Source organism: Lacticaseibacillus salsurivasis (assembly GCF_036246225.1).
Taxonomy (GTDB): domain Bacteria; phylum Bacillota; class Bacilli; order Lactobacillales; family Lactobacillaceae; genus Lacticaseibacillus; species Lacticaseibacillus salsurivasis.
This window is the reverse complement of sequence record NZ_BTTP01000001.1, coordinates 169,481-279,890: the sequence shown is the minus strand read 5'-3', so window position 1 is coordinate 279,890 and position 110,410 is coordinate 169,481. Positions and strand designations below refer to the sequence as shown.

Here is a 110,410-nt window from a genome sequence, read left to right as displayed (position 1 = left end):
GTGACTACGAAGAAAGTGGCATCAACGAAAAGAACGTGGCCATGTCCGCCACCGAAAGTACCTACGGCAACGAACGCACCCTGGCCTTCGATCCGTTGGTCAAAGACGGCTTGGATGAAGACTTAATTGTCAACATGACCCTGCCCTTTGTTGAAAGTGCCCGCCACGCGGTGGAGTACCTGGGGCAGTTGATCAAACAATACGGCTCACCTGCCGGCAACTCGGTGTTGTTCTCGGATAAAGACAATGTTTGGTACATGGAAATCGTTACCGGCCATCACTGGGTCGCCCAACGTATCCCTGATGATGCCTACGCGGTCGCGGCCAACCAGGTCTCCATTCAGCAAGTTGACTTCGACGATGCAGACAATTTCATCTGGAGTGAAGGCATCCGTGAATTCGTCGCCGACCATCATTTGAACCCCGACCAAAGTGGCTGGAACTTCCGCCACATTTTCGGGACGATGAATGAAAAAGACCGCCACTACAACACGCCGCGGGTCTGGTATGCCCATCACATCTTGAATCCAGAAACGCCAGAGACGCCAGAATCAGCCGAAATGCCATTCATTATGCGCACCGATCACAAGATCACGCGCGAAGACATCGCCCAAATCCTGGGCTCGCATTATAATGAAACGCGCTTTGATCCCTTCGCCAAGGACAGCACCGATGCTGACCGCCTGCGCTATCGGCCAATTGGCTTGAACCGGACTCAGAACTCGCATATTTTGCAGCTGCGCAATGACATTGATGAAGGCCACGCTGCCATCATGTGGCTGAACATCGGCATTCCGGAATACAGTCCCTACGTGCCGTTCTACTGCAACGCCGACGACACCGATCCTTCCTACTCGCAGACGCCGCTGGAATTGGATCTTGATCAAGACTCGGCCTACTGGCTGCACCGCAGTTTAGGCATGCTGGTGGAAAGCCACTACAGCAAGTTCATCCAGCAAAACCGCGACTATTTGACCGAACAATATCGTTTGTATCGAATTCACATCGCCGCCACGGATGAAGCGACCAAGGACCTCACTGGCCAGGACCTGACCGACGCTTTGACCCAAGCCAACTACAAGCTAGTGGCAGCGGTAAAAGCTGAAGCCAAGCGCCAAATTGCCAGCATGCTGATGCAAGGGTTGGAATTATCCAAACTGACCTTCAACATGGACAAGAACCTGTAAACTAGGGTGATCGACACCTGCCAAGTATGGCAGGTGTTTTTTGTTGCCATTTATTGCATAATAAAGGCCAATCGGAAGTGATAGCATGACAACTTTGATTCTCCTGCGCGGCAATTCTGGCTGCGGCAAAACTACCTTAGCCAATCAACTCGCTGCTCGGCTGCCAGTCAAGGCCACCTTGGTGCTGCATCAGGATATGCTGCGCCGCGAGCTGCTACATGCCAGCGACCACGCTGGTACTCCTGCCGTGGCTTTAATCGCCACGTTGGCTACCTTTGGCCAGCGGCATTATCGCTACGTCATTATTGAAGGCATTTTACGCCGGGATGTTTATGGCGCCATGTTGACGACGCTGTATGCACAATTCCGGCCCGCAGCCTTTGCTTATTATCTCAACATGAGCTTCGCTGACACGCTCAAGCGCGATGCTCTCAAGCCAACGCCTTTTGGGGCAACCAAATTGCGGCGCTGGTGGCGCGAAAACGACCAACTGCCTTTTGAGCAGGTTCTAGCCGCTGACGAAACGGCTCGTTTGACGAAGCAAATTTATCTGGAGGTGGCGCACCATGAGCAAATCGCGGATTAATGCTTTGAGTGATGGCGTCTTTGCCATCCTCCTGACGATTTTAATCTTGGAATTTCAACCTGAAACAGTGAAACCCGGCACCTTGCACACCGTGGTGTTCCACCAGGCGCCGCTGTTTTTGATGTACTTGCTGTCGTATTTTTACGTCGGCACCAACTGGCTCTTTCACCATGACTATTTTCAGTATGTGAAGCGCACCAACCGCACCCTGAACGTCATCAATCTCGGGGTGCTGTTCACCAGCACGTTAATCAACTATGCAATGGTCCTGTTGATTGAGGCGCTGTCCAATGGCAATAACGCCGACATTCAGCTGGCTTTCATTGTTTATGACGCCGTGGCGCTGCTCATTTCGTTTTCTTTTCTGGTGCTGTATCGCTACCTCGAACGCCACCCCGAACTGCAAACGTTAGCCCGCAGCGGCATCGCGACCCACTATGACCGCATTCGGCTGGATCCGGCGCGCAGCGTCATTATTTATCTCGCCTCAATGGTGGCCACCAGTTTTTCCAATTTGATTGCTGGCCTCCTGCTGGTTGCCGGAGTAGGTTTTCACTTCATCGCCTACCTGCGCTTCAGCCGCGTCGTTCATTTGGCCATTAAGAAAGAGGAATGACCGCCCCCTTCAAGCCCAATTACCGGTATAATGGAGGCTAAAAGGAGTGATCACATGCGCCAAGCAAGACGTCGCCAAACCAAAAAGAAAAAATGGCCCAAGGTTCTCGGTATTATCGCCGGCCTGTTGGTCCTGTTAGTGGTCCTAGGAATCGTTTTCTTCACGCCCCTCAACAACACCTACCGCAGCGTCACCGGCAATGACACCCCCGCCGATAGCGCCGTGAAAAATGAGCTCGTGAAACGCATCGAAGCGCAGAAAACCGGCAACACCGCCACGGATAACCTGCTCGACCGCGCGGCTAATACCGTCAATTCCACCAAAATGAGTACCATTATCGCCGCCGCCAATGATGAGCAAAAAATGGCTACCTTGCTCCAAGACACCACTGGCGTCTCCAGTGCCACTGCGGAAGTCGCGGCCCGCACCTTATTCAATACGGATAGTCTCACGCCGCTACGTGAAGCCGTCGCCCAAGGCAATTACGTCAAAGCGTACCAGGCTTATGAGGATTTGGACACCAGTACTCTGACGCAGCTCAAAGCCACCCTTGCCCAATAGGAAAGAAGATGATGGTGTGGTGCGCTATCACAGTCAAGATGGCCGGTTGTTTCGCAATGAGCAGCTCAATGACCTGATGCGCCAAACTGGCGGCACGCCGCAAATCGTCCGCAAGCAAGGCCGCTATCTCTATCTGTTGATTGCTGCGGTGATTGCCTTAATTGCGGTCCATCTGACAATCAAAACGTTGGATGTCGTGCCGCTGATGTTTGTCTTCATTTTTGGCGGCTTGTATCTGCTGCGCGATGAATACATCATCCAACCCAGCGGCCAGGTGCTTGAGCTCAGCTATCATGACGTGGCGATTATCATGGGGAAGCAAAACCAACCACCCATCGTCTTCATTCCTGATGACGACTAACTGTACGCTGGTCATTTGACTGGCACTTTGTTTTAAATTCACTTTGGAGGTAAGTTCGTGTCTCATCAAAGATCAAATAACGCTGGGTGCTGGACGGTCGGCATCATTATCGTTGGCCTCGCCCTCCTGATCACCTACTGGTATCTCTTTTTGGCCGCGGCGGTTTTAGGTGGTGCGGTTTGGTACTACCTGCACCAAAAGCACGCCAAGGAAGCCGCCGCAGCGGCCGTGCAAGCCAAGCAAGCGGAAGCCGCCGCCCAGAAAAAGGCCATCGAAGGCTCTAAAGTCGACCGCATTCGGCAGTTCAAACAGTTGCTGGATGAAGGCGCGATTACCGCGGATGAGTTTGCCGCACAGAAAGCGAAGATCTTGGCGGAAGATGAAGACGAGGATGAGCTGAAGTTCTAAACCAGCCCGCTTGCCTCGCCCAGAAGGCAAACAAAAAGCTCCGAAATGCCTTTTAGATAAGGCATTTCGGAGCTTTTGTTTTGGCCTATGATCACCCGTATGGGAATCGAACCCATGATTCCGCGCTGAGAACGCGGCGTCTTAACCTCTTGACCAACGGGCAATAAACTGCTCGCACTCGCTCGAGCACATATAATAGTTTACAGGAATTCAGGCGGTTGTCAACAAGAAACCAGCCAAAATCCACCTGCCGGGCCGCTATCGCAACATGCTATACTAACACCGAGGTGATAAAGATGGATGTGATTTTCCACATTGACGAAAGCAGCAAATGGCCGGTAGTATTTGGCAACATCAAGAACTACCTGAAAACCGCGCAGGATCAAAATGTTTCAGGCCAAGTTGAGCTTCTGATCAACGGTGAGCCGATTGTCCAAGCCAAAGCGGACAGTGACATTGCACTCAGCGAACTGACCGCGTTAGGCGTTGAAGTCGCGGTGTGCAACAACGCCATGCGCAGTCACGCCATCACGGCCGCAGACCTACAGCCAGGCTTGACGGTCGTGCCGGCTGGGGTCTTCGAATTGGCCAAACGTCAGCACGAAGGCTTTGCCTATATCAAACCGTAAGCCGTCTGCTAAAAAAGGCCTCGCTGCAGCATTTGCAGCGAGGCCTCTTTATCAAGGTTGCGACAGGATTACTTCTTAACCACCATCGTCGGGTTGAATGTTTGATGCTGACAAGTCTGGCCGGCACGATCAAACATGGCGTAAACCCAAAGCCCGTTGATTGCTAGTGCGGCAGCACCGATTAATAAAATGACCATCTGCGTCATCCTCCTTTTTGCTAAAAATTCGGACTCCCCGCGGGTCGATTGAACATCGCCGTCTGGATAGACGCTCCGTGAAGATTCTTAATTCTTTCCTGAACATGTACTCTATTATACACAAACTTTACAAAAGGTCAAACCGTGTTTACAAACTTTTTTATTTTATCCATATAAAAAGTGGCGTCAGCTCACATCTGACGCCACTTTTATCGCTACATTGATTCGACTTCATCCGTTATCAGTGTCTTATTTCGTTGCTTTTGCCGATACATTACGTTTACGAAGCACCCACAGCATCGCCAGGACAAGCAGCCCGAGCAAAGCCGCAGCCGCGGCATTGCCGGCAAGCCAGCCAGTTGGCGTGCCATGCGTCAACACCCCACTGATGGACAGCAGAATGCCGGTCAACCCGATGATTGAGCCGCCAGCAATCAAACCGGAAGCCATACTGATACCATTTTGCACCCGGCCGGCGTTCTTTTCTTTGTTGCGACCTTCCACAATCAAGCGGACAATCGCGCCCACCAGGATAATCGCCGTTGTGGCCATCGGCAGGTAGAACCCAATCGCTACTGTCATGATTGGCAGTTTCAACAGGTGGAGCACAATTCCCATGGCAATGCCGATGAAAATAATGGTGAATGGCAACTTACCGGTGATGATCCCGGAGGTCAAAGCGGCAATCAGGTTTGCCTGCGGGAGCGCGAAGCTGGCATTTTCACTGGTATCCGCCAACTGACCCGCTAGCATCACAATCACCCCGACTACCGTAATGGTCCCCAACACCGCTGCAATCAGGAACCGGCGCTGCATTTGCGGTCGGTCAGCATGGACCAGCTCGGTGGCCTTTTGCGTTTGCGAGTAACCGCCGCCGATACTGATGGCGGTCACGACAAAGGTTGCTAGGAGCAAAAGCGATCGCAGATCAAATTCTGAGGTCCAGCCCATCACCACAAACAGCACCGTCAGTAATACTAACGAAGCAATAGTCATCCCTGACACCGGTAAGTTAGAGGTCCCCAAAGTGCCCGTCAAGTTCGCGGCCACCACCACGAAGACGAAGGCCAACACCATGGCCAAAGCGCCGCCGAGCAGGCCAATCATCAAGTTGCCAGAGAACAGCGAGCTGAGAATGAACACCGCCACAATGGAGAAGCCAAGCAGGAAGATGCCAAATTTCGACTTCTTTTCATTCCCTCCTAATGTAGCTTTCAACGAGCGGCCAATCACCGGAATCAGCTTGATGGCGCCGATTAGTCCGCCGGCTAGCATCATGCCGGCGCCTAGGTAGCGGTTATATGCACCGGCAATCCCATCAAAACCTAACGAGTTGACTGTTACCCCGGCGGCATTCCACACTTCATTGGAGCCATGCGCCATGTCGGTGAAGTACCCAATCAACGGCGCAATGGCGAAGTTAGCCAAAATTGAGCCGGCGAACATTTGAATGGCCACCTGCATCCCCACAATAAAGCCGATGCCGGCCAGCAGCGGGTTGACTTCCAGTTCAAACTTCCATTTGAATTCGCGCGCCCCATAAAGGACGAAATGATTATTGATCAGCCCAAACATTGAACCGGTCAGCATCGTCAGCAAGCCGCCGATGCCAAAACCCGCGCCCATCATTTTCAGGCCGGCTCCACCTTCCGCGCTAGCGCGAATGGTTTCGCTAATGGCCATGGCTTCTGGATAAAGCAAAGTATCTTTGCTGGCGACGATCAAGTGGTTTTCCACAATCGCCGCCGTACCAATCCCAAACAACACGCCCATGGTGCCGACTAGCACCGCTTCAAAAAAATTGATTTGCGCGCCGATCAACAGCACCGCCGGTAAAACAAAAATCATGCCACTGGCGATGGTTTCCCCACCGCTGGCCATGCCTTGCATTTCGTTGGTCCCGGCATAACCACGCCGCTTGGCGAAGGCGCGCACCACCGCCGAGCCGATGATGGCGCCAGGAATGCCGGCGGCCACGGTCAGACCAGCTTTCATGCCAGAATAGGCAGTAGAAGCGGCGAATAAAATGGCCAGCAGAATGCCGACACTTAAGGTAATAATGGTCCCTGTCCGGCCTGCTGCTTTGGCCGGGGCTTTCACCTTGGGGACGCTAGCTGGCTTCTCCATATTGGTTCCCCCTTATCTAAACCATAACTGTTTACCAGGTTTAACTTTAGCTTAGCATGTTCAGTTTTCTACATGCACTGATAACGGTCGTCATTTAACCAACTTTCTGCACAGCAAAAAAGTCGGCCGGTGGCTACCGGTCGACTCATCAAACCATCATCATTTTGTAGGATTGCCGAAATGTTGCTGGCTTTCCCCTTGTGAGCGCGTACACTAGAGGTAAGCAAGGGAAAGGAGGCAACCATCTTGGCCAACAAACCCGCCCTACCATTGGGCATCTTAACCACTGTGGCCGGCGGCATCACCCTCGTTGGCGGTGCCATCGCCTTAGCCAGCGGCATTCTGGCGATTCACAGCGCCATTCGCCGCTAGGCTTGCAGCTGATCGGCCATTTCCGCCAGCACCCGGTGTGTGAGCCGGCTTGATTCCGGTGCAATCGGGTTATCGGTTTGTTCCGCGACCGCCTTCACAAAGGCCTTGACCAACGGCGCAAAGCCGCGCGTCGTGAGCGTCGGTTCCCAGTCTGGGGCCTTGGTGCTAGTCTGGCCAGCTTTGGTGTAAGCCGTTAGCTGCGCGAGGTCTCGAACCCGGTAGACCCCAGCCGTCGAACTGACCGTCGCTTCTTCCAGGTTCGCACCGGCAACCAGGTTAATGCCGGCTTCTACCCGCATGCCATTGACGCCAAAGCTGATGGTGGCTTGTTGCAGATTGCCGTCTTGATCGGCGTGCATGCTGTAGCGCGGTTTGATGTCAGTTGGGAACCCAGCCAGCATCAAGGCGGTATCCAGCGGATGAATCAGCAAGTCAAAAATGGCTTCGGCCGGGGCTTGGCGATCAGCCACCCGGTTTTTCACCACTTCAATCACGTTCTTGTTTGGCACCGCCTGTAATTGTTGCATCAATGGCGCAAAGCGGCGATTGAAGCCTACTGTCAGTAGCCTCCGGTGCTGCGCCGCCAGCAGGTAGAGTTCAGTGACCTGCGCGGTGGTGGTGGCCAGCGGCTTGTCGATGAAGACATTCACATCTCGGGTCAGGAAATGCTTGGCCAGTTCAAAATGCGCCGGGGTCGCCGCATGAATCATCACCGCATCCAGTTTCAAGCCGTCCAAATCTTTGACATCCGTCCCCGCCATCGGCAGATGGTATTGGTTGGTCAGCCGGGTGAGCTTGGCCAAATCACGGGTGTCCAAATACCACTGCACCTGATCCTGCATCTCTGCATACACGGGCAAATATGCTTTTTGGGCAATATTACCAAGCCCGATAACCCCAATACTTAACATCTAATCACCTTTTCGTTTTTGATATCTTCACGCTAGCACAGCCCCTGCACCGGGTCAAAGGCGCCGGGTGAATTTAAGCGAAAAGTTAGGCGTCACGGAGGAGAAATAATGAAAAAATTGATGTTCCACCACTGGCACGGCAGCCGACCACTGAAGCTCATTTTGACCCTCATGTTGGGGGTGAGCCTGGCCGGCGCCACCCTCAGCGGCTGCAGCGACACTGACAGCAGTCCCAAAACCACGACCCATCACGTCAAAAAAGCGGCCAAGGCCTCCAGTAGCGAAGCCGAAGCCAGCTCCAGCGAATCCAGTGCCAGCGCGGCCAGCAGCTCGGCGCCGGCCCCAGCCACCACGACCAACCCCGAATTGGCCAACTTGGCTTACAACGGCACGCAAACCATCGACGTGAACGGCGGCAAGCCCACCTTTGACGCTGCGACTTTGAGCACCAGCCATGGCACTTGGCAAACCTACGCCGACCTCGATGGCCTGAACCGAGCAGTGGACGCTGAAGCGTTGATGAATAAAGCCATGATGCCGACCGCCGAGCGGGAACCCTTAACCTGGGATCCTACTGGTTGGCACAACAAGCGCATCGCAAGCGGCTACTTATACAATCGCAGCCATTTGATTGGCTATCAGCTCACCGGTCAGAACAACAACCCCAAGAATTTGATCACCGGTACCCGGTCGCTGAATAGTCCTGAAATGCTGCGCTACGAAGATGATATTGCCTACTTCATGAAAACTAACCCGCAGGCATATGTGCGCTATTCCGTGGTGCCAGTGTTCAAAGGCGATAACTTGCTGGCCTCAGGCGTGCACATGATGGCGCAAAGTGTCGGCGCCAGCGGTATCAGCTTCAACGTTTACATCTTCAACATTGAGGAAGGCGTCACCTTGAATTACGCCGATGGCACCAGCGTTGTCAACAGCACCCAAGCCAGCACGCAAAGCGCCGCCCCGGCGCCGGCCGCGAAAGCTAGCACCCCGGCTGCCACCACGACTCAGCGCGGTGACATGAATACCAATGATAGCGGCAAAATCATTGGGAACCGCAATTCACATATTTATCACGTTCCCGGTCAAGCCGGCTATCGCATGAACTCCAGCAACGCTGTCTACTTCCAAACCGAACAACAAGCCCAAGCCGCAGGCTATCGCAAAGCCAAACGCTAGGATTCAAAAAACGCCATGCCTTCAGCATGACGTTTTTGTTTCGCGAGATCCTTTCCAAGCCGCCGAAAATCACTCAGCCGCTAAAAGTTTCATCGCTTTATTAACTTGTTTATCCCGCATTAAGTTGGTAACTGCCTGAACGGTCTGAAGCCTTTTCTCATCGGCGGAGTTGTGCTTGACCTGATCGAGCGAGAACGTCTTGATTTTGTTCAACGCCGCTTGATTCCATTCCACCTCAATATCCTGTGACATGTTAAGCACCTCCCTTTTACTGTGCCAGTATTATAAGTGACATTAGTCAAAATTGTCAATTTTCATGTTAATTTCAAAGCTTGATTCAATGGTCTCAGCCTCAGCCTGGGAAGGATACAGTTTGGCCATTAGATTACGCCGAATAAATTGAGCCACTGCCGGCTGATTCATCTGCTTATTGGCAATTTTTAAGCTAATTGCATAAAGCTCATCGCCATCAACATTTTCCAACTCAAACCCATTCATTGAGAGCACGAACAAGGCAGTCAACAACGCCGTCCGTTTATTCCCATTGTGGAAGCATTGCGCGTCAGCGATTTTGAACCAAAAGGCAGCCGCCTTTTCAACGATACCTGGATATTGAACATGGCCAAAGAATTCTCCCATACAAGCATTAATGATGGCATCCAGTTTTTGAGGATCCTTCAACCCGTATCTCGATTCTTCGCGGAACAGTTTTTCAGCCATTTCATTGATGACTTCAAACATCGACAAGTCCGGGATCATAACCTCGGGACTAGCAACCAGCCCGACCGTTTCGACCGCTTTGTCTTCCAAAGATAGCTGCAGATAGCCCAAACCGCTTTCGACAATCAGTTGAGCTTCCACCTTGGTCCCCTTTGGCACGCGAAGCCCGGCTCGTGACGCATAACTATGCATCACCGCGATACTTAGGTCCTGAAATTGCTCTCTTTGCTCCATGTCGAAAAATTTTACATAGGGATGAACTGCGCCATTAATTGAACTCGCCTCTTTTTTCATGAACTGATTATAGCATGGCTTTGGTTCCAGCAATCCAAATAACCCTCAATGATGAATGACGCCATCCTTCTCAATTCACTTTTTGCCGATGGACTATGGGGCCATTACCACCGGAAACAAAAAAGAACCCGCAATGGGGTTCCAAAAATTCGATGACGGTAACCAATATAGTAACCAGCCACCATTTGCGCTCATTTATGGGCGCTGTTTTTTTGCCTTCGTTTCAGGTTCAAAATCGCTGTACCCCGCGCCACTACAGGCGAGCGTTCAGTTCCTTGGTCATATCTTCAAACCCAGGCCGGCCAAGTAGGGCAAACATGTTGCGCTTGTATGCTTCAACCCCTGGCTGGTTGAATGGGTTGATCCCGTTCAGGTAGCCAGAAATGGCAACGGCGGCTTCGAAGAAGTAGATCATGTAGCCCAAGGTGTAAGCATCTTGCTGTGGGATGTTGACGGTCATCACTGGCACGCCACCATCGGTATGAGCAAGCACAACGCCTTCGTAAGCTTTGCGGTTAACTTCGGACATCTTGCGGCCTTCGAGGTAAGTCAAGCCATCCAAAGAGCCTGGTTCTGCTGGGATTTCAATGTCGTGGTTTGGCTTTTCAACCCAAACGACAGTTTCCATCAGATTGCGGCGACCTTCTTGGATGTATTGGCCCAAGGAGTGCAAGTCAGTGGTGAAGTTAGCACTTGATGGGTAAATCCCCTTTTGGTCCTTGCCTTCGGATTCGCCCATGAGCTGCTTCCACCATTCGCTGAAGTATTGCAGCGTTGGTTCGTAGTTTTCCAGCAGTTCAGTCGTGTAACCCTTCCGGTACAAGATGTTGCGCAAAGCAGCGTACTGGTAGGCTTCGTTCTTGGTCAAATCAGCATCGCTGTATTCAGTGCGCGCGTCAGCGGCACCTTTCATCAACTGATCGATGTCGCCACCAGCGACAGCGATTGGCAGCAGACCAACAGCGGAAAGAACGGAGTAACGGCCACCCAAGTCATCAGGCACAACGAATTCTTCGTAGCCTTCAGCATCGGATTCGCTCTTCAAAGCGCCCTTAGCGCGGTCGGTAGTAGCATAGATACGGGACTTGGCGCCATCTTTACCATACTTTTCAATCAACTTGGCCTTCAGCACGCGGAAAGCGATGGAAGGTTCGGTGGTGGTACCAGACTTGGAAATGACGTTCAAGGAGAAGCTCCGATCGCCAATCATGTCGACCAAGTCTGCAAGGTAAGAACCAGAAATGGAGTTGCCGGCGAAGTAAACTTCTGGCAGCTTGCGGCCTGGTTCGTAGTTACGGAAGGTGTGGGATAAGAAATCAACAGCCATCCGCGCCCCTAAGTAAGAGCCACCAATCCCAATGGCCACAAAGACCTCGGAATCGTCTTGGATCTTCTTAGCTGCTGCTTTGATGCGGGCGAATTCGTCCTTATCGTAGTCAACGGGCAGGTCAAGGAAGCCGCGGAAGTCGTTGCCAGCACCGGTACCTTCGCGCAATTCCTTGTCGGCGGCGGTGACCATTGCTTGCATCTCGCCGAGTTCGTTGTCATGAACGAACTTGGTGAGCTTAGATGAATCAAATGAAATATGAGCCATGTGAATTCTTTCCTCCTATTGATTGCATTTCAACAAACTCAACTTTAATGGTCTAGGTTGCAAAATGCAAGGTAGGCCCTTTGAAAAAAACAAGTCTTAAGCAAGTAACGGCGCTACTTCATCAAGCCCAGCACGACGCCGCCAGCGATGATCAAAACCGAGCCGCAGGTGATCCAAACCATTTCCTTCTGGGTCTTGCGTTCGCCCAACAGGAAGATGGAGCCAAAGGTGGAAATCACAATGCCCATTTGGGACAGCGAGTAAGAAATCGCCAGCCCCACCTGCGCCATCGACACCAGCATAAAGACATTCCCTAGACCCCAGACCAAACCGGTAATGACATTCTTGCCGGTGGCCTTAGCGAAGGCTTGATGACCGATGGAAAACAGCAGGGCGCCAATCACCATGCCCACCGCTTGCGGTAGCACCACGGCAGACGCGCCAAGCGCCCCGGCTTTAACGATAATGGTATAGCCGGCATAACCCACGGTCGAGATGACCAAAGCGCGCAGGCCACCGCCAAAATTGACAATCCCTGGTTCGCCAGTTTTCTCCTTGCGCGAGGTCAAAATCGCCCCAGCAATCAGAAAGACCAAGGCTAGCAGACCCAAAATGACCATCTTGCCCGTTTTCCATTCGGCAAACAGCAGCGCGCCAGCCAAGGTATTCGCCACCAGCTGCATCCCAGTGGACATCGGGACGGTCAGGGAGACGCCGATGTATTTCATCGCTTGGAACTGCTGCGACTGACCGACACTCCAGAACAGGCCAGACAAAATGCCCAGCACCCAAACCTTCGTATCCAGCACGGGCTGCGTAAACAGATACGTGCCGATTCCGAAAATCAAGGCGCCAAAGGTCATGCCCAAAGTTTGCTGATAAGCGTTACCGCCTAATTTACCGCTGATCAGCCCGATTGACCCCCACGCCAGCGCGGGAATCAACGCAATGATAATTGCCATGTGTATTTTCCTCTTTTCATTCCATTGAATTTTGCACAAGGCAAAATGTTAACAATATATTCTAGCGTGATTTCGTTTTCAAAACAAGCCTAGCGCTCATGGCTCAAGCCTATGGAACCGTTTACCCATCGCAGTATTGGACCGGACCAATTCCCCGAAAAAGCCAACCACAGCCGCGTTATTTTACCCATACCACCAGCAATGAAAAAATAGTTTATTTTTCAAATATTTTACATTAGTGTAGACAATTTGCATTGGTGCTTTCAAATATCGAGCCGATTGGTTGCAGCTTTCAGAAAGCTGGTGCTGCGTGGTCCCATTAAAAAAGCCTGATTTAGCCAAGCTAAATCAGGTCAACGCTTGCGGCTCCGCGGTGACAGCAGGCGCCACAAGCCAAAGCCGAGGATGGTACCAATCGTATTAAAAATGACATCATCGATGTCTGCCACACCAGAAGCGAGGACGAACTGCAGCGATTCAATGGCAAGAGACAACAACAAGCCCCAGCCAATCACGCGCCAAGCGGCAATTTTGGTCCGCCGCAGCGAAGGCAAGCCGAAGCCAAAGGGAATGAACCATAGCACATTGCCAAATGATTGATACCACAGATCGATCTGGCTACCGAGCCGCAACTTAAAGGTGTTCACCAGCGGCGTCCAGTTAATCGCGCTCAAGGGTCGGTTCCAGTAGAAGTGAAGTTGCCAAGGATAGTACCACTGCCGGAACACCGTCAGCATCAGCAGTAAGATCACATAAGCACTGAACAAGATGACTTTCACTTCATGCCAAGCGTCAAACCGCCTGTGAAAAAGGAGCTTGAGGCCTAGGCGCAACAGCAAAAATAAACCTAAGTAAAGGAGGGTTTTATCCAGACTGTACATGATCAGGCGCACCAGCGGCCAATGATTGATGCGGCCTTCCAGTTGTGCTTGCACATAGCGATACACCGGACCCAGAAATAACATCCCCACCCCTCCTTTGCAAAGTCATTCACGTTGATTGTATCAATTGCGAGGCGGCGCTTTCAGCGGCCGATTATGGTTTAAATCATTCTTACGAAACCGATAGATGCCGGGTTTTGGTTTGCCCGGCGCTGCTCAGACAGGTACAATGATTGCGACTATCATTTCGAGGAGGATCGCCGTGAAACATTTCATCGAACGTTGCCGGACCACGCGGCTGGGCTTTTTGGCCATCCTACTCGGCCTGCTATGGGTGAAGACCCTTTTTGCTTACTATGTGGACTTTTCCCTCGGTGCGACCGGCTTTCTCCAACAATTACTGCTGATCATCAATCCGCTTGGGGTTGGCGCAGCGGCGCTTTCAATCGCGTTGTATGTGCGCAAACCGCGGCGCGCCTATGCCGTCGGGGTAATCATTTACTTACTATTAAATCTGCTGCTATTTGCCAATGTTTTATACTACCGCGAGTTCAGCGACTTTTTGACCATCAACACCATGCTGTCGGTGTCCAAGGTGTCGCAAGGCCTCGGGGCCAGCTCGCTGAATATGATGATTGGCCGCGATGTTCTTTACGGCCTCGATCTGATTTTGGCGGTTTTGGCTTATCTGGGTTACGGCATTCGCAATCTGTGGGCGTTTATTAACCATCAAGCGCTGCGCTGGCCGCATTTTGGCCTGAAACTCGATCACCAGCAGCCCGCCTATCACCTCCCGCAAGCTGTCAGCCTCGTGGCGGTGGCCTTTTTCGGCGTCACCATGGCGACCAGTGAGCTCAACCGGCCGAAGCTGCTGTCTTTAACCTTCGACCATAATTACGTGGTCAAATACCTCGGCCTCGCCCCGTTCACGGTATATGATGGCCTGCAAACGGCGCGGAATAATCAAGTCCGGGCCAATGCCGACAGTGCCGATATGGACACGGTGCTTAACTACACCAAGAGTCACTACGCCGCCCCCAACCAAGCCTATTTTGGTACGGCCAAAGGCAAAAACATCATCATTATCCATCTGGAAAGTTTCCAGCAATTCTTGATTGGCCAAAAAGTGAACGGCCAAGAAGTGACCCCGTTTTTAAACAGCCTGATCAAGGAAAAGGATACCCTGTCCTTCGACAATTTCTTCCACCAAGTCGGCAGCGGCAAAACCTCGGACGCTGAAAACATGCTGGAAACAAGTACGTTTGGACTTTCTTCTGGTTCCCTGTTCACGGCACTTGGCACCGATAACACCTTCCAAGGCGCACCTTCGCTGCTTCAGCAGTATGCTGGTTATACGAGTGCTGTGTTCCATGGCGGTTCCGGAAATTTCTGGAATCGCAATAATGTCTATAAGAGTCTGGGGTACAACTACTTCTTCGATGGTAATTTTTACAACCATCAAAATGGCGCAGCCACAGCCTATGGCATCAAGGACAAGTTGATGTTCGGTGAAACCATCAAATATATGGAACATCTCCAGCAGCCGTTCTATAGCAAAATCATCACGACTTCCAATCACTTCCCGTTCTTTATCACCGATCAGGACACAGACTTTCCTGATGCTGGCACCGATGATACCTACGTTAATGGCTATTTCCAAACGGCCCATTATCTGGACTCGGCTCTGGAAGAGTTCTTCGCCTATCTAAAATCGTCAGGCCTTGAACAAAATTCGCTTGTCATGCTGTATGGTGATCACTACGGTATGTCCGATGATCGCAACCAGACGTTGGCCAGTTTACTCAACGAAACTGACAATCCAACGGTGGCAAAACTTACCCAAAACGCCACCGCGGCAAACTGGGATAGTTTTGATAATACGCAGTTACAGCGAGTCCCACTGATTTTTCATATGCCTGGGCTTAAAGGTGGCATCAACCACACATACGGCGGCGAAATCGACGTCCTGCCCACCTTACTTCATCTCGTGGGGGTCGATACGCAAAACTTTGTGCAGTTCGGGACAGACCTGCTGTCGCCCAATCACGACACCACTGTGGCCTTTCGCAATCACGACTTCGTGACGCCAAAGTATAGTCTCGTAAACGGCAAGGTCTATGACAATGCCACTGGTGAGGTTGTGCAACCCGATGAGAAATTGCAAACCAAGCTTACCACCCTGCAAAAAGGCGTCGATCATGCCCTGGACCTTTCGGATGAATTAGCCTACAAGAACTTACTCCGGTTCTACGTGCCCAAGGGCTACACCCCATTCGACCCCGATCAGACGAATTTTTCACAAAGTTTGGCACAAATGATAGCGGTGGAGAAACAGGCCGGCGCTAAGTCGACCTCGCTCTTTTCCCAACACAATGACGCTTCTACAGTGAGCGATTTCACCACCGATGCCGAAGAAGTCAAAACCGACCCTGGTGTGCTCAGTGACTATCCCAAAAAAGTCGCCGCTCAGGTCAACGGCGAGGTGCAAACCGACACCAAAAAGAAGTAATAGAAGTAAGGCTGCGGGCAATGACCGCAGCCTCTTTTAATGCAGTGGTTTTTCTCGCCGTATTCACACTTTGTTCAAACCTCGCCACTATACTACTAGCATAAGGTAGGTGAACAACATGCGGTTCTTGGAACGAACGCTCAGCGCGATCGGGTATCATCGGCGCGCTTACGTGGGGGAATTCATTGGGGCCATGCTTTTTTGCATCGTCAGCATCATCCTGCTCACGAGCCAGTCCATCAGCCACATGTTGCGGCAGGAATTTCTTAATCGCCTCAGCCAGCTCGCGGGCCAAAGCAACAGTGCTTCAACTACGGTATTGACGGCGGTCAAAAATGGTTATCTGACCCTCAACCAGCAGTATCAGTTGGCTTGGTGGGGCTTAATCGGCACGACCGTGCTACTGGCTTTCGGTTTTGCCTTATGGTTCAGCCGCCGCCGCGCCCAAGAAACTGAAGCTTACTTACTCCTCGGTAAAAGCACCTGGGCGATTGGCGGGCAGTACCTGCTAGAAAGCCTGCTCATCTTTGTGCTCGCGTTTATGGCCACCAGCGTTTTAGGCCTTTTGGTCGGCAGTTTGGTCGGCGCGCACCTACTCGATCCCATCCGCACGGCATTAGGTCGCGCCATTAGCAGCAAAGTCACGGCCGGTAATTTGAAGCAGGCGGTGACCCATCTGTTTCAACACCAACTGACTGGCTTCAGTGGTGACGGTCTGTTTGTTCCTGGTCCGCCGCCTGGTGGCCTCAACCAAGGCACCCAGTTGGCCGGCGGCTTCACGACTTTGCTAGCTGGCGGCTTAGCGCTGGCTGGCGGTCAGGCCCTGGCACTCTGGGGTCAGCTTTGGCATCAGAAACGCCAGTTGGTTCACCATCAATAATCGTATCGGAGGCCTGTCTATGACGCTATTTCATCCGCAAGCAGCGGCTTTTCGCACCCAAGTTGAACAACTGTTTCACCCCGGCGTCATCAGCTTCATTTACACGCCCACCGAACAGCTCAAACCCCTTTCTTTAAGCTATACTCAGGCCTTTTTGGCGGCCGGCTGCGCCAAAGCGTTCGCCTTGATTGACCAGGAAGAAACTGGCATTGTGCCTTACCTCAGCGTGGAGGCTAATTTACTGATTAATGGCAAGGCCGCTTCGCTTAACCGCCTCGCCCCGGCCTTGCGCAACGATGCCGCGTTTCTGGCGCAATCGGCAACGCAACTCAACCCGGCGCAAAGTCTTTATGTCCAGTTCTTCCGCGGTCTACTCGGCGACCGGCAAGTGATTTTAATGAATGACTTTCCCGCCAGCATGGACATTCAAGAAATTCGGTTGTTTCTCAATACTGCCACAGCAGCGCTACATCAAAGCGCATCGCGGCTGGTGATTTTAACGGCCGACGAAAATTTGATCACCGCGCATCCGGACACCAGCTGGTCTGAGGCGCCGAGCCTTACCCCAACAACGGCCAAACGTGGCCAAGACATCATTCACCGCTGAAAGGCAAAGTCCCTTTTTGCCACCTGCTATTGACGGTCACCCACCAATAAGACTAAAAAACACGCCTGAGCGTTGGCTGCTCAGGCGTGTTTGCGTATCGAGTGTGGGTTTAATAGCGATTGTCGTCTTCCCCTGGCGCGGTATCCTTCAGCTGATCCAGCAGCGCCATGTCGGCGGCGCTGATTTCAAAATCAAGCTGGGTATTTTCAGCGATATGCGCCGGGCTGGTAGCTTTGGGTAGCGGCAGTAGCCCTTTTTGTAGCACATAGCGAATGGCGACCTGCGCCACGGTGGCCTGGTAGTGATCAGCCACGGCTTGCACGGCCTCGTTGTTCAGCAAAAAGCCGGTGGCCAGCGGTGAAAAGGCCTCAACTAACAGGCCGTGCTGCTGAGCGCACGCGACATTATCATCCTCGGTAAAGCCAATGTAGTACTGCAGCTGCAGCGCCATCGGCTTGATGGTGCAGTGCGCATACAAATCCTCCTGGTCGCGGACGTTGAAGTTAGAAATCCCAATCGCCCGCACCTTCTTGGCTTGGTAGAAGGATTCCATCGCCCGCCACACGTCACGGTTTTGCTTGCGATAGTCTTCGCCAAAATGATCCCATGGCCACGGCGCATGAATCAAAAACAAGTCGATATAATCCAAATCCAGGCGCGCCATGGATTCATCGAACGCCTTCAGCGCGTCATCATAGCTTTTGGCATGCGCCGGCAGCTTCGAGGTGACAAAAATCTGATTCCGAGGAATGCCAGAGTCGCGAATGGCTTGGCCCACACTGGCTTCGTTGCCATATTGCCAGGCAGTGTCGATATGCCGATAGCCTTGGCGCAAGGCCTCAGCCACAGCCTGATAGGCGGTGTCGCCATTGGGAATCTGCCAGGTGCCAAAGCCCACTTGGGGAATGGCCACCCCATTAGGCAGGGTGTAAGTATCAGTTAAAACGGACATAAGCTCACCTCAATTAAAATATTTATCATCAAGTAGTATAGCACGTTCCTGCCAAGGCTTTGTCCCCGGTCTTGCTCCATTAATTAGACTTGGTACTTGCCAAAAGCAAACGTATGTTCGTATAATGAACCACGAGGTGAGCCGCATGTATGAATCAGAACCCAAACGCGTGATTTTTTTGATTGATAATAAGTCCTTTTACGCTTCGGTCGAAGCCGTTGCCCGCGGCTACAATCCCCTGAAGACGATTCTGGTGGTGATGTCTGAGCAAGCCAACACCAATGGCGGCCTTATTTTGGCCACTTCCCCATTAGCCAAAAAGTTGTACGGCTTGCAGGCAAATGTCAGCCGCCAGCGCGATTTGCCTGATGAAAAGCATCTCTTAGTGGTGCCGCCGCGCATGAACTTGTATATCAAACGGAATTTGCAGATCAATGATATTTTTCGCCGCTTTGTCGCTGATGAGGACCTCTGGCCTTACTCCATTGATGAGTCGATTTTGGATCTGACCCATAGCTGGCGCTTATTTGGCGACTCGCCGCTAGCCGTAGCCAAGCTCATTCAGCGCACGGTGCGCAAAGAATTGGGTCTGTATACCACCATTGGCATCGGCGAAAATCCGGTGCAGGCCAAGATTGCCTTGGATGTGTATGCCAAGAAAAGCCCAGATCTGATTGGCACCATCAGTTACCAAACGGTGCCCGATAAAATCTGGACCATCACCAACCTGACGTCGGTTTGGAGCATTGCTGATCGCACCGCGGCCCATCTGAACCGCTTGGGCATCCATACCATATACGAGCTTGCCCACGCTAATCCTTACCTGCTCAAAGCGGAAATGGGCGTCATCGGCACGCAGCTCTTCGCCTTGGCCTGGGGCATCGATCGCACCAAGCTGGCCAAACGCGTCAAGGTCCGCAGCTCCAGCATCGGCAACTCCCAAGTGTTGCCCCGCGACTACGCCATTCAAAGTGAAATCGAGTTGGTGATCAAAGAAATCGGGGAACAAGTCGCCGCCCGGCTGCGCCATCACCACAAACAAACCAGTTGCATCAGCTTAGGCATTGGCTTTTCCTATGCCGCCAGTGAAGAAGCCGGTCGCGGCGGCTTTAGCCACAGCTTGCGGATTGAAGCGACCAACCGCAACGATGAGCTGATTGCCGCCCTGCTCCTGCTGTTCCGTCGCTATTGGCAAGGTGAAGTCATTCGCAACGTGGCCGTTTACACCAGCCGTCTTAGCGCCGATGCCGGCGAACAGCTAACGCTTCTGACCCCGATTACTGAGCAGGTCCACAAAAGCGACCTGGCGCGCACGGTGGATGCCTTGCGCAATAAATTCGGCTTCACCACCGTCGTCTATGCCAAAAGCAAGCTCCGCGGCGGCACCGCCATTCAGCGGGCCAGTTTAGTCGGTGGCCATAACGGAGGGAATAGTTATGAATAAAAATCGCGATTTAAAGCTGATTGTCGAACGCCTGCAGCCCCATTTTCACCGTCGCAGTCAGGTGCGCTACGCCATTTTAATTACCAATGATCCCTATGATCACACGTATAATTTTTTCTTTAACGAATACCCGACGGCCCACCGCCAGCGCTCCATCCCTTTGCACAGCGTGACTGGCTCACTGACAGAGCTGGAAGCCTTAATTCAGGCCCTGCGTCACAGCGTCAACTTCAGCCTGGAATTCACCGGTTTTGCCGGGCTGCGGTGGCCGAGTTCAGACCGGCTAATCGAACCGAAGCGCGAACGGGCGGAATGAAGGCGTGAGGCTGAGACAAAATGCGGTTTTAGCCCAGAGGATAAGCCAAACGGCCTGTAAAACCCGAACTTAGGTTTTGCAGGCCGTTTGGCTTATCCGGCTAGGGCGTCGCATTTTGGCTCGTACTGTACTGGAATAGTCGTGATGCGGTTGTGACGCTAAATTATGTCACAGCCCCCTAGCCTTATAACGAAAAATGAAAGGCTTGATCATCGGCCAGCGTCATCGCCGCGGCTACATCCACGCCATACTGCTCACCAACTTGGTGCAAGATATAGTCGCGCACCTCGTCATGCAGCAGATCATCCAGCGCCAGTTCAAAGGCATTCATCCAGCTGCCGCCGCGTTGATGCCGAATTTTTGTCGCGGTTAACAACTGACGATACAGCTGACGCCCGGTAAGATTGATAGCCACCGTAAGGCAACATTTTTGGCCGTGATCCAGGTAATGCAGGGTTGCCCGCCGCAAATGAATGAACCACCCGCTCACCAAGAGTCCTACCCCCAGCAGCGCACCAATCAGTAGCAACGCCACCAGAAAACTTAAGCTACGACTCAGACTCATGGCCGCGGCGCCGCCGGCTAATAATAGCGACAGCCACACAATCAAAACTACCAACAGCAAAGCAGGAATCATCACCATTAAAGCCACTAAACTCCCAAATAGTACCTTGATCAGCCGACTCATCGGCAACGCCCCCCAACGCTTGTCGAACGTAAAAACCCACGCCGCAACGTGGGTTTTGCTTAAAAATTAGAATAATACTCATTGTTATCACTTGCAAGCTTAATTTTTACTCAACAGAAATTAATGAAACGTCGGTCACGCCCCGTGACTTTTTCAAACTGGTCAGCAGGCTATCCACCGTGCCAGTCAGATTACTGATATCAAAGGAAATGACGACACTCGCCCAGTCGTGAATCGGGATATTCTGGTTGATGGTAATGATGCTGGCATTGGCGCCAGACAGCGTGGTGAGCACTTCTGATAAGATGCCGCGGTCATGATGGAGCATTAAGGAAATCACGGCTTTGCGCTGCGTCAACCCAGTATCCGGCAAGAACACGTAGTCCTTATACTTGTAGTAGGTCCCGCGGCTAATGCCGACTTCCTTGACCGCCTCTGACACTTGCCGCACCTGGCCATTTTCAATCAGAGTCCGCGCCTTGATCACCTTTTCCACCACATCCGGCAAAATGGTGCTGTCCACGATATAATACTTGTCCACGCCGTTCCCCTCGTTCCCCGTCAATTGATAGCCTCATTGTACCATGATACGTGAACAAGTGGCCGAGAATTATGACGCAAAAAAAGTGCCGGTTTCCCGACACTTACGCTACATCTGATGAATGGCGGTGCAGAAACCGGCGCACCACCCGGATGAGGTGGAAAAAGAAAACGCCAACCAGCACCAGGCCCCACAGGCGCCAAAGCAGGCGGTGCGACCCGGGCTGAAGGCCCAACCAAAGTAGCAAGCCGCCAATCACCAGACCCACACCAGCAACAACCAGCGCTGCTACCAGTCTTAACCAAGGATGCTTCGTGAACTCAAAGCTCGGCGTCAGTAGCCACGTCCCAACGAGTTCCAGCAAGAAGTTCATCGTGACCTCCTTCTGCTGTCCACTGACAGCTGGGGGTTAGTTCGTGTGCGTAATCGGTGCCTGCTGTGGCGCGGTTTCCTCATCTGGGAAGGTTAAGGTGAAGGTCGTCCCTTCATCTTTTTGCGATTGCACGTCGATGGTGCCGCCGTGCAAGGTCACCAGCTGATGAACAATCGCCAGGCCCAGACCGGACTCACCGTACTTGGTGTTTTTCCGCGAAGGATCGGCCTTGTAGTACCGCTCCCAGATATTCTTCACCTGGTCTTCGGTCATGCCAATCCCGGTGTCGCTAACCGCTAGCTCGGTTTGATGGTAGCCGGGCTTGGCGGAAATAGTGATGGTGCCGCCTTTGGTGAACTGAATCGCGTTTTGGGCGATATTAAACAGAATTTGCACGAAGCGGTCGCGGTCGGCATAAACCGGCACGTTCGCCGCGGCGTCCAGCACTAGGGTATCATCGGCGTCGGCGGCCTTTTGCTTGAGCTGCACCATGATATCATTCAGCGCTTCAGTGGCGTTAAAGGTTTGCTTCTTGAGTAGAATTTGGTTGGTGCGAATCTTCTCGTAGTCGAGGTTTTCGTTCACCAAACGAATCAGGCGCTTGGTCTCATTGCGCATCAGCTCAATCGACTGGCCCTTGCTTTCTTCTGGAATGGCATCATAGGCCAGCCCTTCCAAAAGACCGTTGATGGTGGTCAGCGGCGTGCGCATTTCGTGGGCCGCATCGGCCATGAACTGCCGCCGCCGTTCTTCCTGGCGGTGGATCTCGGCTTGACTATCACGCAAGGAACCCAGCATATCCTGGAAATCGTCGGCCAAGCCGGCAATTTCATCGTGACTGCGGGACTTGATCTCAACATCCACGTCATAGTTACCTTCTGCCACTTGGTGCGTGACTTGCCGCAACCGGTTGATCCGCCCGACCTGGTAGCGCGCCAGCAAGTAGCTCAGGACAATCGCCACCAGCATCGATAGCAAAAAGGCGATGAACAAGTTGTATTCGGTTTTCTTGATGGAAGTTTGAATGTTGTCCACTGGCGCAAAAGCCGCAATCACGAACAACAACTTACCAGACAAGAACACTGGCTTGTAGTAGATGGTCATGCTTTGCTGCTTGCCGTTGCGCGGATTAGTGGTTAGCTCTGGCAGCGCCACCGATTCGCCTTTTTTTAGCTGCTTCCAGTACTTGCTAGCGATGGCCGCACTGCGCGGCGTGCCAGCAAACTGCGGATAACGGGCCGTGTTGTCCGCATCGTAAATCATGAAGTGGACATTTTGCTTTTTGAGAATGTCTTCTGAATGCTGAATGAATTGCGTATCGATCAAGTAAGTACTGCGATCCACCGCGCGGTCAGTGAGCACATCAGTGTATTGTTCCAGCTGATCAAAACTGTTCTGCCAGACGTTATTCGAAGTGGAGCGAATGAACATGACCGAAATAATGGCCATGGCCACCAGCAGGACCCCGAAAAACGCGAGCATTTGTTGATAGAGTAATTTCACTGATCAAGCCCGGTGTCGTCAAACTTATACCCGACGCCCCAGACCGTCTGGATGATTTGCGGTCCGACCTTTTCGATTTTCTGCCGCAGTTTTTTGATGTGGGCATCCACAGTCCGTTCGTCGCCATAGTATTCATAGTCCCACACCAGCTGCAGGAGCTGCTCCCGCGAGAAGACTTGCTTAGGGTTTTGCGCCAGCGTGTGCAACAGGTCGAATTCCTTCGGGGTCAAATCTGGAATCTGCTCACCATTCAAATACGCCTCACGGGTTTTGGTGCTGAGTTTGAAGTGGTCCGTCACGACGTCAAAGGCCTCACTGGCCTCAGGGGCATCAGTGGTGGCATCGCTGGTTTCCGCACGGCGGTGTAAAGCCTTAATCCGCGCCACCAGGGTGATCGGGGAAAACGGTTTGGTAACGTAATCGTCAGCCCCTAGCTCAAGCCCCAGCACCTGATCGCTTTCGGAGTCGCGCGCTGTCAGCATAATCAGCGGCACCGTGGTGGAAACTTTACGAATCTCCTGGGCCACCTGCATCCCATCCATTTTCGGCAGGTTCAGATCCAAAGTGATGATGTCAAAGCTGTTAGGCGCCGCGTTGAACATGGCCAGCCCTTCCTCGCCATCATAAGCATTTTGAACTTCCCACTGCTCCTTTTTGAAAAACATATCCATCATTTGGGCAACGCTTTCGTTGTCTTCAATCATCAAAATTTTCATTATCTATCCTCACAGTCTCAAATGGTGAAGTGCCGTTAGTGCTTCAGATTAAGCCTAGCACGAGGCCCTCGCTTTGACAAAGGTTTTCGCCCCGTGGTATGCTGGTGTGTACCAGATTTATGGGGACGTAATGGTCTCGACATTGGTCGTTTCGCCAGTGGTGCACTCCGGAGGCTCGGCTCCGTCATCAACGGAACACAGTTTATTAACTGCAAACAATAACGAAACATCTTACGCTCTGGCTGCCTAAGCAACCTTAGCGTGATCCTCCCGTTATCGCTCAAGTAGCGGACCTGGGTCTCAAATCATTGAGCTACGGCTAGTTTCTCCCACCTGAAGGGCTAGCAAGAGACCATCAGGTTAGCTCCAGGCGGTTAGCCCTGCGCGTCGGCGCGCGCCTGAAGTGAACTTCTAAGTAGGCGCACTATGAGTGTAGAGCTGCTGGTAGAAAGGCTGATGGACACGGGTTCGATTCCCGTCGTCTCCATTTTTAGCACTTTGTTGCTTTTCGTTGAACGCTGGAATGCCGTTAAATAGGCATTTTGGCGTTTTTGTTTTTTGTTGTTTTGCGTTGTTTTTTAACCATTTTGGACAAAAATGGGACAAGACCATGATGCTATAAACCCTTGAAGAAACTGTGATTTAGGCGTGATAAAACAAAAGCAGGCCCGATTACTCAGTCCCGCTTTTTGTATCCCGGCCACCACCTCGTCCGCACGCTTTCTTAATCGCTATAACCTCGCGTAAAGATCTGTTAAGAACCTCGAGTTCATGAACATTGGATACTGCTTGAGATCGGGCGTCTTTTCGTAATCAATACCGTGTAGAGCACGAAAGCCAACCTTTTGATAAAACGGCACCGCTTCATTCAATGCAAATAGCACGACTCCCGAAAAGCCAATCCCGTGGTCAATATATGCCTCAGCCACATTTTTCAAAAAATTAGTCATCATTAGAGTGCCAAAGCCTTGTCGCTGATAATGCCAATCAATAGCGAAATAGCTCAAATCAACGGCCGGAAGGTCAATTACATCGCCCTGTGTCATAGAATCAAGCTCTGCGTCGGTCAAAATTCGTTCTGCTTTCAACGGCGCGAAATCAGGGGCTTCCAGACGAAAAGTGCGGACAGAAGAAGTATAGAACCCAACAAGGTTGCTACCATTAACCATCAAGGATGTCTGGGACCGTAGTTCATCATCAGCAAGTGTTGCATTATTCAATAAAAAATCATCAACCACCGGAACCTGGCTACTAAAGCCAGCCAAGTCGAAGATTGATGACAGTAAAGGGTAAATATCAAGTTGGTAGTTACGGGAATTCAATTACCTATCTCCAAATCGATGACTTGTGATGTTAGCCTTCGGTGCCGACCTTAGGAACTTCGCAACTGTCTGAACTGACGCTTCATACTTAGCGTCTCTTGCAGGGCGGATAATTCTCAACGCCCGTTTTAGAGAGTCTTGATCCTTAAAGCGCAATACACTGTTTATGTCCATTTCAGCCATAGGTAATCCACCCCTTTCTTAGATTATTGTATCACGCGTAGTGTCAAGCCTGTGGATAAGTGACTCGAAAAAGCTTCCGTTACGTTGACACGTAGGCCTTTTTCAGTATTTCGTGATAGCCGCCATTTCTAGCAAAAGCCTGATATATCGCGTTTCTTCGCTTTTCAAATTATTTCCAGTTATCCACAAGAAAAAAGCCCCATCCGCCGAAGCGAGTGAGGCTAATTTGCCAAAAACGGCGATTTTGCAAAATAGGTTTGGCGTTTCGGCGACTTATTTTTCCATATTTTAAAGGGGTCGAAATCGACCCCTTTAAATATCAGAAAGGAAGTGTGCCTGCATTGAGTCGCTCCTGCAAGACAATTACCATGCGGGAACGATTGCTAATCACGCCGTCATGCTTAGTGCCGAGAGCCCGTTGCATGGCCTTGATGGTTTGCGGGCCAAGGTATCCGTCTACACGAACTCCCAAGTTCTGCTGCATCGCGGCAATGACACGAGAACCACCACGGCCAATCTGCACGCCACGCACGTTGTTGGTGCGGATCTGTCCGCTGATGATGCCATCAACGGTCGTGCCTTCGTGGCGCTGCAATGCGGCCGTCACTTCACGGCCCCAGTATCCGTCTACCGTCAGCACAGAACGTGCCTGACTGGCGGTTTGAAGGATTTCAACATCTGACCGGTTGACCCAGCTCATGATTGAGCCCAGCAGCACTTTATTGCCGCTAGTTTGAATGACCTTGTAAGTTCTGCCTTTCACCCAATTAGGAATGGCTGTGCCGTTTGCATAGCGCTTGGCACTTAAGTTTACCTTTACCGCATATCCTGCGGAGATGCTAGACTTGTGAGTATTGTTAGCACTCTGACCGGCATTAGTAGCTGGTGTCTTCGTATCAGGCTTAACAATCACTTTACCAGTATCAGTAGTAGTTGAACGTCCATAACCATTGTCTGTAATACCAGTCAAATCAACACTGGCATCCAAGCCAGGGGTGCTATAAGCATCTGTGAACTGCCACATATTGATGCCGTCCATTGACGGGAAGTAGTTAAAGTTCGGAGCTGTGACTGTCCTTGTCGTTGGGTAGGAAGCAATCCATAGGCTAGTTGGAAAGGCCTTATTAATCTGTGAGTAGTAGGTATGGTCGTTCAAGTAATACTTACCTGAATACAGAACTGGCGTGTACCCAGCGGCTTTAACTCTCTGCAAGCCATAGATAATTGTATTAGTGTTAGCCTGCTTGTTGCCAGATGCACCGGCTTCATAGTCCAGGGCCACAATAGAACCCTTTGGTGTTTGTACCATCGGCAAAAACTTGTCCATCGCCGCTTTAGCAACAGGGATACTACCACCAACTTGATACCAGATATAGGTATGGGCGTGCTTGCCGGCCGCAATAGCCGAGCTTACCTGAGTGCGATAAGTGCTCTGTACGACATATAGGCCGTTATAGGTGCCCCCTACCTGAGCAATGACTGCCTTACTTGGAGCGTTGCCATACTTACCATAATTGCCTTGATAAACCGACCAATCAAGGACAATGTCTCCCTTTGCTGAACGAACCTGCGTTGGCAAGGCAAAAGAAATAGCCGCCAAGATGGCGACTAGCAAGGCGGTGAATTTATTTTTTAGCTTCATGATGCCCTCCTTATGTTAATGAAAAAACTACAAGCACTGGAGCTAGCTTAGCCTCAGTAACTAAATACGTAGCTTTTTCAATTGCTTTGTCATTGTTTCTTTTTTCTGTGCAATCTTTACTCGGCCTTATACAGACACGCCCATAGAGAAATAATCGTGAAAACTAAACAGCATGTCAAAAGTCCTCGTATAATCATTACTAAAACATTTTGCATTCCCGTAGAAACTTCCGCCATTCCAATCGTGGCATAAAGTGCAAAACCAATAAGCGCAAAAACTGGCAAAATGAATACAAGCAAAATGATGTCTAACTTTAAATTACACATTCTATTTACCCCTTATTGCTGTGAAGCAACAGATGCGGGGGCCAATTGAGCTTTAACTGCATCCGCAGCGGCTTGAGCGGCGGCAGCCACTTTTTCTTGATTAGATGTATCCTGATCTACTGTCTTTTGCGGGTAGGTTTCAGCTAGACTATCTTTCAAGTCTGCGTATGCCTTTTCAACCGCGTTGGCAATCGTCTGTTCGTCTGTGCTGGTGAAGCCAAGCGATTTTAACCCATCTTTCACAGCCTGAACAGCAGTCGATTTCTTGACGGCGCCGTCAATAGTTCGTGTCACACCGAGCTGTTCTGCCGCTGTAACCGCAGCATTTGCCAACGGGCCTAATACCTTTACCAAAGTTAATGCCTGTTTGTTAGCCAGCAACTGTTTTGAAATCCAAGCCCCAATGATTGGGACTGCTGCTACTGCAAGTGATACTAATAGTTCTGTCCAATTATTCATCCTCATTATCTCCTTTAATGCCTACGTGATCTTCCAAACGGGTAAGCCTGGTTGAATGACTCCCCAGTTCCTGACTGTGAACCCTTTGTGTATCCAGAATGTCATTAATTACTTTCTCCTCATTCTGGAACCTTTGGTCAAACTTAAATCCCAAATCTTTAATATCTTCTCGTAGCGGATCGAGTGCAATCTTTTTAAATAGCCAACTACACAGGCTAACTAGTGTAGCGGTCAAAGTTGCAAGCCCTACCCAATCGCCAATTCCATAACCTAAAAAATTCACATTGTTTCACTTCCTTCCACAAAAATACCGCTAGGCGTTTGCCCCAGCGGCGTAGTCATTACCGGTAATCCATTTGTACTCATCCGGTGTTATCGTCAGTCCAACGTATGGCGCGATGTCGATGCCCCAGCTGTTCAGTAGCACGCATTGGTTATATTCACTCATGCACTCGCCTCCAGTTTTGCCACCTTGAGCATCAGAGCGGCAATCAACTGCTGCTCGGCCGTGGGAATCACCTTATTGGCTTCTGCTTCAAGCTCTGCCCGCTTGTCCTCATCGGTGGTTATAATGCCATCTGCTGATACCTTTGAGGCTCCCAAACAGATGCCAGCCAAGTCTGCCGGGGCTACCTCAACTGCCTTGCTAGTGTCAAACGGAGCTACCCATTCTTTTCCGTCATAGAACTCCTGCTGATAGCCTATGATGTAGCCATCGGAGTCCAGTGTAAAAAGAACTCTGATTTTTTCTTTGGTTTCCATGTTAAGCCCCCTAGAATGCATATACTCTTGTAGCAACATACCGGTTATTATTCCCCGTTTTAGAAATGTCATTTCCGGCAATTCTGGCGTTATTTATATATACATATTTTTCTACCTGAACCAGATTAGATGTATACATGACAAAAGTCATAGCGCCATTGTTATTGTTGGCTACCTCATCTTTCCAAATTGGGGTAACCCAGTAGCCACCAGTCTTGTCGACCGGTCCACTCCCGTTCCCATATCTATTCCAGACTATTTTCCAGCCATTAAGACAATCCGATATTGGTATACTCGGCGTTATAGAATCGACATCTGACATATAAAGAACGCCGCTCCACAAAAGAGTCTCGACGTTGTCTATCTGTGACGCAATCTGACCATCTATGACACCTGTATAGGTGGCACTGCCGTCATGATAGTATAAATCTAGCTCACCCTTTGATAGTGAAGCCATGTTAGTGGCAGACCCGTTATTTGAAAGGCTAGTGAAAATTCCGGAAGGACCCAAATAATTTTGAAATGTCTGACTCGTGCTTTGGTCAATAGTGCCATCAACTGAATAGGTGCCGTCCTTTATATCGACATTGCCACTACCAGTCAAATTGTCCTCATTAGCAACTAAGTCAAGGGGAGACTTAGAAAACGTAGACTTAATCTCAGAACCGGATATTGATGCCCCTGTGATGTTCCCGCCTTCATCAATGCTAAAGGTCCCAGAGGTGTTGCCAAAAGTGGAGCCAGTAATGTTTTTGCCAACAATGTTCTGCGCGATTAGACTTGACTCGATTGGCGTATCATTCCATTGCTGTCCGCTCCAAGTTTTTGCAGATGCAGCTACCGTGTTGCCGTCACCATCCGTCGTTGCTGGCGTAATCCATACGGCGTTAACTGGCAAATTAGTTGTATCAGGCGCAGTAGCTGACTTGAGGAAGGTTCGTGCAGTGTTAGCCGTTGATTGTGCTTTTTCGGCAACTTGAGCAGCGTTGGTGGCAGTTGTCTGAGCAGCAGCCGCATTAGTCTGAGCGGTGCTGGCTGTTGCTTGTGCTAGTTTTGCCGCCGTCTTGAGGGCCGCTGAAACCTTATCTGCTTCTATTTTGTAATCGCCTAGTGTAGCGGTGCTTGAACTTGGCAAGGAATAGCAGCGAGAAAGCTCAAGCACTCGTGCTGAAACATACAGATTTCGCTTTTCATCTGCCACATGAATCGTATCGCCAATGCTGATGTTGTCCGGAATGAATGCGAAGTCTACTGTATAGTTGGTAACTGGTGCTGCATACTGCTTTAAGTCGCCCAGCGCCGACTGTAATAGGTCTGCTTGCGTAGTAGCTTCATAATCCCGCCACTGGTTCAAGTATGACCCATGAGGGTCTGGTGTTGACTTCTTACGCAACCGTGAATACGAACGGTTGGCAACAGTATCGAGAAGTGTCCCATCGCTGTACAGGACATAGCGGCCATCTGGGTCAGTCCACTTGTAACCTTTTAGCGTGATTGGTGAGTTAGCTCCATCCGGGGTAGCACCACGCGCATAAATAGAAGTCAACAGGCCAGTTGAATCGCTGGTTGTTTCAATCTTATTTAATTCGCTACCAACCCGAAGTGTCACACCGTTATCGGCGCCTCGCTGGTGAACAACGTTCAGATAAAGGTGCTTAGGTGTTGTCCCCTCAATTTGGAATGAGTAGTATATTTCTACGCCAAATTCTGTGGCTACAGAATTCATGCGGTCATATGAAGACTGCTCGCTAGAGAATGTAAGAGTGCGAACATTAGCCGGAATCTCGTTGACGCCGATTTCCCAGCCGCTGTCTGCACAAAATTGATTGAAGTATTGTTCAAAGGTCATGGCTTTAGCAGCAGTATATTCTGGCACCACTTCGTCTGTCAGGTCATTACCGGCGTCCATTCCAGAGAATGATATGCTATTTTGACCATCATCTGTTATCCCAGAAATAGTGATGAAGTGACCCCTACTGCTCTCATCTTCATACAAGATAAAATTAGTGTCAGCACACATCGCTACAGCCTGCTCGGCATATCCGTTTTCATAGTACAAAGTCCCTGTTAACAGGGTCGTGGCAACTGTGGTCGACTGCGTTTCTAATTCGCCAGCTATCCTAAAGTGACCGTGGTTAATTCCAGCCACGCCAAGTACGTTATAGTCGCGGTCCGTAAAATAAAAATCCATTTAGACAAACGCCTCCTCCCAATTTATTTCCACTTTCGGTAATGTTGCCCAGTTGCTAGCGCTAACCTCAATTGTGTTTTCTCCAGGATCAATACAAAATTCATCCCAATGATTTCCAATTGTCTGTAAGGTCGGGTCTTCAACACCATTAACCAACACACGCTTGTTTATGCAGTCAACCATTACCACATCGCCCGAGGTCCAACGATTTGGCAAGTCTTTCCAGTAGTCAACGTTAACCCATTGAAAGAGGCTGTCAGACCAATTAGCAGTCCAACCTGTCCAGTTGCTAAACCCTGCCATCCATCCTGTGATTGAGTCAATCGGTGTATTTGCCAGCCCCTCAATGGTAAATGGAAATAAAAGTTGTGCTGAGTTCTTAATTCCCGCGTTTGACATACTAGCAATCTTGCTGATGATGAAGGTCAGCTTATCACCCGCTTTTTTTATTTCAAAGTTGTATGCGCCATTAGTAAACTTACGCCTATCTAAGTTTTGAGAAAACATGATTGCGCCATTGGCCCACCCCTCAACTACCAGCGTGTCGGTTGTGTTTGAACTGTCGCGAATCACAAAGCTGACAACTATGTCATCGCCAGACTGTAAGTTGATTTCCGCCCGGCCTGCTGCCGTTCTATTCGTGCTAATATTCATTCGGTTCGCACAATAAAAGTTGCCCGTGTTAACCCCTGCCGCATTGGCAGGAATAGAGCCATGTATGGTTGGTCCCGCCCAGTGCATGGATGAAGTGCGATTCAAGACCGGCGTTGCCGCATCTGGGGCCTTCGCATAGTCCCAACTACCAGCAATAGTGTTAGGCCCAGGATTAGAGCCGTAGGGGTAAGTTACATAATTAATTTTGCCACTGTTGACTGTTGTTTGACTTGGTGCTGAGAGCATATCCCAGTGAAACGCGGTTTCTGTCGATGCAGCCTGAACACCATCAATTTCATTAGAATTGCCGAACTCCAAGTAGCCTCCGCTTGAGCTAGCCAGGCCAATATAACCATTATCACCGCCCATAGTGACTTCAACTAGAGGGTATGATTTATAGCTCCCATTGTTGGTAAAGCTGACAGTATCCGTTCCATCGGTATTAGTGACCGTTTCAGTGGCTAATGAATGTGCCACACCGTCGGGGACAATGAATGTAAGGCTAATGGTGCCTGACCGCCAGTCCTCAGCAATAGTTGGCTGGCCATCATAAATGGCAAGATAGTACACACCAGTGTCATCACCGATAATTAATTGCTCCGGTTCGTCAACATCAAGTGCAGCCCCAAGGTCACGCCTCAAGTTAGCCAAGTTGGCATTTGTAACGATGCCATTAATAGTGATTGTCTTCGTATCACGACTCATGTATTGCCAGAGCTGACCATCTGTTCGTCCTACTTTGGTCATCGAATTGACATGGCTAGTGCCAATGTTTCTCTGGACGTCGGTCACGTCAAACCATTGGCTCAACTCAACGCCGTTGTAATTAAGGCTTATTCCGGCCATTTAAACTCCTCCCTATAAATTCTCCCAAACTGTGCGAATGCCATTCTGACGCTTGTTATAGCTATCAATTTTGGGTGCAACAGTCGGGTAGAACTGGTCATCGCCGATTTGCACGTTGAAGCTGAGCTTGGTCAGTAGCACTCCAAGCGCATTAATGGCAGCGATAATGTCTGAGTTGTCAGCACTAGGCTGTAACTGCACCGGACTGGATTGGTTTTTGTTGATTGCTTGTACCGCCTGACCTAATAGTTGCCAAGCTCGACTAGCCTTTGATGCTGACAAAGGCACAACCATTTCAGGGCCTGCTTCGCCACCGACAGTCAGTCGGTTACCATTCATGCCTAAAAGGGTTGGGTAATTGATCAATCCACCATTGGCTTTCCAATCAATACCAAGAGAAGGTATTTTGCCTTTCACTAGATCACCTATACTCCAGCCTTTTGGCTTGATATAAAAGTGTGGTAGTGAAATATGCGGTAGTGAAATATGGAAATGGAATAGCCCTTTAATGGCACTCACAAGTCCACCAAGCAGAGACTTCGCAGTCTGTATTGGGTGCAGAATAGCATTCTTAATGCCATTGAAGACGCCACTCACAATCCCGCTTAGACCGCGCCAACCGCCCTTAATGTGACTGGATACCCAGTCAACGGCACCACCAACGGTCGATTTTATGCCGGACCATGTGCTACTGGTTTTGGACTTAACGGCTGTCCACGCGTCAGAAATATGTGACTTAACACTGCTCATGCCACTCTTTGACTTAGACTGGATACTGCTTAAGCCATCACTGACGTGCTTCTTAACGTCTGCCCATGTGCTGCTAGTCTTGTCGCCAACGTTGCCCCAAAATGTATCCCATGACTTTTTAAACTTCTTGTTGGCTGCGGCTTGTTGCTTTTCCATTTGAGCATTCGACCTGTCATTTTGTGTTTGAATGCCTTTCCACCACTTGGCAATGCCTGTGGCACCTTTTTTGGCATCAAAGCCAAGCTTACCAAGCCAATCCTTCGGCTTAGCTTTTGCATTCCAGCCATCGGTGAACTTCTTGGTTGCCGTTCCTGCCCAGCCACCGACCACTTTACCGATTGAGGCACCAACAGCCGCTCCCAACGGTCCGCCGAAGAAGAAGCCAATGCCACCACCTATTGCAGTGCCTGCGGTTTCACCCACAGCTTTGAACTTCTGACCGACTGTGCCAGTCTTGCCGAATGCCTTAGTCAAATCCTTGATATCACTGATTGCATCATATGCGATTGTGACTACCGCCGTGGCCGTGCCCAACTTTGACCCTGATAACTTCTTTAGGTTCTCTGCAATGGACTGGCCAAGCCTTGACTCGCCAAGTGACTTTAGCCCGCTATAAACATGGCCAACTGCACCGGCAAATTCAAACACCTTTTTTGTCGCCCAGAGCCCAGCCAGAACTTTGACCGTGGTCTGAATGCCGCTCTTATTCTTAACAATTTTGTCGAGAATGTCGTGAACAGTACCAAGCGGGTCTTTCATCGATTTGGCATTCTTGCCGCCGACACCTAGCCAGCCAGCAATGTCTTTGATGATGCCTTTGGCCGAATCCCAAACATAGCTACCGGCGATTTTGACAATGCCGCCTAAATCAGTGGCAATACCTGTCACATCGGACTTGTGGGCAGAAACATATGCAAGCATGTCCTTAGCTTTTTCACCAACGTAAGCAAGGCCTTTACCCAATGATGTTGCAGCGTTTTGTACAACGGGAGAACTCATCAAACTGGCCAGTTCTGACATACCCGTATTTTTCACTTCAAGAAGTGGTGTTGCCATCTTCTTCTTTAGTTGGTCCCATGATGCAGCCGCTTGTGCTTTTGCCCCTTCTGCGGTCTTGCCAAACTCTTTATATACATCTCCGGAGTTCTTACCCGCTTTAGAAACCAGATTAAGAAAATCAGTACTTTAAACTTTACCGCTAGCAACCATTTTTGCAAAAGCATCTTGTGATACGCCGGCTGCCTTAGCAAGTTGTGCACCAAGTGCGGGCGCTTGTTTTTCCATTCGTGCCAAAGCAGTAGAAGTTAACGAACCACTAGCGACCACTCTAGTCATTGACTTTGAGAGAGCTGATATTTGGTCACCAGACATTCGAGATGCAGTGCCAATCGCTGTAACTCCGGCAGTGATATTCTCCGTCATCTGAGTATTGCCATGGGTCATCGTATCAATTGTCTTTTGCATGCCACCAATAGTGGCGATGGTTAAACCAGACTTAGTATTAAGGTCACTAACCTGACTGCCTAATGACTTAACGTCACTAGCAGACTTGCCCATTGCTGACCATGCAGCAGCGGACTTTTCGCCCGCTTCGGCGAGGTCTAACCCGCTGGAAATAGTTGTCTTCATCGCTGATGTAAGAGAACTGAAGCCATTGCTAATTGCATTGGTGACCAGACCACCAGCCACAATCTTCTTAAACAGGCTTGGTGTCTTCTCCGCCTGTTTGTTAGTGCCCTCGATTGCAGACTTAATCCTGCTGAATACAGACGGGTTAGCCTTCTTCATCTCGCCGTCAAGTTCTGACATTGATGTTTTAGTCTTGGCCAAGGCAGTAGCCGTCTCGTTGACTCGCGTTACCTGAGTTTTGTATGCACTACTGTCCTTACCACTGGCAGTTGCGACACGCTCCAATTCTTTTTCTTGTGCTACCAACTGCTTGTTCAGGTTACTGATGCTGTCCTTGTAACCCGTCATCTGTGCTTTGTTGGCTTCTTGCTGCTTGCCTTCTGCCTTCAGCCGCTCAACATAGCTGCTAGAAACCGTGGTGATTTGCTTGTATTCAGTCTGTAAGCTAGCCAGTCCTGACTTCTGATATTCAAGACTAGTTTTTGCCCGCGTCTGCTGTGCCTCCATCGATTTAAGCTGTGTGGTGGCACTGTCAATATCCTTCTGATACTTGAGATAGCTATTAGCACCATCTTTAGTTGTAACGTCTAGGCCTTTTTGCTTCTCACGCAGGCTCTCAATTTTGGCCTCTTGTGCCTTAATGCTGTCGCCTAGGCCCTTATACCGGACTTCGGCCGCCTTGAGATATTCACCAGTTGACTTGAGGGCCACCTCTTGAGATTTCCAAGCGTTCTTAGTGCTACTAATAACCGCGTTTAAACTTTTGAGCGATTGACTAGCCTTGAGTGTATTAAGTGCGACATCTGTAGACATCTCTGCTTTAATTTGCTGTGCCATTTTTTCACTTCCTATTAAAAAGGGATAGGAGGCTGGTGTGCCAACTATCCCTTATCTCAGCCCCAAACTTTTCAACATCTGCATCGGGTCCTGTTCACGGTCCTTTGGCTTCTTGGCTGTTTGAAGCTCCAGCAGGTCGTAAAAGTCTGCATCAAGCCACATATCGGGCGTCCAATGCAAGTAAACCAGCTTGTCTTGACCTGACAGCTTTAAGTCCTCCAGCTTGTTCTTCAGCTCAAATACGACCTCACGCTTATTCAGCTTCGGCTTCGCTTTTGTCGTCCGCCTGCTCGGCCTCAGCCTTCTTAATATCTTCTTCGGATAGACCTTGGACCCGCAGAATGATGTGGTTGGCAATATCAACCGATTCAGAAAACTCAAGGTCATCCAGCTTATCCTTTTCCTTCTGGTTAAGCTTGAGTGTGTTTGTGATGTAGTCAAGTACCTTATTTACCAACTGTTGCTGATTGCGCAGAAATTCAATTGGCTTTACGTCTTCTTCTTCATCGGCATCACTCTCAGCCATGGTGAGTTGTAACTCAAGCGTGGCCTTCATGACGCGGTTGGTCACCTTAACAATGTGTTCGCGGCTTGAAATTTTGTTCTCTTTAATCTTCATGTCTATTCTCCTTATTTAGCTTTAACGCCGACAGCACGGCTTGCACGTGCTTGCCGCTAGTGCCGGCTCACGCGTCCTCAGTTACACGAAGACGTATGATTATCTATCTTTGTGTTCTAACTTGCGTCAGAATCGCGTCTACGACACGCTTATTAGCCTTGACTACCAGTAGTAGTACCAGTTGTGGCTACATAACCACCCATGACATCCTTCAGCATTGCCGCTTCATCAAATTCAGCATCTTGGCTGTAGTAAATCTTGAAAGGCTTGTGGTTAAAAGCAATCGTGTCGAGCGCGCTGATGGTCAGTGCATCATCAACAATTTGCTTGTTGTCGTCATTAGTTTGAATGTTTGCTTCGCTTTCAACCGCAGTGCAGTTACCAAAGCCGAAATAAACAGAACCGCCCGACAGGCTACCCGATTCAATCAGAACGGCAATGTGCGCGGGCTCATCAGCTGGAGTCCAACCGCCCTTACCGTCATTCACAAACCCCTTAATCTTTTGTTTAATGTCAAAGTCGAGGTTGAGCCCGTCCCAAGCAACCTGCGGAGCCGCTGCCCCATAGGTCACCTGTTGGGCTACGTTGTTCCCGTATCTTTTAGCGCTAGAGCCAACCAGACCAGTGATGTTGGCGGTCTTGGACCCCATATCCTTTGTGTCAACTTGATAAAGCCCGTCTGCGCTTAGACCTGCATCACCCTTCAAAATCTGCTGGGTGGTTGGGTCAACGAGTGCAAAGGACACCATGTTCAATCCTACTAATGCCATTTAATTACCTCCAATATTCTTCGTTCTACTAAAATAAAATGTGTTCATCAGCTGCTGGGTGGTTGGGTCTAATGTGCGCTGTCTAACCGTAGCCACCTGCCAATCGCTGTGTACAAACAGCTTCATCAGCGATACTTCTAGTGTTTCTGGGTCGTTGGCAAACTCTTGTGAGTACCAGATTTGTACTTCAATCTCTTGAGCTAATCGCCAGAAGTCGTTGTTGCCATATCCAGAAGGATTATTGGCAGCATCAGTTACCAACACCACTGTCTTGTCCAGACTATCCACAGCCTCTTGTGGCAAGTTGTTGCCATAAACTTCATCTATGCCAACTAAAGAAGCGGCGCTAATCAAAGCAACCGCATCATCTACTGCCGCCATCAGTCACCGCCTCCATTCAGCTTGCTGATTATCTTTTTATACTCTGCCGCCTCAGCTTCAAACACTGCGTCTTTAGCATCATCGCGGGCGTTATCAACAAAGTGGTCACCGCGAATATATTTAGTGCCATCGTTCAAAAATCTGGCTACAAACTCCTTTTTGGTGAACCCTACAACCGACTTGCCATCATGTCTACCATCAACATCACCAGTGGCAGAGCTAATGTCCTCGCTCAAATGACCGTACTCGCCGCCAGACCCTTTTGTGTTAGGATGCTTTGCCTTGGTGGCCTCTGTCAGCTTCTCAGCCAGCACATCTGCACCAGCTTTGGTTATCTTTTCTTGTTGCTTGGCTGTTAGCTTAACGGCTTTCTCTGCCTGTTTCTGCCATTGGTCCAGCGCTTCGTCTAAGTCCATTGGCTATGCCCCCTTGGTTACTTTGGTAAGAGTCAGGTAGTCATAGCGAATAGCATCGTTACTGTCGTCCGGGCTAATGTCTGAAATGTCATACACAACACCATCAAGGCGTGCCTGTTTCTGACTAGCATTTCTAGTGTCGTGACGGACTATGATGGTGATTGAATTATCCAAGCGCGTTCCCACAAGCGTGTACTGCTGTGTGAGCGTCCGCTTCTGTTGCTTGAAATGCAGGCTATAAGCCGGCACGAAGTTAGTGACGTTAACACCAGCACCAGTCTTATGCGACTGTGGGGAACCAAGCTCAACTGTTCGGCTGAAATCGGCTGCCTTAAATTTTGCCATCAGTATCACCAGCCTTTGCCGCTTGGTCACGCTGGATTTTCCAGCGAATGCTGTTGATCATGTAAGCATAGCTGGGCGGGTAGGCTTTGTTTTGATCGGATAGGTCACCTCGTGAGTAATACATGAAGTCAACAAGTACCCGAACCGCTTGATTAAACAACGGATATGCCCTATAAACATCAATCCCAATCGTGTCGTCAATGGCCCCAGTAACTGCATCCTCTGCGGTACTGATCATATCGGCAAGAATTGAAGCAGCGCCATCGGTGTCAAGGTTAAGATATTTTTGCATGTCTTCCGGGGTAACCCCTTGACCATCTGCCATATTCAGCCCTCCCTTAATAGCCGCCCGTCATATCGACGAATTGTTTATTTCTTAGGCGACTAACGATCGTATTACTCACCAGTACCAGAACCAGATGCAGAATCGGTGTTGGTTACAAAGTAACCGGCACTGGCATCGGCTTTTTGTACGCCGAAGCGGAATGCAGCACCGAGATAACGCCCATAAATCTTGCTTTCTTCCCATGCCAGAGTGACCTGCTGACGATCTGCAAACAGGACACCGCGCTTTAAGTCACCGACAAATGCCTTCTGATCCCCTGCGGCCGAGCCAAGTAGCGTGTCGCCAACAACATATACTGGGACGCCCAAGACAGAGCCCTTTGCGGTGCCGTCGGTGATAGAGTCAGACGCATTATGAAGCAAGTAACGCCCGTTCTTGTCCTTTAAAGTATCCAGCGTATTGAACAGGGATTGAGTAACAACCAGTGCACGACTGTATGCCGGGTCCAAGTCAACGTTCAGAATATGCTTAAGATCGTCTACCAAAGTGTCTGTAGTGGTAGCCTTGGCCGTGAACGACTGCAATACAGGCGCAATCATCGCGTTGCAAGTATTGACAGACTTCTCGTTAATGGACTGGCCGACAAGTGCGGTAAGATCAACTTTAGAATCAGCAATAGCTTCTTCAGACAGAGGAATTGCGCCACGGTACGTGCCAACAGACCAGTCCACCTGTTCAAATTCAGGCTCAGCAAGTGTGGGATTTTCGGCCAATTCTGCCACGCTAGAAAAGCGATCGGTTGCCCGTTTCAAAATCGGGTATGTGCCCTTAGGAGTAGTAACCGGCGTCTTGGTAACCAAGGTGGACAAATCCACAACTGAATTTACTTCTGCGGTAGGGTCATAGATGATTTCTTCCGGAATCAGCACGCCTGCTTCTGTCGAAGTGACGTGACCGGCTGCAGCATCAACCACCTTGCCATGACTATGAATGAAGTCGTTGATAGCCTTCTTCTTCGCATCGATTGGCTTCTTTGACAGGTCGGCCCCCTCCTGTTGTGCATTATCCACTGGCTTGTCAGGATCAGAATTGGCCTTATTTTCAGCTTCAAGTGCTTTAATCTGGTCGTTGATAGCGTCCCGCCGTGCCTTTGCAGCGGTAAGGTCGTCCTTGATCTTTTGAAAATCATCGACGGAGGCATTCTCATCTTGCAGTTTTACGTTCAATTGAGCGTTCAAATCAGCGCACTTGGCACTGACATCGTTAAAAAGTGTTTGTAACTTGTCCATTATTGGACCTCCTTTTTGTCATAAAAAATAGCCAGCTTCTTGTTTAGCAGATCGTTCTGCTTAGGAAGTTGACTACGTAACTTGTCGTTTTCATCTTTCAGATTCTTAATTCGTTGAACTGCTTGATGTGGAATAATCGGACCCACCGCATTTACAATTGGCGTATCGAAGTCTAGCTTTTCATCTGCCAATCCCAATTCGACAGCTTGATCAGCGTCCAGCCATGTTTCTTTATCCATCAACGCTAAAAAGTCGTCGGCAGGTTTCCCGGTTTTTGCAGAGTACAGGCTTGCGATTGCACTGTCTGTAGTTTGCAGCATGCCAGATGCCTTGTTCATGTCGTTGACATTTCCGCTAGCATCACTTGATGCTCGGTGAATCATCATTTTGGCACCGGGAGCCATCTGCACTTTGTTAGCACCCATGGAAACGATTGTTGCAGCAGAATAAGCATTTGACATCACCTTTGCCGTCACATTGCCCTGATAGCTGCGCAAAGCATTGCAAATTTCTGTTGCTGGATCGACCTCACCACCATCGGAGGCAATCTCAAGTGTGACATCAGAACCATCGTCAGGCAGTACATCAGTAACATCTGACGGTGATACTACCGTCATGCCGAACCAATCACGATAGATCGGTGCGAAGTCGTCGCTTGTAATGTAGCCCTTAACAGGAATAATCACTTATCATCACCTCCCTTCGTTGGGCTGGTAAGCGGTTCAAAATCCGGTAAGTTATCTGGCAAAAATCCAGATCGTGTGAGCATGAATTGCGCTTGTTCTGCGCCTAACACACCAGCCTTAGCAAGATTTGATACCTGATTGATAAGCGTCGAGTCGTCAACGTCTAGCATGTCTTTGATATCCAATTCAAGGTCAGGTGCATTCATCTTCAAACGCAGCTCATCCACGATTGGATTTACATACGAGTTTAAGTTCGCCAGATATGTTGCCTTGATTTGGTCAATGTTTGAATGCTGGCTTTCAGTTGAGGTGCCACCGCCCAAAATATCGCTAGGCACACCAAAGGCCTTTGAGATTTGATCAGCAGAGTATGCTGAATTGTCAGCCAAGGCCTTAAATACATCAGTCTTCATTTCAAGCTGGGTGTAATCGAACCCATCGGGTAAAACCATCAGGCGACCAGAGTTATCACCAGTATTGGCTTTCTCAAACTCTTCACGGGCGGCTTCTAGGTCTTTACCATCGCTTAAATAGTTACTGATATTGAGCTTTCCAGCAGGATTAATCTGATTTTCCATAGCGCTCATGTTGCTTTTTGAGGCTTTATCGTCCAAATTAAGGGCGTTTTGCAGGCTTTCTAAAGGCGAGCGGCCAATCAAGTACCGATATTGTGGGTCTGGCATTAGCCTAAAATGAAGCATTTGGTCCTGTCTAAGCACCATTTGAGAACGATCATTGCTCTCTAAAACCGTATATACGATGCCGGTATTGCCTGGCAAGTAGTTAATCTGGACGTCAGAGTTGGGAATATGCTCTAGATTTTGGCCAACTAATGGAATGTAGTCATTGCCTGACAAACACAGCTGCATCAACGCACCTTGCCAAAAAGAAAACCGGCCTATCAAGCCGCTAGGGCTCTCAAGTCGGTTCAGTGTTGCAGTATTTTCGGTCTTGAAGTGCGCCGAGGCAACGTCACTAGCAATACGGTTGATCACACTATAAACATTAGTGTTCTGCAAAGCAGACAGCGCCGAAACATAAGAAAGCTGCATGCCGCCAACCGTGGTCGTGAAAAACGCAGGATTACTTGGATAAACCATGTTTTTGGCCTTGCGTTTGTTGAAATTTCTAGGGGTTAGAAGTCCCATTTAACTTCACCCCCTTTCTTTATCTAGAATGTAAGCAACTAAACACAGCTCAAAGCCTGCGACTAGATAACCAATAACAACGTTAAAGGTGAATGCTGCTACTGCAATCAGTGCCAAGCCGGTGATGAAGAGCATCACCGTGCCCCAACTGCTGAACAAATTGCTAATAATCTTTGCCATTATTTACCACCTCCAAACATTGCCTTGAAGAAGGCACGTTTTCCTTGTGCGTCTAGGTCATTCAGCGGGTTATATCCCTCATCGTGGTAGTTTTCAAAATAGAACTTTGCTTGCGCGTGGGCATTAATAAGCGCATCAGTCGTATCGATGTGATCGTTGGTGCGGTTTTGACGGTCAATCTTAACTGAACCGCCGCGGTCTTCTACCAGTACAGCATTGTTTAGCCCATCAATCAGCAGCGGATCGTTCAGCATCGAAATGTTGCCGTTAATAAACAAATTCTGAAAGTCCTTAGTAGGTTCATTCAGCTTGAACGAGGTAGGAGGCAAAGGAAACCATTGCCACTGCGGTTGATAATTCTCCAGTTTCTTTTCGAGCCATTCACCGTGGTTTGGATCTGCAATGATGAATTTAACCTTAAGCCGATGCTGATTAACATAATCAACCAACCACTGATAAACCTGATTGGTGTTGATTACACCTGATGCAAGATTGGTAATATCCACAAAACCTTCTTTTTGAAGCTTCAAATAGTCCAATCCGTCTTGCTTCGACTTGGCTTCAATGGTTTTTGCCTGTGCGAATGGAATGAAGCTGTGTTGCTGAACATGAAACATGTGTTTGTCATGATCAGTGTACGGATAAATGAAACCAAAAGACGTATTGTCATTGGTCTGCGATCCGTCAAAACCGATAAAAACATCACGTCCATTCACATCGAAATGGTCGATAATGCTGCTCTGAATGTTATCTAGAGACAGATAGCTGTTCTGGAAGCGACGGCTCCACAGGTTTAATGACTTATTAACAAATGTTTCCAACGTTCCCTCGCGCTCATTGTCATTGCGATCCTGATTAAGAGCTTCTTGTAGGTTGTCTCGCTTGTCCTTTGGTAGCTCAAGCAGATTGGGATTAGATTTAGCCCATGTTTCCGGCGCAAATACCTCGTCCTCCGTATCCTGGGCATAAATCACTTGAAACACGTTGTCAGCGTCTCTAACAGCGTCATGTTCAATGGCAGACCGGGTAACATCTTCGTCGTTCTTAAACTTAACCTTGATATCTGGATAAGCCGTTGAAATTTTGACAAACATTCTGTTCTTAATACCGTTTTGGCCGGATGTAATCTGTTTTAAGGTCTCATTCAGTGCCGGTCTCAAGTTACCAATTTCATCATAAACAGCGATTGCATTGTGGAAACTATCAAAGCCACCGCCTTGTGAGGTACCCTTACGAATCGTATTCTTAGTGTTCTTTGCGATAACCTGCGTGGTTTGAGCTTCCACGCCTCGTTCTCTAGCATCATCTGCAAAGTCCGGCAGAGATAAAATTGTCTTCGCCTGCAAAGATACGTCATTGAACAGCTTGGTTGCATGTTCACTATCGTAACTGGCCACTAGCAAGTCCTGCGATGTCGCATTCCAGCAGACTACAAAGTAATAAAAGTTGATTAGGATTGATGCTAGCCATGTTTTACCTTGCTGCCGAGCAATAGAAATATTGGAGGTTGTGAATCGAGTGCCATTGTCAATAGTTCGCCATCCAATCAAGCTATCAAGAATAAACGATTGCCATCTGAATGGCTGAATTGTTTTTGACGTGTCGTCTGGATTGGGCAGCAGTCGTGAGAAGTATTCAATTGCATTCACCATGTCTGGACTGTATTGATAGAGAAAATCATGATCACCAATCCGCAATAAATCATTCAAGTGTCGAATACATGCCAGCTGAACATCTCTGCCAGTCATGTATTTATTGCTGAACATAACGTCATAAGCGTATCTTGTTCCTGGATCGTGATAGTTATCCAGCAGCCCTTGGTAGTCAGATTGGTGCGGCTTTACGTATCCGCGAATATCAGTTACACCAGTAAAATCAAACGTCTGCACCAAAACCAACCTCCTTCAATGGGCTGTCTTTCTTAGGCTTTTCCGGTTCTTCGACAGTTATCTGACGTAATCCAGAGTCAAACGTAAGTCCTAAATCATGCCCTAACGACTTCATATTCTTCACACAAGAGTCCATTTGAACCGCGCCGGGGGAACGCTTTACTGCAACGTTATCGTTGTCATAAATCCACAGCCCCTGTTGTTCAATCAACTGCTCAGACTTAATATAAAGTGAGTAATAACGGCAATATAGTTCAAGGCTTGGCTGGTCAATCTTTTTCAGATAACCAAGTTTCTTGACTTCGGGAATAAGTGACTTCCATAATCGGCTTGCTTCGTCGTCAAGGTGAACAGGAGGCGTGTTCTGGATGTCCTTCATATCGTCGCCACTGTTGGACTGATCATCAGAGGAACCGGCATGTAAAATTGTTAAATTTGGATGATTTTCTGGCAAAAAACGCGCCTCCTTTCTGTGCTGAAATGCCATCGTTTAGGGATTTAAGTCTCAAAAGTCGAAATTTTCAAAAAATGGCCTCGTGCTCTCTGGATACTGGTGTGTGAGGTTCCCCTTGAACAACATAGGGCCCCCCTATTTTTTGTGAGCGAGTACCCATTCAGAGATTTCGCTGCGTGTCCATTTGGTTGAAACGTCAAGATTTTCAATTCTGGACTGTGACGTGTATATCTTTTCCTCAAGCTGTGTCTTCCAATAGTGGCATCCCTTGCACAACACCCACAGGTTGTCATGGTCTAAGCATTTGCTTCTGTCGATTCTCAAAGGCACGATGTGATCGGTGACCAGATAGCCAGGCTTGTCATATGTCTTGCCACAACATGAACAAGTGAAGTAGGCGTGAGCTTTAGCATCACGTGCAGTGTGTTCCCATATCTTGGACTTGTAGAATGCAGCAGACTCTTTGTCACGCTTGTATCTGTCGTAGTATGATGTGTCACGTTTAACGTGCTTTGCAGCATCAGCATAGCTAGGTTTATACAAGCTTGTATGTTCAGAACAATATGGGTTTGCTTGAGCATAAGGGATTACATTATTGCATCCAGGCTTGCGGCATACCTTTACACGCATGGCCTAGTCCTCATGTAATACCAGGATGATTGCCAGCCCAGTCCAGAATACTAGCCAGATTAACAAAGCAAGCAGCGGCATGAATACTAGCAACCAACTCCATGCAATCAACCCGAATAGCTTGGCCAGCACGAATATTAGCGTGAGCAGTAATAATAAGTTATACATGATACTAGTTAGCCTCCGTGTATTGTTTGATCTTCTCAACTTGTAAGTCGCACCATTCGTCCTGTGTGCCGTCTGCTTTGTAGATGGTGACTACTGGCATTGATCGATAGCCTAGCATACGGAACCGCTCGTAGTCGTCTGCGTCTGCTGTGATGGTTTGCACTGGCATGACGCTTGACAGTTTGATTACTGTTTGCCGGCACTTTTGGCAGTGCGGCTTCGTGTAGATAATTGCTTGCATTAGCTGTTTGCCTCCAACCACTTACTCAAATCAAGGTGCTGGGCAAATGGTTTATTTGGGGTTTCCTTAGTAGATTGCTTCTTGTCTGCACGATCAATAGCGGTAATCATGTCATATTCAAGCTTCGTCATACTACCAGCATCTGTATTTTTGATTTGAGCTGATGCTCGTCTCATAGTCCTCACTCCTTTAGAACGCAAAAATAGGGGAACACGGTTAGACGATTTGTCCTTCCGCGTTCCCCTAGTTCATTAGGTGGATCACTTTTTAATTTGGTTACTTACTGTGGTGGAGTAGAATACCGGTTTTCCTTCTTGGAACCGCACGATTGCTTCTCCATATGGCGGTGCACTCACCGCTTTAATTAGCTGGCCGTCTTTTACAATGTAAAGGCCATTTTTAATTGAGTTCATATGTGCATCTCAACCTTTCATCGTCATAGACGAACGCATACAGCAAATGCTTGCCCGTGGTGAAGCCATTCTTGATCTCATAGGGATCATTCGGCTTTGCTGTCCCAAGCTGACGCCACATAATGCCACGATCATCTTTAAACCGCTCGCTATGATAGTGGCCTGAGTGAAGCTCGTATGTTTCTGCCATATTGAATATCCTTTTGTACTCAAACGGAAAAAGCCCTGTCAGCTTGTCCTTGGCCACATCTCCGTGTGCGAGCATAATGCCAACATGCCCTAGCAAGTATGCACAGCGCCAGTCAGTTGCCGGATTACTGTCATTGAGATCAACGTGTACTTGTGGATAGCGATCTATCAGCGCATAAAGAAAAGCGTATTCGAGATCACCTGAATGGTTACCGAACACGCTCTTGATTGAGACGCGATTGCTATATTCAATTGCCAGCGGGACAATCTGATCAAACAGCTTCACTGCATCATGGAATGCTTGGCGCATGTTTGCATGATCTAATTGTGTTCCTATAACTGTTTGTGTTGCATGAATCTGATCGCTATGGAATAGGTCTCCCAATTGCTCAATCACAATCTCGTTATAGCCATCCATGATGATCTCTCTGAGTTGACTCACCATGTCTTTTAGATCGGTGAATGTTGTCCATCCAAAGTGCAGGTCAGGCAATGGGATGACTAAGTTACGATCGCCCGATTTCTTCATGCCGTAATTTACCGGAATTATTTTGGCGTTGAACGCTTCAGCCATTTCACTTATCGATAAGCCTTGTTTCGGCTTTACGCGAATATGAATGCTGTACTGCGGAACTGTGCCGTCTTCGGTACTATGCTGCTCATACACTTTGTAGTCGCCTAAGACCATCTCGAACTTATCAGGATCGTATCCACACAGCTCCATCAAAGTTCGCGGGTCTTTGTTTGGCTCATGCTTAAGCCTCATTAAGGCCGTAACTGTTTGGCTGCCATCAGCATTAAGAGCGACTTTTCTGTTAGCGGATGTAGCCTTTGTATTTGTACCGTCTGAGTCATATTCATTAGGCATGGGTGATTGAAACTCAATTCCAAGCCGCCTCGATTTCTTCTGGACTGCATCGTAGCTAATTCCTAGCTTGTCTGCTGTCTCGCGTCTGGTAAAGCCTTCGGAAGCGAGCTTGCGCATCGTTCCAATTTGTTTATCTGTCCATTGCATTTACTCGCCTCCAAATATAAGTTGCTTGCAATATAATTTCAAATATAGGACAATGATGGTACACCAAAAGGAGGTAATATCTATGAGCTTAGATGGTAAAGTTGATAGCACTAAGGACAAAATCTCCGGTAAAGCCAAAGAAGTTGAAGGTAAAGTTACTGGTGATAAGGCCCGTGAAGCACAAGGTAAGGCTGAAGGCGTACTTGGCAAAGTAAAAGAAAAATTAGACGATGCCAAAGATGCCGTTAAAGATACCGTTGATGATGTAAAAGAAAAGTTCAATAAAGATTAATCTCTTGGCCGGCATTTGCCGGCTATTTGTTTGCACAAAAATAGCACCTCACCGTTTGGCGGAGTGCTCGGGTAAACAAAAAGACGCCGAAGCGTCCTTGAGCAATAAAACTTATTGGTTATTTTGAACGGCCTGATCAGCTTTAGCGTGTGCCGCCTGAACATCACTCAATGCTTGGTTCATATCAGCACTGTTTTTGCTTTGCGCATCGGAAAGCTTTTGCTGTGCGTCTGCTAGCTGTTGTTGAAGATCGGAGACTTTCTTGTTGGCTGCATCAACCTCAGCTTGCTTAGCAGCAACTTTCTGGTTGCCTTCATCAATTTTCTGATTGATTTCGTTAATTTTTTCTTGAATCTCAGTCTGCTTGTCGGCATTAACCTGAGTGAGTTGGTCCTGTAGGGCCTTAATCTGATCTTGGTAACCACTAACGGAAGACTTGGCATTACCAAGGTCAGACGTCAACTGTGTAATCTGACTGTTCTTACTTTGGACACGACCGGCCAGTGTGTCAATGTCGGTGTTAATAGCTTCAACATCTACGTGTCCTGCCCAATAATCATCCGCAAAAGTTTTTACGCCAAATCCAGTTCCCAGTAGCGCAATCGCAACGGCGGAAATTACTAAGCTCTTTTTTAAATTCATGACGGTAGTTCCTCCTATGATTTGATTAGTAAACAGCAACGTGCAAAATATTAACACGCATGACTAGGTTATGCAATGCTTTTCAGTATGTGATTGAATTATGTAAACGGCATCAGACAGGCGAGTCTCCTCTGGGTACACATCCAGTTAGACGTCAGGACGCTGCCCCGATATGCCATGCGCATGAATGCGATCGTCACCCACGCGTCTAACGGTTCTTCTAGCACAGATAAAGACCGCATCGCATTGTACGAGCGCCCGCCAAGAGTTGGTCATCTCAAACTTTACCAGATGAACATAGGTTTTTACTGACTGCGTGAGCCAGCGCAGTGATGCAATCGGCTGGATTTGAACCAGCGACATACGTCGTTTAGGCGATGGCTCTACCATACTGAGCTACGATTGCTATACTGTCCGTCATCACGTCCTCAACGGTATGAGTGGCACGAAGGCCATATGCGTGATGCAGTATTTTTGAGTCGCTCGCTCGCCCAGTTTAGTATGGGGTCATCGCAAGCTCTTCCCCGTGCCGGAATCGGACCGGCAGCCGTGCGTGGCTTCCATATCGGGGTTACCTGTCCATGGCTTTATCATCACCACAGACCGCGTTGTTGCAGCAAAGAACATGAAGTTAGGGAGTGATGCCATGAATGCAGTTCATAAGGCAACACTCTCTGCTCCAAAGATCAATCCAAAAGAAGGAGTGCCTTAGGTTCTTACCTTTGGCACAATACAATAATAACATGCAATTTCAGGGTAGATGTCCAGTCTTTGTCTACTCTTTGTTTACCTTTTGTCCACTGTTTGTCTACTTTTATTAACCAGCAATCCATGACTACCGACAGGCCATATACTGGCAAAAGCGTACAAGGCTTCTTTGAGCGCGATATAGTATCCGGCTTTACTATATCCAGAATCCGCAATCAACAGTTCTACGGCAATGGGGCGCTTAATGTAATAGTCTCTCAGTATGTTTCGCCGAGCATCATCTTCGATGCACTCGATTGTCTTTTCGCAGACTTCTACGTACGTTTCATCATCCAAATGGTTGGTAATCTTTATCTCCATAACGTTGCCGATTGATGATGATCTTGGCATACCGTCAAGTGATGGCGACTGGATAGAAGCCTTAACCCGTGACCTTTGCTTTCGTCTACGATAGTCTTCTAGCACATTGTCAGCTTCAGCCACAGACGCTTCATAGTCCCATGGGCTCACAGCACTAGCTGTTGTCTTTCTCACTTGCGCACCACTCCTTTCCCAATTAGCCCGGAACCACACGCCCACCCAGGCTGTGAACAGCATGACGGCAATCAACGATCATGCCACCAGTTGTAAATTAACCAGATAGCAAACGCGGTGAGGCCGATAATTGTCGTGATGGCCTCCCACCAGAACTTGATCCCCATATAATCATGCAGACTCATGGATTGCCTCCAATCTCCGACCGCACCACTGGCAGCAAGTAATGCCAATGAGCATGCCAATATCTAATGTGTCAATAGGAGCGCCAGTGGCTTCATCGGTCATATAGTCATTTATATATTCTTGCTTCGTAACTTCTCTGCCCGATGGAGTGTGGCAGTACTGGCATCCCATGTCTCCGTCACTGGCCGCGGCGTAACGTTTCTGCATATCCTCGCGGTACTTGTATCCATAGGAGGCATATCCGGCCACCAGCGCCATACCCACGGCCTTCTCGACAGCCGTGTTGAAGACCTGTTGTTTTGTTTCAGTCAAAATAGTGTCATCTCCATTCTCATGTCTTGGCCCAGATGATGTTCCGCGTACTGCACCGTATCTGACCAGTAGTCCGGGCAAAGGCATGACAGCTCGTGGTTGTGCTCCTGTAGCCAGGCATCAGCCTGTGCAATGCTTTTGAACTCTTTGACGAAATACAACTGCTTGCGCTTTATTTTCGGATAGCACCAAAGCGAAAATGTTTTATCCATTTTCTACCTCCCACTCGCCGAGCAGCCAAGCTAGGGCGAAGGTGTCGGGGTGGTCGAATGCCCATAGCATTTCGTCTGTGTACCGCCACATCTTCCAGCCGTTGTTTCTATTCCGGCTTAGCTCTGCTCCATCGTGATAGATAGCAGCTAGGCTTGTCCCATTTTTATGCTCATATTTGATGAACTCACCTACCGCCTGCGGAATGACCGGAAGCAGCGAATAGGTCTTCTTGAATATGCCATCCGCAATCGGCCAGTGCTCACCGTTAACGCCGGTGGCAATCCACATGCCGCTGCTAATCAGCAACTCGCCCTCCAAGGTCACAAGCACGTAACCATCACCGTCTGGCTCGCCTTCGACTGCGTCATAGCCATAACCTGACTCAGAGTACAATTCCGCACCATACTTCTTTGCCATATCTTCGGACCCGTCAAACTGCTCTGCGGTCACAAGGCCGCGCTTGTAGTATTTGTGTGCTGTCATACTTCCTCCCACTCGCCGCTCAGCGCGCCAGCATTTCCATCCAGGTAGGCTTTGTACTGCACATCTGGAATTATTTCTGAGATGTCGGGGTATGAATCTCCGATGGGCTCATCTTGCATCGCATCGTCAGCCAACGCGGCAATAAACTCGCGGCCGGTCATGAGCTGGTAGCGGTCACCATCTATGTCGGTGTGAATGTCGTAGTCTTCCTCCACGTGGCAGTACGCCTGCTGCAACCTGCGCTCCCACGCCAGCAGATTTGTCCCGACAATGCGGTCAACATTCCGATTGATGTTGCCTGTCAGCCGCAGTCCCTCTGCCTCCATGTCGCTTAGAACCGTGCTCACGGTTTCAGTCTTCGTCATGCTCGGCCACCTCCGCATCTGCCGCTAAAGCTTGCGCCACCTGTGTCAGGCTATACTTGAAGTGCTCTAGCCTTGCAGGGTCAAAGCCTTGCATCGCATACCAGAAGCGCCAGCTAACTTTAGCCGCGTGCCAGTATTCCGGCGCAGTCGTTTTCTTGACGTACCGCATCCGCGCCCGGAATGCGGCTCTGTGTCTATCGTTCATGCTCGGCCACCTCCAGTAGCTTCTTGAACTCGTTGAACATTTCACGTCCATAATCGTTGTCGTAGTGCTCTCCGCACAACTTTCTGGCCTCTTTAAGCGTTCCGGCAACTCCAATAATCCAGTCACTGTCAAAACAGGTTTCGCAAATTTCTTCTATTTCACCTTCTTGGTTGGGGTTAGTTTCATCAACCAGCACCCAATAGTCCCCGTTAAGGTGTCCTTCCACCAGGTACCACCGCTTACTCATGCTTTCCCTCCAATAGCTGTTTGTCTTCAAAGATATTGCCGATGACCTCGCGACTTGTAATCTCGCTGAAAAGATCAATTGCTTCCTGCTTCTCCTCATTTTCAATTAGCCATGATCCGTCTTGCATAATTACTTTCCCAATCATCGGTGCAGGATCGCCAACATTATCGTCACCGGTGCGCACGATGTCGCCTTCGTAGATTCCTCGCCCGTTCTTGTCGTACAGGCCGGTAAATTGCATGAGTTCAAAATTGTGGTAAACATTGCCATAACCATCGGCTGTGTCGAAATGTCCGCTGTCGTCAACTTCAAGACGAACAACATTGTCCATCAACTTACTATCCTTATCCCACGCTCGAAACTTAATCTGTCTCATCTCGCACCTCCCCGATTTGTGGCTCATCCCACTTGCTGTACAGCTGTACACGCGGTTTAATAGCCTCCACCGCTTCGGCTTTTCGACCGTCCAGCCGTTGACGTAGGCGCGCATGAGGCGGTCTTGAATGTGGGTGCGGTTTAAGTCCCCGTAGTCGTCCCAATGCTCATCCACATAGTCAGAGATGAAACCGGCACCGAAGTTGTCGTCTTTCACAGCCTCTTTTAGCATCTCTGCTTCCTCTGCGCTCACCACGACCTTCGCCGGGGCCTCGATTAGCTCGACCACGTGGCCGCCATGTTCTTTTACAGCACTATCAGCTCTTTCTTGGTATGCGGTAACAGCGCATACGCAATCACCGACATTCCAAAAATCATCATCATCTTCGAAGTCCCACAAATTTCCCTTATCGTTCTTCACTGCATATAGACTCATTTCCGCGCCTCCAATTTCTTGGCTCGATATGCCTTTAACCGAGCAGCCGCTTTTGCTCTCGTTTCCTCTGACATAACTGTGTGTTTTCGAATTGAAATGTTACCGTTGATAGTTCCTTCAAGAACTTCAATCACTCCGTTTTTCTCAACAAATTGTGTACGGTTATGGACTAAATCTGCCCACTTGTGATTGTGCTTCGGAACATCGCTGTAATAATGCCATTCCTCAAGCTCGCGATCATAGGTTATGATTGTTTCTTGCTCGCTTCTTGGCGTTGCCTGTGTTTTATCTGTCATACTTGTTTCCTCCCAATTGCCCATGCTGCCCATCCGATGATGTAAATGGCAGCTACCGTGGCAATGTCCCAATATTTCCACACCGTGGCAACCAAACTCACAAACTCGCTCATGCTTGCACCTCACAGTCCTCTGGTCCAAATTTGCTGATGAGCTTGGCATATGTGATGCCCATAACTTCTGCACATTTTCTCAATGCCGGATCGCCAAGCGCATGAGGTTTCTCACTCAGGAACTTCGATAAGTTGTTTTTGCTACGCCCGATGGCGAATGCGAAGCGTTCCTGGTCAAGTTCCGGACGATCATCAATATAATTTCTAATGCGCTCCCTGGCGCAATCCACCTGATATTTTGTACTCATGCTCGTACCACCATCATCGGCTCTGACAAGCTCACATACACCTTTCCTTGATTACAACTGGCCATTCCATAAGTGACCTTGCGATTAAGCCATTGGTAACATAGTTCCTTATAGGCCCCGGAAAAATATGTTTTCCCCGTTTTAAATCCAATAACTGAATACTTCATAGTTCCTCTACCTCAATTTCTACCCGCGGTGTGTCGCTGTACCACTTGCTAACATGCATCTCAACGATTTGGTTGTCGTCTACCCACACAATCCCGGTCAGCGCATCAGACACCGCTTTGTAATAGTTGTCTGTATCCGGTTTAACAGTTGGCCTAATGATGCCGTCCTGTTTTTGCCGCTTAGTAAGCTTGCTACCAGCTTTTTGAATGCCCCTGTATACTTTCACGTTTATCATGATAGAACCCTTCATAGGTTCAATATGGAGCTCCTGACGTGCAATCTGCTTAATGTATTCTTTGTAGCCACGTGACTTGGGCGGATCATACGTACTTACATACTTTCCTCGCCGAGAAAACCTAGGCCGTCCTTGAGCAACCGGTTCACCGGGAATAGTTAATTTAACTGCTGGTTGCATTTCTACTCCTAAGCTGCTCTAATTCCTTGAGTTGCTCCGCCAGCTCCGCTTTAGCGTCTGCGCTGACCTCTTGCTTCGGCGTCTGGTAGCCTTCTTGCATCCATTCTGGCGTTGCCTCCTGCCTTTGTGGCCTGCCATAGCCCTTTGACTTTCCGGCAAACACTCGTGGCACAGCATTGACATATCCTTCGAACTTGCTGGCTCTAAATATCGTGCTTGGCTGGATGTAGCGTTCCATTTCAGTTCCCTTCCACCCTGCCACTACGTGATCAATGGCCGTTTTAATGTCGTCCTTGCTAAAGCCTTCGTTCAATCTTGATCGGATCAGTTTGCGGTTCGTTTCTGTATCCTTGAAATGCTTACCGCTTTTCTTGTTCAAGTAAGCGATGACGTTTGCATAATTGACAACCGGTTCGGCATCTGCCGGACGATGAAGAGTACTTTTCTTAGCATTCTTAGCATTCTTAGCATTCTTGATTGTTGTCACTGGGTTGTCAGTGGGTTGTCGTTGGATTGTCACTGGGTTGTCATTGCTCTGATACTGAGGGTAGTTAACTACAGTAATGACGCTGTATTTGTTGTTTGACTTGATTGTCAACATGCCTTCATTTTCAAATCGTTTTACCCAGCGCCAGACCTTTCGACATGCCACTTGATTGTCACGAGGTACTCCGTCGTTGAACTCAAACGCTAATGCGTGGGCTCCCGTGACCAGTTGTCCGCTTGACACGTCCACCTGCTGACCATTGAATAGGAAGCGATTGCCTTCATGCGATGCTTTCATCAAAATTAGCAGCCAAAGCTTTAACTGATTTGCGTCGGTCCATACGAAGGACTGGCGTATTTTTCGATAGACTTTGATCCAGCCTCCGTCGGTCATGCAATCACCTCAATCTAGAAGGGAAGGCCATCATCCGGCTGGTTTCCTGCTGGCTTACGCTTCGGCTCTAGCAATGAAAAGTTGCTAACGACAACTTCAGTTACAAATACTTTCTGTCCCTGGTTATTGTCGTACGTACGCGTTTGAATATTGCCCTCAATACCAATCAGGGAACCCTTGTGTGTGAAATTCGATAGGCTTTCCGCACTCTTGCGCCAAATCACACAGTTGATAAAGTCGGCCTCTTGCTCTCCTGATGCGTTCTTAAACCTGCGGTCCACAGCCAAGGTGAATTGTGCTACTGCGGTGCCGTTTTGCGTGTATTTAAGGTCTATATCTCGCGTCAGCCGACCGGTTAACGAAACGTTATTAATCATCATTTGTTCCTCCCGTCAAATTCTTCGAACTGTCTCTTCGTATTAAGCCGGAGACTGATAAGGGTTTCTTCGTCTAGCTTCACCGGCTTTATTTTGTAAAAATCCATAAACCAATTGATGCCTTTTTGGTGCCGAATTGTGTGATGTACTCGACAAAGCGGCATAAACTTGTATAGTCGGTTGTCAACGTCATTGCGGTTGCGTCCTGCTCCAAGTGGTGGCTCGTGATCAATATCCGCATGCTTACCACAGATCACACATAGACGATGCTTCAGACACTGCATCATTAGCGGATAATCATCTGGTATAGAGTCCATGTGCTTAGTACTCCACGGCAGCCCATTGTCAAATCCGAATGTGATAACATAGCTCAGATAGGCACTAGCCTCACTCATAGAGCAATTAGACATTGAGAAATATTCAGAGCCGGTCTCGGCCATGTAAAACGCTTTGGTCCACGCCTCCATCTCAAGTGGTGAATATCCAGTGTATAACGCATAATCATTGATCAGTGCCCATATCTTCTTACGCTGGTCAGGGCTGATACTCCGGCCGTCTTCAACCTCAACGGCCACGCTTGGTTTCTTGCCATTCGCAAGTTGATGTAACCTCAGTGTGTCAGGCATTTTATTTAGCCTGACAGTAAGCTCATCACCGCTCAGCTTTTCAATGCTCCCGTTGAGTAGCAAACAATCACCCCGTAATCTTGCTGAGTGCAATCTTTAACTTCCCGAGTTCAGCCTCAGATAACTCGTTGAACTTTGTTGTGACACCCGCAGAACTGGCGATACTCTTATAGATATCGTTTGGCTGGGAACCGTCTTTCGCCGCGAAGTCAGCCAGCAATTGCTTGAACGTGGCCATCTCTTGCGCAGACGCAACGGGAGCATTTTTCTTGTCTGTTGAACTTGGACTTTCGTCAGCATCTCCATCTGTTTCTTGATCGCTAATGTTAAATAACTGCTTATAGAAGTTCTTCTGCGCAGCCGTGGCTGCCTTCATCATCGCTTTCTCAGCGGTATCTTGGCCGCTGCCAAGCATTGATCCGTGCAGCGTTTCGTGACCGTCTGTGATGTCATAACGGCCAAGTACGTCAACATAATGGTTGCTTCCTTTACGCCCCTGCCGATCTTCCTGATTGAGCATTTCGTATGAAGGAATGATCATTAACCCGGTTGCTTCTAGCGCCGGCTTTACCGCGGCCTTAATGGCGGCTTCAGACTGAAAACGGTAGTTATTGAATGAATTCTCGCCATCTTTGGCCACAGGTTTAATCATCTTGCTTGCCATCACAAGCTTCTGGACAATATTTAGTCCCTTCTGCTCAGACATTTCTTGAGTGGCTTCCTGCTTATCTTCTGCCATCTACCGCACCCCCAGTGACACGTTTTCGACCAGCCGTGCGTTCGGTACGTCACGGCCAGATTGCAATGCTTTCTTTAAGTCGGCTTTGTTGACCGCCAACGTGGTCTTAATGAACTCCCGAGGCAGTTGGTTCGGGTCTTCTGGTGTTTGCACGCTGACTGTCCGACGTGTGTAGATGGTGAACAGGGGCGTCTTGATGTGTTCGTGCCCGGTTTCAACCATTGCCTGCACTAGCCGTTGCTTAATCGTAGTAGCGTTTTTCTTGAAGCTAGATCTGCGTTCTTGCAGACGGTTGATTTCGGCGTCAATCTCTTTGACGTCCGCGTCAATGGATTTGTAAACTTTGACGCAGCCGACAGCCTTGTCTTCAAAGTCGCCTTCAATGCTGTCCATCGTGTCAGCGATTAAAGCTGGATCAACGGTGCCGTCTTCTGCCAGTCGTTGTAGGCTGGTAAATTTATCTGTCAGGTCGTATAATGTGCTCATACCCCTTGGTTTCCTTCCTAGTCGCCGGCCTGCATGCCAGCGGCTTTTTTGTCTTCTAATGCTTCGATAAATTCAACCATGTGACTGAACGCGTCGTACTCATTGGCGGCGCGTTGCATGTCATCAAGAGCCTCGCCGTCACCAATCAATGCGGCCATGCGGTCAGCAGCATCATTCTTCTGCTTAATCGCTTCGGCGTAAATATCATTGGCAGATGCCATGTAAATGTGTTCCTTCATTTCGTTTCACCTTCCTTCATGGTTTCCTGCATCTTCATCCACGCTAGCTTCTCTAGCCATTCCCAGCCGTTGCCGCGAATGATTGCCAGGTTCCGGATGCGGCGCAGTCGTTCGTATGTGCTAAGGCTCAAAGTCAATCGCCCCCAGTTCATCGCGTACATAGTCTTCCAGTTCGTCTAGCAGAACCAGTTCGCCGTGGAAGTCATGATAGTCGCGGCTTTCATCGACCGGGTTGCCCTTCCAGTCTTCAAACTGTTGCGGCTCTCCTTCGGCTTCGTGCTGGCGTGATAGTTCAGCCTCGCGGAATTGATCGCGCATCATTCGAAGTACCCCCTTGGATCACGCATGAAGTACCCGATCATGAGCGCCATGATAACCACCGGAATGGCCCGCGGGTGTGATAATACAAACTCGATTAGTTGTTGCATCATGACTTAGCCTCCTTCGCAATGTTGCGGAACTCTTTCCGCATGAACTCGCTGAACGCCAGCGGCTCGAACCGCCAGCCCATCTGGCCATGGTAGTTGAATGCGAACCCGTCAAGCTGTCGTTGGAACCGCGGCTGGTTGAGGATGTGCTCGCTCAGCCAGGTTGGCGTGACGCCATAGCGTTCTTGGACTTCCTTCGCTGACCACCAGCGGCGGTAGTCAGGATCGTGCTTGAGCTGGCCTGCAACGGCTCGATCCACGGCTGTTTTGATTGCCTCCTGAATTAATGGCATCAGATCTAATGTGGGTGGCATATCCGATGCCTCCTTTTTGTGAGATAATTCACCTCGGAAGGAGATGAATTTCATGACCGATAAAGAAGAGCGTGCTCACGACTTTGCCATTGCTGTTGTTTCGGCAGCTCTTAGACACATGACCGAAGAACGTCTTGAGGAAGAGCTTGTTGAACTAACTGATCCTGAAGAATATGCAGAACCGAACACACTTCATGTTTATAAATCTGTTTATGAAAATGCACTACGTAATCTTTAGACCCACTAATCCGAATTAACTACTCTTATCCCAGTAGGTTCTTGAAGAATCTTTGCCTTTCATCCTTTGTCATGCTGTCAAAGGGATTTTTGTCAGAAACAATCAGCTCAGCTTGGCGAGCCAGTGAATATGCCTCTGCCAACTTCTGAATAAGTTCTGAGTACTGACTGATGTTTGCCAAATCGTTCTGCTTAGCCATGACATCCTGTGCTTCGCGCATCGCTTTGAGAATAAATCCGGAGATTTGCTTGTCGTTCATTTGGATACTTCCTTACTGTGGCGAGGTCATTACTCTCGACCAGTCTTCGGACACGCTTCCACCATGTCCTTCGTGCAACGGTACTAATTGGGTAAAGATTTAATCAGTAATGATGTGGCTTAGGCCACCTTTTTGTGTCTAATAAACATGCATTTGCCTAAGATCATGATCCAACGGCATGTAAAATTGCCTTCAGCATTGGAATAGCTAGTCTTGAAAATTCCTGTTTTCATTACATTTCCTCCTTTTATAGAAATCTGTTGATAAAATACTGCTGACCTTTGCCAGTTACCTTTGGGGTCTTCTGAACTGTGACATGGCCGTCCGAGTGACTGATCGCCGTCTCTTTGACCTCGAACAGGCCTAGCTCCATCGCTCGTTGTGTCGGTGAGTTATAGTCAGCACCAATCCGTTTGATCAGATAGCCTTTCTCACGTAACCAGGCGAACAACCGCTTGGCACCAATGTCAACGCCGTTCTGCTTGAGAACCTTGGTCAGGTCACCGACCAAGATAGTTGTGTGACTGGTGGCTACCGCGTCTGCAAACAACGCTTTGGGTTTCATCGCCTCGTTGTCGGCTGCGAGAGCCGCTGTCTTGGCTTGCTCGTCCTTGAGCTGAGTTGCCAAGCCGATGATGAAGTCAGGATTGAGGATTGCTTTCTCAATCGTCTCAGGCGTCATGTATGCGCCGTGCTTGCGGATTGTTGGGAGAACTTCAGATGTGACCCAGTGCTTGAACTCTTTTGCGTTTGGCATCTTGCTGGATAGAACTAAGCTGTACAGGCCGGACTCGTTGATGACGGTCATCATTCGGTCCTGACCTGAGGTACTGATTTGGTACTTCAGCCTGTCTTCAGCGTCAACATGTGCATTGATGTCCCGGCTACCGTTTTGATAGCCAAGCACCTCTGCGACATCTTTGCCGACAAACATCGGTTGATTGTCGACCAACACGGTGCGAACCTGTTGCCCGTGAAAATCAAACAGTTGTGGTTCATTCAATTTGTTTCCTTCTTTCTTTTCCCCTTCCTCCGGCGGATAATGAATCCGGAAAGGAGGCGATAAATATGAATAATGGTTTTGATGACCTTTCAGACTTCTTTGACCATGCGGCCAAAGAAGCTGAGGCGATGAATGGCGAGCACGAATATACCTTTGACGAATTGTTCCCACCGTCATTTATGATGAAGTACACTCATTCAGCATCAATTGATGTCTTTCTGAGCGATCTCGGTGTCACTGATGCCGATTCTTTCGAAGCTTTGCCACAAGAAAGCTTAGAAGCGAAAGTCCAGGCCGACACACAGTTCTCTTCTTGGAAAGAGATGAACCAACAAGCAGCGAACGACCTGTTCCTGCGACGGACTGGTCTCGGACAATAGTGTCAATTTCGCCTAGGGTCTTATGAAGTTGTTCCGTCTGGGTTACGACCAGTTGGAGCAGCTTTTTTAGTTCGTCAATGTTCAGGCTGACGGATGTTTTATAGTCACCGATTGGTTTACTCATTTCTCCTCCTTGCTAGCCCAGCTTTAGAAAGTTCGACTGATACTGAATAAGGTTGTAAGCGTATTGAAGGCTTGCGTATGCTTGGTCATGCGTCAGGTCTTCTTTTTTCATGAGGTGAACAATTTGCTGACCAATTTTCTCAGCTTCATCACCAAAGTATTCACTTGGCATGTTGTTACGCTTAAACTTGGTCAAGTAATGCTCACGTGCAGTCTCACCGCTTTCGTTCATTTGGATACCTCCTTGATTACTTGTCTGACTAGTCTTCTCGACAAACTGCTTGATAATGTCAATCTCAGCTTCTTTAAAACCCAAGCGGTTGAGTCGTGCGATTGTGGTTTGCTGAAATAACCATGGTACGGGGTTCACTTTTGTGGATCCCGTATTTTTCTCTTTTTCGTTCACACCTATGCCTCCTTTGATTTGACGTACTCGATAGCCTTCGCCCAACGATACTTGTCTCGCGGCGATGCAATTAATCCTTTGCCGTCTGTCATCACCTTCAACAACTTCGTCATCACCTGTTCGCTGATACCCAAGGCTGCGGCAACATCTTTCTGTTGAATTCCTAACTGATCAAGCTGATAAGCCCAATCACGCCGAACACGTGTCCAGTCAAATTGCACATTTGGCATTTCTTCACCTCCTTCGCATAAAAGCTTTAATTAATTCATCAAGTAGTTGCATTGAATTAGCACAGGTGCTAAACTCAGTGCATAGCAAATAACCTAACTGCCACGCTCCCATCGGTTCTTTCTCGCCAAAGTCCGCACCGATAAGAGCTTGTTAAGTTGCTGCTTAATTACTTGATGAACTTATTATTACGCATATAGGCCAAGTTTGCAACTACCAATTTTGCCTTTGTGCTAATATTATTCGTCATGACAAGGAGAAACGCCGCCATGACAACGTTTGAGCGGATAAAAAAGTTAGCACGTAAGCAAGGAATGACTCTAGCTCAGCTTAACGAGGCGGCAGGATTGGGCAAGAATTCGATTTACCATTGGTCTACAAAAACGCCTTCAACCGACAACCTCAAAAAGGTGGCAGATCAGTTGCACGTCAGTGTTGACTACTTGCTTGGTAATACAGATAACCCTTTACAGGCCAGTTCTAGGCCTTCGGATCCGGTTGACCTAGCAGGCACCAATATCTTCACCTACCAGGGAAAACCAATTCGCAAAGACGATTGGGAAATCATCCAGGCTATTCTTGCACGCCATGACCGTGAAACAAAGAAGAAGGGCAACAACGTAGATGATTGATGACTTGTTAGACACGATTCGTAATATTGCCTGGGATCTGGGTATCGGGTGGGAGGTCGCCCAACTTCACCCAGAACAATCACCTCTCGTCGACACCGGCCGCAGACTAATTATTCTTAACTCCAACTGGCCAAATAAGCGCGAGATGCCTTTCCAAGCCGCCCACGAGCTTGCCCATGTGATTAATGGCGACGTTGGCACTTATTACTACACGCGAGAACGCACCGACAGCCGAATTGAGGGCAGTGCTAACCGCCAGGCTCTGAAAATACTTGTACCCTTGTATTTTCAGAGCATTGATCGTGAGAACGCAAATGTACAGCAATTTATGGTCGATCTATCTATCCCCTCTTGGTTAGAGCCCAAGGCTGAGGAAACTATTGGAGCATTTTACTGTCGACTTTGCAAAACTTCAGGGGGTGATGTCGACGACTAAAGACAGCGTCACATCTTCTCGCTTATTGCGGTACTATAATGTGATTATGGTCGTACTGGCCTTACTGTCGGTGGCAATGGTAATTTCTGACTACTCAGGACTGCTTTCGCTTGACCAAGCGCCATATCTTTATATCGACTGGGCTATCCTAATAATTTTTGCTGCTGACTATTTCACACGGCTGTTCAAGTCAAAGAACAAGTGGCGGTTTTTCACTCACAACTTCTTCGACTTGCTGGCGATTATCCCCTTTAATGCTTTCTTCTCGTTTTTTCGAATTGGCCGAGCCTTTCGATTGTTGAGGTTTGCAAGGGCATTACGCTTCACTAGACTTGCAGGCTTCCTCGGAATCATACAGAAACGGGCCAGTGAGTTTCTTCACAGGACTGGACTCATCTACTACCTTTGGCTTTCAGTGGCACTGATCATTATTATGGCAGCAATCTACTCCATAACGGAGTCAACGAGTTATTCTAATTCGCTCTGGTGGGCTGTCGTCACTGCAACCACTGTCGGATATGGGGATATCTCACCGCACACTACGTTAGGCAGGGTTGCCGCGGTGATTCTGATGTTCAATGGAATTGGGCTCATTGGCACGCTTACCAGCTCTATCACGGCATATCTCTCTGAGGACAAGCCGCAGGACAAGCCGTTTAGCGTTGCTGATGAAATCGAGAAATTGGGCAAGCTTAAAGATGATGGCAGAATAACCGAGCAAGAGTTTGATTCGCAGAAGTCTAAGCTTTTGCGCAAATAGAAATCGTTTTGCCGTTGTCCGTGTGGCCGACGAAGGCGTCACATTCAAGCAGGTATCCCGCGATTATCAACAAAATAAAATTGTTCTACACTCACTGAATGATGCGTACCCTGACCGATACTTTGATCCAGAAGATATCATCATCATAGGCGTTGTGCTGAACTAACCCACCAAGCAGCAGGCACGGGCAGGACGTGCCGTGGGCGTACGTCCAAATAGTCAAGACGTTAAAAGCTACCCATGTGAGTTGTAGACAGATTTATTCCAAGGAGATCGACACTTGATGGACAACAAAAAGTTGAGAATATTAGACATATGGTTAGTCTCATTTACGCTTTTGCTTCTCTTACTGGCAGGAGTGGCAGCTTTGTTACACTATCAGAGCTCAAAAATGATGGTCGTCGTGGTTACGCTTTTTGGCCTGATTATTATTGCCTTGTCCACTTATAGATATTGGGTTGCTTATCCTGAGTTTAAAGGTCTCAGAGCGCCAATACTTGTGCCAAAAGCGGTTGGCCTTGGTTGGTCAATAAATCCAAGAAATCCAATTGGAATGGTACTGATCATCGCCCTTGTAGTCTTGCTGTTAGGTGCTATGATATCCGCATTAATTAGCTAACTTATCTATATTAAGAAAGAACTTGGCTGCGCAACAAAACCCGTCTAGCGGCATGGTCGTGCGAGCCGACCAACGGGCGTTGAACCACTTATCCAATCAATGCCTAAAACGATTTATTGGAGGAACGCTTATGGAAAACTCTGTAATAGTTAGCATTTATAAGTTTGAGGATAAGAAGTGGACTAATTTCGAAGCCGTGCCAGTAAAAAAGTACGAGTGTTCCGTCTTGCTCGATATTTCAAATTCACAAATATTTACTGCTAAAGAAAAGGTTGAGCTTAACAATTGTATTGTTGTATCAATAAAGAAAATCAAGAATAAAAGTAAGCTTTCTGAAACACCACAATTCATTAAGCCTGTGTATGGTCCAAAATCAAACCAATAATTTGCCATAAAGGAGGCCCATATTATGAAACTCATAAAAGCTAGTATTACATCATATCAAGAACTATCTAGAATGATGCCAAGAATCACTAGCTATTTAGGGAACAAACCAGTTGTTCACTTTAGTGTATATACTTTGGGCGCGTTAGATGTATTCTACATCGAGCAAATCGATGACGTAGACATTATCATACGTTCAAGAGGAAAACGAATAAGCAAACAAGCCATTAATTTTGTCATATCTAAGCTAATGCCAGAAGATAGCCTATCTGACTTAGAGATTGACGCGCAATTCATCAACAAGCTTCCTGACAGACCCGGGGAAAAATATAAGCAAATTGTACTGATTAGACGAAAAAATGAAACGGCATAAATACCATGCCAATGAAATAGTTGTTCCAATTTCCAATATAGTATAGAAAAAGCGTCTACCCCTCACCATGGCCGGTCGGGTAGACGCTAGGGCAAACAGCACCACGAGTGTGCTCTTTGCGTACCCCAGTATAGCACACGGAGGTGAAATCATGGCATCATTTCGGAAACGTAGCAGCAAGTGGGAATACCGAGTTTCTTACCTAGACAAAGATGGTGAGCAAAAAATCGTGTCACACGGTGGCTTCCGCACCAAGCAGCTAGCTTCCGCAGCGGCCGAAGAAGTAGAGAAAGCCAAGCGTAATGGCGGCGACCTCTCTAATCGTGACGTTACCCTAGCTGACTACTGGGATGCTTGGGTTGCCCGCTACAAGACTGGCAAGCACACTATGATAACAGAGAAGCGTTATCCCATTATTGGAAAAGAGTTGCGTGCCGGGTTCGGCAACCGGCTTCTGCGGGAAGTGAGACCTTCCGAATGGCAGGACTTCATGAACCAATTCGGTGAAACCCGCAGCCGGTCTACCGCTCAGCGGTTAAATGGCTATGTCCGATCAATGGTCAAGAACGCCATCAACGATCAACTGATTTCTGTTGACTTCACCCTAAATGTTGAGCTGTCTGGTAGTCGTGGTAAAAGTGAGGCAGATAAGTTTCTGCAAGCTGATGAACTGCAAGCTATCATGACCGATGCACTCAGCCACGCCAGCTACAATAACATCTCTAACTGCTTAATTTATCTTGGCGCGGTTAGTGGTGCCCGGTACAGCGAGCTGGTCGGTCTGACATGGGGTGATGTTGATTGGGGCACCTCCTCAATCAACATCAACAAAACGTGGGACTATCACTTTGGCCAAGGGTTCCAGCCCACCAAGACACCTTCTAGCGTGAGAACGGTCAGCCTAACGCCAGAGGCTATGGCACTACTGCACAGGCTCAAGTCAGAGCAGACCGCGTACTATATCCGCACAGGGAGGCGTGATGATCTACAAATGGTGTTTCGTAATAAGCAGAACACTGTGCCGACAAATGCTGCTGCCAATAAAGCGCTCAGGGCCATTGAAGATCGGGTGGAGAAAAAAATGGACCGACCACTGTCTGCCCAAATTACCTTTCACGGACTGCGCCATTCCCATGTGTCATTTTTGCTCAGCAGGAACGTCGATATCTACTACATCTCAAAACGGCTTGGGCATTCTGACATTACCATCACTTTGCGCGTGTATTCACACATGCTTGATGATAGTCGGGAAAAAGAGAACAATCTTGCCCTGGAGGCCTTGGAAAGTCTGGAAAACTGATTGGACGTCAGTTGGACAAAACGTGTTCTGATGCTTGCTATAACGCGGTTCTTCCATGGACGTCGTCTCCATCGTAAGGTCCGGGTTGGTTGAGGTTTCAACTGACGCGGACTTTTTTCTTTACCAGCTGATAAGAAAATTCTGCCTGACAAGTATGACTTTTCTATGCCGAATACCTAAATATTTGTTGCGACTCACCAAGCTGACGCGAATTGGATTGACAATCCAGCTGATTCTTCGCATGATGGCGATAGCGAAGCCTACTAGGAGAAAAAACGTGAAAAAAACGATTCTGATGTTGCTGACAGTCGCCGCAGCTGGCCTGCTTGCCGCCTGTCAAAAGGCGCCGTCCACCTCAGCTGTTTACCAGCATACCACGGCAGTGCTGGCCCAAAGCGACCAGGTTTGGCGCGAGGTGCAAGCCGCCACGGCCACGCAAACCGCAAGCGCTGGTCTTGGCAGTGAAACTGCCCAGGCCGCCAGTCAGCTCAGCCCTTGGGTCACCGACGCCGGCAAATTTTATCATGGCGCTGCCCAAAGTCAAACCACCTATCAGGCGGTGAAGGCAGGCGTGTCGAAGGTCACAAATCCCAACCCCAAAATCAAAACGAAATGGGCCACGGTGAAGCAAATCAACCGCACCCTCAAGACCTTGGGCGCCACGAAGCAAATCACCAGTCGCAACGACCTGGTTTACATTAAAGAAGCGGATGGGAGCATTGCTCAAAGTCCAGTGGGCTATTTGATTCAAGGTGATGCCCTGTACGCCGTGCAAATGGCCTACACCACCGGCGAAACCGGTGACGTCATCAACCGTGGCAACAAGTTCACACGTAAAATGGCTTACGCCAGCGATCAAGTAGTGAAACTCGCCGCCATTACTGGCACCTGGCAAACCAAGGCTGGCCAAACCGCCGTCGTCAAAAACAGCCAGCTCTTCGCCGCTCAAAATGGGGCCTACACCCGCGGCCAGATTGAAAATCTCGGCCAATACAGCACCAAAACGCTTTACACCAAAATTGCCTATCAGCTGCGGCAGACTCAGCTCAGCAAGGCGCAAGTCAAGCTGAGCCACCAAAGCCTGGCCAGCGGCGATGTCTACAATAACCTATACGTCTTTTTGACCCCTACCAAAATGGTCGCGGTCAATGCAGCGGGTCAAGCAGTGCTTTACACCAAGCAAAAAACCAATCAAGCCAGTCTACCCAGTGACATCTTCACCATTTTCAGCCAGCTTGATAAGCGCTCCTCCAGCACCCTCGCTGGCTCGCTGCGGCCCCAAGGCAAGCAACAATATCTGGTCGGGCTAACGGTGAACCTGCATTTCATCACGCAAAACTACGCTGGCGGCGTGAACGGCACCGATCCGGTCACCATTAGTAAAGGCAAGATCAGCGTCAACTAACTACCAATACACTAAAAAATCGCATTACCGGCCAGGGTCGGTAATGCGATTTTCACGTTATGGGGTACAACACTCAGGCCTGCAGAAAATCCTCTCGAATCGGCGTGAATGAATCAAGTAGCTGACTATCATCTTCCAAGGGTATGCAGCCGTGGAACAACCGCGCGGGAAAATAGATGCCATCCCCGGCTTTAACCACTTGAATGTCATCATGATCGGGATATTTGATGATGAACTTAAAGGAACCTTTCAAGACATAAGTGGTTTGGACATGGGGGTGATTATGCACTGGAATGGCCGTCTCCGGATCCAACCCCTTCTTGAAGAAAATACGGGCATTCATGAGCTGGTCACCATAGGCCAGCACCTCCCGGGAAGAATTGTCGTCTAGTTGATCGATGTGTAAATCTTCTTGCTTAAAAAACACTGCGCATCACCTTCCACCCTAACCTTTCACAATGAACGGTTAGGTTACTCATTTAAGCGTCCGTTTGACCATGACGCCTTATACTGTAACAATCATCGTCAATGCCGCACTCGGGCCATTGAAGCGGGCAAGCACGGTAAAGCGATTGTCTGTATTGGGATTGCCCACGGTTTCTAGGAGATAAAAAGCCGCCGGCAAGGCACTGGCAAAGCTGATCGTGGCCCCGCTTCGAGGATCATGCAGGGTCAAGTGCTGCCAATCGTTGACCTGATAGGCTTCATGCACTACCGCCGGATCCAGCTGCTGCTGGTAGAATGGCACTTCGCGTAGTGGCGTGAGCGTGGCCGCCCCAGCCGTCACCATGATTGGCACATCAAAATGCTGCACAACATCGATGGTATGGCGAACGCTGGCCTCGGCGCTACTCGTGATTTGAACCGTTTGCGCGGTTAGTTTCACTGCTTTGGAAATGGTAACGCCAGGATACTGGTCGGTGGAAATCAAGCGATAAGCATCTGAACCCATGCTTTTGATTTGGCTATGATACATGATTTCATTATTCGCTTCATCGATAATCACGGCGTTATGCCCCAGTGGGGTGTTATACCACCTGCGTACGAGTTCACTACCGTACCCGACATTCGACAAATCCTTGGCCAAGCACTGACCATTTACGGTTAGTTCGGTGTTAAACGGGTCATAATGGGCATGCGAGCGAGAATAAACCCCATATTTCAGGAAAACATTAAAGGTGGCATTCTTAAGCATCAACAGATGTGCGTCTGGATAATTAGCACTTTGAACCGGACGCAACTGCGGCTTAGCAACTGGAACCTGGCCAAGCAATAATCCGGTTGCAGAAGTATCGCCCCAGAAGCGTTCATCTTCAATCGGCAAGGCCACTCGCGCCGCCTGCTGCGACAGCACCGCAGCATAAGCTTGCTGGATTGCAGCATTGTCAGGGTAACTAACCGCCAGTAGCTCAAAAACATTGAGATAGGTTTTGAGATTGACATTTGGCCACCCGTCATTGGGATTGGGAAAAGTTCCGTTATCAAACGCGATTTTGACACTGAATTGAGCCATTTCAGCACAGGCGGTCTCGAGTTGCTGGTCACTTTGACCATACCGGTGCAGGAAAAAGCCGAGGTAACCTAAGGCCTCAAGCACGTAATGATGGTAATGAATCGAGCCCTCGTACCAGAAACCACTAGGCAGTAAACCATGCGTCAAATGCTCATGAATCCCCAAAGGACGGTCTAGGTCTTGCGGCGCATAGGTGCCCGTCATCAGTTTAAGAATCTGAATGCAGACCTCCCGCCACAGGGTAATATTATGTTCGATAAACTGCTGCTTTTCCAAAAATTGACAAGCTGGCCCGAACAGCTCGTGTTTGATGCGGGCCTGCTCCTCATCGCTAAACAGCGGCAAAGACATTTGGTAACAAAGGCTGATTCTGATTAAGGCAATGGCTTCGGATAGCCCCTGCGCCATGATTTTACCAGGGCCTTGAAAATTGATGGCGTAATCGCCAAAGGTCCAGTCCGTGGTATGCGGATCGAACGCCACCTTATGAGCGGCCAAATCGGCTTGCACCCGATCATAATCATGCATATCTGGCAACCGCTTGGCCTTAATGTGAATGGGAAACTCCCGGTAATGATCGGCATAAAAGAGAATGACCTGCCGAATAAAGCGTGCGTACCGAGCATCAGCTCGCTGACGATTCATAATCACCGCCAGTTTCAGCATTTGCAGGGTTTTGTTGCGCATGATCGTGACCCAAGCGAAGTTCTTTTTGTCATCCGTGTAAACCCGGCCACATTCTGGGCAGGTATGCGCATGTGGCTGCGTCGGGTCGTAAATCAGGTAACTACCATCGTCATCGCAAAAGTAATGATGCCGCCAGCCAGACATCCAGCTGGCATCATCATGCCAATCGGCAATGAAGGCATCGAGTTCCTGCCGCACGGCTTGGCTATCAATCATTGTTCGTGCATTGTTCATTAATTATCATCCTTTAGGCAACAGTTTGATCAGCACTGGCTTCCGCTTGTTTTTGGGTCACCCGGTCACTAATCTTCAAGAACGGCAAGTACATGGCGGTGGCCAAGGCGATAAAGACGATTTGAATCACGACTGCCCGCCAATCACCACCTGTAGCCAGATAGCCACTAATCAACGGTGGGGTCATCCAAGGAATGAAGACCACGGTCCGTGAGACCCAGCCCATGGCAGTTAAGGCATAGCCCAAAATCGACAGCACAAACGGCACGCCGACAAACGGAATCATCATTGGCAGATTGAAGACAATGGGGAACCCATAAATTAATGGCTCATTGATATTAAAGATCCCTGGCGCGAAGGACAGGGCCCCAATCCGCCGACTTGGCGTGTAACGCGAGAAAATCAAAATGGCCAGCAATAAAGCAATGGTACACCCACTACCACCCATCTGGGCAAATACCGTGACGAATGGCTTGGTCAAGATGTTCGGTGGGAGCACACCTTTGGCAAAGGCCGCGGCGTTTTCGTTAATATTAACAATCAGCAGGGGTTCAAGCACCGTGCCGAAAATGACGGCCTGGTGAATCCCGAAAGTAAACAGCAAATTGCCTAGTGAGAAAATCAGTAAGTAACCTGGCAAACTGGTATTGATGCGGCGTAGCGGTTCCTGAATGAAGGTGGCAATCAAGGTAATGAGATCCTTATTCAAGAACACTAGCATCAACGCGGACAACAATGCGCAGATGCTGATGGTCAAAATCGTTGGAATCATACCGGCAAAGGATTTGCCCACCTGCGGCGGCACGTTTTCGCCAAGGTTGATTTGCAGGTGTTTATTGTTGGCCAAAGTCATAAAGAGTTCCGTGACCAGCAGACCAACAATCACCCCAGCAAACATGCTTTGCGTGCCGAGGTCTGTGTACATCACCGCCCCAGCGATGCTGACGGGCTTGGTGGCCCCGGTCGGAATGATTTGGTTGGTCAGCGGCATAAAGGTGATTAAGGCGCCAATCGCCACCGCGGCGGCCCCAATCGGATTAGAGAAACCTTTATGCTGGGCCAAGGTGTACGCACAAATCGGTGCCACCAACAGGCCGCAGATATTAAGAGTGGCGTTATTAATCAAACCACCCCAGGTTTGAATTTGAACCAAGGTGTCGCCTTTAAAAATCACCGGGAACAGCACGCTGTTCAGCAGCGTGCCTAACCCTGCAAGAACAAAAAATGGCATCAAAATTGAAAAGGTATCGCGCAATGACTGCAAGTGAACTTCGGCGCCAATGCGACCAGCGACACTAACAAAACGGTCACTGAATTTGGGCTTGGGTGAAGTTTCCATTTGAATATCCCTCCTATAAAACGCTATATTGCCAATAAGTAAACCGGTTTAGTTAATCTGCAGAAGATAAACCGGTTTGAATTAACTAAACCGGTTTATCTACTTTGAATAATAAAACCTGAATTCACTTTTTACAAGCGAATTCAGGAATTTTTTGGGTCCATTTTTTAAGTGATGGCATTTAAGTCGCGAACGGACTCTCGCACATGCAATTGCGGTTGTTTGCGAATGATTGCCGGTGCCGCTGACGCTGGTGCTTGGATTTTAGCCAGCAGCAAAGTCGCGGCCGTAAGCCCAATTTCGGTGACCGGCTGCGCCACCGTCGTGATTGGCGGTTCGTAAAACCGGGCAAAGGACACATCATCTAAGCATACCAGTGACAACTCCTGGCCAACATGCAGGCTCGTCGTCCGAACCCAATTCAACGTATCCTCAAGCAGCATGTCGTTCGTTAAAAACAAGGCAGTTGGTGGCTTTTTGACCGCGAAGAGCCTGGTCAGGCGCGCCGCCACCTCGCTGCGTTCACAACTGATGATGTCAGCTTTGACCACGGGCAGATGATGGGCCGCCAAGGTGTCGAGATACCCCTGCAAGCGCTCCTGCCGGGTAGTGATTTGATCGCCAAGCGGCAAGGTCACAATGCCAATGCGTTGATGGCCACGGCTAATCAATTCCTCAACGGCCAGCTGGGCCGCCAGTGGATTGTCCAGCAAGACGCTATCGATTGGCACATCAGGCAGATAGCGATCAACGAACACAATCGGAAAATCGCGCTGGGCGAGTTCTTGATAATAAGCGGTGTTTTGTTTGGTTGGGAACACGATAATGCCATCTATCTGACGATTGATGAACGACGTGATCAGCTGCTTTTCGGTGGCTGGGTCGTCATGGGTCCGCGCAATCACGACGGTGTAGCCCTGTTTTTGACAGTACCCTTCCACCGCCGAAATGAGTTGAATTGAAAATCGCGATGACAGCGAAGCACAGACAATGGCGATGATTTTGGTGCGCTTTTGTTTCAGACTCTTCGCCACTTGATTCGGCTGATAATCGAGCGTCTTAATGGCCGCGGCAATCTTTTTGCGGGTAGCCGGGCTCATAAAGTTATAGTGATGATTTAAGTATTGGGAGACTGTGCTTTTTGAAACGCCGACATAATCGGCGACATCCTGCATCTTGGGTTTCGTCATATGCTCCTCCATCGGAAAGTGCTACCTAGGCTCAATTCTAATGGTTAACTGCCGTCAGCGCAATCAGCTGCATCTGCCTTCAGCCATAGAAAAAGACCACCAAACCGAAGTTGGTGGTCAATTAGCGTCGTGCTTGCACCCAAGCCAGGCCGGTCAAGGCCAACAACCCAACCCCTGCCGCCAAGGTGGCCGTGGCGGTATCACGATTGAGAAACATCAGCACAAACACAAAGGCCAAAAAACCAATCACGTACCAGTCCCCTGCCGGAAACAGCGGCGCCGCGAAAATCTGGGCCGCTGCGTGCCGCCGATACCGTAAATGGGCAATGATGATCATCAGCCAAACAAACAAAAACGACACCGTTGCCGCACTGGAAACCAGCGTGAACACTGAGGCCGGCAGCACCGCATTTAGCCCTACCGCCAGCGCAATCACTAAGCTGGAAACCATCAGCGCCCGCACTGGCACCTGGCGCCGTGACAATTTGGTCAAGCCGCGCAGCCGCGGTTGTTTGATACTCAGCTCAAAGAGCAAGCGACCGGCACTGTACAGGCACGCCATGCAGGCGGACGCCGCTGCCGTCAAAACGACAAAATTGATTAGCCCAGCCGCACCGGGAATACCCAGACTGTGAAAGACCTGGACAAAGGGGCTGCCAGTTTGATCAACCGCAGACCAAGGAAAAAGACTCATCAACACCACTAAGGCACCGACGTAAAGCGTCAGCACGTTGATGGGCAGCCAGTTAATCACCTTCGGCAGCGTCTGGCGCGGGTTGTGGGTTTCAGCGGCAGTCAGACCCACTTGCTCGATGCTAGTGAAGCTAAAAGTCACCATCTGGAAGCTAAGTAAAAAGCCGCGCAAGCCCCGGGGAAACAAACCGCCATGCGTCGTCAAATTAGTCAAACTTGCGGTCCCACCAGCCGTCTGGACATGACCACCAATCAGCACGACCCCGACGCCAATCAGCGCCACAATCGCCACGACTTTGATCATGGCAAACCAGAATTCCAGCTCGCCAAAGGTGCCCACTGAAGCCAGATTGACCAGTAGCAGCACCACTAATGCCACCAAGCCTGGCAACCACTGCGGCAAGCCGGGCCACCAGAACCGAATGTAAACGCCAATCGCGGTTACTTGCGCCATGGCCACGGCCACCCAGCAGAACCAGTATGTCCAGCCCGCCACAAAGGCGGCTTTGGGGCCCAGATGATGCTGGAGCAAGTCCAAAAACGACCGGTCCCCGCCATCAGCCAGCAGCAGCTCCCCTAACGCCCGGAGCAGGAAAAAGCACATCAGCCCGGCCAGGAGATACGCAAAAATTAAACTCGGCCCGGCAACATGAATCGACTGACCGGCGCCTAAAAAGAGCCCTGTGCCAATCGTGCCGCCAATCGCGAGCAGCTGCAAATGCCGACTGGTCAGATGCCGCGCCAATTCCGGCGCCTCGCGCCTCATTGGCCAGCCCCCTTTCGGTCGTGCCACCAGCGGCCGCCACTCAAAATCAGCATCCATAACAGTGCCAACGTCGCGGGCAGCACAGTCGCTTTGTTCAACAGCATAATCACCCCAGTACCAGCCAAAAACAGCAGCACAAAGAAATCTGCCACCGGATACCATGGCGCCACATAGCCGCTAGGGTGCTGATTCTGCCGGCGGTATCGCAAATGCGCTAACACAATGGCGCCCCACACAAACAAGAAGCTGGTGGTGGCGACACTAGAAATCAGCTGAAACACCGCCCCGGGCAGGAACAAATTCAGTATCACCGCCAAGGCAATCAGCAGACTGGACGCCACAATGGCGTTCGCTGGCACCTGGCGCCGGGACAGTCGCCCAAAGCGTTTGAGCAACGGATTTTTGCTTTTGAAGGTCAAAGAAAACAGCATCCGGCCGGTGGTGAAAATGCTGGAGTTGCAAGCCGAAGCCGCTGCCGTCAGCACCACAAAGTTGATGATGTCAGCTGCCGCTTTGATGCCAACGTTATTGAACACCTGGACAAACGGACTGGTGGCCGGGCTCACGGCTGACCAAGGATAGATGCACATGATCACCGCCAAGGCGCCGACGTAAAATAAAATGATGCGCAGCGGTAGCTCGTTGATGGCCTCGGGAATCACTTTTTTCGGATTGGCCGTTTCGCCGGCGGTCATTCCCACCATTTCGATGCCGGCAAAGCTAAAGGTCACCATTTGAAATGAGGCCAAAAAACCGCCCAGGCCGCGCGGGAAAAAGCCACCATTGTTCACCAGATTCATGACACTGGCATGGCCACTGCTGGTGGGGTAATGCACGGCAATCATCCAAACGCCAATCACAATCAAGCCAATAATGGCGCCGACCTTGATCAGGGCAAACCAGAACTCGGTTTCCCCGAACAACCCCACTGAGATCAAATTCAGCAGCAGCAAAAGCACCAGTGCAATCAGCCCCGGTAGCCACTGCGGCAAGCCCGGTAGCCAGTAGCGAATATACATGCCAATCGCCGTCACTTCGGCCATGGCAATGGCGAGCCAGCACAACCAATAGGTCCAGCCCACCACAAAACCGGCGCGCTCGCCGAGATAACGATGGATAAAATCAACAAAGGAATGCTGCGAGAGATCTGACATCAACAGCTCGCCCATGGCCCGCATCAGCAAAAAGCACATGCCGCCGGCGAGCAGGTACGCCAAAATAATCGACGGCCCGGCCAGGTGAATCGATTGGCCGGCCCCGAGAAATAAGCCCGTGCCAATCGTGCCGCCAATGGCGATCAACTGCACATGGCGACTTTTGAGGCTGCGTGCCAAGTCGGCTTGTTGGTGCTGTGTTTCCATCAAAATCCCTCCAGACATGTTATCTATTGTAGCCTTCTTGTTGGGGAACCAAAAGGCCGCCGCACCGGCGTTTGCCACGCAAAAACGCGGTCAGCTCCCGTCTGACCGCGCTTTTACTCACTTATTGAACAGATAGATGAAAATTATTCACTGCACAATGACCACGCGCTTGGGCTCCATTTTCTCGCCTAAAAACGCCGCCACCGTTTCGGCTGGCTGCCGCAGCTGCAACCTAGCTACTGTGACGGTACCAACCGTGGCTTCAAGCACACAACCGCCAGCAACCGTGGTGAGTTGCACCGCGGCCAGCGTGTACAAGCCGGTCACTCGCCCGACGCCGGTAATCAGCGAATCCGCAGTGATACCGCGGCGCCATAAGGCAAACAAGGCCAGCATACCAGCGATGAAAAAGCCGCTGATATAATCCGCCACCGTGTGGCTCGAGGCCACTGTGAACCCGCCAATCATCACTGCGGCCACGGCATAGAAGCCCACCAAAAACCGATTCGGGCGGGCCGTGAACACCAATTGCAGCCGCACGAAAATCAAAACGCCTAGCGCCAATACAAATACTGCGAGATAGATCCAGCTCAAAAAGTCCATGGCCAGCCTCCTTAACATAAAAAAGGGCCGCAGCCCCTTTTTGGTTTACTTGCCTAAGCGCATGACGTCGCGGGCAATCATCAGTTCCTCGTTAGTCGGCACCAACAGGACCTTCACCTTCGAGTCATCGCTGGAAATCAGCCGTTCTTTGGCCATGACATTGTTGCGCTCGTCATCGATCTTGGCGCCAAAGACACTCAAGGCATCAATGATTCGCTTACGCATCACAATGTCCCCTTCGCCCATGCCAGCCGTGAAGACCAAGGCGTCGATGCCGCCCATTTCGGCGATGTAGCCGGCCACGTACTTCACAATGCGGTTGACGAAAATATCAATAGCGAGCTGCGATTCCGGCCGCTCATGGCGCGTTTGTTCCAGCTCCCGCATGTCAGGTGACAACCCGGACAAGGCATAAATCCCAGATTCCTTATTGAGGATATTCACCATGTCCTCAGGATCGGTGATGTGCAGCTTTTGCATCAGGAAAGCGACCAAGGAAGCGTCGATATCCCCACTGCGCGTGCTCATCGTCACCCCAGCCAGCGGGGTGAAGCCCATTGACGTATCGAAGGACACGCCGTCTTTTTCGGCCGTGATGGAAACCCCAGAGCCCAGATGCATGGTGACCATCTTCAAATCCTTGAGATCCTTGCCCAGCATTTCAGCCGCGCGGTGGGAGACATAACGATGGCTGGTACCATGGGCACCGTACTTCCGAGCGCCGTACTTTTCATAGTATTCGGGCTTGATGGAGTACAAGTAGTTCATCTTCGGCATCGTGCTGTGGAAGGAGGTATCAAAAACCCCGATTTCTGGCACGCCAGGCAGCAGCTTCATGAACGCTTTGATGCCTTCCGCTTCGGCTGGGTTGTGCAACGGGGCATATTCGGCCAAGGCTTCGACTTCCTTGAGGGACTTTTCATCGAGTCGTTCTGATTCCTTGAAGCGCTCGCCACCAGCGACGATGCGGTGACCGACCCCTTGGATTTCCTTGTAGTCGGTAATGATCTTTAATTCGATCAAGGCTTTCAGCAGCATATCAACGGCCATTTCTGCCGTTGGAATATCCTGGTTCACGACGTATTTTTGACCGTCGCCATACTTGACCTTGAATTCGGAATTGGACAATCCCATCCGATCGACCATGCCGCTGGCGATCACATGCTCTTCAGGCATCTGGAATAATTTCCACTTAAGCGTTGAACTACCGGCGTTGATTGCTAGAATTTTGGGCATTTTGACATCTCCTACGCTAAATTTTGCTTGGCCCAATCATGAACCGAAGCGATGAACTGGCGAAAAGCCGCTTGGTCGGTCAAGGCTGGGAACGCGCCTAGCAGCACTTGTTTGACCTGATGCGTCTTGGGACCAGGGTTTTGCAAAATCAACAATGACTTTTGGGCTTTGCTATCGGCAAACAAGTTTTGCGGTAGGTTCAAAAGCCCTTGAAAATGAACCGAACGCGTTAACCAGGCGGTCAAGCTCTTGGCCTCATCGGATTGAAAGACACTGCTTGGCACAAAGAATAGACCTAACCCGCCAGGCTTCAAGGCGCGCAGACTTTGCTCAATCAGCAAATGGTGCGCATATGAATGGCCTTTAGGCGCAGCCGTTTCGAACTGCTTGGCCCGGTCATCCAGCGGATAATAGCCCACCGGCAGATCAGACACCACTAGATCAGCATCCTGGACCACTAGCGGGCCCAAAGCATCCTGATGATAAAGCGATACATCCAGTTGCTGGAGCGCACTACTCATCCCAACAAAAGCCAGCAAGGTATCGTCGTTATCCACGCCCACGCCTTGCACCTTGACCTTCAGCGCCGCCGCCAGCTGATTCATGGCAGCAAACAGCAAGTTGCCTGAGCCCACTGCCAAGTCGGCGACCTTGACAGTTTCTTTTTGCGCCTTGATGAACACCGTGGCGATAAAGGTGGCCAGCTCGGCCATCGCATCAGGTGTCACCTGTTTGTTCGGCTCCACCCCATCAATCGTAATGGCCTTCACCAGCAGTAGCTGCAGCGCTTGGCGGCATTCTTCAGCCGAAAACGTGCTCAAATCCAGTGGCGCGAATAAGGCCTCCAACTTAGCCGTGGCGTCGGCATCGGGCACGCCATCTTGATGATTGATCATACCAGTTTGTAAGTCTTCGCCGGCTTCAGTGGCCGCCTCAACAAAACTGGTTTTGACTTGCTTGTGCAGCAAAGTCGCGGCCTGGTCTAAGGCCGAATATAACGATTCCATGTGCTCATTTGCCACGCCTGTGGACCCCCTTAGTCGTACAGAACCATTCTACCGGTGCTTAAAGGGTTATTCAAGCAAATAAATGAGCAAGCAATCGCCACTAAGCGCCGCGTTTACGGCAATGGAAGCCTTTTCCATTGATTAAAGGCTTCACGCATGGCTTGATCCTCTTTGGCTAATTGGGCCACATAATCGGCATGCCACACCGAAATCTGATACAAACTCCCTGCTCCTACCAGCGTTGCCAGCGCCAGCAGCGCTAACGCGGAGAGCAACGCACTACCCCGCCGTCGCATCGACCGCCACCCCCGTGTACTGGCTGCCATTTAGCATGGTCAGTTGGTACTGCACCACGCCGGGGCGCAATAAGGTGAACCGGATCTGCAAGGCGCCGTACAGCAAAGGGCTGTATCCTTTCTCACTGCCGTTGGTGCCTGAAGCGGAAAACTGTAAGTAATCACGGCCATCGACTGAAGAGGCCAGCCGCTCTAAAATCCGGATTTGCTCCGGTTGCGTTCGCGGCCCCACATGTTTGACCTTGAGTTGGCTCGCCGTCACCGTCAGGATTTCACTTTCGCTCACATACCGCTCAATGGCAGCGGCGGCTTGATAATAATCCAAGTCCGCCGCTGGTGGTGCGGCCACCGTCAGTTGAAAGAGCGGGCGCCACCACAACGCCAGACTCGCCATCAGGCCCAAAGCCATCACCACTTCAGTCATCGTCGTTGCCGAATGTGAACGCAAACCGCTGGCCTCCTTCAAGCGCCTCCACGCCGCCGTTAGTGACGGTCACCTGCCAAGTATGCTGCCCAACGCTGATGCTTTGACTACCGGTTTCACCTGGCGCAAGCAGTTGAAGCGCCACCCTGGCCGCGTAGCGTGCTTCCAGCGCGCGTTGCACCTGAGCAACCTGGGTTTGGTAGGCTGTTTGCACCAACACCACCCACAACACCACCATGGCCACCACGGCAATGGCAGCCAAATGCTCCGCTAGCACACTGCCACGCCGTGTCATTTGCTTGCCTCTTCTTTCTGCCGGAACAACCCCCACTGCATTTGAAAACTGAGCGTCACTAAGCGGCCATTACCGCGAATCAATTTAATCGCTGTCACGCTAGAAAAAGCGCCGGCACTGCTATACGTGATCACACCGACACCAGCGGTCAATGCCATGCTGGCTGGCACCCGCAGGTAAGCAAAGCGGACATCAGCGAGGCTATAACTCAAAGCATCTGCAGTCACGGTCAACTTGCCGGTTTGGCCGGTTTCATCCACTCGCCGGCGCAGGGTCGTCCAATTGACCGCCACGGCGCGCAGAAACACTTCCTCCTGCTGATGCGCCAGCAACTGCCGACCTACCACCAGACTGCCGGCGGCCAGCAAGATAGTGACTGTTAACGCGGCCAACACTTCCATCAAGGTGAACGCTCGCCGGGTCATGGCGCGGCAAAGGCATGCGGCTGATAGCTGGCCGCGCTGAGTTGCTCGACTTGTTTTTGGGTGATGATACCCGCCTTCACCAAACTAGCGGCGGTGGCAAAATCAGCCTCATTGCGGCCCGTCTGGCTGTAAGCAATCTCGATTTGGGCATTGACGGTGGCCACCATGCTTTGCAACTGCCGAGCGTTAGCCTGATCAACTTGGGTTTTGATGGTCACCACCAAGGTCAAGGTCAGCACAATAATCAGCCCCAAAGCAGCAAGCACTTCAATCAAGGTAAAAGCCCGGCGCCGTTTTTTCATGTCAGTAACCTCCCAAACCGCCATACAGCGGCAGTAGCAGTTCACGATACATCAGGACGATTTGACCACCAATCAACAAAAACATCACCGGCTGCACCACTGCCAGCCAGCGCGTCAAGGTCGCTTCAAAAGCCTGCAGGCGCTGGGCGGCAAACACCCGCATCCCTTCCGCTACCACTTTTTCGGACTGACCTAGGCTCATCAATTCCGCCACGGCTGGCTCAATCAGCGGCTGCTGAAGGGCCGCGCTCGCCTTGGCGCCTTGGGCCAAGGCCGTTTGCACCGCCTCAGCAGTCGCATGCAGCGGGCTGGTCGCTAACTGACTCAGCTGGCGAAGATAATCTGGCAAGGTCAAGCCAGCCGCCAGAAATTGCGCTAAGCCGCTAGTAAAAAGATATTGATAATACTGCGTGGCCGCCACGCGCACGACTGGCAGGCCCAGGAGCCACTGCGCTCTTTTGGGGGCCGCGGCCTGGTGAAACCGCCAGCCCATGAGGCTGCCAAACACTGCCACCCCGGCGAGACCCAGGGCTTCTTCGGCCAACAGTGGCGACGGGCGTGAGCTTAACAAGGGCAGCACGCCAATCATTAACCCCACTTGCAGCACCACCAGCAGCCCAATCAACACCGCCGGATACAAGAGCAGTAGTTGTAGTTTACGGCGACTTTGGGTTTGAACCTGCATGAATTGGCTGGCGGCGCCCAGTGCGCCGGCCAAATCGCCATGCCCAGTGGCCAGCGTCAGTTGCTGCACAATCACCGAATGAAAACCAATCATCGCCGCTCCTTCGGCCAACGGCGCCCCCGCTGCCAACTTGGCGGTGAGCTGCAGCCAGTGCGGTTGATACCCGGGAAAATTTAACCCAATGATGGTCAGTGCCACGCGCAACGAAAAACCGGCCATCAAGAGCTGGCGCAACTGGGAGCAGACTGCCACCTGCACCGTCAGCGGAATCTTTCTGCGCGTCATGTCATCCCTCCTGTCCCACTGCCAGCGTCACCTCAGGATGCACGACTGGCGTGAAGGCCAATTTCACCGCCGCAGCGACTTGCACTGCGGCTGCGACCAGCTGGGGCGCGACGCCAAGTGATTGTAGTCGTAGCCAGACCAAGTCGGCACGATTGGCATGCACCGTTGTCAACACCGTGTGGCCGCTGATGGCCGCCTCACAAGCAATCGTGGCTGTTTCTAAATCCCGAATTTCGCCAATCACCAACACATCAGGCCGGTGGCGCAGCGCGGCTTTGAGCAAAGCCGCATAGCTCATTGCCGCCTCGGGATTGACCTGCAATTGCAAAAAAGTCGGCTGCCAAATTTCCACGGGATCTTCGATGGTCATCACCATCTGCGTCGCCGCCAGTTCAGTGGCAATTTGATACAACAGCGTTGTTTTGCCGCTGCCGGTGGGGCCGCAAAGCACCAGCATGCCGGTATGCTGCAGCGCAGCCAAGAGTTGCGTCACCACTGGCTGACTCCAGGCATCCAATCGCGGCACGCCGTATATCAGCCGCGCCACCAAGGTCTCTTGGGCCTGAAAATCGGCCACCGTGCTCAGCCGCAACGTTAGCTGTAAGCTCGGCACCGTCACCGCCCCCAACTGGACGCGCCGCGTTTCCGACACGTTCATCCCGGCGTCGTATTTCAAGGCATTGATCCAATTACGGCCCTGGGCTGCGGCCACAATCTTCAGCAACCTCGGACCACTGGGCACGCGGAGCATAACCGCCAGGCCATCAGGTTTGGGCAGCAAATAAACATCGCTCGCTTGCTGTGCTTTGGCCTGACGGAAGATTTCAAGCAGTGCCGCATCCATTTTGACCACCTCGCATAGATATTTCGCAAAGCGGCGCATCAAAAAAGCCCTGAGCTGAAGTTCAGCTCAGGGCAACCGGCCGCCGCTTATTCAGCGTCGTCAGGCCATTGCGCGGAAGTGTAGACGTTTTGCACGTCATCATTATCTTCAAGCGCATCAATCAAGTTTTGGAAGGTTTCAAGCTTTTCTTCTGGAATCGGCACGGTGTTTTGTGGCACCATGGTCAATTCAGAGGTGGTGAAGTGGAAGCCTTGTTCTTCCAATGAATCCCGGACTTCAGTAAAGTCCTTAGGATCGGTGTAAATTTCGAATTCGTCGTCAGACGTTTGCAAATCTTCGGCCCCGGCTTCAAGGACCGCTTCAAGCATTTGGTCCTCATCCACATCGAGCCCTTCACGGTCGATCACGAAATAACCGCGCCGGTCGAACATGTAAGAAACAGCCCCAGCCGTCGCCATAGTCCCACCATGGCGTGTGATTGCTACCCGCACGTCGGAAGATGTCCGGTTCTTGTTATCGGTCAAGGCTTCGACCAAAATCGCGATGCCGGCTGGCCCATAACCTTCATAGGTCACTTCATCATAACGCGTCGCATCGCCGCCATCCGCTTTATCTAAGGCACGTTTCACGTTGTCCTTAGGCATGTTGGCAGCGCGTGCTTTATCCATGACTAACCGAAGCGAAGGGTTGTTGTTGGGGTCAGAACCACCTTGCTTTGCTGCCATGAAAAGCTCACGGGAGATTTTCTGGAAAATTTTGCCGCGCTTGGCGTCCTGAGCGTTTTTACGGCCCTGGATGTTGTGCCATTTGGAATGTCCTGACATCGTAAACCCTCTTTTCGAATGAATGTAATATGCACATAAACGCTATAGAGTATAGCAAAAAACGCTTGCCGGTTCAATCACTAACCGCCAGCGCTTACACGACTAAATGCCGATGCTTGAGCTGCGGAAACACAAAGCGATCGGCCAGACCGACAATCGCCCCTTGCGCCACCAGAGAAAACAAAGTACCAATATTCAAAGCATACGCCTGCCGGGTCGCCAAGACGCAGATGAGAATCAACGTAATCGGCGGGATGTAAGAAACCGGCTGCGCCAGGGCAGCGTTGCCATGCAAAAAGTGAAACCGCAAAATCTGCATCAAGTCATCGTTGGGATGCAGCATCACATTCAGCCGCTGATAAATCGACACCGCCACCCCAGTGCACACAATGCCGAACAAATCCAAAGCCACTCGCCAAATCAGTGGTAACGCGACTAACGGGGTCATGCCAATCAAGCGGGCAAACCACGACACCAAAAACGAAAACGGAATCATAAAAATAAAGTTGCCCGCAATCCGCCGCCATTCCAAGCACCGCAGCACCAAGGCGTTAAATAGCACCACCGCGACTCCTTCGGCCAGCAGCACCGTCAGTAGCGTTAAGTGCAAGGCATGGGCCAGGTTCACCGCTGAAGCCGTCCACAGCGCCGAGCCTAGATTCATCGCGACGGTTAAGCCATTGCCAAAGCCATTCAGTAAAATCGAAAACACAAAATATCCGATTAATTGCCGCGAGCGCAGCGGCGCGTCATCTTTGCTCTTCATCCTCGCCGCCTCCTTGTCTGCACGGCCTGAATGGCTACGGTCATCATAATGCCCACGGCCGCCCCGGCTGCGTCCAACATCACATCTTGGAACAACGGCGAGCGGCCAGGCGTGAAGCCTTGATGAAATTCATCGAAGGCCGCCAGCCCGGTACAGGCAAAAAACAGCAACCCAGCGCGCAGCCAGGTCGGGGTCACCGCTTTGCGCAGCGCCACGGCCAGCCCCGCCCCAAGTACCAGGTAGGTGCCAAAATGCGCCAACTTCCGCAAGAAGAATTCAATCACCACCGCTGGCCCTTTCACTTGAGTGCTGATGTGCTGATCAGCCCACCAAAAATCGACTCCGGCCAGCCACTTCGGCCCATGATGGCCAAGCAACTGGGTTAGCCACGGCACTAGGGACTGCTGACGGTAAGTCATGCTTGAACTGATGAATAAGACAATTAAGATTCCGGCAACGATCAACCAACCTCTGCGGCGCACGCGATCCCCTCATTTCCTTTCGCTAGCATAGCACACGCCATAAGCCAGCGGTATAATGAGGAAAATTATAAGGAGGTTTTCCCATGACCTATCCCCTGAACTGGCAGCTCGACAACATTTTCCCCGGCGGCATCGATTCGCCGCAGCTCAAAGCCCGGCTGGCTGATGTCGCGACAAAATTGCCCGCCTTAAACACCCAGATTGCCGCGTGGCAGCCGACTGAAGATGCAGGCTTCACTGCGTTCCAGACTCTATTTGCCTTGCTAGAAGACGTCGAAAATGGCCTCGGCACCGTGGGCACGTTTGCCAACATGATTCACTCTGCCGATACGAAAAACGCCCAGGCCGGCGTGGTCAGCAACCAAGTCGCTCAGTTGGCCACTGCGCTCACCGCGGCCAACAACGCCCTCACCAAGAAATTGGTGGCGATGACCGAAGCTGATTTCAAGGCTTTGCTTGCGGTGCCTACCATCGCCCCCAGTGCCTTTGGCCTCACGGAACAGCGTGAGCAAGGGCAAGAACTGTTAGACGATGCGACGGAATCACTTATCAACCAGTTGGCCATTGATGGCTTCCACGGCTGGAGCGACCATTACGACACCTTATCCGCTGATCTGCATTTTGACGTCACCCTGGATGGTGAAAGCCTCAGCTTATCGGCGGGGCAGGCCCAAAACCGGTTCGAAGGCGATCCCGAGCCAGCCCACCGCGAAGCCGTCTTCAACACTTGGGAAAACACTTGGACCCAGCATGCCCAGCCTTTTGCCGACACCCTCAATCACTTGACCGGCTTCCGGCTTGCTAATTACCGCGCTCATCATTTTGACGACTATATGCATGTGCCGTTGCAGCTTAACCGCATGCAGCAAGCCACGGTGGATCAAATGTGGGCCACCGTCAGTGCGAACAAGGCCCCGTTCACCCAGTATCTGGACCAAAAGGCGCGCCTGATCGGCAAACCGCAAATGCCGTGGCATGATCAATGGGCCCCAGTAGCGCTGGGTGGTTACCAGCCGAAAACCTACACCTTCGATGAAGCGGCGACCTTTATCATCACCAACTTCCGCAAGTTTTCCCCGAAAATGGCAGATTTTGCGCAGCATGCCTTTGAAAATGGCTGGATCGAAGCTGAAGATCGCCCTGGTAAAATTGCCGGCGGCTACATGACCGAAGTGCCTGACGTCAAAGAAAGTCGCATTTTCATGACCTTTGATGGCTCCGCTGCCGGTGTGTCCACCATCGCTCATGAACTCGGCCATGCCTTCCATGCCAGCATTCTCAAGGACTACCCGCGGATGCGCCGGGAATACGCCATGAACGTCGCCGAAACCGCCTCGACTTTCGCCGAGCTGATCATCGCCGATGCCACGGTCAAGCAAGCCACCAGCGTGGAAGAACGCCTGAACTTACTCGATGCCAAAATGAGCAATCCGCTGGCGATGCTGCTGAACATCCACGCGCGCTACTTGTTCGAACGCAGCTTCTACGATGCCCGCACCGAAGGCACAGTGACGGTGGCACAACTGCAAAGCTTGATGCAAGAAGCGCAGGCTAAAGCCTATGCCGGCGCCTTGAGCAGCTATGATCCGATGTACTGGGCGGACAAACTGCACTTCTTCATCGATGATGTGCCGTTCTACAACTTCCCATACACCTTTGGCTACCTGTTCTCCAGCGGCATTTACGCCAAGGCCCAAACCCAAGGCGGGAACTTCGAAGACAATTACATTGCTTTGCTCAAGGACACGGCCAACATGACCACCGAAGCCCTGGCGCAAAAGCACCTCGGCGTCGACTTGACCAAGCCGGATTTCTGGCAGCAAGGCATTGACCTGGCCGCCAAAGATGCGCAAACCTTTATCGATTTAAGCCAGCCGTTTTTGGCCTAAAACTTAACCTGAATCAGCAAAAAGCACGCCTGCCAATCCTAACTGGGGTTTGACAGACGTGCTTATTTGGTTTGGCCTAAACCCGCTTTTGGGTGGACTGCCTTATTCTACAGTCACAGATTTGGCCAAGTTGCGGGGCCGATCCACATCGTAGCCGCGATCCAAACTGGTGTAATACGCCAGTAGCTGCGCTGGGACAATTGTCAAAAGCGGCGACAACAGCGGGTTCAGCGCCGGGACAATCAAGTCATCGCCAGGTTCAGCCAATGATTCTGCCACGATGCGCAGCACCTTGCCGCCGCGGGCTTCCACTTCCTCGGCGTTGCTGCGGGTGCGAGCCGCTGTGGTGGGATCGGTAATGATGGCCACCACCGGCGTGCCCGGTTCAATCAAAGCAATCGTGCCATGTTTAAGCTCTCCGGCGGCAAAGCCTTCTGCTTGCACATAGGAGATTTCTTTGAGCTTCAAGGCTGATTCCAAGCTAACGTAATAATCCGTGCCACGACCAATGAAAAAGGCATTGCGCGTGGTGGCAAACATTTCCTTGGCCAGCTCATGAATCACATTTTGCTGATCAATCAGGGCTTGCTGGCCAGTTGCGGCTAAACTCAGCTCATGTTCGACGTCAAAGGCCTTGGCCGCCGATTGACCTTTGGCTTCCCCTAAAGCTTTGGCCAGCAGGGCCTCCAAGGCGACCTGTGCCGTGTAGGCTTTGGTCGAGGCCACAGCGATTTCCGGCCCCGCCGCCAAATCTAAGGCAAAGGTGGCTTCTCGCGCCAGCGTGGCCGTCAGCACATTGGTCATGGTCAAACTCGGCAAACCCTTGGCGTTAATTTGCACCAGTACTTGCCGTAAATCAGCGGTTTCGCCGCTTTGCGTCAGGAAAATGAAAAACGGTTTTTGACTGAGCAACGGCTGATGATAAGCAAACTCAGAAGCCAGAAACGCCGTGGTGCGCACGCCAGCCAACTGTTCGAACAGTGCTTGGCCTACCAGTCCGGCATGATAGCTGGTGCCGGCGGCGACAATGTAGAGTTGGTCGGCATCCTTTAGCGCCGCCAACAGCTTGGCATCAAACTGCAGCGAGGCTCCCTTGGTGTAGCGCTTGAGCAACCGCCGCATCACTGTTGGCTGTTCACTGACTTCCTTGAGCATGTAGTAAGGAAAAGCGCCTTTTTCCGTATCTTGGGCATCCAATTCAATCGTAATTGGGTCACGCTTCACTGGCGTGCCGGCGGCATCTTCAATGGTCACCGCCTGCGCGGTTAAGGTCACCAGTTCCCCATCATTCAATTCGAGGAACTGATGGGTTTGATCGATCATCGCCATGGCATCGGAAGCAATCACATTGAAGCCATTGCCCAGACCCACCAGCAGCGGGCTTTGTTTCTTTGCCGCGTACAAAATATCTGGCGCCGTGCGGTCAGCGAGCGCAAAGGCGTAGGAGCCTTCCAGCAAGCTCAAGGTTTTACGTAAGGCGGCCTTGGCAGAAAGCCCTTCCTGGGCGAACAACGCGATCAGTTGCACCACCACTTCGGTATCGGTTTGACTCGCTAGCGTCACGTTTTGCAGGTAGGTTTGCTTCAGCTTGGCGGCGTTGGTAATCACGCCATTGTGTACCAGGTAGAACCGACCATCTGCTGACTGGTGCGGGTGCGCATTGGCCACCGTGGGCTCGCCGTTGGTCGCCCAGCGGGTATGCCCGATGCCCATTGTCCCTTGCACCTCAGGCCCAACTGCGTCCTTAAGCGCCTGAATGCGGCCGACGCGTTTGACGAGGTAATCTTGGCCGGCGCCATTCACATACAAGCCAGCTGAATCATAACCGCGATATTCCAACTTGCTCAAGCCATGCAGTAACACCGTACTTGCATCTTCGCGCCCTATGACGCCAACGATTCCACACATATTGCCACGTCCTCTATATTTTATTGGTATACATCATTAATTGATATTGGTATGCCGTTAACGATTTCAAATATAGCGCCGTGATTAGTCCTTGTCAACGAAAAATACATAGTGGTATAGATATTCTTAATAATATTGGTATATGTCAATTTCAACGAAACCGGTTTCATTTTTGGTATAAAAAAACGTCATCGCCGAAGCCATGACGTTCATGCAACGATTAGGCGTTAGCCCCCATTTGTTCTTCAACGACGGCAACGATTTGATCCACGTACTGGTTGACCAAAGCTTCCGTTTTGGCTTCCGCCATCACCCGCAGCAGCGGTTCGGTGCCGGAAGGGCGAACCAAGACACGGCCGTCGCCGGCCATTTCTTTTTCCACGGTATCAATGGCGGCTTGAATGGCCGGGTAACTTTGCCAGTTGTTCTTGTCGGCCACTTTGACATTGACCAGTTTTTGCGGATAGGTCTGCACTGGGGCGGCCAATTCGGAAAGTGGTTTACCAGTTTGCTTCATCACATTCAGCAGCTGAATTCCGGTCAGCATGCCATCCCCAGTGTTGTGATAGTCAAACAAAATGACATGGCCGGATTGCTCACCGCCGATGTTGTAGCCATGGGCGCGCATTTCTTCGGATACATGCCGGTCGCCCACCGCGGTCTGCACCGACTTCATGCCGTTTGCTTCCAGCGCCTTGTACATGCCCAGATTGCTCATCACGGTGGTCACCACAGTATCTTGCTTCAGGCGGCCATGTTCTTTCATGTAGTTGCCCAAAATGAACATGATCTTGTCGCCATCAACAATTTGACCCTTTTCATCCACGGCAATGCAGCGATCGCCATCGCCATCAAAGGCTAAGCCGGCCTGGGCGCCTTTTTCCACCACAAACTTGGCTAAAGCTTCTGGATGGGTGGAACCCACGTTTTTGTTGATGTTCAGGCCATCTGGATGGGTGGCCATAGTATCGAACTCGGTATCCAAGTCCGCAAACAAGCGCGCGACCAAATTGCTGGTGGCGCCGTTAGCGGCGTCGAGGCACACATGGAGGCCAGTCAAGTCGTCGGATAAGGTCTGTTCCAAGAACTGGGTGTACTTTAAAGCGCCTTCTGGATAATCATTCACTCGGCCCAAGCCTTCTGCCGCTGGGCGTGGCAAGGTGTCTTCTGGGGCATCCAGCAACGCTTCAATTTCTTCTTCGGTAGCATCAGACAGCTTGTAGCCATCTGGTCCGAAGAACTTGATGCCATTGTCAGCTGCCGGGTTGTGACTGGCGGAAATCTGAATGCCAGCATCGGCACTTTGCACCTTGATTAAGTAAGCCACGGCTGGCGTGGTGATGACGCCAAGGGACAAGACTTCAATCCCGACGGATAGCAGGCCAGAAATCAGCGACTCCGCCAGCATTTCACCAGAGGCCCGGGTATCGCGAGCGACCAACACCAACGGCTTTTTGGCGGCATCTTTGGCATGCTGCGTCAGCACATACCCTCCGCAGCGACCTAGGCGAAACGCCAGCTCTGGCGTTAATTCCTGATTAGCAATGCCCCGCACCCCATCGGTACCAAAATACTTCGTCATGAAAATTTCCTCGTTTCTGTTTTTAGATTGCAAATTGGCTTAATCGTTGCTCGAACTGCTACTACTACTGCTGGTTTCAGCACTACTGCTGGTCTCTCCTGCCGCCGCCGCGGCATCGGTGGTCATGTTGATGGTCACCTTAACGGTCTTGGGATCACTGGAGACAATGCCATCCACCACATCCGTCAGGCGCACAGTTTGCGTGGTGGTTTGCGTCAGTTTGGAGATATCCACCGGAATGGTGACACTGTCCAACTTCTTAAGCACTGCCGAACTGCCATACACCGTGACCGTGTCGGCACTGGTCTTAAAGCTGTAGCTCTGGCCGCGAATGCCAGTGCCGCTTTGCTTCACCGTTACTGGCAACTTTTTGCTTGGCAACGTAATCGGCAGCCGCACATGCACCGTGGCTGGCGAAAGCACCACATTCAACGTGCTTCCGTCTTCGGCTAAGGCTTGCAGCAAGACTTCCTGATCGATGGTCGTTTTCGTGTTGCGGCTCATCACCACATTGGCCACCACTTGATAAACCCGATTGATTTCGCCTTTACCGCCGGTGACATCGACGGTTTCGCTGCTCAACGTCGGGTCGCCGGCACTGTAGCCAGGCGCCAGCGAGTCATGATTGTACTTCACTTGAATCGGCATCCGCTTGGACTTGCGATCCTGAATCGTGACCTTGATGGTTTTGGGCTTGATGGCATAGGTCAAATCTTTATTGAGTCCTTGCTGCTTCAAGGTGACCGTGTGTGTCCCCACGCCCAGCCCACTCAAGTCAGCCACGACGCGGAAGTTTAAGGTGTTCGCCGTGACCGTGACCAGGCTACTGCTGCCTTCGACGTCCACCGTCACATGCTGCGGATAACCGGTGATGAAGTACTTGTCTGTGTCAGCTTTGAGTTCCAGCGGCACCTTGAGGGAACGACTGGTGGTGGCGGTAATGGCCGTATCGTTGTTGCCACTATTACGATTGCGGTTCAGGTCTTCCATGTTCACATAAGCGAACAACGCTACTGCTAAAATCAGCGCCAGGAGGCAATAAAACCATTTGCTATCCCAAATTTGATTCAATTTGAATTTCATCGTTTGTCTCCTCCTTTGTGCGTCAGATCAAAGAAGAAGTTTGCCACCGGATTGCGCTTCGTTTCCTCTTTGGGAATCAGTTGCGCCCGGAATAACTTGAGATAATCTTCTCGCGTCAAGTCGCGAATCAGATGATTATTCAACGTAATCGTCACCCCGCCAGTTTCTTCCGAAATGACCAGCGTTAAGGCATCAGTGACTTCACTGATGCCGACCGCCGCGCGGTGCCGAGTGCCCAGTTCCTTGGGAATCAGACTACTTTCAGACAGCGGCAAATAGGCGGCCGCCACGGCAATGCGGTTATCGCGAATGATCACGGCGCCATCATGCAGCGGCGTGTTGGGGATGAAAATATTGATCAGCAATTCCCCGGACACATCAGCGTCAATCGGAATCCCGGTTTCAATATAATCTTCCAAACCGGTATTTTGCTGAATGGTAATCAACGCCCCAATGCGGCGCTTACTCATGTATTGAATCGCTTTATCCAGCTCTTTGACGAGGCGTTCCTCGGCCTGGTGCGCATCATTACGTGCCCATGGGAGCACCGAGCCGCGGCCCAAGTGTTCGAGGCCACGCCGAATTTCCGGCTGGAAGATGATGACTAACGCCGGCACTGACCAAGTGATGACCAAATCGACTAAGTAGCCAACGGTATGCAGCTGTAAATACAAAGACACCACTTTGATGACCACAATCACAAAGATGCCTTTGAGCAGTTGCACCGCCTTGGTGCCTCGCACCAGCATGATCAGGCGATAAATCACATACCAAACCACGAGGATATCGATCAGATTCGTCAACGTTGACCAATGGAAGAAATTACTCAGTAAATCCTGCATATCCGATCCTCCCAAATGTTATCGACTTATTATACCACGTGGACAGCCAGCGTTGGGACCGGGCTAAAGGACGCCCTGGCGAGGCTGTGCCGTGAAAATATTTTTCTGTACCAATCTCTTCAGGATGTATCCGCCACCATTTTCAAGAAATTTTCGTGAAAAAATGTACAAAGGCCTACCGACGCGCCTGTTGCCCGTCATTCATCGGTCTGCTTTGCACACCAGTTAATGCCTGTTACAGCAAGTTTTCACGGTGTTTACAACCAGTTGCGAGTTCGTTACGCTTGGCCTGTAATCTATGAATGGAGATGGCAATGATGGCTCAAATCACAGTCCTGAAACAACCTGGTGCCGCGGCAGACCCCGCGGCAGAAGTCGATGCTCTCGTCAACCAAGCGGAGCATGCCTTCAATCTTTATCAAACCTTCACCCAAGCGCAGGTGGATCACGTCACGCATGCGGTAGTCGCCGCCGCCCGGGCGCACGCCAAAGATCTGGCGTTTTTAGCCTGGAAGGAAACCGGCCGCGGCAATGCCGAAGACAAGGCCATTAAAAATATTTACGCCAGCCAATATATTTGGAATGCGATTAAGACGACGAAAACCGTGGGCAAAATCAGTGAAGACCCGGCCAATGGACTCACGCAATATGCCGAACCCCTCGGCATTCTGGCCGGGATTACGCCAGTGACCAATCCCACCTCGACCGTTATTTTTAAAGCGATTTTGGCCTTGAAGACCCGGAACGCGATTATTTTTGGCTTGCATCCCCAAGCGCAGCAATGCGGTAGCGCCGCGGTGAAAATCATGGCTGATGCCGCCACCGCTGCTGGGGCACCAGCCGGCCTTATTCAATGCATCGCCCACCCTAGCATCGACGCCTCCAGTGCGTTGATGAATCACGACCGGGTGGCTTTGGTGTTAGCAACCGGCGGCCCTGGCATGGTCAAAGCGGCCTACTCCACTGGTAAACCGGCGCTTGGCGTGGGGCCAGGCAACGCGCCCGCTTACATTGAAAAAACCGCCGATATCGCCGCTGCCGTGCAGGATATTCTGCTCAGCAAATCCTTCGATAACTCGATGATTTGCGCGTCAGAAAACAGCATTGTGGTCGACCGGAGCATTTACCCGGCTGTCAAGGCGGCCTTCCAAGCCGGCGGCGCCTATTTTGTTCCTGACCAAGAGGTCGCTAAGCTGACGGCGGCGGTGATTGATCCGCAGCGCCGCACTGTCCGCGGTCCCGTGGCCGGTCAAAGTGCCGAAAAAATCGCCCAGCTAGCAGGCTTAACCGTGCCGAAAGGAACCAAGCTGTTAATTGCCAAACTCGACGGCATTGGCAAAAACTTCCTATTATCTGGGGAAAAATTGTGTCCGGTGCTATCGCTATATCTCGCCAACGACCATGCGTCGGCCTTCGACTTATGCCAGTCGCTGCTCCACTATGGCGGCTTGGGCCATACTGCAGCGATTCACACCACCGACCAGGCTGTGATCGACGCGTTTGGCGAGGCGATGCCGGCTTGTCGTATTCTGGTGAACAGCCCGGCCAGCCTGGGCGGCATTGGCGGCCTGTTCAATCGCCTCACCCCTTCCTTGACGCTTGGCACCGGCTCTTACGGGAAGAACTCGATCTCTCACAATCTGACCGCGATGGATTTGCTTAACATCAAAAACGTGGCCCGCGCCACGCGCCATCCCAATGCTTTGATTGGGGAACTACGGGATCTCATCCACGAAAATTAGCATTTTCTCATATTCTTTTGGCCAGTCTGCGCAGCAAAACCGCGTTGGCTGGCCTTTTTGGTGGTGGCCGCTTGGGTTTTGCGAATTTTACCGAGAAAAGGTGTTCAATTAAGTGCAAAGCGTTAGAATAGCTCTATATACTGGAACCATGCAAGGCTCTAGGGGGAATGGCTTGCGCTAGCAGGCCGATCTTTGATTGGGTCACTCCAATCATGTGGAGGTTAGAAAGATGACTGCAACAGATAAGCGGACGCAATATGCGACCCAGACGTCGGCCGAAGTGCTGAAGGATCTTGACAGCACAAACACCGGCATTACTGAGGCTGAGGCGCAAAAGCGTTTAGCTCAATATGGGGAAAACACGATTACCCACACCCAAGGGGAATCGCAATTTAAAGCCTTTATCAAAAACTTTGGGAGCCTGATGGCGATTTTGCTTTGGGTGTCAGGGCTGGTCGCCATGATCAGTGGCACCATGGAGCTAGGGATTGCCATTTGGCTCGTCAACATCATTAATGGGGTCTTCAGTTTCTGGCAGCAATTCCAAGCCAAAAAAGCCACCGACTCTTTGATGGCGATGTTGCCCACTTACACGCAGGTTTATCGCGATGGTAAGGTGCAACAAAAAGACGCCACGGCCTTGGTGCCTGGTGATGTCTTCCTTTTGCAAGCTGGTAACGCCATTCCCGTTGATGCGCGCCTGCTCGAGGCGACTTCCATGCAAGTCGATCAAAGCGCGCTGACCGGTGAATCCGTCCCAGAATCCAAAGAAGTGAAATACGACCCTGGCGAAGGCCAATTCGCGGAGTCCAACCTGATTTATGCCGGGACCACCATCGGCGCTGGCACCGGCAAAGCAGTCGCGATTGCTACCGGCATGAACACCGAGTTCGGGAAAATTGCCGCTTTGACCCAGCAGCAAAAGAAGGTCAAGAGTCCCCTCGCCATTGAGTTGGATCACTTGACCCGGCAGATTTCCATGATTGCCATTGCCATTGGGATTGCCTTTTTCATCTCGGCGATTTTCTTCGTCCACTACCCTGCCGCTAAGGCGTTCATTTTCGCCTTAGGGATGATTGTCGCCTTCATTCCTGAAGGCCTCTTGCCAACCGTCACCTTGAGTTTGGCCCAAGGCGTCACCCGTATGGCCAAAAAGCATGCGCTGGTGAAGGATCTGAATTCCGTTGAAACCCTGGGCGAAACCACGGTGATCTGCTCGGATAAGACTGGGACCTTGACCCAAAACCAAATGACCGTCAATCACGTTTGGACGCGGAGTAAGGAATACAAAATCACCGGCCAAGGCTATGTGAACAACGGCCACATTGAACTGGATGGCAAGCGCGTTGATCCAAGCACTGAGCCGGAATTGGCCCTGCTGGTACGGGTGGCTTCGCTGAATAACGATACCCAAGTGCAGCAAGACAAAGATAGCGGCAAGCCGAAAATTCTCGGCACGCCAACCGAAGCCGCTTTGGTGATTTTAGCCGAAAAAGCCGGCTTTGACCTCGCTGCCGCTACCGCCAAAACCCCGCGGCTGAAGGAGTTCCCTTTTGACTCCGACCGCAAGCGGATGAGTACCGTGCACCGCCTCGATGACCAAACTCTGATGCTGTGCGTCAAAGGATCATTAAGCGACACGGTGCACCAGTGCGACACGATTCAAGTCGATGGCAAAGTGCGGCCAATCACCGAAGATGACCGTCGCGCCATCAACGCTGCCAACAACAAGTACGCGAAGTTAGGCTTACGTAGTCTGGCCGCCGCCTACCGTGAGTTCCCAGCTGAAGCCGATACCGCCAGTCAGCTGGACAAAATGACCATCGAAGACGCTGAAAACCATTTGACCTTCGTCGGCCTGACCGTCATGGCTGACCCACCGCGCCCAGAAATCTATGAAGCGGTGCGTAAATGCCACGAAGCCAACATTAAGATCATCATGGTCACTGGTGACTCCACGTTAACCGCGAAGTCGATTGCCGTTAAAATCGGCCTGACCTCGGATCAAGCCCGCGTCGTTACTGGCACGGAACTGGATGCCATGACTGAAGATCAATTGCAAGACGCCTTGAAAGGCGAAATCATTTTCGCCCGGGTCGCCCCTGAACAGAAGTACAAGATCGTGTCCACCTTGCAAAAGAACGGTGAAATTGTTGCCTCCACTGGTGATGGTGTCAACGATGCCCCGGCCCTGAAGAAGGCCGATATCGGCGTTGCCATGGGCGTGACCGGAACCGATGTGGCTAAGGATGCCGCGGATATGATTTTGACCGATGACAACTTTGCCTCCATCGTGGCCGCGATTGAAGAAGGCCGCACGGTGTACGCCAACTTGCAAAAGTTCCTGACCTACATCTTGACCTCCAACGTACCAGAAGCCATTCCTTCTGCGCTGTTCCTGTTCTCTGGTGGGCTCATTCCGCTGCCGATGACCGTCATGCAGATTTTGACTGTCGACTTAGGGACGGACATGCTGCCAGCGTTGGGGCTAGGCTCTGAAAAAGCGGAGCCCGGCATCATGCACCAGCCGCCGCGCGCCAAGAACGCGCACCTGCTGAGTAAGCGGGTGATCTGGAAAGCGTTTGCCTGGTACGGCTTGATCTCTAGTGTGATTTCCACCGCCGCCTACTTCTTCGTCAACTACCAAAACGGTTGGCCTAACGTGGCGCTGGCTGCCAGCGGCAATGTGTATGCCCGGGCGACCACCATGGTGCTTGGTGCGATTGTCTTCTCCCAGATTGCCAATGCGTTGAACTGCCGGACCAACATGGCTTCGGTGTTCAAAGTGGGACTGTTCAGCAACCGGCGCGTCTGGTATGGGATTGCGCTTGAAATCGTCCTGTTTGCCTTCCTGACCGTGACCCCTGGGGTGCAAGAACTGTTCAATACCACGGTCCTTAACCCTGGTGATTGGCTGTTCCTGTTCATCATTCCATTCCCAATTGTCTTGATTGAAGAAATTCGCAAACGCTTCGCTCGGCGCAAGGATCCGCTTGCCGACGCTGCTGATTAAAGCTAGTGGGACAAAAAAACCCAGCCAATTGGCTGGGTTTTTGTCTGCCCTCAGTACCGCCGGTCAAACGCGGCACTGGTGGAGCGTAACTGAAATTGGTCAGGAGTCAGGGCCAAGGCATGCTGCAAGCGCACCTTCAAGCTGGTCGGGCCCAGTAATGAATTGAACCGGTAGCCATCTTGATAGCGCCGTAGATAAGTCACCACAGGATCGAGCGCCAGCCGCACCGAGCGTTCTGCTGGCGCGGTCGTGAAGGTCAAAAGATAATCCACGCCCAAAGCCGTTGGGGTCGAAATTGGATCTGTTGCCATGTTCTCGCCTCCTCTACTGCTCAAAGTGTAAAACGTTGAGCAAGGGAAAACAAGGTTCGACCCTTCACTTTAATTCGCCTGTTCGGCAATGTGAAATTGAATCGGCGAGAAGTCATCCGCCTCGTGGGCTGCCACATACTTGGTGGCTTCGCGGTTGATAGCGGCTAGGTCAATGCCTTGCTCCTTGGCCGCAAACAAGCAGCCGCAATAGCACTGGCGATAAACATTGTAGTCTTTGCACATCTGCACCGACCGCGCATAGCCGCCGCGCTTTTTGAAGTCACTCGGCAGGTAAGCCACATTGTACAGATGCTGAATTTCCAGCCCGCCTTCGTTGATCCACTGCGCATTCTTGTTCGGCGAAATCGTCAGCGTGCTACCAAAATAGTCGAAGCCTAATTCCTGCGCCTTGGCCGCCACAGCGTCCAGCCGGAAGTCGTAGCAGACGCGGCAGCGCGCGCCGCCTTCTGGCTCATTCTTCAGCGCCTTGGTTTGCGCCAGCCAATCGCTGGGTTTGTAGTCGGCGCTGATAAATTGAACGTGGTTGTTGGTGCGGGCGTTAAAATCGAGAATAAACTGCTGCTGCACCAGCTTGCGCCGCTCGTACTCCATCCGTGGGTGAATATTGGGGTTGAAGAAGAAAATCGTCACATCAGCAAACTGCGTGAGGTATTCCAGCGTGTACGTGCTGCAAGGCGCACAGCAAGCGTGCATCAACAGCCGCGGGCGCAGTTTTTGCTCCTGCCAGCCCTTGATGACCTTCTGCAAAATCAGGTCAAAATTGATTTTTTGGTCCTTTTCGAATTGACTGGCAATTTCTGCATATTCCAACATCCGCCTCGCCTCCGTGGCCTAAGTATACAAAAGTTGAGAGGGGATGACAATTTGCAGACAAGCTATGCCCTTCGCTATAAACCTTCGAGAATTTCAAAAAATCAACAAATCGCCACGAAGCCCGTGGTGACAACGATAGTGACGAAAAAGACGGTACACGGTGATGTAGCGTCCTGTGTACCGTCCTAACGAAGAAAACCATACGAAACCAAAGAAAAAGCACAAGTATAAAATGCCGGTTTAACAGCATTTCATACCCGTGCTTTTGTCTGGTTTAGGCTATTTCCGGTACATCTTAAATTCCAAGTACAAATCGTTGTACAGCCCCACCGTCTTCGGCGCTAGGTCACTATACACTTCAGACTTCTTGATGACATTTTCATCTGGATAGAACTGCTTATCGTTCCGCACCGCTTTGGGCAGCAGCTTCAGCGCCGCCACATTCGGCGTGGAATACCCAACGTAATCGGCGTTCTGCGCGGCATTTTTGGCATTCGTGAGGAAATTCAAGAAGGCATAAATGGCCTTGAAGTGCTTGGCAGTCTTAGGAATAACCAGGTTGTCAAACCACAAGTTCGAGCCCTCACTCGGCACCACATAATGCAAATGCGAGTTATTGGCCATCATATCCGCCGCTTCCCCAGACCAGTCCACCGCCAGCGCCGATTCATCGGCGGCCATGTACATCTTGATTTCATCGGCCACCACGGCTTTGACATTCGGTGACATCTGATCAAGCTTCGCCTTGGCCAAGGCCAAGGTGTTCGGGTCTGTGGTGTTCATCGACTTGCCCATCGACCGCAGGGAAAAGCCCATGATGTCGCGCGCCGAGTCGATCAGCATGATGTTGTCGCGATATTTACTCTTCCACAGGTCATTCCAATGTTGGATTTCACCAGGCTTAACAAATTTGTCGTTGTAAATGATCCCCAAGGTGCCCCAGAAATACGGCAGGCTGTACTTATTGCCGGGATCAAAGGAACGGTTCATGTACAACGCGCCGAAATTGCTGAGGCCTTTAAGCTTGCTTTTATCCAGCGGCACCAACATTTTAGCGTTGCGCATTTTTTCGACCATGTATTCAGAAGGCACCGTCAAGTCATAGGAAGTCCCGCCTTGCTGAATCTTGGTGTACATCGCCTCGTTCGAGTCGAAGGTTTCCAAATTGACATGATAGCCCGTCTGCTTTTCAAACTTTTTGATCAAAGCCGGGTCGATGTAATCGCCCCAGTTCGCCAGATTCAACGTGTTATCGCCGGTGGCGCCTTGCGCTTTGGCCAAGGAGTGGCTCCAAAAAGCCAAGCCGAGCACCGCAGCCAGGATGATGGCGGCCATGCTAATGAGTCGCTTCATTGCTTACTGCCCCCTTTGCTTTCAGCTTTGCCTTGTGGGACTTGGTGCCGCGCTGGATGAAGTAGTATCCCACCACCAGCACCAAGGAGAACAGGAACATCACGCCAGACAGCGCGTTGATTTCCAGGCTGATGCCTTGCCGTGCCCGCGCGTAAATTTCGACCGACAGCGTTTCAAAGCCGTTGCCAGTGACAAAGAAGGTGACGGCAAAATCATCTAGCGAGTAGGTGAAGGCCATGAAGAAGCCGCTTAAAATTCCTGGCGTGATGAACGGCATAATGACACGGGTCAACACCTGCAAGTTGGTGGAGCCCAAATCGCGCGCCGCATCCAACATCGTGTTGCTCATTTCCTGCAGCCGCGGCAGCACCATCAACACCACAATCGGAATGGAAAAGGCGATATGGCTCAGCAGGACGGACAAGAACCCTAACGGAATGTGCAGCGCGGTGAAGAAAATCAGAAAACTGGCACCGATGATGACATCCGGTGACACCATCAAGATGTTGTTCAGCGAGAGAATCGAGTTTTTGACCACTGGCCGGCTGGTACGGCTAATCGCCAGCGCTCCTAGCGTGCCAACAATCGTCGCAATCAGGCTGGAGAGCAAGGCCAGCATCAAAGTATCTACCACAATTTGAATCATCCGGGTGTCAGCGAACAGTTCCTGGTAATGGGTCCAGGTGAAGCCATGAAAGTTGCTCATGGTATCCCCGGCCGAAAAGGAGTAGAAAATCAGGTAAGCAATTGGGACGTACAACATGATGAAGACAAAAATCAAATAGAGATTAGTCCATTTCCATTTTTTCAATGACTTCATGCCCGGCGGCCCCCTTTCTTCTTCCGTTCACCAGTCAGGAACATGATGACCACCATCGCAATGATCAAGATGACCCCAATGGTTGAGCCCATCCCCCAGTTCATGGTGGTCAGGAAGTGTTCCTCAATCGCGGTCCCCAAGGTGATGACCCGATTACCACCAATCAGACGCGTCAGCATGAATAAGCTCAGGCTGGGAATGAACACCGCTTGCACCCCGCTTTTGACGCCGCTCATGGTCAGCGGCAAAATCACGCGGGTGAAAGTCTGCCACCACTTGGCCCCGAGGTCGCGGCTGGCGTTGACCAAGCCCTCATTCAGCTCTTCAATCCCATTAAAAATCGGCAAAATCATAAACGGAATTTCGATGTAACTGGCCACGAAAATGAAGGAGAAATCCGTGAACAAAAACTGGTGCGTGCCCAGCCCCATCATCTGGAGGAAGGTATTGATGCCGCCATCCTGGCTGAAGATACCAATGAAGGCATAAGCTTTCAGCAACAAGTTGATCCAGGTCGGCAAAATAATCAGCAGCAACCACAGCTCTTTGTGCTTCGCGTAGTGCAGCAGGTAAGCCGCCGGATAGGAAATGACTAGTGTCAGCACCGTAATCAGGAAGGCATACCACACCGAGTTGATGGTCATCATGATGTAGGTGCTGGAATGAAAATAAGTCGCATAATTGCTGAAGGTGAACTGACCTTCAATGTTGAAGAAGGATTGATAAACAATCAGCAGCATCGGCGCAATGACAAACAGTAAAATCCAGAGAATATACGGCACATAGAAGGCCATATTGGTGGTTTTTTTCATCAGCGGCCCCCTATTCCCCTTCGTAGCTTTCCAGCCGCGCGTCGAAGTCCTCCTCCGATTCGTTCAGGCGCATCACGTGAATGTCTTCCGGATCAAAGGTCAAGTCAACACGTTCGCCGTCTTTAGCTGGGTTAGTGGAGTGAATCAGCCATTCATTTTTGGCATCATCGTAGGCCACGATTTCGTAGTAATCCCCACGGAACAACTGGGTGTCCACATCCACTGTCACCTTGCCGCCGCCAAGGGCGGTGATGTCGAGATCTTCCGGCCGGAGCACGACTTCAACGGATTCGTTGGGGCGCATGCCGGCATCGGCACATTCAAACTGCTTGCCGTTGAATTCCACTAGGTAGTCCTGCACCATGTGACCGGCCACGATATTACTTTCGCCAATAAAGTCGGCGACAAAATGGTTGACTGGTTCATCGTAAATGTCCACCGGCGTGCCAGATTGCTGCACTTCCCCGTCATTCATGACGAAGATCTCATCAGACAGCGCCAGCGCTTCTTCCTGGTCATGGGTCACGAACAGGAAAGTAATGCCCAGCCGCTGTTGCAATTCGCGCAATTCATATTGCATATCCTTGCGCAACTTGGCATCCAGCGCTGACAGCGGTTCGTCCAGCAAGAGCACCTCTGGTTCCAAGACAATGGCGCGGGCAATCGCGACCCGCTGCTGCTGACCGCCGGATAATTCAGAGATTTCCCGGTCCGCTAAGCCGTTGAGGCGCACCATTTTCAGTGCCGCATCCACGCGGGTTTCGATGTCAGCTTTGGCAATCTTTTGGACCCGGAGGCCGTAAGCCACGTTTTCAAACACATTCAAATGCGGGAACAGCGCGTAGTCCTGGAACACGGTATTCACCTTACGCTCGTTGGCCGGGATATCATTGATGCGCTGACCATTGAACAGCACATCTCCTTTGGTCGGATCCAAAAAGCCGGCAATCGCCCGCAGAATCGTGGTTTTACCGGAGCCGCTCGGGCCCAGTAAGGTGTAGAACTTACCCTGTTCAATTTCGATATTGATATCTTTTAATACTTCAGTGTCACCATATTGCTTGCTGACATGTTGCAGTTCGATGATGGTATTGCTCAATCTGATTCCCCCTAATCCTCGATGCATCCCCTGATGTGGGCTGGTGATGGCTTAAAATTCTCACGCTCCGCAGCCTTCATAGTTGCGCTCCGCGGGACAACGCCCGTGCGCCTAGCTACGCGTTAGCCCTCGTCGCAAAAAGCGCGACAATGACTAACGCTAGGCTATGCGACGGGCTAAAAACGTCCCGCTCCGCAGCCTGTTATAAATACGATGCAGTTGCGACCAGCAGGATCGTCGACGGGCCTTTGGCGGCGTTGACGATACGGTGCTGCTGGCTGGCGTGAAAGTAGATGGTTTCTCCCCGCTTGGCGCTGTACGTGTGATGCCCTAGCTGGAGCGTGACGCGCCCTTTCATGACATAAATAAACGTTTCTGCCGGTGAGGGTTCGAAGGTTTTGAATTCTCCGCCTTCGTTGAACTCAATGCGCACCGGCTCCATTTCGTTTTCATTGGACTCCGGGACCAGCCAGCGCAATAGATAGCCGCGCTCTTCGTCCTCATATTCAACCTGATCAGCCACTGGATACACCAGCTGCTGGGTTTGGTCTTCGGTGAAAAATTCAGCTGGCGTTTGACCCAAGACGTTTAATAAGTCGAAGAAGGTTTCCATCGACGGTGAGCTTTGATTATGTTCCAACTGGGAGATGTACCCCTTAGTTAGATCAGTGCGCTCACCTAGTTCTTCTTGAGTCAAATTCTTCTGAATTCGCAGATCCCGGATTTTTTGGCCTATATCCATCTAGTCACCTCCACAGCATAAGTTTCGTTAAACTAAACTAAAAGTTTAGTACGCTTTGCTAATTATACTGAGTATGAAGTGAATTTCAAGCGTCACTGCCAACTTTTTACAAGAAAAATTGTGACCGGTTTCACATGGCCTGCGCCTGCATATAAAAACACCGCTTTACCTTGCCAGCACAGGCAAGGTAAAGCGGTGCGCGGAAGCCTTATGAAGCGTGCGGATACTTGGTCACGCCAGCGACTAGGCGCTGCAAACCATCTTCCAGCATTTGCGGCGGGCAGGCTAGATTCAGGCGCAGGAAGTGATCGCCATTGCCGTGGTAGGCGGCCCCGGCCGCTAGGATCAAACCGGTTTCGGCACGCAGCCACTGGCAAAAAGCGGCGCTATCCTCACTCACATGACTGATATCGAGCCAGGCCAAGTAAGTGGCGTTCTCTGAGGCCAACCGCACACTCGGTAGCGCCGTCGCCAGCACAGTGGCCAAGGTCTGGCGATTAGTGGTCAGCTGCGCTTTCAAGGCATCGAGCCACTGGCCCCCTTGGGTGTAAGCGGCGATGGTCGCAGTAGTGGCCAAAGCATTGGGCTCAGCCACTTGCGCCGTGGCCAGCGCCCGGTCCACCTGGGCATGCAAGGCGGCATCTGGCACTATCACCGTGGCGGCGTGAATGCCAGCCAAGTTGAAAGTCTTGGACGGTGAGACACAGACGATGCTATTGGCCCGCAGCTCATCGGGCAAGCTGAAGACCGGCGTGTACGCCGGCTCTCCGAAGACCAGATCGCCGTGAATTTCATCGGCAATCAGCCGGACGTGATGCTTCACACACAGCGCGGCAATCTGGGTCAACTCGGCCTTAGACCAAGCTTTACCGATGGGATTGTGCGGGTTACACAGCAGCATCAGCGTGCTTCCCGGCTGGGCCAGCACTGACTCGAGCCGGTCAAAGTCAATCATATAGCGGGCAGTTTGCGGATCATAGTTTAAGTCCGCCGAGGCCGCGGTGCGGCCGTTGGCAGCGATGGTCGAGAAAAACATATTGTACACTGGCGCCTGCACCACGATTTGATCGCCGGGCTGGGTCAGCTGGCGAATCATCGCCCCAATCGCTGGCATCACCCCGCTGGCAAAACTCATCCACGCTGGGGCCGGGCGCTGGTGGTCACGCTGCTCATACCAATCAGCGACAGCCGTGAAATACGCCGCCGGTACCTCTTCATAGCCAAAAACGCCGCCGTTAACTTTGGCTTGCATCGCCGCGACCACCGCTGGCGCAGTGGCAAAATCCATATCGGCGATCCACATCGGTAATTCGCCTGGTTGCACCTGCCATTTAATTGAATTGCTGCCACGACGATTGATGATTTCATCAAACATGCCTGAAACCTCCTTATGAGTCTGCTAGTTCAGCCATAGCGGCTGCATTTTCGGTGTAGTTCACCCCTTGAATCAGACGCTGGGCCAAGCTGGTATTGATATAGCCTTGTTCCCGCAGTTCATGAATTGCTGCGCGTTCCGCCGCCAAAGCCAACGTCCGCAAGCGCGCCATTTCCTTTTCGTATTGCACACTTTTATGCGTGGTTTTGGCTTTCACCGTGGCAATCCGGCTGCGATATTGAACAATCAAGGCATAAATCACCTGGCGATTGTAGTGATGCGCGCGGTTTTCCGGTTGGCGCAGGAAAGCACTCACGGCCTTCAAGCCCCCTTTGGCTAACGCCTTTTCCACCGCCAACCGCTCTTGATAACGCGCTGGCTGCTTAACCCGCGTCGCTAACAGCTGTTGCCACCAGGTGGCGACAGTAAAGCGAATGCGGTCCCAGACAATATGGCTGGTCACCGTGCCTTGCTTGGCATTCATGCTTTGCAAATCGCGCTGTTTGGCTTGCAAGCGGCGCTGAAAGCGCTGATAGGTGCCGGGATGAATCTCGTCGGCTTGTTTCAAGGCCTCTAGTGCGTCTAGTTCGCCCGCCAATCCGACCAGCCGCAAGTCAACTTCATCCTGCACGAAAGGTGGCAACCCTTCACTGTCATCGGCTTGCAAGTCGATGCGCCGAATCAGGTGTTGATACTCGGTAATCAAATCCAACACCGGCTTTTGATTGTCTTCGCGCCGCTCGCTTTCCAGCTTGCGTACCGCCATTTGATAGAGGTACCGCTGCGCTTGCGGCAAGGAAATCAGGCGCACCGACTCCGGGTCGGTTGCCGGCTCTTCACTGACGCTGGAGCCCCGCAGCTTCAGCGGCGCGCGGTTCTTGGTCATGATGGGTAGCAACACTGTCGCCACCACCATGCTCAAAATGATATACCCCGCAGCGATAAACAACATCAAACTGCGCTCAGGAAAGGCCTGCCCGTTAGCTAGGACCACCGGCACTGCCAGCACGCCGACCAAGCTAATCGCCCCGCGCACGCCGGCAATCCCATTCAGCAAAGCCAGCTTCAGACTTGGCGCTTCGGCATTAGGGCGATGGGCCGTGGCTAGCATGTAGCCATAGGTCCACAAGGTCCTAATCACGAGCATCACCAGGTAAACCAACACCACATCTAGCACAGCCTGCCAAGTGGACACTTCCCGGCTTTCAATGGTCATCCGCATCGCCACCGGCAGCTCCAGCCCCAAAATCAAGAAAATCAATCCATTAAGCACATACACTAGGAGCTCCCATGATTTTTCCGCCACAATCCGCAGCTCAGGCAACGCCGAAATATAGCGATTACCCACTACATTGGTCAAAAGGCCGGCGACCACGACCGCAATCACGCCACTCGCACTGAGACCATCATCCACCACCAGGTAAATGACAAACGGCGTGATGAGTTGGAGCACCGTATGCAAAATCGTATCGTTAATGCCTTGCTGCAACAGCCACAGCCGCAGTAAGTTGATCAGCCCCATCAGCGCCGCACCAGCCAGGGCCCCGATAATGGCAATGTACAGAAAGTCGCCCACCGCTTGCGTCAGCACAAAACTCCCAGTCATGGCGGCGGCAATGCCATATTTGAACCCAATCAACCCGCTAGCATCATTGATCAAGCTTTCCCCACTGATCAGATGCAGCAGCCCGCTAGGTAAATGCACCCGCTGCGCCAAGGATTGAACCGCAATCGGATCTGTCGGCGCCATAATTGCCGCCAACGCAAAGCTGGCCGCTAGCGGCATTTTCGGCACCAACCAATGCAAGAAAAAACCGCCCAGGAACGTAATGACAAACACCAGCACAATGGCATTGCCAATAATCGGCCCCCGCAGATTCCACAACTCCCGCCGCGGGAACCGCCGCCCATCGTTGTACAAGAGCGGCGCTGTGAACAGCACCATGAACCAGCTGGTTTGCATATTCAGCGTGACATGAAACAACAAAGCCGCGCCTAACCCCAGCGCGGCTTGAATCAAGGAGACTGGCACAGCCACTAAATAATGACTGATGACATTCGAGACCACGACCAAACTAATCAGTAACAGTCCAGCTTCAACTAGATGCACGAATGCGCCACTCCTTTCTGGTTATGAGGCGGTTTCACCAATGATCCGCACTTCCGGCTCCAGGTGCACACCGAACTTGGCAAACACATTAGTTTGAACATATTTAATCATATTCATGTAGTCCGTCGCCGTGGCCTGGGCAATATTGACGATAAAGCCGGCATGCTTCATCGAAATCTGCGCCCCGCCAATCGTATGCCCTTGCAGACCGGCTTGCTGAATCATCGGGCCAACATAATGCCCCACCGGCCGCTTGAACACGGAACCACAGGAAGGATATTCTAGCGGCTGTTTGCTAGCGCGGCGGGCATTGAGCTTGTCCATCCGCGCCCGAATATCAGGCTTAGGCGCTGGTATCAATGAGAAGGTGGCACTGAGCACCACTTCGCCCGTTTCCTGCACCAAACTATGCCGATAAGTGAAATTCATCGCCGTATTGTCGTAGGTTTTGATTTTACCGGCCTTCGTCAGCACTGTCGCCGACGTCAGCACGTCTTTGATTTCGCCGCCATACGCCCCGGCGTTCATGTACACGGCGCCGCCGATGCTCCCGGGAATCCCGCAGGCGAATTCAAAGCCGGATAAGCCGCCACGATAAGCCGCCTCAGTGGTATCAATGAGCCGCGCGCCTGCTTGCGCCGTGACCGTGGTACCGTTGACTTCGATGGCCGCCATTTCGGTTAAAATCAAGGTCAGCCCGCGAATGCCGCCATCCCGCACGATTAAATTCGAGGCGTTACCAATCACCGTCAGCGGCCAACCGTGTTCCTCAGCCGCCACGACCAAGCGCTGCACTTCCGCCACCGACTTGGGGAAAGCCAACTGATCCGCTAGGCCGCCGGTGCGGGTAAAGGTATACCGGCTAAGCGGTTCGTTCGTTAAAATTCGAATACCATCAAGGGTTTCTGCCATGGTTAGCCTCCGCAAAAAGTTTACAGGTCTAGTTTAGCATACCCTCAGCGAATCCGGTTGAAATGTCCGGCAGGGTAACCTCCGCTGGCATGGGCTGGAACGTGGTCGCCATCGCTTTGAGCCAAGCGTTGCTTGTCTCAAAGTCGCGGCTTGTTCTAAGCCAACCAGTTGGCTAAGAACAATTTCACCACTGAGCCCATGCCAGCTCCGGTTGCCCTGCCCTACTGTGGTTGTTCACTGCAGTACCTGAGTCTCCGCAGACAGTGAATCCCTTTCAACCGCCTGGTCGGTAGGCTTGTCTTCAGTAGCAGATGAACCATTTCTAGAGCTATCCTGCACCAATGAAAAGCCTGCCTTTCTCAGGTACTTGAGAAAAACATCATCTGACGATTTCAATTTAGCGCACCGCGTCTTACCTCTAGTGCAAGGCTACGAGTATCAGTTTGATCAACAGTCACCTGAAACATCCAGCCCAGGGCCGGCCAGCTGGAGCGAGCATGGGCTCAGTGGTGACATTGTTCTTAGCTGGTGGGCTTGACCAGCTTAGAACAAGCCGCGACTTCAAGACTCGCGCAGCGAGACTCGAAGCGCTGGCCACCACGTTCCAGCCCATGCTCGCGGAAGCTGGCCGGCCCGGTCCGATTTGAGCCGCCTTCTCTTTTCTTATATACTAAGGGCAAATACCGAAGAAGGAAGTTGAGCTCATGAAACTCATTTCTTGGAACGTCAACGGGCTGCGCGCCGTGTTGAAACACGATTTTATGACGAGCTTCAATGACCTGGATGCCGACTGGTTCTGTATTCAGGAAACTAAGATGCAGGAAGGCCAAGCCACCTTGGACCTGCCCGGCTACCACCAATACTTTAACTATGCCGAACGCAAAGGCTACTCTGGCACCGCCATTTTCACTAAGCACGAACCACTGGCGGTGACCTATGGCATCGGCCAGCCCGAGTTTGATGATGAAGGCCGCGTCATCACGTTGGAATACCCGAAATTTTACCTGATCACGGTGTATACGCCGAATTCAGGGAGCGAATTGAAGCGCCTCGAGTATCGCCAGGCCTGGGACCAAGCCTTCCTGGCCTACACCAAAGACCTGGCCGCCAAAAAGCCGTTGGTTTACTGCGGTGATTTGAATGTCGCGCATCATGAAATCGATTTGAAAAACCCGAGTTCCAATCACCATAACGCCGGCTTCACCGACGAAGAACGCAACGACTTCACCACCCAGCTGGAAGCAGGCTTTACCGACACCTTCCGCCACTTCTATCCGGACCTTGAAGACGTGTATTCCTGGTGGAGCTATCGTTTCAGCGCTCGCTCCCGGAATGCCGGCTGGCGCATCGACTATTTCGTCGCCAGCGACAATTTCGTACCATACATCAAGGATGCCAAGATTCACAATGAAGTGCTCGGCTCTGACCACTGCCCGGTTGAGCTGGAAACCGTTGATTTATTAGGAGAATAAAATGGATTTTATCGCAATGGATTTTGAAACGGCGAACCGGCAGCGCGCCAGTGCCTGCTCCTTGGCCTTAGTGGTGGTGCGGCAGAGCCAGGTGGTGGACAGCTTCTACACCTTGATTGATCCAGAGGTGCCCTTCGAAAGCCAAAATGTGCGGATCCATGGCATCACGGAAGCCCAAGTTGCCGGTGAGCCGACTTTTCCGCAGGTCTGGCCGCATATCGCCAGCTTCTTCGCCCCTACCCGCCTCGTCACAGCGCACAATTCGCCCTTCGACGTGTCAGTACTCAAACGGACGCTGGAGCGCTATGACATTCCCGTCCCGCGCTATCAGGTGATTGACACCGCGCGCACGGCTAAGCGCCTGATGCCTGAACTGCCCAATCACCGACTGGACACCGTGTCCGCAGCACTGCACATCCCCTTGGCCCATCACCACAATGCGTTGCAAGACAGTTACGCCTGCGCCCGCATCCTGCTCGCTCAGGAACAACAATTCGGCGATGCGACCTTAGCTAGCATGCTGAAAATCACCGCTTAACCGAATCAAAAATGTGCTGCTCGCAAATGAGCAGCACATTTTTTGGTTACGCCTGGATAGCCGCCAGGAGCGCTTGGGCGCGAGGCCCCACGGCTTCAAAGGTCAAGGTGCGTTTGTGATCGTCATCTGGATCTTTGAGGAAGTGAATGAGCAGGTAGTCCTCAGGCGTGGCTTCACCCAGAAAATCAGGCCATTCCACGACTGACACGCCATCACCTTCAAAATATTCCTCTAAGCCCAGATCGCCAGCCCCACCATTTTCCAGCCGGTACAGATCCATGTGGTACAGCGGCAAAGTGCCGTCTGGATACTCGCGGATAATGGTGAAGGTGGGACTTTTGATGTAATCCGCGATGCCAAGTCCGCGCGCTAGCCCCTTGGTAAAACTGGTTTTGCCGGCGCCCAGGTCACCATCCAGCAGCAGAATGTCCCCTGCTTGCAAGTGGGGCGCTAAGCTTTGGGCAAAGGCTTGTAAACTTGCTTCATCGCTAAATTCCATCCAATCACGACTCCTTAGTTGATCAAATTCTGCGCCGCCGTAATGATGGCGACTTTGTACACATCTTCTTCATTCGCACCGCGTGACAGGTCAGACACCGGCTTGTTCAGGCCTTGCAAAATCGGCCCCATCGCTTCAAAGCCGCCGAGGCGTTGCGCAATCTTGTAACCAATATTACCAGATTGCAGGTCGGGGAAGATAAAGACGTTCGCATAGCCTGCCACTTTTGAATCTGGCGCCTTGAGCTTCGCCACCGTCGGGACAAAGGCCGCGTCAAACTGCAATTCACCATCCAAAGCCAAATCTGGGGCCAATTCATGGGCAAGCTTGGTCGCCTCAATCACTTTGTCCACTTGCGGTGCCTTAGCCGATCCCTTGGTGGAGAAGGACAACATGGCCACTTTCGGGTCAATGTCGAACAGTTTAGCCGTTTTGGCCGATTCAACGGCGGTTTCGGCTAAGGTCTGGGCATCAGGATCGATGTTAATGGCATTGTCGGCGAACAGATAACGTTCGTCGCGGCCGCGCTGCATGATGAAGGCACCACTGGTCCGAGAAACGCCAGGCCGGGTCTTGATGATTTGCAAAGCGGGCCGCACGGTATCTGCCGTGGAATGCACAGCACCAGACACCATCCCGTCAGCTTTGCCCATGTACACGAGCATCGTGCCGAAGTAATTCGGATCTTTAACCATGGCTTGGGCTTGTTCTTCAGTGGCCTTACCATTGCGCCGGTCGAAAAAGGCCTGCGCCATTTCTGGCAAAATGGCATCGCTTTGCGGATCACGAAGTTCCAGCTTGCTAATGTCCAAACCTTTAGCTTCAGCCACGGCGGCAATCTCGCTGGTGGTCCCCAACAGGACTGGCTTAATCAGCCCTTCTGCCGCCAAGCGCACCGCTGCGCCTAAAATCCGTGCGTCATTGCCTTCAGGAAAGACAATCGACAAGTTTTTGCCCGTAATCTTTTGCTCTAAGCTTTCAAATAAATCCAAGATGATCCCTCCAAATTGCGAATTGTTAGCGCCTTCAACGCTCGCCTACTATCATATCAGTCCTCTTTACCGCTTGCACTCATAAATTACTGGTTTCTTCAGGCTGCGCTGGGAGCTGCCAATTGATCGGGGTCTCGCCCATTTGCGCCAGCAGGGCGTTGGTTTTGGAAAACGGCTTGCTGCCAAAAAAACCGCGGTACGCCGACAAGGGACTGGGGTGCGGCGACGTGATAATGGCATTTTTGCTCTGGTCAATCAAGCCGGTCTTAGCCCGCGCCGAGCTGCCCCACAGGATGAACACCACCCGGCCGCGATCCGAAAGCGCCGCAATGGCTGCGTCAGTCAGCTCCTCCCAGCCTTTGCCCCGGTGCGAATTCGCCTGTCCGGCGCGCACGGTCAGCACCGCGTTGAGGAGTAAGACCCCTTGCTGCGCCCAGCTTTTCAGATAACCATGCGTCACTGGCGGATAACCGAGGTCGCTTTGGAGCTCTTTGTAGATATTTTGCAGCGACGGCGGCAAGGCGATGCCGGGCGCCACGGCAAAGCTGGCCCCGACGGCCTGGTTAGGCCCGTGATAAGGATCTTGCCCCAAAATCACGACTTTGACGGCTTCAAATGGGGTCCACTCAAAGGCCTGAAAAATATGATGCATTTCAGGATAGATCGTTTGCGTCTGATATTCCTGCTTGAGGAACTGGTGCAGCCGCGCATAGGTAGGACCTTCAAATACCGGCGCGAGCACGGTCTGCCAATCATTATGAATCAGTGTTTTCATAGGCAACCTCCGCCTTCTAGTGTACTCAAAGGCTCCAGCCTTTGCATCCGCTTTTATGCTAAAATTGAGTCTGAATGGAGGTTTTTGCATGATCAAACTGATTGCGTCCGATATGGACGGCACCTTGCTCAACGACAAGATTGAAGTGTCTGCCAAAAACGCCGCGGCCATTCGAAAGGCCCAAGCCGCCGGGATCGAGTTCATTGTCGCCACAGGCCGCAACCTGCCCCAAGCCCAAGTCGAGCTGCTCGCTCATGACCTGCACCCAGCTTATATCACGATTAATGGCGCGCTGGTTTACGATGAAGCCGAAACGATTACCGTTCAAGTGCCGCTCACCAACGCCAAACTGCAAGCCTTGTTTGAGGTGCTTGACGCCAGCGGCCTCTACTACGAACTGGAAGCCGCTGATGGCGTCATCTCCAATGCCAAGGCCGGGCGCATTGCCAATTTGATGGCGATGTATCGCGGCCAAGACCCTACGATGAGCGTCGCCACGGCGCGGCAAAAAGCCGAAGCCCGCACGCAGCAAATCAAAACCACTTACGTCGCCGACTACCGCGCAGTGTTCACGGATCCGGCCCTGGAAGCTTATAAGGTGATTGTGTTCTCCGATGGTGAGCAAGCCGGCTTAGCCCCAGTCAAAGCTCAAGTTGAAGCACTCGGTGGTTTGGTCGTCACTTCCAGCGGCGCGCGCAACATTGAGATCAATGATCTCAAAGCGCAAAAAGGCCCGGCGCTTGCCGCTTATGCCGAAAAGCGCGGCTACACCATGGATGAGGTCATGGCCATTGGTGACAATCTCAATGATGAATCCATGATCAGGCAAGCCAAATACAGCGTCGCAATGGGTAACGCCATCCCGCTGATTAAACAACTGGCATGGCACACGACTTTAACCAACCGCGAAGACGGTGTGGCTAAAGCCATTCAACGCGCCATTGCTCTCAACCAAGCGGAAAGCCAAGGTGAGCGCAATGATTTACTACATTGATGCCCAATCGCTCCATGATACCGGCGTGACGGTGGTCAAAGACACCCACAATCAGCCGGCATACATTCTTAATGGTAAGCACGGCCTCGCTAATGACCGCATCAACTTGCACACCATTGCCGGCCAGGAGCTGGGCGACATTCGCCAGCGCACGGTCGGCATGTCGCCGCGTTATGATTTGACCCTGAATGGCCAAAAAGCCGGCAGTGTCAAAAAGCTATTCGGGGTCTGGCATGAGTTTGTCTTTGTGTCTGATCTGAACTGGCTAATTTTCGGCAATCTGCTGGCCAACGAATATCACATCTACCACGGCGTCAAAACCGTCACCACCATTGCGGCAGTCGGTGCCGCCACCAGCCGCACGTTCCAAATCGATATTTTGGATCCGCGTAACGTCCCGGCCGGCCTACTCGTCGCCGCGATTCTGGACCGCTGGCGTTTCGTCCATCAAACCAACCCGCTTAGCCGGCGCAATCCCGCATACGGTTTGGGATAGTAAACAAGCCACCTCATGTGAGGTGGCTTGTGTTGTGTTTAATCAAATGGCTTTGGTCATATGGTTGTAGCGATGCGAGCCGATCATCAATTCGCGGGTTTTCTTAAAGCCTTGCCGGCGGTACAGTTGCTCCGCGCGCGGATTGGTTTGATCCACATTCAGTGACAGCAGCTTTTCGCCACGGGCTTTCACGATCGGCTCAATGCCGGTTAACAGTGCGGTACCCACGCCATGATCTTGGGCACTTTCCGCC

Annotated in this window: 133 protein-coding genes, 2 tRNA genes, 1 other RNA gene and 2 pseudogenes (2 of these 138 cut by a window edge); 34 read left to right on the top strand and 104 right to left on the bottom strand. The window is 50.9% G+C overall.

From position 1 onward, the window contains the following. The 6 genes from AAA927_RS01610 to AAA927_RS01585 form a co-directional block, all read left to right on the top strand. Positions 1-1,187: the 3' portion of a C69 family dipeptidase gene (locus AAA927_RS01610; RefSeq protein ID WP_338215067.1), read on the top strand. Its footprint begins 247 nt before the window's first position; 1,187 of the gene's 1,434 nt are visible here — the last part of the coding sequence; its start codon lies beyond the left edge, outside the window; the stop codon is at positions 1,185-1,187. An 85-nt stretch (positions 1,188-1,272) separates the two neighbouring features. Beyond that, the gene (locus AAA927_RS01605; protein WP_338215065.1) at positions 1,273-1,773 is read left to right on the top strand and encodes an AAA family ATPase; all 501 of its coding nucleotides are present in this window, start codon (positions 1,273-1,275) and stop codon (positions 1,771-1,773) included. Continuing rightward, the gene (locus AAA927_RS01600) at positions 1,754-2,389 is read left to right on the top strand and encodes a TMEM175 family protein (RefSeq protein ID WP_338215064.1); all 636 of its coding nucleotides are present in this window, start codon (positions 1,754-1,756) and stop codon (positions 2,387-2,389) included. Before AAA927_RS01605 ends, AAA927_RS01600 begins: the two co-directional genes overlap by 20 nt. 54 nt (positions 2,390-2,443) lie before the next feature. Then, complete coding sequence (locus tag AAA927_RS01595; RefSeq protein WP_125581479.1) at positions 2,444-2,950, top strand: hypothetical protein; 507 nt, start codon at positions 2,444-2,446, stop codon at positions 2,948-2,950. A 16-nt stretch (positions 2,951-2,966) separates the two neighbouring features. Next, positions 2,967-3,311: a hypothetical protein gene (locus AAA927_RS01590; RefSeq protein WP_338215060.1), complete on the top strand. Its 345-nt coding sequence runs from the start codon at positions 2,967-2,969 to the stop codon at positions 3,309-3,311. A gap of 57 nt (positions 3,312-3,368) precedes the next feature. Further along, the gene (locus AAA927_RS01585; RefSeq protein WP_338215058.1) at positions 3,369-3,719 is read left to right on the top strand and encodes an SHOCT domain-containing protein; all 351 of its coding nucleotides are present in this window, start codon (positions 3,369-3,371) and stop codon (positions 3,717-3,719) included. Between the two features lie 91 nt (positions 3,720-3,810). Here AAA927_RS01585 and AAA927_RS01580 read toward each other — a convergent pair. Then, positions 3,811-3,882: transfer RNA gene (locus AAA927_RS01580), tRNA-Glu, on the bottom strand. Positions 3,883-4,015: 133 nt separating this feature from the next. Here AAA927_RS01580 and AAA927_RS01575 point away from each other — a divergent pair. Beyond that, positions 4,016-4,348: a DsrE family protein gene (locus AAA927_RS01575; protein ID WP_338215056.1), complete on the top strand. Its 333-nt coding sequence runs from the start codon at positions 4,016-4,018 to the stop codon at positions 4,346-4,348. Between the two features lie 68 nt (positions 4,349-4,416). On the opposite strand, the gene AAA927_RS01570 is transcribed toward AAA927_RS01575, so the two are convergent. Beyond that, the gene (locus AAA927_RS01570; RefSeq protein WP_268886765.1) at positions 4,417-4,545 is read right to left on the bottom strand and encodes a hypothetical protein; all 129 of its coding nucleotides are present in this window, start codon (positions 4,543-4,545) and stop codon (positions 4,417-4,419) included. A 249-nt stretch (positions 4,546-4,794) separates the two neighbouring features. After that, positions 4,795-6,672: an OPT/YSL family transporter gene (locus tag AAA927_RS01565; protein ID WP_338215051.1), complete on the bottom strand. Its 1,878-nt coding sequence runs from the start codon at positions 6,670-6,672 to the stop codon at positions 4,795-4,797. A 246-nt stretch (positions 6,673-6,918) separates the two neighbouring features. On the opposite strand from AAA927_RS01565, the gene AAA927_RS01560 reads away from it, so the two are divergent. Then, positions 6,919-7,044: a hypothetical protein gene (locus tag AAA927_RS01560; RefSeq protein ID WP_338215049.1), complete on the top strand. Its 126-nt coding sequence runs from the start codon at positions 6,919-6,921 to the stop codon at positions 7,042-7,044. On the opposite strand, the gene AAA927_RS01555 is transcribed toward AAA927_RS01560, so the two are convergent. After that, positions 7,041-7,955: a Gfo/Idh/MocA family protein gene (locus AAA927_RS01555; RefSeq protein ID WP_338215047.1), complete on the bottom strand. Its 915-nt coding sequence runs from the start codon at positions 7,953-7,955 to the stop codon at positions 7,041-7,043. The genes AAA927_RS01560 and AAA927_RS01555 overlap by 4 nt on opposite strands. A gap of 108 nt (positions 7,956-8,063) precedes the next feature. Here AAA927_RS01555 and AAA927_RS01550 point away from each other — a divergent pair, with 108 nt between their 5' ends. Continuing rightward, complete coding sequence (locus AAA927_RS01550; protein WP_338215045.1) at positions 8,064-9,134, top strand: DNA/RNA non-specific endonuclease; 1,071 nt, start codon at positions 8,064-8,066, stop codon at positions 9,132-9,134. Between the two features lie 69 nt (positions 9,135-9,203). Here AAA927_RS01550 and AAA927_RS01545 read toward each other — a convergent pair whose 3' ends face one another. The 5 genes from AAA927_RS01545 to AAA927_RS01525 all read right to left on the bottom strand — a co-directional run bounded on the left by AAA927_RS01545 (position 9,204) and on the right by AAA927_RS01525 (position 13,669). Further along, a complete protein-coding gene (locus AAA927_RS01545; protein ID WP_338215043.1) occupies positions 9,204-9,386 on the bottom strand; it encodes a hypothetical protein in 183 nt (60 codons plus the stop codon). Between the two features lie 42 nt (positions 9,387-9,428). Beyond that, on the bottom strand, positions 9,429-10,181 hold the full coding sequence (locus AAA927_RS01540; RefSeq protein WP_338215041.1) for a type II toxin-antitoxin system death-on-curing family toxin: 753 nt from the start codon (positions 10,179-10,181) through the stop codon (positions 9,429-9,431). A gap of 220 nt (positions 10,182-10,401) precedes the next feature. Further along, positions 10,402-11,742, bottom strand: a complete 1,341-nt coding sequence (locus AAA927_RS01535; RefSeq protein WP_338215039.1) for a glucose-6-phosphate isomerase — start codon at positions 11,740-11,742, stop codon at positions 10,402-10,404. Positions 11,743-11,855: 113 nt separating this feature from the next. Then, positions 11,856-12,704 (bottom strand): GRP family sugar transporter, encoded by an 849-nt coding sequence (locus AAA927_RS01530; RefSeq protein WP_338215038.1) that lies wholly within the window; start codon positions 12,702-12,704, stop codon positions 11,856-11,858. 353 nt (positions 12,705-13,057) lie between these two features. Then, complete coding sequence (locus AAA927_RS01525; protein WP_338215036.1) at positions 13,058-13,669, bottom strand: VanZ family protein; 612 nt, start codon at positions 13,667-13,669, stop codon at positions 13,058-13,060. A gap of 145 nt (positions 13,670-13,814) precedes the next feature. On the opposite strand from AAA927_RS01525, the gene AAA927_RS01520 reads away from it, so the two are divergent. The 3 genes from AAA927_RS01520 to AAA927_RS01510 all read left to right on the top strand — a co-directional run bounded on the left by AAA927_RS01520 (position 13,815) and on the right by AAA927_RS01510 (position 17,581). Further along, positions 13,815-16,094: an LTA synthase family protein gene (locus AAA927_RS01520; RefSeq protein ID WP_338215334.1), complete on the top strand. Its 2,280-nt coding sequence runs from the start codon at positions 13,815-13,817 to the stop codon at positions 16,092-16,094. A gap of 118 nt (positions 16,095-16,212) precedes the next feature. Beyond that, positions 16,213-16,974, top strand: a complete 762-nt coding sequence (locus AAA927_RS01515) for a hypothetical protein (RefSeq protein WP_338215034.1) — start codon at positions 16,213-16,215, stop codon at positions 16,972-16,974. A gap of 19 nt (positions 16,975-16,993) precedes the next feature. Further along, on the top strand, positions 16,994-17,581 hold the full coding sequence (locus AAA927_RS01510; RefSeq protein ID WP_338215032.1) for a hypothetical protein: 588 nt from the start codon (positions 16,994-16,996) through the stop codon (positions 17,579-17,581). Between the two features lie 109 nt (positions 17,582-17,690). Here the strand turns inward: AAA927_RS01510 and AAA927_RS01505 are convergent, their stop codons facing one another. Then, positions 17,691-18,533 carry an aldo/keto reductase gene (locus AAA927_RS01505; protein WP_338215030.1) on the bottom strand — a complete coding sequence of 281 codons (843 nt, stop codon included), beginning with the start codon at positions 18,531-18,533 and terminating at the stop codon, positions 17,691-17,693. Positions 18,534-18,678: 145 nt separating this feature from the next. Here AAA927_RS01505 and AAA927_RS01500 point away from each other — a divergent pair, with 145 nt between their 5' ends. Both AAA927_RS01500 and AAA927_RS01495 read left to right on the top strand, forming a co-directional pair. Continuing rightward, entirely contained in the window at positions 18,679-19,977 is a 1,299-nt protein-coding gene (locus AAA927_RS01500; protein ID WP_338215028.1) for a Y-family DNA polymerase, read from the top strand. After that, positions 19,970-20,293: an acetyl-CoA carboxylase gene (locus AAA927_RS01495; RefSeq protein ID WP_338215026.1), complete on the top strand. Its 324-nt coding sequence runs from the start codon at positions 19,970-19,972 to the stop codon at positions 20,291-20,293. The genes AAA927_RS01500 and AAA927_RS01495 overlap by 8 nt, the downstream gene beginning before the upstream one ends. Before the next feature lie 184 nt (positions 20,294-20,477). Here AAA927_RS01495 and AAA927_RS01490 read toward each other — a convergent pair whose 3' ends face one another. The 5 genes from AAA927_RS01490 to AAA927_RS01470 form a co-directional block, all read right to left on the bottom strand. Further along, positions 20,478-20,981, bottom strand: coding sequence for a hypothetical protein (locus AAA927_RS01490; RefSeq protein ID WP_338215024.1), 504 nt, complete (start codon positions 20,979-20,981; stop codon positions 20,478-20,480). Positions 20,982-21,087: 106 nt separating this feature from the next. Then, the gene (locus AAA927_RS01485; protein WP_125582504.1) at positions 21,088-21,522 is read right to left on the bottom strand and encodes an ACT domain-containing protein; all 435 of its coding nucleotides are present in this window, start codon (positions 21,520-21,522) and stop codon (positions 21,088-21,090) included. Between the two features lie 103 nt (positions 21,523-21,625). Beyond that, positions 21,626-21,895, bottom strand: coding sequence for a hypothetical protein (locus tag AAA927_RS01480; protein WP_338215021.1), 270 nt, complete (start codon positions 21,893-21,895; stop codon positions 21,626-21,628). A 36-nt stretch (positions 21,896-21,931) separates the two neighbouring features. Beyond that, positions 21,932-23,398: a sensor histidine kinase gene (locus AAA927_RS01475; protein ID WP_338215019.1), complete on the bottom strand. Its 1,467-nt coding sequence runs from the start codon at positions 23,396-23,398 to the stop codon at positions 21,932-21,934. Then, a complete protein-coding gene (locus AAA927_RS01470; protein WP_338215017.1) occupies positions 23,395-24,114 on the bottom strand; it encodes a response regulator transcription factor in 720 nt (239 codons plus the stop codon). Before AAA927_RS01470 ends, AAA927_RS01475 begins: the two co-directional genes overlap by 4 nt. 121 nt (positions 24,115-24,235) lie before the next feature. Here AAA927_RS01470 and ssrA point away from each other — a divergent pair. Then, positions 24,236-24,604: a transfer-messenger RNA gene (gene ssrA, locus AAA927_RS01465) on the top strand. A gap of 241 nt (positions 24,605-24,845) precedes the next feature. Here ssrA and AAA927_RS01460 read toward each other — a convergent pair. From AAA927_RS01460 to AAA927_RS01335, 26 genes and pseudogenes are all read right to left on the bottom strand, one after another. Then, positions 24,846-25,436 carry a GNAT family N-acetyltransferase gene (locus AAA927_RS01460; RefSeq protein ID WP_338215015.1) on the bottom strand — a complete coding sequence of 197 codons (591 nt, stop codon included), beginning with the start codon at positions 25,434-25,436 and terminating at the stop codon, positions 24,846-24,848. Positions 25,437-25,938: 502 nt separating this feature from the next. After that, positions 25,939-27,261: a GH25 family lysozyme gene (locus AAA927_RS01455; RefSeq protein WP_338215014.1), complete on the bottom strand. Its 1,323-nt coding sequence runs from the start codon at positions 27,259-27,261 to the stop codon at positions 25,939-25,941. Positions 27,262-27,599: 338 nt separating this feature from the next. Further along, a complete protein-coding gene (locus tag AAA927_RS01450) occupies positions 27,600-28,046 on the bottom strand; it encodes a phage holin (protein WP_338215011.1) in 447 nt (148 codons plus the stop codon). Further along, positions 28,039-28,329 carry a hypothetical protein gene (locus AAA927_RS01445; RefSeq protein WP_239061555.1) on the bottom strand — a complete coding sequence of 97 codons (291 nt, stop codon included), beginning with the start codon at positions 28,327-28,329 and terminating at the stop codon, positions 28,039-28,041. The genes AAA927_RS01450 and AAA927_RS01445 overlap by 8 nt, the downstream gene beginning before the upstream one ends. Before the next feature lie 30 nt (positions 28,330-28,359). Next, positions 28,360-28,494 carry an XkdX family protein gene (locus AAA927_RS01440; protein ID WP_338215007.1) on the bottom strand — a complete coding sequence of 45 codons (135 nt, stop codon included), beginning with the start codon at positions 28,492-28,494 and terminating at the stop codon, positions 28,360-28,362. Then, the gene (locus AAA927_RS01435) at positions 28,491-28,808 is read right to left on the bottom strand and encodes a phage infection protein (RefSeq protein WP_338215005.1); all 318 of its coding nucleotides are present in this window, start codon (positions 28,806-28,808) and stop codon (positions 28,491-28,493) included. Before AAA927_RS01435 ends, AAA927_RS01440 begins: the two co-directional genes overlap by 4 nt. A 10-nt stretch (positions 28,809-28,818) precedes the next feature. Further along, positions 28,819-30,999 (bottom strand): phage tail spike protein, encoded by a 2,181-nt coding sequence (locus AAA927_RS01430; protein WP_338215003.1) that lies wholly within the window; start codon positions 30,997-30,999, stop codon positions 28,819-28,821. Further along, positions 31,000-32,499 carry a distal tail protein Dit gene (locus tag AAA927_RS01425; protein WP_338215001.1) on the bottom strand — a complete coding sequence of 500 codons (1,500 nt, stop codon included), beginning with the start codon at positions 32,497-32,499 and terminating at the stop codon, positions 31,000-31,002. It lies immediately after the preceding gene. Positions 32,500-32,511: 12 nt separating this feature from the next. After that, the gene (locus tag AAA927_RS01420) at positions 32,512-34,305 is read right to left on the bottom strand and encodes a hypothetical protein (RefSeq protein WP_338214999.1); all 1,794 of its coding nucleotides are present in this window, start codon (positions 34,303-34,305) and stop codon (positions 32,512-32,514) included. A gap of 129 nt (positions 34,306-34,434) precedes the next feature. Next, a complete protein-coding gene (locus AAA927_RS01415; RefSeq protein WP_338214997.1) occupies positions 34,435-35,715 on the bottom strand; it encodes a tape measure protein in 1,281 nt (426 codons plus the stop codon). 253 nt (positions 35,716-35,968) lie between these two features. Further along, positions 35,969-36,334 (bottom strand): phage tail tube assembly chaperone, encoded by a 366-nt coding sequence (locus AAA927_RS01410; RefSeq protein WP_338214995.1) that lies wholly within the window; start codon positions 36,332-36,334, stop codon positions 35,969-35,971. Positions 36,335-36,486: 152 nt separating this feature from the next. Beyond that, a complete protein-coding gene (locus AAA927_RS01405; RefSeq protein ID WP_338214993.1) occupies positions 36,487-37,104 on the bottom strand; it encodes a phage tail protein in 618 nt (205 codons plus the stop codon). Next, positions 37,105-37,485, bottom strand: coding sequence for a DUF806 family protein (locus tag AAA927_RS01400; RefSeq protein WP_338214991.1), 381 nt, complete (start codon positions 37,483-37,485; stop codon positions 37,105-37,107). It abuts the gene before it with no gap. Continuing rightward, on the bottom strand, positions 37,485-37,901 hold the full coding sequence (locus tag AAA927_RS01395) for an HK97-gp10 family putative phage morphogenesis protein (RefSeq protein WP_338214989.1): 417 nt from the start codon (positions 37,899-37,901) through the stop codon (positions 37,485-37,487). The genes AAA927_RS01400 and AAA927_RS01395 overlap by 1 nt, the downstream gene beginning before the upstream one ends. Positions 37,902-37,904: 3 nt before the next feature. Continuing rightward, positions 37,905-38,246 carry a phage head closure protein gene (locus tag AAA927_RS01390; protein ID WP_338214987.1) on the bottom strand — a complete coding sequence of 114 codons (342 nt, stop codon included), beginning with the start codon at positions 38,244-38,246 and terminating at the stop codon, positions 37,905-37,907. Continuing rightward, a complete protein-coding gene (locus AAA927_RS01385; protein ID WP_338214985.1) occupies positions 38,233-38,571 on the bottom strand; it encodes a head-tail connector protein in 339 nt (112 codons plus the stop codon). The genes AAA927_RS01390 and AAA927_RS01385 overlap by 14 nt, the downstream gene beginning before the upstream one ends. Positions 38,572-38,642: 71 nt before the next feature. Next, positions 38,643-39,821 carry a phage major capsid protein gene (locus AAA927_RS01380; protein ID WP_338214983.1) on the bottom strand — a complete coding sequence of 393 codons (1,179 nt, stop codon included), beginning with the start codon at positions 39,819-39,821 and terminating at the stop codon, positions 38,643-38,645. Further along, positions 39,821-40,507: a head maturation protease, ClpP-related gene (locus AAA927_RS01375; protein ID WP_338214982.1), complete on the bottom strand. Its 687-nt coding sequence runs from the start codon at positions 40,505-40,507 to the stop codon at positions 39,821-39,823. The genes AAA927_RS01380 and AAA927_RS01375 overlap by 1 nt, the downstream gene beginning before the upstream one ends. After that, positions 40,504-41,655, bottom strand: a complete 1,152-nt coding sequence (locus AAA927_RS01370) for a phage portal protein (protein ID WP_338214981.1) — start codon at positions 41,653-41,655, stop codon at positions 40,504-40,506. Before AAA927_RS01370 ends, AAA927_RS01375 begins: the two co-directional genes overlap by 4 nt. 6 nt (positions 41,656-41,661) lie before the next feature. Then, positions 41,662-41,835 (bottom strand): hypothetical protein, encoded by a 174-nt coding sequence (locus AAA927_RS01365; RefSeq protein ID WP_338214979.1) that lies wholly within the window; start codon positions 41,833-41,835, stop codon positions 41,662-41,664. Then, positions 41,835-43,724, bottom strand: coding sequence for a terminase TerL endonuclease subunit (locus AAA927_RS01360; RefSeq protein ID WP_338214976.1), 1,890 nt, complete (start codon positions 43,722-43,724; stop codon positions 41,835-41,837). The genes AAA927_RS01365 and AAA927_RS01360 overlap by 1 nt, the downstream gene beginning before the upstream one ends. Beyond that, on the bottom strand, positions 43,711-44,178 hold the full coding sequence (locus AAA927_RS01355; RefSeq protein ID WP_338214974.1) for a phage terminase small subunit P27 family: 468 nt from the start codon (positions 44,176-44,178) through the stop codon (positions 43,711-43,713). Before AAA927_RS01355 ends, AAA927_RS01360 begins: the two co-directional genes overlap by 14 nt. 135 nt (positions 44,179-44,313) lie before the next feature. Next, complete coding sequence (locus AAA927_RS01350; RefSeq protein ID WP_338214972.1) at positions 44,314-44,808, bottom strand: HNH endonuclease; 495 nt, start codon at positions 44,806-44,808, stop codon at positions 44,314-44,316. A 172-nt stretch (positions 44,809-44,980) separates the two neighbouring features. Beyond that, positions 44,981-45,217, bottom strand: a pseudogene (locus AAA927_RS01345) (thioredoxin domain-containing protein); the annotation flags it as partial. Further along, entirely contained in the window at positions 45,217-45,393 is a 177-nt protein-coding gene (locus AAA927_RS01340) for a hypothetical protein (protein WP_338214971.1), read from the bottom strand. The pseudogene AAA927_RS01345 and the gene AAA927_RS01340, both read right to left, overlap by 1 nt. 223 nt (positions 45,394-45,616) lie before the next feature. Continuing rightward, positions 45,617-46,834: a hypothetical protein gene (locus AAA927_RS01335; protein WP_338214969.1), complete on the bottom strand. Its 1,218-nt coding sequence runs from the start codon at positions 46,832-46,834 to the stop codon at positions 45,617-45,619. 82 nt (positions 46,835-46,916) lie between these two features. On the opposite strand from AAA927_RS01335, the gene AAA927_RS01330 reads away from it, so the two are divergent. After that, on the top strand, positions 46,917-47,126 hold the full coding sequence (locus AAA927_RS01330) for a CsbD family protein (protein WP_203624779.1): 210 nt from the start codon (positions 46,917-46,919) through the stop codon (positions 47,124-47,126). A 111-nt stretch (positions 47,127-47,237) separates the two neighbouring features. Here the strand turns inward: AAA927_RS01330 and AAA927_RS01325 are convergent, their stop codons facing one another. The 22 genes and pseudogenes from AAA927_RS01325 to AAA927_RS01220 all read right to left on the bottom strand — a co-directional run bounded on the left by AAA927_RS01325 (position 47,238) and on the right by AAA927_RS01220 (position 57,161). Next, entirely contained in the window at positions 47,238-47,768 is a 531-nt protein-coding gene (locus AAA927_RS01325; RefSeq protein ID WP_338214964.1) for a hypothetical protein, read from the bottom strand. 333 nt (positions 47,769-48,101) lie between these two features. After that, positions 48,102-48,174, bottom strand: a tRNA-Arg gene (locus tag AAA927_RS01320). Between the two features lie 380 nt (positions 48,175-48,554). Then, positions 48,555-49,010 (bottom strand): ArpU family phage packaging/lysis transcriptional regulator, encoded by a 456-nt coding sequence (locus tag AAA927_RS01315; RefSeq protein ID WP_338214962.1) that lies wholly within the window; start codon positions 49,008-49,010, stop codon positions 48,555-48,557. Positions 49,011-49,181: 171 nt separating this feature from the next. Then, positions 49,182-49,508 carry a hypothetical protein gene (locus AAA927_RS01310; protein ID WP_338214960.1) on the bottom strand — a complete coding sequence of 109 codons (327 nt, stop codon included), beginning with the start codon at positions 49,506-49,508 and terminating at the stop codon, positions 49,182-49,184. Next, on the bottom strand, positions 49,505-49,720 hold the full coding sequence (locus AAA927_RS01305; protein WP_338214958.1) for a hypothetical protein: 216 nt from the start codon (positions 49,718-49,720) through the stop codon (positions 49,505-49,507). Before AAA927_RS01305 ends, AAA927_RS01310 begins: the two co-directional genes overlap by 4 nt. After that, the gene (locus AAA927_RS01300) at positions 49,713-50,204 is read right to left on the bottom strand and encodes a hypothetical protein (protein ID WP_338214956.1); all 492 of its coding nucleotides are present in this window, start codon (positions 50,202-50,204) and stop codon (positions 49,713-49,715) included. The genes AAA927_RS01305 and AAA927_RS01300 overlap by 8 nt, the downstream gene beginning before the upstream one ends. Beyond that, on the bottom strand, positions 50,201-50,569 hold the full coding sequence (locus AAA927_RS01295) for a hypothetical protein (protein ID WP_338214954.1): 369 nt from the start codon (positions 50,567-50,569) through the stop codon (positions 50,201-50,203). Before AAA927_RS01295 ends, AAA927_RS01300 begins: the two co-directional genes overlap by 4 nt. After that, positions 50,556-50,774, bottom strand: a complete 219-nt coding sequence (locus AAA927_RS01290; RefSeq protein WP_338214952.1) for a hypothetical protein — start codon at positions 50,772-50,774, stop codon at positions 50,556-50,558. Before AAA927_RS01290 ends, AAA927_RS01295 begins: the two co-directional genes overlap by 14 nt. After that, positions 50,764-51,021 (bottom strand): hypothetical protein, encoded by a 258-nt coding sequence (locus AAA927_RS01285; RefSeq protein ID WP_338214950.1) that lies wholly within the window; start codon positions 51,019-51,021, stop codon positions 50,764-50,766. The genes AAA927_RS01290 and AAA927_RS01285 overlap by 11 nt, the downstream gene beginning before the upstream one ends. After that, positions 51,014-51,832, bottom strand: a complete 819-nt coding sequence (locus tag AAA927_RS01280) for a YopX family protein (protein ID WP_338214948.1) — start codon at positions 51,830-51,832, stop codon at positions 51,014-51,016. Before AAA927_RS01280 ends, AAA927_RS01285 begins: the two co-directional genes overlap by 8 nt. Beyond that, positions 51,829-52,128 carry a hypothetical protein gene (locus AAA927_RS01275; protein WP_338214946.1) on the bottom strand — a complete coding sequence of 100 codons (300 nt, stop codon included), beginning with the start codon at positions 52,126-52,128 and terminating at the stop codon, positions 51,829-51,831. The genes AAA927_RS01280 and AAA927_RS01275 overlap by 4 nt, the downstream gene beginning before the upstream one ends. A 109-nt stretch (positions 52,129-52,237) precedes the next feature. Continuing rightward, the gene (locus AAA927_RS01270) at positions 52,238-52,489 is read right to left on the bottom strand and encodes an XRE family transcriptional regulator (protein WP_338214945.1); all 252 of its coding nucleotides are present in this window, start codon (positions 52,487-52,489) and stop codon (positions 52,238-52,240) included. A gap of 163 nt (positions 52,490-52,652) precedes the next feature. Then, the gene (locus AAA927_RS01265) at positions 52,653-53,072 is read right to left on the bottom strand and encodes a RusA family crossover junction endodeoxyribonuclease (protein WP_338214943.1); all 420 of its coding nucleotides are present in this window, start codon (positions 53,070-53,072) and stop codon (positions 52,653-52,655) included. Further along, positions 53,056-53,952 (bottom strand): conserved phage C-terminal domain-containing protein, encoded by an 897-nt coding sequence (locus tag AAA927_RS01260; protein WP_338214941.1) that lies wholly within the window; start codon positions 53,950-53,952, stop codon positions 53,056-53,058. The genes AAA927_RS01265 and AAA927_RS01260 overlap by 17 nt, the downstream gene beginning before the upstream one ends. Positions 53,953-54,011: 59 nt before the next feature. Then, positions 54,012-54,329: pseudogene (gene ssb / locus AAA927_RS01255) on the bottom strand (single-stranded DNA-binding protein); the annotation flags it as partial. Next, positions 54,329-55,018: a putative HNHc nuclease gene (locus AAA927_RS01250; protein WP_338214939.1), complete on the bottom strand. Its 690-nt coding sequence runs from the start codon at positions 55,016-55,018 to the stop codon at positions 54,329-54,331. The gene AAA927_RS01250 and the pseudogene ssb, both read right to left, overlap by 1 nt. Before the next feature lie 4 nt (positions 55,019-55,022). Further along, positions 55,023-55,694: an ERF family protein gene (locus AAA927_RS01245; protein ID WP_338214938.1), complete on the bottom strand. Its 672-nt coding sequence runs from the start codon at positions 55,692-55,694 to the stop codon at positions 55,023-55,025. After that, positions 55,695-56,180: a siphovirus Gp157 family protein gene (locus tag AAA927_RS01240; protein ID WP_338214936.1), complete on the bottom strand. Its 486-nt coding sequence runs from the start codon at positions 56,178-56,180 to the stop codon at positions 55,695-55,697. A gap of 17 nt (positions 56,181-56,197) precedes the next feature. Next, positions 56,198-56,419 carry a hypothetical protein gene (locus tag AAA927_RS01235; protein ID WP_338214934.1) on the bottom strand — a complete coding sequence of 74 codons (222 nt, stop codon included), beginning with the start codon at positions 56,417-56,419 and terminating at the stop codon, positions 56,198-56,200. Further along, positions 56,416-56,550, bottom strand: coding sequence for a hypothetical protein (locus AAA927_RS01230; RefSeq protein WP_338214933.1), 135 nt, complete (start codon positions 56,548-56,550; stop codon positions 56,416-56,418). Before AAA927_RS01230 ends, AAA927_RS01235 begins: the two co-directional genes overlap by 4 nt. Continuing rightward, entirely contained in the window at positions 56,540-56,740 is a 201-nt protein-coding gene (locus tag AAA927_RS01225) for a hypothetical protein (protein ID WP_338214932.1), read from the bottom strand. The genes AAA927_RS01230 and AAA927_RS01225 overlap by 11 nt, the downstream gene beginning before the upstream one ends. A gap of 106 nt (positions 56,741-56,846) precedes the next feature. Continuing rightward, entirely contained in the window at positions 56,847-57,161 is a 315-nt protein-coding gene (locus AAA927_RS01220; RefSeq protein WP_338214930.1) for a DUF771 domain-containing protein, read from the bottom strand. A 52-nt stretch (positions 57,162-57,213) separates the two neighbouring features. Here AAA927_RS01220 and AAA927_RS01215 point away from each other — a divergent pair, with 52 nt between their 5' ends. Then, positions 57,214-57,399: a hypothetical protein gene (locus AAA927_RS01215; RefSeq protein ID WP_338214927.1), complete on the top strand. Its 186-nt coding sequence runs from the start codon at positions 57,214-57,216 to the stop codon at positions 57,397-57,399. Between the two features lie 25 nt (positions 57,400-57,424). Here AAA927_RS01215 and AAA927_RS01210 read toward each other — a convergent pair whose 3' ends face one another. Both AAA927_RS01210 and AAA927_RS01205 read right to left on the bottom strand, forming a co-directional pair. Beyond that, positions 57,425-57,658, bottom strand: coding sequence for a hypothetical protein (locus AAA927_RS01210; protein WP_338214925.1), 234 nt, complete (start codon positions 57,656-57,658; stop codon positions 57,425-57,427). A 247-nt stretch (positions 57,659-57,905) separates the two neighbouring features. Continuing rightward, entirely contained in the window at positions 57,906-58,661 is a 756-nt protein-coding gene (locus AAA927_RS01205) for a phage antirepressor (RefSeq protein WP_338214923.1), read from the bottom strand. Positions 58,662-58,726: 65 nt separating this feature from the next. On the opposite strand from AAA927_RS01205, the gene AAA927_RS01200 reads away from it, so the two are divergent. Further along, complete coding sequence (locus AAA927_RS01200; RefSeq protein WP_338214921.1) at positions 58,727-59,041, top strand: hypothetical protein; 315 nt, start codon at positions 58,727-58,729, stop codon at positions 59,039-59,041. 136 nt (positions 59,042-59,177) lie between these two features. Here the strand turns inward: AAA927_RS01200 and AAA927_RS01195 are convergent, their stop codons facing one another. Beyond that, positions 59,178-59,396, bottom strand: coding sequence for a hypothetical protein (locus tag AAA927_RS01195; RefSeq protein WP_338215332.1), 219 nt, complete (start codon positions 59,394-59,396; stop codon positions 59,178-59,180). Between the two features lie 176 nt (positions 59,397-59,572). Beyond that, positions 59,573-59,800 (bottom strand): hypothetical protein, encoded by a 228-nt coding sequence (locus AAA927_RS01190; protein ID WP_338214920.1) that lies wholly within the window; start codon positions 59,798-59,800, stop codon positions 59,573-59,575. 267 nt (positions 59,801-60,067) lie between these two features. On the opposite strand from AAA927_RS01190, the gene AAA927_RS01185 reads away from it, so the two are divergent. From AAA927_RS01185 to AAA927_RS01145, 9 genes are all read left to right on the top strand, one after another. Continuing rightward, positions 60,068-60,430, top strand: a complete 363-nt coding sequence (locus tag AAA927_RS01185; protein ID WP_338214918.1) for a helix-turn-helix domain-containing protein — start codon at positions 60,068-60,070, stop codon at positions 60,428-60,430. Further along, complete coding sequence (locus AAA927_RS01180) at positions 60,423-60,866, top strand: ImmA/IrrE family metallo-endopeptidase (protein WP_338214917.1); 444 nt, start codon at positions 60,423-60,425, stop codon at positions 60,864-60,866. The genes AAA927_RS01185 and AAA927_RS01180 overlap by 8 nt, the downstream gene beginning before the upstream one ends. Next, positions 60,853-61,626: an ion transporter gene (locus tag AAA927_RS01175; RefSeq protein ID WP_338214914.1), complete on the top strand. Its 774-nt coding sequence runs from the start codon at positions 60,853-60,855 to the stop codon at positions 61,624-61,626. The genes AAA927_RS01180 and AAA927_RS01175 overlap by 14 nt, the downstream gene beginning before the upstream one ends. Before the next feature lie 22 nt (positions 61,627-61,648). Beyond that, positions 61,649-61,792: a LexA family protein gene (locus tag AAA927_RS01170; RefSeq protein ID WP_338214912.1), complete on the top strand. Its 144-nt coding sequence runs from the start codon at positions 61,649-61,651 to the stop codon at positions 61,790-61,792. Between the two features lie 114 nt (positions 61,793-61,906). Beyond that, entirely contained in the window at positions 61,907-62,245 is a 339-nt protein-coding gene (locus AAA927_RS01165) for a hypothetical protein (protein WP_338214910.1), read from the top strand. Between the two features lie 130 nt (positions 62,246-62,375). Continuing rightward, a complete protein-coding gene (locus AAA927_RS01160) occupies positions 62,376-62,630 on the top strand; it encodes a hypothetical protein (RefSeq protein WP_338214908.1) in 255 nt (84 codons plus the stop codon). Between the two features lie 24 nt (positions 62,631-62,654). Then, entirely contained in the window at positions 62,655-63,002 is a 348-nt protein-coding gene (locus tag AAA927_RS01155; RefSeq protein ID WP_338214906.1) for a DUF1827 family protein, read from the top strand. A 151-nt stretch (positions 63,003-63,153) separates the two neighbouring features. Beyond that, positions 63,154-64,302 carry a site-specific integrase gene (locus AAA927_RS01150; RefSeq protein WP_338214904.1) on the top strand — a complete coding sequence of 383 codons (1,149 nt, stop codon included), beginning with the start codon at positions 63,154-63,156 and terminating at the stop codon, positions 64,300-64,302. Between the two features lie 277 nt (positions 64,303-64,579). Then, entirely contained in the window at positions 64,580-65,707 is a 1,128-nt protein-coding gene (locus tag AAA927_RS01145) for a hypothetical protein (RefSeq protein ID WP_338214902.1), read from the top strand. A 73-nt stretch (positions 65,708-65,780) separates the two neighbouring features. Here AAA927_RS01145 and AAA927_RS01140 read toward each other — a convergent pair whose 3' ends face one another. From AAA927_RS01140 to AAA927_RS01050, 19 genes are all read right to left on the bottom strand, one after another. Continuing rightward, the gene (locus AAA927_RS01140) at positions 65,781-66,134 is read right to left on the bottom strand and encodes a cupin domain-containing protein (protein WP_338214900.1); all 354 of its coding nucleotides are present in this window, start codon (positions 66,132-66,134) and stop codon (positions 65,781-65,783) included. Positions 66,135-66,212: 78 nt separating this feature from the next. After that, complete coding sequence (locus AAA927_RS01135; protein WP_338214898.1) at positions 66,213-68,141, bottom strand: heparinase II/III domain-containing protein; 1,929 nt, start codon at positions 68,139-68,141, stop codon at positions 66,213-66,215. Positions 68,142-68,154: 13 nt separating this feature from the next. Then, a complete protein-coding gene (locus AAA927_RS01130; RefSeq protein WP_338214896.1) occupies positions 68,155-69,480 on the bottom strand; it encodes a PTS sugar transporter subunit IIC in 1,326 nt (441 codons plus the stop codon). Positions 69,481-69,647: 167 nt separating this feature from the next. Beyond that, positions 69,648-70,670, bottom strand: coding sequence for a LacI family DNA-binding transcriptional regulator (locus AAA927_RS01125; protein WP_338214894.1), 1,023 nt, complete (start codon positions 70,668-70,670; stop codon positions 69,648-69,650). Between the two features lie 121 nt (positions 70,671-70,791). Beyond that, a complete protein-coding gene (locus tag AAA927_RS01120) occupies positions 70,792-72,129 on the bottom strand; it encodes an amino acid permease (RefSeq protein WP_338214892.1) in 1,338 nt (445 codons plus the stop codon). Continuing rightward, positions 72,126-73,490 (bottom strand): amino acid permease, encoded by a 1,365-nt coding sequence (locus AAA927_RS01115; protein ID WP_338214890.1) that lies wholly within the window; start codon positions 73,488-73,490, stop codon positions 72,126-72,128. The genes AAA927_RS01120 and AAA927_RS01115 overlap by 4 nt, the downstream gene beginning before the upstream one ends. A 147-nt stretch (positions 73,491-73,637) precedes the next feature. Next, positions 73,638-74,093: a hypothetical protein gene (locus AAA927_RS01110; RefSeq protein ID WP_338214888.1), complete on the bottom strand. Its 456-nt coding sequence runs from the start codon at positions 74,091-74,093 to the stop codon at positions 73,638-73,640. Positions 74,094-74,138: 45 nt separating this feature from the next. Then, positions 74,139-75,329, bottom strand: coding sequence for an acetate/propionate family kinase (locus tag AAA927_RS01105; protein WP_338214886.1), 1,191 nt, complete (start codon positions 75,327-75,329; stop codon positions 74,139-74,141). Positions 75,330-75,340: 11 nt separating this feature from the next. Beyond that, entirely contained in the window at positions 75,341-76,351 is a 1,011-nt protein-coding gene (locus tag AAA927_RS01100) for a class I SAM-dependent methyltransferase (protein WP_338214883.1), read from the bottom strand. A 98-nt stretch (positions 76,352-76,449) separates the two neighbouring features. Further along, positions 76,450-76,632, bottom strand: coding sequence for a hypothetical protein (locus tag AAA927_RS01095; RefSeq protein ID WP_338214881.1), 183 nt, complete (start codon positions 76,630-76,632; stop codon positions 76,450-76,452). Beyond that, entirely contained in the window at positions 76,616-77,080 is a 465-nt protein-coding gene (locus AAA927_RS01090; RefSeq protein WP_338214879.1) for a hypothetical protein, read from the bottom strand. The genes AAA927_RS01095 and AAA927_RS01090 overlap by 17 nt, the downstream gene beginning before the upstream one ends. Continuing rightward, the gene (locus tag AAA927_RS01085; protein ID WP_338214877.1) at positions 77,049-77,351 is read right to left on the bottom strand and encodes a hypothetical protein; all 303 of its coding nucleotides are present in this window, start codon (positions 77,349-77,351) and stop codon (positions 77,049-77,051) included. The genes AAA927_RS01090 and AAA927_RS01085 overlap by 32 nt, the downstream gene beginning before the upstream one ends. Then, positions 77,348-77,755 carry a hypothetical protein gene (locus AAA927_RS01080; protein ID WP_338214875.1) on the bottom strand — a complete coding sequence of 136 codons (408 nt, stop codon included), beginning with the start codon at positions 77,753-77,755 and terminating at the stop codon, positions 77,348-77,350. Before AAA927_RS01080 ends, AAA927_RS01085 begins: the two co-directional genes overlap by 4 nt. A 17-nt stretch (positions 77,756-77,772) precedes the next feature. Further along, entirely contained in the window at positions 77,773-78,078 is a 306-nt protein-coding gene (locus tag AAA927_RS01075; RefSeq protein WP_338214873.1) for a prepilin-type N-terminal cleavage/methylation domain-containing protein, read from the bottom strand. A 1-nt stretch (position 78,079) separates the two neighbouring features. Next, the gene (locus tag AAA927_RS01070) at positions 78,080-79,048 is read right to left on the bottom strand and encodes a type II secretion system F family protein (protein ID WP_338214871.1); all 969 of its coding nucleotides are present in this window, start codon (positions 79,046-79,048) and stop codon (positions 78,080-78,082) included. 1 nt (position 79,049) lies between these two features. After that, a complete protein-coding gene (locus tag AAA927_RS01065) occupies positions 79,050-79,892 on the bottom strand; it encodes an ATPase, T2SS/T4P/T4SS family (RefSeq protein ID WP_338214869.1) in 843 nt (280 codons plus the stop codon). A gap of 86 nt (positions 79,893-79,978) precedes the next feature. Then, complete coding sequence (locus tag AAA927_RS01060; protein ID WP_125580854.1) at positions 79,979-80,716, bottom strand: YebC/PmpR family DNA-binding transcriptional regulator; 738 nt, start codon at positions 80,714-80,716, stop codon at positions 79,979-79,981. A gap of 94 nt (positions 80,717-80,810) precedes the next feature. Further along, positions 80,811-81,482, bottom strand: coding sequence for a DUF6198 family protein (locus AAA927_RS01055; protein WP_338214866.1), 672 nt, complete (start codon positions 81,480-81,482; stop codon positions 80,811-80,813). Beyond that, positions 81,479-81,964 carry a VanZ family protein gene (locus AAA927_RS01050; RefSeq protein WP_338214864.1) on the bottom strand — a complete coding sequence of 162 codons (486 nt, stop codon included), beginning with the start codon at positions 81,962-81,964 and terminating at the stop codon, positions 81,479-81,481. The genes AAA927_RS01055 and AAA927_RS01050 overlap by 4 nt, the downstream gene beginning before the upstream one ends. Positions 81,965-82,047: 83 nt before the next feature. Between AAA927_RS01050 and AAA927_RS01045 the strand changes: the two genes are divergently transcribed. Next, positions 82,048-83,853, top strand: a complete 1,806-nt coding sequence (locus tag AAA927_RS01045; RefSeq protein WP_338214862.1) for a M3 family oligoendopeptidase — start codon at positions 82,048-82,050, stop codon at positions 83,851-83,853. A 102-nt stretch (positions 83,854-83,955) separates the two neighbouring features. Here AAA927_RS01045 and glmS read toward each other — a convergent pair whose 3' ends face one another. From glmS to cdaA, 4 genes are all read right to left on the bottom strand, one after another. Continuing rightward, positions 83,956-85,761 (bottom strand): glutamine--fructose-6-phosphate transaminase (isomerizing), encoded by a 1,806-nt coding sequence (glmS, locus tag AAA927_RS01040; protein ID WP_338214861.1) that lies wholly within the window; start codon positions 85,759-85,761, stop codon positions 83,956-83,958. Between the two features lie 220 nt (positions 85,762-85,981). After that, positions 85,982-87,343: a phosphoglucosamine mutase gene (glmM, locus tag AAA927_RS01035; protein WP_125580864.1), complete on the bottom strand. Its 1,362-nt coding sequence runs from the start codon at positions 87,341-87,343 to the stop codon at positions 85,982-85,984. Between the two features lie 39 nt (positions 87,344-87,382). Further along, complete coding sequence (locus AAA927_RS01030) at positions 87,383-88,414, bottom strand: CdaR family protein (RefSeq protein ID WP_338215329.1); 1,032 nt, start codon at positions 88,412-88,414, stop codon at positions 87,383-87,385. A gap of 8 nt (positions 88,415-88,422) precedes the next feature. Continuing rightward, entirely contained in the window at positions 88,423-89,268 is an 846-nt protein-coding gene (gene cdaA / locus AAA927_RS01025) for a diadenylate cyclase CdaA (protein WP_125580866.1), read from the bottom strand. A 317-nt stretch (positions 89,269-89,585) separates the two neighbouring features. Between cdaA and AAA927_RS01020 the strand changes: the two genes are divergently transcribed. Both AAA927_RS01020 and AAA927_RS01015 read left to right on the top strand, forming a co-directional pair. Continuing rightward, positions 89,586-91,010 (top strand): aldehyde dehydrogenase family protein, encoded by a 1,425-nt coding sequence (locus AAA927_RS01020; RefSeq protein WP_338214857.1) that lies wholly within the window; start codon positions 89,586-89,588, stop codon positions 91,008-91,010. Between the two features lie 229 nt (positions 91,011-91,239). Further along, the gene (locus AAA927_RS01015; RefSeq protein ID WP_338214855.1) at positions 91,240-94,023 is read left to right on the top strand and encodes a cation-translocating P-type ATPase; all 2,784 of its coding nucleotides are present in this window, start codon (positions 91,240-91,242) and stop codon (positions 94,021-94,023) included. 50 nt (positions 94,024-94,073) lie between these two features. Here the strand turns inward: AAA927_RS01015 and AAA927_RS01010 are convergent, their stop codons facing one another. The 10 genes from AAA927_RS01010 to murB form a co-directional block, all read right to left on the bottom strand. Beyond that, positions 94,074-94,334: a hypothetical protein gene (locus AAA927_RS01010; RefSeq protein ID WP_338214853.1), complete on the bottom strand. Its 261-nt coding sequence runs from the start codon at positions 94,332-94,334 to the stop codon at positions 94,074-94,076. A 69-nt stretch (positions 94,335-94,403) separates the two neighbouring features. After that, a complete protein-coding gene (locus AAA927_RS01005; RefSeq protein ID WP_338214851.1) occupies positions 94,404-95,168 on the bottom strand; it encodes an epoxyqueuosine reductase QueH in 765 nt (254 codons plus the stop codon). A gap of 279 nt (positions 95,169-95,447) precedes the next feature. Then, positions 95,448-96,521 (bottom strand): ABC transporter substrate-binding protein, encoded by a 1,074-nt coding sequence (locus tag AAA927_RS01000; protein ID WP_338214850.1) that lies wholly within the window; start codon positions 96,519-96,521, stop codon positions 95,448-95,450. Beyond that, positions 96,505-97,341: an ABC transporter permease gene (locus tag AAA927_RS00995; protein ID WP_338214847.1), complete on the bottom strand. Its 837-nt coding sequence runs from the start codon at positions 97,339-97,341 to the stop codon at positions 96,505-96,507. Before AAA927_RS00995 ends, AAA927_RS01000 begins: the two co-directional genes overlap by 17 nt. After that, positions 97,338-98,156, bottom strand: a complete 819-nt coding sequence (locus tag AAA927_RS00990; RefSeq protein WP_338215327.1) for an ABC transporter permease — start codon at positions 98,154-98,156, stop codon at positions 97,338-97,340. The genes AAA927_RS00995 and AAA927_RS00990 overlap by 4 nt, the downstream gene beginning before the upstream one ends. A 7-nt stretch (positions 98,157-98,163) precedes the next feature. Further along, positions 98,164-99,252: an ABC transporter ATP-binding protein gene (locus AAA927_RS00985; RefSeq protein WP_125580880.1), complete on the bottom strand. Its 1,089-nt coding sequence runs from the start codon at positions 99,250-99,252 to the stop codon at positions 98,164-98,166. Positions 99,253-99,454: 202 nt separating this feature from the next. Further along, positions 99,455-99,994 carry a helix-turn-helix domain-containing protein gene (locus tag AAA927_RS00980; RefSeq protein ID WP_338214845.1) on the bottom strand — a complete coding sequence of 180 codons (540 nt, stop codon included), beginning with the start codon at positions 99,992-99,994 and terminating at the stop codon, positions 99,455-99,457. A gap of 208 nt (positions 99,995-100,202) precedes the next feature. Beyond that, entirely contained in the window at positions 100,203-101,369 is a 1,167-nt protein-coding gene (locus AAA927_RS00975) for a MalY/PatB family protein (protein WP_338214844.1), read from the bottom strand. Between the two features lie 13 nt (positions 101,370-101,382). Further along, positions 101,383-103,479 carry a cation:proton antiporter gene (locus AAA927_RS00970; protein ID WP_338214842.1) on the bottom strand — a complete coding sequence of 699 codons (2,097 nt, stop codon included), beginning with the start codon at positions 103,477-103,479 and terminating at the stop codon, positions 101,383-101,385. 21 nt (positions 103,480-103,500) lie between these two features. Further along, positions 103,501-104,391: a UDP-N-acetylmuramate dehydrogenase gene (murB, locus tag AAA927_RS00965; RefSeq protein ID WP_338214840.1), complete on the bottom strand. Its 891-nt coding sequence runs from the start codon at positions 104,389-104,391 to the stop codon at positions 103,501-103,503. Positions 104,392-105,095: 704 nt separating this feature from the next. On the opposite strand from murB, the gene AAA927_RS00960 reads away from it, so the two are divergent. Further along, positions 105,096-105,863 carry an exodeoxyribonuclease III gene (locus AAA927_RS00960; protein ID WP_338214838.1) on the top strand — a complete coding sequence of 256 codons (768 nt, stop codon included), beginning with the start codon at positions 105,096-105,098 and terminating at the stop codon, positions 105,861-105,863. A gap of 1 nt (position 105,864) precedes the next feature. After that, positions 105,865-106,401, top strand: a complete 537-nt coding sequence (locus AAA927_RS00955; RefSeq protein ID WP_338214836.1) for a 3'-5' exonuclease — start codon at positions 105,865-105,867, stop codon at positions 106,399-106,401. Positions 106,402-106,447: 46 nt separating this feature from the next. On the opposite strand, the gene tsaE is transcribed toward AAA927_RS00955, so the two are convergent. The 3 genes from tsaE to AAA927_RS00940 all read right to left on the bottom strand — a co-directional run bounded on the left by tsaE (position 106,448) and on the right by AAA927_RS00940 (position 108,667). Next, positions 106,448-106,900, bottom strand: coding sequence for a tRNA (adenosine(37)-N6)-threonylcarbamoyltransferase complex ATPase subunit type 1 TsaE (gene tsaE / locus AAA927_RS00950; RefSeq protein ID WP_338214834.1), 453 nt, complete (start codon positions 106,898-106,900; stop codon positions 106,448-106,450). A 14-nt stretch (positions 106,901-106,914) separates the two neighbouring features. After that, a complete protein-coding gene (pta, locus tag AAA927_RS00945; protein ID WP_125580896.1) occupies positions 106,915-107,892 on the bottom strand; it encodes a phosphate acetyltransferase in 978 nt (325 codons plus the stop codon). Between the two features lie 79 nt (positions 107,893-107,971). Further along, positions 107,972-108,667 carry a uracil-DNA glycosylase gene (locus AAA927_RS00940; RefSeq protein WP_338214830.1) on the bottom strand — a complete coding sequence of 232 codons (696 nt, stop codon included), beginning with the start codon at positions 108,665-108,667 and terminating at the stop codon, positions 107,972-107,974. Between the two features lie 88 nt (positions 108,668-108,755). On the opposite strand from AAA927_RS00940, the gene AAA927_RS00935 reads away from it, so the two are divergent. Continuing rightward, positions 108,756-109,661: a Cof-type HAD-IIB family hydrolase gene (locus tag AAA927_RS00935; RefSeq protein ID WP_338214828.1), complete on the top strand. Its 906-nt coding sequence runs from the start codon at positions 108,756-108,758 to the stop codon at positions 109,659-109,661. Then, entirely contained in the window at positions 109,645-110,157 is a 513-nt protein-coding gene (locus AAA927_RS00930) for an LURP-one-related/scramblase family protein (protein ID WP_338214826.1), read from the top strand. The genes AAA927_RS00935 and AAA927_RS00930 overlap by 17 nt, the downstream gene beginning before the upstream one ends. Before the next feature lie 42 nt (positions 110,158-110,199). Here AAA927_RS00930 and AAA927_RS00925 read toward each other — a convergent pair whose 3' ends face one another. Further along, positions 110,200-110,410 carry the 3' portion of a GNAT family N-acetyltransferase gene (locus tag AAA927_RS00925; protein ID WP_338215325.1) on the bottom strand. 356 nt of this gene lie beyond the right edge of the window, so only the last 211 of its 567 coding nucleotides appear in the window; its start codon lies beyond the right edge, outside the window; the stop codon is at positions 110,200-110,202.

Excerpts from the sequence above, each read along its gene's own strand:
- AAA927_RS01015 (WP_338214855.1), top strand. The coding sequence starts at position 91,240 with ATGACTGCAACAGATAAGCGGACGCAATATGCGACCCAGACGTCGGCC.
- AAA927_RS01455 (WP_338215014.1), bottom strand. The coding sequence starts at position 27,261 with ATGAAGCTAAAAAATAAATTCACCGCCTTGCTAGTCGCCATCTTGGCG.
- AAA927_RS01450 (WP_338215011.1), bottom strand. The coding sequence starts at position 28,046 with ATGAATAATTGGACAGAACTATTAGTATCACTTGCAGTAGCAGCAGTC.
- AAA927_RS01335 (WP_338214969.1), bottom strand. The coding sequence starts at position 46,834 with ATGCAATGGACAGATAAACAAATTGGAACGATGCGCAAGCTCGCTTCC.
- AAA927_RS01575 (WP_338215056.1), top strand. The coding sequence starts at position 4,016 with ATGGATGTGATTTTCCACATTGACGAAAGCAGCAAATGGCCGGTAGTA.
- AAA927_RS01570 (WP_268886765.1), bottom strand. The coding sequence starts at position 4,545 with ATGGTCATTTTATTAATCGGTGCTGCCGCACTAGCAATCAACGGGCTT.
- AAA927_RS01595 (WP_125581479.1), top strand. The coding sequence starts at position 2,444 with ATGCGCCAAGCAAGACGTCGCCAAACCAAAAAGAAAAAATGGCCCAAG.
- AAA927_RS01395 (WP_338214989.1), bottom strand. The coding sequence starts at position 37,901 with ATGGACTTAGACGAAGCGCTGGACCAATGGCAGAAACAGGCAGAGAAA.
- AAA927_RS01180 (WP_338214917.1), top strand. The coding sequence starts at position 60,423 with ATGATTGATGACTTGTTAGACACGATTCGTAATATTGCCTGGGATCTG.
- AAA927_RS01240 (WP_338214936.1), bottom strand. The coding sequence starts at position 56,180 with ATGAGCACATTATACGACCTGACAGATAAATTTACCAGCCTACAACGA.
- AAA927_RS01430 (WP_338215003.1), bottom strand. The coding sequence starts at position 30,999 with ATGGATTTTTATTTTACGGACCGCGACTATAACGTACTTGGCGTGGCT.
- AAA927_RS01190 (WP_338214920.1), bottom strand. The coding sequence starts at position 59,800 with ATGCCAAATGTGCAATTTGACTGGACACGTGTTCGGCGTGATTGGGCT.
- AAA927_RS01185 (WP_338214918.1), top strand. The coding sequence starts at position 60,068 with ATGACAACGTTTGAGCGGATAAAAAAGTTAGCACGTAAGCAAGGAATG.
- AAA927_RS01350 (WP_338214972.1), bottom strand. The coding sequence starts at position 44,808 with ATGCGTGTAAAGGTATGCCGCAAGCCTGGATGCAATAATGTAATCCCT.
- AAA927_RS01530 (WP_338215038.1), bottom strand. The coding sequence starts at position 12,704 with ATGGCAATTATCATTGCGTTGATTCCCGCGCTGGCGTGGGGGTCAATC.
- AAA927_RS01410 (WP_338214995.1), bottom strand. The coding sequence starts at position 36,334 with ATGAAGATTAAAGAGAACAAAATTTCAAGCCGCGAACACATTGTTAAG.
- AAA927_RS01535 (WP_338215039.1), bottom strand. The coding sequence starts at position 11,742 with ATGGCTCATATTTCATTTGATTCATCTAAGCTCACCAAGTTCGTTCAT.
- AAA927_RS01440 (WP_338215007.1), bottom strand. The coding sequence starts at position 28,494 with ATGAGTGAATATAACCAATGCGTGCTACTGAACAGCTGGGGCATCGAC.
- AAA927_RS01195 (WP_338215332.1), bottom strand. The coding sequence starts at position 59,396 with ATGAACGAAAGCGGTGAGACTGCACGTGAGCATTACTTGACCAAGTTT.
- AAA927_RS01470 (WP_338215017.1), bottom strand. The coding sequence starts at position 24,114 with ATGAAAATTTTGATGATTGAAGACAACGAAAGCGTTGCCCAAATGATG.
- AAA927_RS01305 (WP_338214958.1), bottom strand. The coding sequence starts at position 49,720 with ATGGATAAAACATTTTCGCTTTGGTGCTATCCGAAAATAAAGCGCAAG.
- AAA927_RS01510 (WP_338215032.1), top strand. The coding sequence starts at position 16,994 with ATGACGCTATTTCATCCGCAAGCAGCGGCTTTTCGCACCCAAGTTGAA.
- AAA927_RS01110 (WP_338214888.1), bottom strand. The coding sequence starts at position 74,093 with ATGGACTTTTTGAGCTGGATCTATCTCGCAGTATTTGTATTGGCGCTA.
- AAA927_RS01370 (WP_338214981.1), bottom strand. The coding sequence starts at position 41,655 with ATGGGACTTCTAACCCCTAGAAATTTCAACAAACGCAAGGCCAAAAAC.
- AAA927_RS00995 (WP_338214847.1), bottom strand. The coding sequence starts at position 97,341 with ATGAAGTCATTGAAAAAATGGAAATGGACTAATCTCTATTTGATTTTT.
- AAA927_RS01085 (WP_338214877.1), bottom strand. The coding sequence starts at position 77,351 with ATGACACGGCGTGGCAGTGTGCTAGCGGAGCATTTGGCTGCCATTGCC.
- AAA927_RS01545 (WP_338215043.1), bottom strand. The coding sequence starts at position 9,386 with ATGTCACAGGATATTGAGGTGGAATGGAATCAAGCGGCGTTGAACAAA.
- AAA927_RS01225 (WP_338214932.1), bottom strand. The coding sequence starts at position 56,740 with ATGATGCGCGATCAATTCCGCGAGGCTGAACTATCACGCCAGCACGAA.
- AAA927_RS01385 (WP_338214985.1), bottom strand. The coding sequence starts at position 38,571 with ATGGCAGATGGTCAAGGGGTTACCCCGGAAGACATGCAAAAATATCTT.
- AAA927_RS01300 (WP_338214956.1), bottom strand. The coding sequence starts at position 50,204 with ATGACAGCACACAAATACTACAAGCGCGGCCTTGTGACCGCAGAGCAG.
- AAA927_RS01490 (WP_338215024.1), bottom strand. The coding sequence starts at position 20,981 with ATGAGTCGGCTGATCAAGGTACTATTTGGGAGTTTAGTGGCTTTAATG.
- AAA927_RS01000 (WP_338214850.1), bottom strand. The coding sequence starts at position 96,521 with ATGAAGCGACTCATTAGCATGGCCGCCATCATCCTGGCTGCGGTGCTC.
- AAA927_RS01565 (WP_338215051.1), bottom strand. The coding sequence starts at position 6,672 with ATGGAGAAGCCAGCTAGCGTCCCCAAGGTGAAAGCCCCGGCCAAAGCA.
- AAA927_RS01210 (WP_338214925.1), bottom strand. The coding sequence starts at position 57,658 with ATGAACGACAAGCAAATCTCCGGATTTATTCTCAAAGCGATGCGCGAA.
- AAA927_RS01265 (WP_338214943.1), bottom strand. The coding sequence starts at position 53,072 with ATGCAACCAGCAGTTAAATTAACTATTCCCGGTGAACCGGTTGCTCAA.
- AAA927_RS01220 (WP_338214930.1), bottom strand. The coding sequence starts at position 57,161 with ATGCCACCCACATTAGATCTGATGCCATTAATTCAGGAGGCAATCAAA.
- glmS (WP_338214861.1), bottom strand. The coding sequence starts at position 85,761 with ATGTGTGGAATCGTTGGCGTCATAGGGCGCGAAGATGCAAGTACGGTG.
- AAA927_RS01435 (WP_338215005.1), bottom strand. The coding sequence starts at position 28,808 with ATGGAAACCAAAGAAAAAATCAGAGTTCTTTTTACACTGGACTCCGAT.
- AAA927_RS01480 (WP_338215021.1), bottom strand. The coding sequence starts at position 21,895 with ATGAACTTCTTGCTGGAACTCGTTGGGACGTGGCTACTGACGCCGAGC.
- AAA927_RS01120 (WP_338214892.1), bottom strand. The coding sequence starts at position 72,129 with ATGAGGCGCGAGGCGCCGGAATTGGCGCGGCATCTGACCAGTCGGCAT.
- AAA927_RS01155 (WP_338214906.1), top strand. The coding sequence starts at position 62,655 with ATGAAACTCATAAAAGCTAGTATTACATCATATCAAGAACTATCTAGA.
- AAA927_RS01525 (WP_338215036.1), bottom strand. The coding sequence starts at position 13,669 with ATGTTATTTCTGGGTCCGGTGTATCGCTATGTGCAAGCACAACTGGAA.
- AAA927_RS01055 (WP_338214866.1), bottom strand. The coding sequence starts at position 81,482 with ATGAAGAGCAAAGATGACGCGCCGCTGCGCTCGCGGCAATTAATCGGA.
- AAA927_RS01260 (WP_338214941.1), bottom strand. The coding sequence starts at position 53,952 with ATGACCGACGGAGGCTGGATCAAAGTCTATCGAAAAATACGCCAGTCC.
- AAA927_RS01105 (WP_338214886.1), bottom strand. The coding sequence starts at position 75,329 with ATGCCCAAAATTCTAGCAATCAACGCCGGTAGTTCAACGCTTAAGTGG.
- AAA927_RS01010 (WP_338214853.1), bottom strand. The coding sequence starts at position 94,334 with ATGGCAACAGATCCAATTTCGACCCCAACGGCTTTGGGCGTGGATTAT.
- tsaE (WP_338214834.1), bottom strand. The coding sequence starts at position 106,900 with ATGGAATTTAGCGATGAAGCAAGTTTACAAGCCTTTGCCCAAAGCTTA.
- AAA927_RS01095 (WP_338214881.1), bottom strand. The coding sequence starts at position 76,632 with ATGCGACGGCGGGGTAGTGCGTTGCTCTCCGCGTTAGCGCTGCTGGCG.
- AAA927_RS01400 (WP_338214991.1), bottom strand. The coding sequence starts at position 37,485 with ATGGCGGCAGTAGATGATGCGGTTGCTTTGATTAGCGCCGCTTCTTTA.
- AAA927_RS00975 (WP_338214844.1), bottom strand. The coding sequence starts at position 101,369 with ATGTTTGATGAAATCATCAATCGTCGTGGCAGCAATTCAATTAAATGG.
- cdaA (WP_125580866.1), bottom strand. The coding sequence starts at position 89,268 with ATGCAGGATTTACTGAGTAATTTCTTCCATTGGTCAACGTTGACGAAT.
- AAA927_RS01005 (WP_338214851.1), bottom strand. The coding sequence starts at position 95,168 with ATGTTGGAATATGCAGAAATTGCCAGTCAATTCGAAAAGGACCAAAAA.
- AAA927_RS00960 (WP_338214838.1), top strand. The coding sequence starts at position 105,096 with ATGAAACTCATTTCTTGGAACGTCAACGGGCTGCGCGCCGTGTTGAAA.
- AAA927_RS01200 (WP_338214921.1), top strand. The coding sequence starts at position 58,727 with ATGAATAATGGTTTTGATGACCTTTCAGACTTCTTTGACCATGCGGCC.
- AAA927_RS01270 (WP_338214945.1), bottom strand. The coding sequence starts at position 52,489 with ATGAGTACAAAATATCAGGTGGATTGCGCCAGGGAGCGCATTAGAAAT.
- AAA927_RS00955 (WP_338214836.1), top strand. The coding sequence starts at position 105,865 with ATGGATTTTATCGCAATGGATTTTGAAACGGCGAACCGGCAGCGCGCC.
- AAA927_RS01150 (WP_338214904.1), top strand. The coding sequence starts at position 63,154 with ATGGCATCATTTCGGAAACGTAGCAGCAAGTGGGAATACCGAGTTTCT.
- AAA927_RS01325 (WP_338214964.1), bottom strand. The coding sequence starts at position 47,768 with ATGAATTTAAAAAAGAGCTTAGTAATTTCCGCCGTTGCGATTGCGCTA.
- AAA927_RS01245 (WP_338214938.1), bottom strand. The coding sequence starts at position 55,694 with ATGGCAGAAGATAAGCAGGAAGCCACTCAAGAAATGTCTGAGCAGAAG.
- AAA927_RS01115 (WP_338214890.1), bottom strand. The coding sequence starts at position 73,490 with ATGGAAACACAGCACCAACAAGCCGACTTGGCACGCAGCCTCAAAAGT.
- AAA927_RS01340 (WP_338214971.1), bottom strand. The coding sequence starts at position 45,393 with ATGAGACGAGCATCAGCTCAAATCAAAAATACAGATGCTGGTAGTATG.
- AAA927_RS01515 (WP_338215034.1), top strand. The coding sequence starts at position 16,213 with ATGCGGTTCTTGGAACGAACGCTCAGCGCGATCGGGTATCATCGGCGC.
- AAA927_RS01045 (WP_338214862.1), top strand. The coding sequence starts at position 82,048 with ATGACCTATCCCCTGAACTGGCAGCTCGACAACATTTTCCCCGGCGGC.
- AAA927_RS01065 (WP_338214869.1), bottom strand. The coding sequence starts at position 79,892 with ATGGATGCGGCACTGCTTGAAATCTTCCGTCAGGCCAAAGCACAGCAA.
- AAA927_RS01130 (WP_338214896.1), bottom strand. The coding sequence starts at position 69,480 with ATGGAAACTTCACCCAAGCCCAAATTCAGTGACCGTTTTGTTAGTGTC.
- AAA927_RS01500 (WP_338215028.1), top strand. The coding sequence starts at position 18,679 with ATGTATGAATCAGAACCCAAACGCGTGATTTTTTTGATTGATAATAAG.
- AAA927_RS01415 (WP_338214997.1), bottom strand. The coding sequence starts at position 35,715 with ATGGCACAGCAAATTAAAGCAGAGATGTCTACAGATGTCGCACTTAAT.
- AAA927_RS01125 (WP_338214894.1), bottom strand. The coding sequence starts at position 70,670 with ATGACGAAACCCAAGATGCAGGATGTCGCCGATTATGTCGGCGTTTCA.
- AAA927_RS01550 (WP_338215045.1), top strand. The coding sequence starts at position 8,064 with ATGAAAAAATTGATGTTCCACCACTGGCACGGCAGCCGACCACTGAAG.
- AAA927_RS01175 (WP_338214914.1), top strand. The coding sequence starts at position 60,853 with ATGTCGACGACTAAAGACAGCGTCACATCTTCTCGCTTATTGCGGTAC.
- AAA927_RS01160 (WP_338214908.1), top strand. The coding sequence starts at position 62,376 with ATGGAAAACTCTGTAATAGTTAGCATTTATAAGTTTGAGGATAAGAAG.
- AAA927_RS00930 (WP_338214826.1), top strand. The coding sequence starts at position 109,645 with ATGATTTACTACATTGATGCCCAATCGCTCCATGATACCGGCGTGACG.
- AAA927_RS01605 (WP_338215065.1), top strand. The coding sequence starts at position 1,273 with ATGACAACTTTGATTCTCCTGCGCGGCAATTCTGGCTGCGGCAAAACT.
- AAA927_RS01405 (WP_338214993.1), bottom strand. The coding sequence starts at position 37,104 with ATGGCATTAGTAGGATTGAACATGGTGTCCTTTGCACTCGTTGACCCA.
- AAA927_RS01020 (WP_338214857.1), top strand. The coding sequence starts at position 89,586 with ATGGCTCAAATCACAGTCCTGAAACAACCTGGTGCCGCGGCAGACCCC.
- glmM (WP_125580864.1), bottom strand. The coding sequence starts at position 87,343 with ATGACGAAGTATTTTGGTACCGATGGGGTGCGGGGCATTGCTAATCAG.
- AAA927_RS00940 (WP_338214830.1), bottom strand. The coding sequence starts at position 108,667 with ATGAAAACACTGATTCATAATGATTGGCAGACCGTGCTCGCGCCGGTA.
- AAA927_RS01330 (WP_203624779.1), top strand. The coding sequence starts at position 46,917 with ATGAGCTTAGATGGTAAAGTTGATAGCACTAAGGACAAAATCTCCGGT.
- AAA927_RS01295 (WP_338214954.1), bottom strand. The coding sequence starts at position 50,569 with ATGACGAAGACTGAAACCGTGAGCACGGTTCTAAGCGACATGGAGGCA.
- AAA927_RS01420 (WP_338214999.1), bottom strand. The coding sequence starts at position 34,305 with ATGGCAACACCACTTCTTGAAGTGAAAAATACGGGTATGTCAGAACTG.
- AAA927_RS01215 (WP_338214927.1), top strand. The coding sequence starts at position 57,214 with ATGACCGATAAAGAAGAGCGTGCTCACGACTTTGCCATTGCTGTTGTT.
- AAA927_RS01135 (WP_338214898.1), bottom strand. The coding sequence starts at position 68,141 with ATGAACAATGCACGAACAATGATTGATAGCCAAGCCGTGCGGCAGGAA.
- AAA927_RS00980 (WP_338214845.1), bottom strand. The coding sequence starts at position 99,994 with ATGGATATAGGCCAAAAAATCCGGGATCTGCGAATTCAGAAGAATTTG.
- AAA927_RS01495 (WP_338215026.1), top strand. The coding sequence starts at position 19,970 with ATGAATAAAAATCGCGATTTAAAGCTGATTGTCGAACGCCTGCAGCCC.
- AAA927_RS01075 (WP_338214873.1), bottom strand. The coding sequence starts at position 78,078 with ATGAAAAAACGGCGCCGGGCTTTTACCTTGATTGAAGTGCTTGCTGCT.
- AAA927_RS01520 (WP_338215334.1), top strand. The coding sequence starts at position 13,815 with ATGATTGCGACTATCATTTCGAGGAGGATCGCCGTGAAACATTTCATC.
- AAA927_RS01070 (WP_338214871.1), bottom strand. The coding sequence starts at position 79,048 with ATGACGCGCAGAAAGATTCCGCTGACGGTGCAGGTGGCAGTCTGCTCC.
- AAA927_RS01365 (WP_338214979.1), bottom strand. The coding sequence starts at position 41,835 with ATGGCAAAGATTATTAGCAATTTGTTCAGCAGTTGGGGCACGGTGATG.
- AAA927_RS01235 (WP_338214934.1), bottom strand. The coding sequence starts at position 56,419 with ATGAAGGAACACATTTACATGGCATCTGCCAATGATATTTACGCCGAA.
- AAA927_RS01060 (WP_125580854.1), bottom strand. The coding sequence starts at position 80,716 with ATGTCAGGACATTCCAAATGGCACAACATCCAGGGCCGTAAAAACGCT.
- AAA927_RS01275 (WP_338214946.1), bottom strand. The coding sequence starts at position 52,128 with ATGACAGATAAAACACAGGCAACGCCAAGAAGCGAGCAAGAAACAATC.
- AAA927_RS01285 (WP_338214950.1), bottom strand. The coding sequence starts at position 51,021 with ATGAGTAAGCGGTGGTACCTGGTGGAAGGACACCTTAACGGGGACTAT.
- AAA927_RS01600 (WP_338215064.1), top strand. The coding sequence starts at position 1,754 with ATGAGCAAATCGCGGATTAATGCTTTGAGTGATGGCGTCTTTGCCATC.
- AAA927_RS01290 (WP_338214952.1), bottom strand. The coding sequence starts at position 50,774 with ATGAACGATAGACACAGAGCCGCATTCCGGGCGCGGATGCGGTACGTC.
- AAA927_RS00935 (WP_338214828.1), top strand. The coding sequence starts at position 108,756 with ATGATCAAACTGATTGCGTCCGATATGGACGGCACCTTGCTCAACGAC.
- AAA927_RS01425 (WP_338215001.1), bottom strand. The coding sequence starts at position 32,499 with ATGGCCGGAATAAGCCTTAATTACAACGGCGTTGAGTTGAGCCAATGG.
- murB (WP_338214840.1), bottom strand. The coding sequence starts at position 104,391 with ATGGCAGAAACCCTTGATGGTATTCGAATTTTAACGAACGAACCGCTT.
- AAA927_RS01390 (WP_338214987.1), bottom strand. The coding sequence starts at position 38,246 with ATGGCAAAATTTAAGGCAGCCGATTTCAGCCGAACAGTTGAGCTTGGT.
- AAA927_RS01505 (WP_338215030.1), bottom strand. The coding sequence starts at position 18,533 with ATGTCCGTTTTAACTGATACTTACACCCTGCCTAATGGGGTGGCCATT.
- AAA927_RS01555 (WP_338215047.1), bottom strand. The coding sequence starts at position 7,955 with ATGTTAAGTATTGGGGTTATCGGGCTTGGTAATATTGCCCAAAAAGCA.
- AAA927_RS01380 (WP_338214983.1), bottom strand. The coding sequence starts at position 39,821 with ATGGACAAGTTACAAACACTTTTTAACGATGTCAGTGCCAAGTGCGCT.
- AAA927_RS01280 (WP_338214948.1), bottom strand. The coding sequence starts at position 51,832 with ATGAGTCTATATGCAGTGAAGAACGATAAGGGAAATTTGTGGGACTTC.